Here is a 114,666-nt window from a genome sequence, read left to right on the forward strand (position 1 = left end):
TTTTCAGAAGTTTTCGAAGAATTCTTCAACAACTTCAACCACTTGCGCTTCCGATCTCTCGTCAGCGGGAGGCGAATTCTACAGCGTTACACGCTGCTGTCAACACCTCTTTTTCAACTTCCTTCTGGCTTCGATGAACTGAAGCAACCTGCTGCCGAAACCTACATAACTCATTGAATCTCAAGGAGTTTTCCGTTTCGACTGCGCCGGAAGTGGGGCGAATTATAGACATCTCAAATCTGCCGTCAACCGTTAATTTCAGTTTTCTATCGATGCTGGGAAAAAGCCTTCTCTATATAGACGTAACCGCAACGAATGCGCAGTATATTGCCCAATAACAAAACAAAACCTTGTTCTTACCTCGGACGATGCCACGCAATGAATGACCAGCCACGCTCTCTTGCCTCAATGTTGTTCCCGGTTGGCCTGCTATTAATAGCCATGGCGTCGATCCAGTCCGGTGCTTCACTGGCCAAAAGCATGTTTCCCATCGTCGGCGCTCAGGGAACCACCACACTGCGCCTGATCTTTGCCAGCGTGATCATGCTGTTAATCCTGCGTCCCTGGCGAGCCACGCTCACGGCCAAATCGCTGCGCACGGTCATCGTCTACGGGATGGCATTGGGCGGAATGAACTTCCTCTTCTATATGTCATTGCGCACGGTTCCGCTGGGTATTGCCGTCGCACTCGAATTTACCGGGCCACTGGCCGTCGCCATCTATGCTTCCCGCCGTGCCATCGACTTTGTCTGGATCGCCTTGGCCGCTGTCGGCTTGATGTTGCTGATTCCAACAGGCGCGACCAGTGCTGGAATCGACCTGATGGGCGCCGGGTATGCGCTGGGAGCGGGTGCTTGCTGGGCGCTATATATTCTGTTCGGCCAGAAGGCCGGCGCCGATAACGGAATCACGACTGCAGCGTTGGGGGTGATGATCGCGGCGTTGTTCGTCGCTCCTATCGGCATCGTGCATGCTGGTGCAGCCCTTTTGACCCCCTCGTTGATCCCGATTGCCATTGGTGTCGCCATTCTGTCCACCGCCCTGCCTTACACGCTGGAGATGGTCGCCCTGACCCGGATGCCGGCACGCACCTTTGGCACATTGATGAGTATCGAACCGGCCTTCGGCGCGTTATCAGGACTGTTGTTTCTGCATGAATTCCTCACGCTGTCACAATGGATGGCGATCCTGTGCATTATTCTGGCGTCCGTCGGCGCAACCATGACGATGGGCAGTGCTGCGAAACCCGCAATCGCGGCTGATTGAAAGAGGTTTTGACGAAGGTCTGGCAATTGGCGCACATTTAGGCCATGTTTAGACCCGTAACCCAATGCCAGACATGGATTTTTTCGGACAGGGATTTCAAAAAGCTTAGAGCGCACGCGAACACAGGCAAACCCGAGCGTTAGACTCGTGGCCGCTATAAGGACGGTAATGAAACGAATTTTGATACTGATCGCCATACTGGCTGTTGCGGGTTGTGCGGCGACTTCGGAAACTCAGGTAAAACGCGGGAAAAAAGGGCTGCACATCAACTGTTCAGGGCTATCGTCCTCCTGGGACAAGTGCTACGCCAGTGCCGCCAATGCCTGCTTGCCGAAAGGCTACAAGGTCATCGCCAAGTCCGGTGACGCCGTGGAAGAACCCGGCGATTACCCGTTCGGTCTCAATCCTGCGGGTTACACCAGTCGCAGCATGATTGTCATCTGTAAATAGATCAGCGCTGCCCGGCAATCTGCCGGCCAATCTCTTCATGGCTGGACTTCAGCACCGCTTGCTGAACGTCCGGCGTGGCCAACATGCGCGCCACCACCAATGCTCCGACGCATTGCGACAGCACCGACCAGGCCAGGGTCTCGCTCTCCAGTATCTGTGCCCAACGCTCCTGGAGGCGACAAATCCACAGCTCGGCCTGTTCGCGCACCTGCACATCCGATCGGGCAATTTCTGCCCCCAGCGCTGGTAACGCACAACCGGCCTCAGGTTGTTCTACGTGGGCCATGCTCAGATAGTGTTTGAGACAACGCTCCAGTCGTTCACGATCCTGCGCCCCCTCTCCCCCCAACCGCTCAAGGCTTTGACCCAACTCTCGCTCGACGATAGCAGTGAACAACGCATCTTTGGACGAGAAGTGACTGTAGAACGCCGCCCCACTCAACCCGATAGCCTTCATCAAACCATCGACGCCCACCGTGGAAAAACCCGATCGCTTTGCTGACAACGCACTGCTCTGCAAGAGTTTTTCCCGGGTTTCCAGCTTGTGACTGGCGGAGTAACGCATGTGTTTGCCCTCGAATCGACTGCCTTGACGTTGCCCGGATCCTAGCATAACGTTCGTTCACTTAACGATCGTTTAATAAAGGGATTCACCCATGAACAACAAGAAGGTCGTATTGGTTGTCGGCGCCGGCGATGCCACGGGCGGAGCGATTGCCAAGCGTTTTGCCAAAGAAGGATTCGTCGCCTGCGTCACCCGCCGCAGCGCCGACAAATTGCAGCCACTGGTGGATGCAATCAAGGCTGAAGGCGGCGAAGCCCATGGCTTTACCTGCGATGCGCGCAAGGAAGAAGACGTCATCGCCTTGATTGAAGACATCGAAACCCGCCTCGGTCCGATCGAAGCCTTTGTCTTCAACATTGGCGCCAACGTGCCGTGCAGCATTCTTGAAGAAACCGCTCGCAAATATTTCAAGATCTGGGAAATGGCCTGCTTCTCAGGCTTTCTCAATGCCCGTGAAGTGGCCAAACGCATGGTCACGCGCAATCGCGGCACGATTCTTTTCACCGGTGCCACCGCAGGACTTCGTGGCGCATCCGGGTTCGCCGCTTTCGCTGGTGCCAAACACGGTATCCGCGCGCTGGCGCAAAGCATGGCGCGGGAACTGGGGCCGATGAACATCCACGTCGCCCATGTGGTGGTCGATGGTGCGATCGACACCGATTTCATTCGCAACAGTTTCCCCGAGAAGTACGCCACGAAAGATCAGGATGGCATCCTCAATCCCGAGCACATCGCCGAGAACTACTGGTATCTGCACAGTCAGCCACGGGATGCCTGGACGTTCGAGCTGGATCTGCGCCCTTGGAACGAACGCTGGTAAGACCCTGCCATAACAATAACGACAGAGACGCGAAAATGACGAAAACCGTGGAGTTCTATTTCGACCTCGGCAGCCCTGCCACCTATCTGGCCTACACCCAGTTACCGAAGATTTGCGCCGAAACGAATAGTGCACTGATCTACATCCCGATGCTGCTCGGTGGCGTCTTCAAGGCAACCGGCAACGCATCGCCGGCGATGATTCCGGCGAAGGGTCGGTATATGTTCGAGGATCTGGACCGCTACGCGAAACGCTACGGGGTGCCGCTGACATTCAATCCGCACTTCCCGATCAACACACTGATGTTGATGCGTGCGGTTACCGGCATCCAGTTGCGTCAGCCAGAACGCTTTCAGGCGTTTATCAATTGCCTGTTCACAGCACTGTGGGTTGACGGACGCAGCCTCGACGAACCCGAAACGGTTGCCGCCGTACTGAGCAAACACGGTTTCGATCCACGGGAAATACTGGCGTTAAGCAGTGACGAATCCGTCAAAGCCGTACTCAAGGACAACACCGAGACCGCAGTTAAACGCGGCGTGTTCGGGGCACCCAGCATGTTCATCGGCAATCAACTGTTCTTCGGCCAGGATCGGCTCGACTTTGTTGAGGAAGCCTTGCGCCAAGGCTAAGCAATCATTCAGGCGCTGAACACAGCGCCTGAATCCCGGCCGATCAGATAGCCGCAGTACGGGTGTTCAGCCATTCCAGCGCCGCACCCTCAAGCAACGGACTCAACCGCTCACGCACTTGCGCGTGGTAGGCGTTGAACCACTGTTTCTCTTCCTCCGACAGCAGCGCCGGCAGCAGGCAACGTGTGTCGATCGGGCACAGCGTCAAGGTTTCAAACTTGAGAAATTCACCGAATTCGCTGCTGCCCGCCTCGCGGTTCATCGCCAGGTTTTCGATACGCACGCCCCAACGACCCGGACGGTAAGTGCCCGGTTCGATCGAGGTGATCATCCCCGGCTGCATGGCCGTCTGCGGTGCCGGCGCTGCCTGATAGGCAATCACTTGCGGGCCTTCATGGACGTTGAGGAAATAGCCAACGCCGTGACCCGTACCGTGACCGTAATCCACGCTGTCGGCCCAGATCGGCGCACGGGCAATGGCGTCCAGCAGCGGCGAGAGAATGCCTTTCGGGAACTGTGCACGCGACAGCGCAATCACGCCCTTCAACACACGCGTGCAATCGCGTTTCTGCTCTTCAGTCGGCGTGCCGACCGGCACCATCCGCGTGATGTCCGTGGTGCCGCCGAGGTATTGTCCACCCGAGTCGATCAGCAGCAAGCCGTCACCCTCGATCACCGCATGCTCTTCTTCGGTGGCGTGGTAATGCGGCATGGCGCCGTTGGCGTTGAACGCGGCGATGGTGTTGAAACTCAGCGAGACATAATCCGGACGACGTTCGCGGGCAGCGGTGAGCTTCTCGTCGATGGTCAGTTCGGTGATGCGTTCGCGGCCCCAGGCCGATTCCAGCCAGGCGAAAAACTCGCACAGCGCCGCGCCGTCCTGTTCCATCGCTTGGCGGATGTGCTGAGCATCGGCTTCACTTTTCTGCGACTTGGCCAACGTGGTCGGGTTCAAGCCTTCGACCAGCTTCACGCCGCTGTCGAGGTTATCCAGCAAGCCGCTGGTCACTCGCGCCGGGTCAACCAACAGGCTCGCGCCACTCGGCACGGCACGCAGGGCATCAGCGACTTCTGTGTAATCACGCAGCGTTACACCATCCGTCTCCAGCACCGCGCGCAAATCTGCGTCGACCTTGCTCAGCGCTACGAACAACGTCGCCTGCTGCTGACCGATCAACGCAAACGAAACAAACACCGGGTTGAACGACACATCGCCGCCACGCAGGTTGAACAGCCAGGCAATGTCGTCGAGAGTGGCGATGAAATGCCAGTCCGCCCCGCGCTCTTGCAAGGTTTCGCGCAGTTTGGCGAGTTTCTCGCCACGGCTGACCGTCGCTTGAGGTGGCAGATGCTGATAAATCGGTGCATTCGGCAGGCTCGGGCGATCGCTCCAGACTTCCTGCAACAGATCGATGTCGGTGCGCAGGCGCGCACCGCGTGCTTCGAGCTTGCTGCTCAGGGTACGCGCCGAGGCCACGGCCATCACCGCACCGTCAACCGCGACCACGCCACCTTCCGGCGTCTGCTCGGCTAGCCAGTCCAGCGGGCTCGGCTGACCCGGCTGCAACTTGACCAGCTCGATGCCGCTGCCGTTGAGTTCTTTGCTCGCCTGTTCCCAGTAACGACTGTCGGCCCAGACGCCAGCAAAATCAGCGGTAATGATCAACGTCCCGACCGAACCATGGAAGCCCGACAACCACTGCCGACCCTGCCAGTAACCCGGCAGATATTCCGACAAATGCGGGTCGGCGGACGGCACCAGCAGTGCGTGAATGCCTTCGCGGCGCATCAGTTCGCGGGTGTGCGCCAGGCGCTGGGGCACCGATCCTTCGGTCGAGGTCTGGGTACTCATCATGTCTCCTGCTAATCACTTCATCGTTATTGTTCGTAGCCGTGAGGTCGGCTCGTTTAAAGCCCTGTCGCCCAGAATGCCGGAGCACTGGCGCAGGCGGTCTTGATCAGTTGAACAGCCTTGTCGATATCTTCGGCGGTGGTGAAGCGGCCGAGGCTCAGCCGAATGGTGCGACCGGCCAGATGTGCGTCATGACCCAGCGCCAACAGCACGTGCGATGGCGTGTTACTGGCGGAGTTGCAGGCCGAGGTCGCGGAAAACGCGATCGAATGACTCAACGCCGCGCTGTTGAATTCGCCCTCACCGAACGTAAGGCTCAAAGTATGCGGAATGCGCTGAGTGGCGCAGCCGTTCAGGCTAACGCCCGGCAGGCTGAGCAATTGTTCGAGCAGGCGTTCGCGCAGTGCGACGATGATTTTTTTCTCGGCCTCGAAGTTCTCGGCGGCCAAGGCAAACGCCGCGCCCATGCCGGCAATCTGGTGCGTCGCCAAGGTTCCGGAGCGCAAACCACCTTCATGACCACCGCCGTGAATCTGCGCCTGCAACCGCTGCTGCGCTCGTGGGCCGACATACAACGCGCCGATGCCTTTCGGGCCGTAAAGTTTGTGCGCCGAAAACGACATCAGATCCACCGGCCATTGCGCCAGATCGATGGCCACTTTACCGGCCCCCTGTGCCGCATCGACGTGGAACAACGCTTCACGACTGCGCACCACTTCGCCAATCGCTTGAACATCGTTGACCGTGCCCAACTCGTTGTTGACCAGCATCAGCGACACCAGAAAGGTGTCCTCACGCATCGCTTCACTGACCGCTTGCGGCGTGATCAGGCCATCGGCGTCCGGCACCAGATAGGTCACGGCGATGCCGGCGTCCTGCAATTGGCGGGCGGTATCGAGGATGGCTTTGTGTTCAATCTGGCTGGTGATGATATGGCCGCCGGAAAACCCGCGGGCCTGCGCCACGCCTTTGAGGGCGAGGTTATTGGACTCGGTGGCACCGGAGGTCCAGACAATCTGCTCGGCATTGGCGCCGACCAGCTCGCCAACCTGCCGACGGGCTTGCTCTACCGTCTGCCGGGCCTGTTGGCCGAACGCGTGGGAGCTGGAAGCCGGGTTGCCAAAATTACCGTGAAACCCCAGACACTCGATCATCACCTGGATGACCCGCTCGTCGACCGGGGTGGTGGCGGCGTAATCGAAATACAACGGACGTGTGTTCATAAAAGACTCGCAGAGCGTGTTCCGGGATCAGGAGGCTCGTGTCTGCAAACGGTACGGCGCAGCCTTGTGAGCTGCGCGTCGGTTCGAGAGCGTCATCAATACCTGATCGGATGCCGTTAAAGAAGAACAACTTCATTTAAAAGTGCGTAGGAACGCTCCTGAAGCCGAGCTTAACAGGCATCCGGCCTGCGGTTGAAGCAATGCGTCAGCTAAAGCTTTCGAGAAGTAACGGGTACAGCGAAATCACCAGCAATGCGGCCATGCCCCAGTTGAACACGCGCAACCAGCGCGGATCCTTCAGCACATTGCGCAACAACGTACCGCAGGCGGCCCAGACGCCGACACTCGGCAGGTTGATGATGGCAAACACCGCAGCAATCACCACGACATTGGTGAAATAGCCCTGCATCGGCGTGTAGGTGCTGATGGCGCCGATCGCCATGATCCACGCCTTGGGATTGACCCACTGAAACGCGGCGGCGCCAAGGTAGCTGATCGGCTTTGCCTCGCCCTCGGCACTGTCACCGACGGGTCCCGAGTGAGCGATTTTCCACGCCAGATACAACAGATACGCCGCGCCGACATAGCGCAGAACCGTATAGAGAATCGGATAGTTCTGAAACACCGCGCCGAGGCCGAAGCCCACCGCGACAACCAGAACGAAGAAGCCACAGGTAATTCCGAGCATATGCGGGATGGTGCGGTTAAAGCCGAAATTCACCCCCGATGCCAGCAACATGGTGTTGTTCGGCCCCGGCGTAATCGAGGTGACAAGGGCAAACAGGGCAAAGCCCAACAGCAGGTCAAGCGAGAGGGTCATGGCAGGCAATCCATCAGGGTCATTCAGGTGTTGACCCTATCCCACACCGCCCGGCAAGCCCACGGACAGTTGGGTAAAACTTCTACCAGTACAGTTTGGTTTCAGCTAGGACGACCGTGCAGCTGTACGGCACGTTCGGCACTCATTTCAGCTTTCTTGTCGAACCGGGTCTGACCGAGCAATTGCGCTTTTTTTGCGTGATATTCGTCGAAGGACAAGCCGCTGCGATTCAGTGCTTCCATCGCCAACTCGCGGGATTCCTCATCGGTGTAGGGGCGCATTTCCGGCGAAACGTGTCCGGCACAACCGGCGAGTACGGAGACAGCGAGCAACAGGGAAACAGTCAGTAAACGATTCATGGGAGCGTCCTGGCGAGCAATGGGAGTCGATGGACAAAGGCTACGCCCGGGCACGCTCGCGCAGAAATCAACGCTCTCAATAGTGGCTATCAGGAAATCGACACGGGCCGGCATATATCTCCGAACGATCTATAAATATCGATTAACGTTCTTTTACGGAATAACAAACAGCCTTTATAACTTCATCCATGCGCTGAGCACTGTTGCTCCAGCAACTGTTGCTCAGCCAACACCGATTCAACAAAGCGCCTCGCTGCTCACAGGCGCGACCGCCACGCTAACGCTCAACGCCTTGTATACCGGGGCTTACAGGAATTGGTACAGCGCTTGCTCAGACCCGGTGACTCATTCACTGCTCGCTGAGCAACTGTTGAAAAAAGGAACTGATCATGTCGCGTCCCCTGAAAGTCGTCGCCCTCTCCGGCGGCACCTGGCGTCCGTCCCGTACCTTGGTGCTGACCCAAGCCTTGCTCGCCGAACTGGCCGGGCACCTGACCATCGAAAGCCATTTGATCGAACTCGGTGATATCGCTCGTCCGCTCGGCAGTGCGCTATCGCGTCAGGAGCTCAGTGCCGAGGTTGAAGCCGAGTTGCAGGCCATTGAACAGGCCGATCTGTTGATCGTTGCCGCGCCGGTTTATCGCGGTTCTTACCCGGGTCTGCTCAAGCATCTGTTCGACCTGATCGACCTCAACGCCCTGATCGACACACCGGTGCTGCTCGCCGCAACCGGCGGCAGCGAACGCCATGCGCTGGTGCTCGATCACCAGCTGCGGCCGCTGTTCAGCTTTTTCCAGGCCATGACCTTGCCGATCGGCGTGTACGCCACCGAAGCCGACTTCGCCGATTACCAGATCACCAGCGAACTGTTGAAGGCGCGCATCCGCCTGGCCGCCGAACGCGCGGCGCCGCTGTTCGCCACACAAATCAAACCCTTGCTGAAAATCGCCTGAGGAGCCGTTCATGGATGTTTTCTGGTTCCTGCCGACCCACGGCGATGGCCACTATCTGGGCACCACCCAAGGGGCGCGCCCGGTCACGCTCAATTATCTGAAACAGGTTGCGCAGGCCGCTGACAGCCTGGGCTACCACGGCGTGTTGATTCCCACCGGACGCTCCTGCGAAGACTCTTGGGTGATCGCTTCGGCACTGGTGCCGCTGACTGAACGCCTGCGTTATCTGGTGGCGATCCGTCCCGGGATCATCTCGCCGACAGTCTCGGCGCGCATGGCTGCGACCCTCGATCGCCTGTCCAACGGGCGCTTGTTGATCAACGTGGTGACCGGCGGCGATCCGGATGAAAACCGTGGCGACGGCAGTTTCCTCAGTCACGCCGAGCGTTATGAAGTCACCGATGAGTTTCTGAAAATCTGGCGGCGTGTGCTGCAAGGCGAGGCGGTGGATTTCGACGGCAAACATTTGAAGGTACAGAACGCGAAGGCGTTGTATCCACCGGTGCAGAAGCCCTATCCGCCTCTGTACTTCGGAGGTTCTTCCGACGCTGCGCATGATCTGGCCGCTGAACAGGTCGACGTCTATCTGACCTGGGGCGAGCCTCCGGCCGCCGTCGCGGAAAAGCTCGCCGATGTGCGCGAACGCGCGGCGCGGCATGGGCGCAAGGTCAAGTTCGGTATTCGCCTGCATGTCATCGTGCGCGAGACCGCCGAAGAAGCCTGGAAAGCCGCGGACAAACTGATCGAACACATCAGCGACGAGACCATTGAAGCGGCGCAGAAGTCCTTCTCGCGTTTCGATTCCGAGGGTCAGCGGCGCATGGCGGCCTTGCACGATGGTCGTCGCGACAACCTCGAGATCGCTCCGAATCTGTGGGCCGGTGTCGGTCTGGTGCGCGGCGGTGCCGGTACGGCGCTGGTGGGTGATCCGCAGCAAGTGGCGGCGCGGATCAAGGAATACGCGGATCTGGGCATCGAGAGTTTCATCTTCTCCGGTTACCCGCATCTGGAAGAGGCTTACCGCTTTGCCGAGCTGGTGTTCCCGCTGTTGCCGGAGCCTTACGCCAGTCTGGCCGGGCGTGGCGTGACGAATCTGACCGGGCCGTTTGGTGAAATGATTGCCAATGATGTGTTGCCCACAAAAGCCTCGGCGTAAACCGGATCTCTTGTGTAGGAGCTGCCGCAGGCTGCGGCAGCTCCTACATGGGCAGTTTGAATTCAGGAGTGTTGGTGTGACCGCCAAACCACAAAGTACTTTGTTATCCCCGCTGCAGACCGCCCGCCAACTGGCCGCCGAATTTGCCCTGACCGCCGTCGAGCGTGATGAACGTGGCGGCACACCGAAAGTCGAGCGCGATGCCCTGCGCGACAGCGGCCTGCTGGCCTTGAGTATTCCGACCCGCTACGGCGGCCTCGGCGCCAGCTGGAGTGAAACCCTGCAAGTCGTCCGCGAGTTCGCTAAGGTCGACAGTTCGATCGCCCACGTTTTCGGTTTTCATCACTTGATGCTCGCCACCGTGCGCCTGTTTTCCCGGCCAGAACAATGGCAGCCGTGGTTCGAACAGACTGCGCGGCAGAACTGGTTCTGGGGCAACGCACTGAACCCGCTCGACACCCGTACCGTGGTCAAGAACCTCGGTGGCTGGCGCGAGTTTTCCGGGAAGAAAAGCTTCTGTTCCGGCGCCAGCGACTCACAAATGCTGATCGCCTCGGCGGTGGATGAAAGCGCCGGCGGCAAGTTGCTGATCGCGGCGATTCCCAGCGGACGCAGCGGCATCACCCTGCACAACGACTGGAACAACATCGGCCAGCGTCAGACCGACAGCGGCAGCGCCACGTTTGAACGGGTGCGCGTCGAAGAGTCGGAACTGTTGCTCGATCCCGGCCCACTGAGCACGCCGTTCGCCTGCTTGCGACCGTTGATTGCGCAACTGACCTTCACGCATATGTTTCTCGGGATTGCCGAAGGCGCCTTTGAAGAAGCACGGCAATATACCCTCAGCGAAACCCGCCTCTGGCACAAATCCACGGCGCGCGATGTGCGCGAAGATCCCTACGTGCTCGCGCATTACGGCGAGTTCTGGGTGGCGCTGGAAGGCATTCGCCTGTTGGTCGAACGCGCGGCGGCGTTGCTTGATGAGGCTTGGGCCAAAGGCGCCAATCTCAGCGCCGAAGAGCGCGGCCATGTCGCCACCGCGATTGCCACCGCCAAAGTTGCCGCCAGCCGTCAGGGCCTGGAAATTTGCAGTCGTTTGTTCGAAGTGACCGGCGCGCGTTCGACCCACGCCTCCCTGCGCCTCGACCGTCACTGGCGCAACCTGCGCACGCAAACTTTGCACGACCCGCTGGATTACAAACTCCACGAATTGGGCGACTGGGCGCTGAATCAGTCGCTACCGGTGCCGACCTTCTATTCCTGACCTGCCTGCATTTGAACTAAAAAGAAGGACGAGCCCATGCAACTGCTGACCCTACCGCCCTCCCCCGCGCTCGCGACGTCGATCCGCGCCACCGCGCAGGTCTTCGAAGACCCGAAGTCCCAGGCCTTGCTCGCGCATTTGCAACAGGTCGCGCCGAGTGAAGCGAGTGTGCTGATCATCGGCGAGACCGGTACCGGCAAAGAGCTGGTAGCGCGGCATATTCATAACCTCAGCAACCGTCGTCATCGGCCGTTTATCGCGGTCAATTGCGGGGCGTTTTCCGAATCGCTGGTGGAAGCGGAATTGTTCGGTCATGAAAAAGGCGCGTTCACCGGCGCACTGAGCGCCAAGGCCGGATGGTTCGAGGAAGCGGACGGCGGCACGTTGTTTCTCGATGAGATCGGCGATCTGCCGATGGCGATTCAGGTGAAGTTGCTGCGGGTTTTGCAGGAGCGCGAAGTGGTGCGGCTCGGCTCACGCAAAAGCATTGCCATCGATGTGCGGGTGCTGGCAGCGACCAACGTGCAGCTGGAGAAGGCCATCAATGCCGGCCATTTCCGCGAGGATCTGTATTACCGACTCAACGTGGTCAATCTGGAATTGAGTCCATTGCGTGAGCGTCCCGGCGATATCCTCCCGCTCACGCGCCATTTCATCGAGGCCTACAGCCAGCGCCTCGGTTATGGCCGCGTCAGCATCAGCCCCGGCGCCGAGCACAAACTGCGTGCCTACAGTTGGCCGGGCAATATTCGTGAGCTGGAAAACGTCATCCACCACACCTTGCTGATCTGCCGCAATGGCGTGATCGAACGCAATGACTTGCGCCTGTCGAACCTGCGCATCGAACGCCCGGACGATCATCACAGCAGTGCCGATGATTCACCGGAGGCGTTGCTGGAACAGGCCTTTCAAAAACTCTTCGCGCAACAGGCCGGCGCGTTACACGAAAAAGTCGAAGACGCCTTGTTGCGCGCGGCGTATCGCTTCTGCCATTACAACCAGGTGCACACCGCCGCGTTGCTCGGTCTGAGCCGCAACGTCACCCGCACGCGACTGATCAAGATCGGCGAACTGGCGGTGAACAAGCGGCGACTCACGGAAAATCTGCAAGGCGAGCGTTTGATCCAGCTGTCGATCTAGCCGACCAGGTGGCAGTGCAGCGCATCGTCGTGACTGCGGGCGATGCTGCTCAGCACCTGGAACGAATTGAAGGTGATGGTTTTCGCCTGATGGGTGTGAATCAGTTGCCAGAAATCCTGTTCGCCGCTCTCGAAGCTGCGAAACGCCGCCTCCCCCGCATCGCGGGACTGCCATTGGAGAAAACTCAGCACACGCCGGCCGTCATCGCTGGCCTGCACACTGGCGCTGACAAAACCGGCATAACGCACGGCCAGGCGCTCGATCTGTATCGATAACGCGGTCACCAGGGCGGGTTGTTGGCGTGGTTCGATTTCAAATTCGATCAATTGGGTAAAACTTCGGTTGTTCATGGAAAACCCCCACTCAACGTAAGACGAGCCTTGCGACTCGAAGGCCTGCAGGGTAAAACCTCTAGTTAAGTCAAGGTCAAGAGCATTTTTGCAATGATCACCAAGGAAACCGTGCACAAGCAGCTCACCGTCGGTGAAGTCGCAGCACGCAGTGGCGTGGCCGTCACCGCCCTGCACTTTTATGAATCCAAAGGTTTGATCAAGAGCCAGCGCAATGCCGGCAACCAGCGGCGTTATCCGCGCGAAGTGCTGCGCCGGGTGGCGTTGATCAAAGTCGCGCAGCGGCTGGGGATTCCGCTGGCGGAGATTGGCCAAGCACTGAAAATTCTCCCGGATGATCGTGCGCCCAGCGCGGCCGACTGGAAAATCCTCTCGCAGCAATGGCGCCGGGAGCTGGATGAGCGGATCGAGCAATTGACGCTGCTGCGCGACCGCCTCAATGGCTGCATCGGTTGCGGCTGTTTGTCGATGGAGGCCTGCCCGCTGCGCAATCAGGGTGATGTGCTGGGCGAACAGGGACCGGGACCGCACTTTCCCAAGGATTGACTGCTCGTCGGGCAAAAATCTGCACCGCGAGGACAGTTCTATAGTGACTCTTCCACAAATCCGGTGGAGTCCTGTCTCAAAGAACAACAATTCAGGGAGAACGTCATGAGCGTAAAACCCATTCCCGAGGGGTATCACAGCATTACCCCGTATCTCGGCATCCACAAAGCCGCCGAAGCCATCGATTTCTATAAAAAAGCCTTCGGCGCCACCGAAGTCATGCGCCTGGCCATGCCTGACGGCGGCATCGGTCACGCCGAGCTGCGCATTGGCGACAGCGCGATCATGCTCGGCTCGCCGTGCGATCAAGGGCCTTTGAGCAATCCTGATAAAGCCGTATCAGTTGGATTGCATCTGTATGTGACCGATGTCGACAAGTCATTTCAACGAGCACTGGATGCCGGGGCGACCTCGGTGTCCGAGGTCAAGGATCAGTTTTACGGTGATCGCAGCGGGACGCTGAAGGATCCGTATGGGCATTTGTGGTTTCTGGCCTCGCGCAAGGAGGATCTGACTGAAGAGCAGATCAAGCAGCGGGCGATGGAGATGTTTCAGCAGGGTTGAGATTTTGAGTGTCTGGACTGGCCTCTTCGCGAGCAAGCTCGCTCCCACAGGGTTTCGTTGGGTGGCATAGATAATCGTCACACCGGAAATTACTGTGGGAGCGAGCTTGCTCGCGAAGGGGCCGGCACTGGCAACCCGAGCCTCATCAACACACTTCATGAACCTGCCCACCACGCTTTGCCCCTTGCCGCGAACGCCGGACGATTTCAGGATGCATCCAATCAGAACCCTGAAAAAGGATCAGCCCGATGTTTGCCGGATTCCTCAAAGATCAGCGCCATGTCAACGGCGTCGACATCGCCTACCGTCTCGGCGGCAGCGGGCCGGGCCTGCTGCTGTTGCACGGGCACCCGCAGACCCACGTGATCTGGCACAAGATTGCCGGACAACTGGCCGAACACTTCACCGTGGTCGCCGCCGACCTGCGCGGTTACGGTGACAGCAGTCGCCCGGTCGCCGATGAGCAGCATGTCAATTACTCGAAACGCGAAATGGCCCGCGACAATGTCGAACTGATGCAGTCGCTGGGCTTCGAGCAGTTTTCGATCCTCGCCCACGACCGTGGCGCACGAGTCGCCCATCGCCTCGCGCTCGACCACCCCGCCGCCGTGCAGCGCATGATGCTGCTGGACATCGCGCCGACCCTGTCGATGTACGCGCAGACCAACGAAGCTTTCGCCCGTGCGTATTGGCACTGGTTCTTCCTGATTCGCCCGGCGCCTCTGCCGGAAACCTTGCTCGAAGCCGATCCCGAAGCGTATTTACGCAGCGTGATGGGCAGCCGCAGCGCCGGACTCAAGCCGTTTACCGATGAAGCCTTCGGCGAATACCTGCGCTGCCTGCGACAACCCGGCAGCGCCCGTGGCATCTGCGAAGACTATCGCGCCAGCGCCAGCATCGATCTTGCGCACGACCGCGCCGACATCGCTGCCGGGCACCACCTGAATCTGCCGTTGCGCGTGCTGTGGGGCGCCGAAGGCACCGTCGGAAGCTGTTTCGATCCACTCGAGGAATGGCAGCAAGTGGCGGCCAACGTCAGCGGTCAGGCATTGCCCGCCGGCCACTACATTGCCGAAGAAGTCCCCGAACTGTTGCTCGCCGAAGCACTGGCCTTTTTGCGCTGAGCCGAGCCGCCAGATCTCGGTGCTATGCTGGCGGCTTCTGCCGCCAGTGTTCGTTTTGACATGTCCCAGAAGAAAGACACCGTGCCCCTGCCCGAAGACCTGCGTGTGCTGCTCACCGTGATCCGCAAGAACGGCTTTGCCGCCGCTGCGGATGAACTGGGCCTGTCACCGGCCTATGTCAGCAAACGCATCCAGATTCTTGAAACCACCCTCGGTACTCGCCTGCTGCACCGCACCAGCCGTCGCGTCTCGCTGACCGAGGACGGTGAACGCGTGCAGCGCTGGGCGTTGCGCATTCTCGATGATTTTCAGCAACTGCACGACGAATTGTCCGACGCCCACGACAGCCCGCGTGGGCGTTTGCACATTTGCAGCAGTTTCGGTTTCGGTCGCAATCACGTGGCGCCGGCGGTGTCGTTGCTGGCCGAACGTTATCCAGAACTGGAGATTCGCCTCGACCTGTTTGACCGGGTGGTGGACATCATCAATGAAGGCTTCGATCTGGAGATCCGCGTCGGCGATGACCTGCCCGGCCAGCACATCGGTCGACGCCTGGTCAGCAACCGGCGCGTGCTGTGTGCCGCCCCGGGTTATCTGCAACGCCGCGGTACGCCGCAAACGCTCGACGAGTTGCAACAGCACGATTGCCTGGTGATCAAGGAGCGCGACAATGCCTTCGGTATCTGGAATCTGGATCGCGATGGCGGACAAGAGAACGTGCGGGTCAGCGGGCCGTTATCGTCCAACAACGGCGAGATTGTTTTGCAGTGGGCGCTGGATGGGCGTGGGGTTTTGTTGCGGTCGTTGTGGGATGTGAAGCCGCTACTGGAACAAGGACGCTTGGTGCAGGTGCTGGAGGATTACAGCCAGAGCGCCAATGTCTGGGCGGTGTACCCGACGCGGCTGGCGCATTCGGGCAAGTTGCGCGCGTGTGTGGAGTTTTTGCAGGCGCATTTCAAAGGCTTGTCGCTGTAACCCGAAACCACACAAAACCCATGTAGGAGTGAGCCTGCTCGCGATAGCGGTGTGTCAGATACGAGAAGTCTGGCTGATCCACCGCTATCGCGAGCAGGCTCACTCCTACATGGGGGTCAGCGGTGAGTCAGGAAAGCCAAGGGTTATTGGCCAGATGTTGGCGTTCGAAGGTTTTGATCTGCTCGCGCCGTTGCAAGGTACTGCCGATAGCGTCCAGACCGAGGAGCAACGCCGTCTTGCGCAGGGTGTCGATCTGAAAGTCGATCACGCTGCCATCCGCCAAACCAATCTGCTGCGCCTCCAGATCGATACTGATCCGCGCCGTTTCAGGCTCACCGACAAGCCGTCCGATCCGCTGTACCTGCGCCTCTTCCAGCGTGATCAACAACACCCCGTTACGCTGGCAGTTGTCGTAGAAGATCCCGGCGAAACTGCTGCCGATCAATGCGCGAATACCCATTTGCTGCAAGCCCCAGACCGCGTGTTCGCGGCTGGAACCGCAGCCAAAATTCGGCCCGACCAGCAGAAAACTTGCGCCCTGCCACGCTGGTTGGTTCAAAACGAAATCGGGGTTGGGGCTGCCATCGCGCAGAAACCTCAAATCGAAAAACAAGCCGCGATCGAGTCCCTGGCGATCAATGCCTTTGAGGAACTGCTTGGGCATGATCACGTCAGTGTCGATATTGGCCGCCAATAACGGCGCGGCCTGACCGCTGACTTGAGTGAAGGGTTGCAGGCTCATGGGCGTTCTCCAAAGTGGCGGATATCGGTGAGTCGACCACTGATGGCCGCAGCGGCGACCATTGCCGGGCTCATCAGATGAGTGCGGGCGCCGGCGCCCTGGCGGCCTTCGAAGTTGCGGTTGGTGCTGGATGCGCAACGGTCACCGGGCGCGAGCACGTCGTCGTTCATCGCCAGGCACATCGAGCAGCCGGACTGCCGCCATTCGAAACCGGCGTCGATAAAGATCTGCGCCAGCCCTTCGGCCTCGGCCTGCGCACGAACTTCGCTGGAACCGGGAACAATCATCGCGCGCACATGCCCGGCCACCTGCTGACCGCGCACGACGCTGGCGGCATCGCGCAGGTCTTCGATCCGCGCGTTGGTGCACGAACCGATAAAGGCATGGCTGATAACGATGTCGCTGAGCACCATGCCCGCTTCGAGCCCCATGTAGTTGAGGGCACGACGCATGTCCTGACGCAGGATCGGATCGCTGACCGCTTGCGGATCCGGCACCCGTGCCCCAATTGCGGCGGCCTGATCGGGGCTGGTGCCCCACGTGACCATCGGCTCCAGCACGCTGGCATCGAGGTGAATCTCGCGGTCAAACACCGCGCCCGGATCACTGCGCAATTCGCGCCACTTCTCCACTCCGCGCTCCCACGACTCACCTTGCGGCGCCCGTGGCTTGCCCTTCAGATAAGCGAAGACCTTTTCATCCGGCGCCATGAATGCGCCCCGCGCGCCGGCCTCGACCGCCATGTTGCAGATGGTCATGCGCGCTTCAACGCTCAAGGCATCGATGGTCGAGCCGCAGAATTCAATGGCGTAACCGCTGGCTCCGGAAGCGCCGATGCGGCCGATCAGGGCCATGATCACGTCTTTGGAGGTCAGGCCCGGCGCCAGGTCGCCGTCGACAGTCACACGCAGGCTTTTCAAACGTTTGTAGACCAGCGTCTGCGAGGCCAGCAAATGCTCGATCTCGGACGTGCCGATACCGAAGCCGAAGGCGCCAAGCGCGCCATAGGTAGTGGTGTGGCTGTCGCCAGCGGCAATCACCATGCCGGGCAGAATAAAACCCTGCTCCGGGGCGATCACATGTTCGATGCCCTGACGCTTGTCGAGAATGTCCAGTAACTCGATGCCAAAGTCCCGACAGTTCTGCGCCAGATACGACACTTGCCGCGCGCCACCCGCATCGGGCATTGCCGCGATGCGCACAGGCGTGGTCGGGTTGACGTGATCGACCACCGCCAGCGCCGTGCCCGGCCGCCAAACGTCGCGCCCGGCCGCGCGCAAACCGCTGAAGGCCTGCGGGCTGGTGTATTCGTTGATCACCTGGCGATCGATGTACAACAGGACATGGCCCTGGTCGTCTAGGCGGCACACGGTGTGCGAATCGATGTGTTTGTCGTAGAGGGTTCTGGCGGTCATCAAGGCGCTCACTCAGGCAATCAGGGTGATTTCCATCATAGGCAGCGCGCAGCGGCCATCAATTGCCTGACAGTGATGGCGTGGATCATGAATCGTGTTTGATCCCATGCAAGCAGCAAAACCCTGTGGGAGCGAGCTTGCTCGCGAAAGCGGTGTGTCAGTCACATTAGTTGCAACTGGCCGTCCGCCTTCGCGAGCAAGCTCGCTCCCACAAGGGGATTTGTGGTGATCGGGGAATTGGGAAACATTTGCTTTCATATCACCTTTCGGGATTTACCTCGCTCATCCGTCCTATAGAGATGCAGGCCGTTCGCGTAGGCAAAAGCCACGTCCGGCCTTTCGGGGACTCCCGTGCTGCGAAGCCCGTAGCCACGCGCCCTTTCACCGCTATCAAGACGCGCAATCATGTCGAAGAAATCCCGCTCCAAACTGTGGTTCCTCGTTCATAGCTGGCTGGCGTTACCGATCTGGTTTTTTGTTCTGATCGTCTGTGTCACCGGCACCCTGGCGGTGGTCAGTCAGGAAATCGTCTGGCTGGCCAACCCGCAGATGCGCGCCAGTCAGCCAGCGGACGATGCACCGCGACTCGGTTATGAGGAAATCATAACGGCCATCAAAACCGCAGAACCGCTGGCACTGGTGCAACGCATCAGCCGCCCGGACGAATCCCATTTCGCTCTTGATGTCACGCTCAGCTATCCGGACGGGCGTTCGCTGGTGACCTACGTCAACCCGTATACGGGTGTTATTCAGGGTACGGCACCGCCATTCGATTTCCAGGCATTCACCCGCGCGCTGCATGGCTGGTGGCTGGTGCCTTTCACCAATGGTTATAGCTGGGGCTGGTATCTGGTATCGGCCCTGAGCTTTCCGCTGCTGGCATCGCTGATTACCGGGCTGGTGGTCTATAAACGGTTCTGGAAAGGCTTTTTCAGCCCCACGCTGCGTTTTCGTCACGGTGCGCGGATTTTCTGGGGTGACTTCCATCGCCTGAGCGGTATCTGGTCGATCTGGTTCATCGCGGTGATCTCCATCACCAGCACCTGGTTTCTGATTGAAGCGGTGCTGTCCGATAACCACATTTCCATTTCCAGCGAAGCGATCATTCCGGCCATGGCCCGTGACAGCGTGCCATTGACTGCCGATGGGCTGCCACCCGCCCGGATCAACCTGGATCGCGCCATCGAAATCGCCCAGCAAAAAATCCCCGGGCTGGAAGCCAGTGACATCAACATGCCGTTCAATGCCTACAGCCACCTCGATATCCGCGGTCGCGGCTGGTATCCCCTGATGTTCCAGAGTGCAACACTCAATCCTTACAGCGGCGATATGGCGTCCTCTCGAGTGCTGTCCGACCGCTCCTCGCTGGAATTTGTCACCGAATCCATGCGCCCGCTGCACACCGGTGATTTTGGTGGACTGTGGATCAAGCTGATCTGGTTCTTCTTCGGATTGATCCTGAGCATGATGGTGCTCAGTGGCTTGTTGATCTGGACCAAACGCACTGCCCTGGCCACCGCCAACGCGCTCAAGCGCGAGAACAAGAAACAACGCGCCAATGCGCAACCACTCATCAACCGTGAACCGTCGGAGGTCAACCTGTGAGCAAGATCACCACCGCCGTTCAACCTTCACGACTGAGCGTGTTCTGGCATAAATGGCGCTTTCACATCAACGTTCTGTTGCTGCTGATCCCGCTGGGGTTCATGCCCAAATACTTCTCCGACGCGGCGCTGTTTCGCGGTGACGCCGGCCTGGGCGAGCGTGAAATCGGTGAAATACAGGTCGGGCCGTGGAGCCTGCGCCTGGCCGAGCTGCGCAATGAAGCGCCACGCTCCGACGGTCCCGCCGGTTACCTGAAAGCCTTCAGCGCCGCGCTGTGCACCGCCTGCGTCGAGCCGGTCAAGGCAACTTACCTGCGTATCGGCAAACCGCGCAGCCTGCGCGCCGCCGGGGTGATTTTCTTCGGCACGCCTTACCGCATGGGCACGCAACTGCCGGTCCCGGTAAAAACCCCGGCCGACGCCGAACTGTGGATCACCATGGAAGGCTGGGACGGCAGCATGCATCAAGCCTCTATCCCCCTGAGTCAGGCATCGCCCGCCACGATTGCCTGGCTGAACAAACAAGGAGCCAAACCATGAGCTGCTCTTATCGCCTTTTGCGCCGGCACCTGAGTGCTGCGCTGCTGGTGCTGAGCGCCGGCTTCAGCGCCAGCGCCCTCGCCCACAACCCGATGTGCGAATGCAAAGCCATCGATGCCGAACAGATCAAATGCACCGGTGGCTTTTCCGACGGCAGCGGTGCGCCGGGGGTGACCCTCGATGTGATCGGCTACGACGAAACCATACTGGTGCCCGGCAAGCTTGGCAGCGACTCGACCCTGACGTTCAAGAAACCTGGCGCCGAGTTCTATGTGCTGTTCGACGCAGGCCCAGGCCACGTTGTCGAAATCGACCAAGCGGACATCGAATCCCCATGAGTACGCCAACCACACAAATCGTGCGCCCGGCCGGTGCCGGTCATGAAACCCTTAATGTGCTGCTGTTGTGCCTGTTGATTCTGGCAGTCGCTGGCTCAGTCGTCGCGTGGCGCGGGGTTTCCCATGAGCCGGAGCCCGTGGCGACAAATCAACTCGACGCGCGCCGCGACCTCAGCGCTTCCGAGCAAGGCATCTACGCCGACCTGCGAGTGACCCTCGACGAAATCCGCTTGCTGCGTGAAGAACAGCAAGCCCTGCCGACACCGCAGAATCTGGCCGACGAAGGCTTCGCGCCGTTTGCCCAGGATGCGAGTTCGGTCAGCCGTGGCGGTCATGCCTGGCAATTGCTGGCGGATACCGCCTATTTCGGCCATAGCCAAAACCCGGCCATCGCCGGTTCGTTCGTCATGCTGGTGAACAGCGATGACAAGGCTGCGCCAGACATCTGGCTCAACCGCGATGCCAGCCTGCAAGTGCCGACCGAATTGAGCGAAGCCGCCCTGTCCGCCGCCGGCTGGAAACAGATCGTCGCGCAATACGATGCCGGGGTTACCCGCGAACATCGCCATTGATTCCTCGCCCTCATCCGAGAGAAGACCGCTTGCCCATGTCCATTTCATCGCCTCGCCGTCCGTTGTTACGCCTTGTTTTAGCAGGCCTGTGTGCCTGCCTGCTGAGTCCGCTGGCCAGCGCCGATCAGGCCAAGCGGCTGCGCATCGGCATTACCTTGCACCCCTATTACAGCTATGTGGCGAACATCGTCGGCGACAAGGCCGAGGTGGTGCCGCTGATTCCTGCCGGTTTCAACCCGCACGCCTACGAGCCGCGCGCCGAGGACATCAAACGTATCAGCGGGCTGGATGTGATCGTGCTCAACGGTGTCGGCCATGACGACTTCGCCGACCGCATGATCGCCGCCAGCGAAACGCCGAACATCAAAACCATCGAAGCCAACGAAAACGTGCCGCTGCTGGCGGCCACTGGCGTCGCCGCCCGCGGTGCCGGCAAAGTGGTCAACCCGCACACGTTTCTGTCGATCAGCGCCTCCATCGCCCAGGTCAACAACATCGCGCGCGAACTGGGCAAGCTCGATCCGGACAACGCCAAGACCTACACCCAGAACGCCCGCGCCTACGGCAAACGCCTGCGGCAGATGCGCGCCGATGCCCTGGCCAAACTGACTCAAGCGCCAAACGCCGAACTGCGCGTGGCCACGGTACACGCGGCTTACGACTATCTGCTGCGTGAGTTCGGCCTGGAAGTGACCGCGGTGGTCGAACCGGCGCACGGCATTGAGCCGAGCCCGAGTCAGTTGAAAAAAACCATCGATCAACTGCGCGAACTCGATGTGAAAGTGATCTTCTCGGAGATGGATTTCCCCTCCACCTACGTCGAAACGATTCAGCGTGAATCCGGCGTGAAGCTGTTCCCGCTCTCGCACATTTCCTACGGCGAATACACCGCCGACAAGTACGAAAAGGAAATGACCGGCAACCTCAACACCGTGGTGCGGGCGATTCAGGAGTCTGGCGCATGACTTCCAGAGAAAACCTTTCCCCCGAAAACACCGAGTCCCCTGTGGGAGCGAGCCTGCTCGCGAAGGCGCCGGATCAGCCGACATCTTTGTTAAATGACACACCGCTATCGCGAGCAGGCTCGCTCCCACAGGTTTCGGGGCCGACTTTGGATTTTGCGCAGGTTTGTCTGACGCTGGGGCGCACGACGATTCTGGACAAAGTCACCTTCCAGGTGCAGCCCGGCAGCGTGCATGCGCTGGTCGGCCCCAACGGCGGCGGCAAGAGTTCGCTGATCAAAACCTTGCTCGGGCAAATGCCCCATCAGGGCCAACTCAGCCTGCAATGGCCCGGCGAACCCGGCACCATCGGTTATGTGCCACAGGCGCTGGAGTTCGATCGCGGGCTGCCGATGACCGTCGACGATTTCATGGCCGCCATGTGCCAGCGACGCCCGGCGTTTCTCGGTTTGAGCAAGCGTTACGCCGGCGCCATTGGTGAGGCGCTGGAACGCGTCGGCATGCAGGACAAACGCAAGCGGCGCATGGGCGCGCTGTCCGGCGGTGAGCGGCAGCGGGTGCTGCTCGCTCAAGGTTTGATTCCGGCGCCGCAATTGCTGGTGCTGGATGAACCGATGTCGGCCCTTGATGAAGCCGGGATTCAAGTGTTCGAACGTCTGCTCGGCGATTGGCGTGCAGCGGGCATCACCGTGCTGTGGATCGAGCACGATCTGGAAGCGGTCGGGCGTCTGGCCAGCCGCGTCACCGGTCTTAACCGCCGCGTGCTGTTCGATGCCTCACCGCAAGAGGCGCTGACTCCGGAACGCCTGCTGACCCTGTTCTCGACCCATCCACGGAGCGCTGCCTGATGAGTTACGAAGCCTTTCGTTTGATGGTGCAAGGCTGGGCCTCGTCCGGTTATCTGCCGGAAGCGCTGGCCTACGGTTTCGTGGTCAATGCGCTACTTGCCGGGCTGCTGATCGGCCCGGTGCTCGGCGGCCTCGGCACGCTGGTGGTGGTCAAGCGCTTCGCATTTTTCTCTGAAGCAGTGGGTCACGCGGCGCTGACCGGTGTCGCCATCGGCATCCTGCTCGGCGAACCTTACACCGGCCCCTATGGCAGCCTGTTCGGCTACTGCCTGCTGTTCGGCATTCTGCTCAATTACCTGCGCAACCGCACCGGCCTGGCACCGGACACGCTGATCGGCGTGTTCCTGTCGGTGTCGCTGGCACTGGGCGCGAGTCTGCTGCTGATTCTTGCGGGCAAGATCAATGTGCACATTCTCGAGAACGTGTTGTTCGGCTCAGTGCTGACGGTAAACGGCAACGATCTTGCGGTATTGGCCATTGTCGGTTCGCTGGTCATGGCCCTCGCCTTGCCGCTGTACAACCGCATCATGCTCGCCAGCTTCAACCCGCAGCTGGCAGCGGTGCGCGGGGTCGCGGTGAAGACCCTGGATTATCTGTTCGTGATTCTGGTGACGCTGATCACCGTGGCGGCGGTAAAAGTCATCGGCGCGATTCTGGTCGGCGCACTGCTGGTGATTCCTGCAGCGGCGGCGCGTTTGCTCAGCCAGTCGCTCAAAGGCTTCTTCTGGTGCTCGGTGCTGATCGCCACCGTCAGCACGCTGTGCGGGATTCTTGCACCCATTGTGTTCGATCTGCCGATTCCGTCCGGCGCCGCGATCATTCTGGTCGCCGGTATCGCTTTCGCCCTCGCCGCCATCGCGCGCGGGGTTGTCCCGAGCCTGAAAGGGAATCTTGGATAAATGACTTTTTCACTGCGCAAACTGACCCTGGCCATGACCCTTTGCGGCGTGATCTGCACGCCGTTGATGGCCGCCGAAAACACAAAACCGCTGCGGGTGCTGGCCTCCTTGCCCATCACCTTTGGCTTGGCTGAAGCGCTGCTCAAAGGCACCGATGTCAATCTCGAACGGGCGGCGCCAGCGAACCTGCCGGGCAGTCGTCAGAGCGCCTACTTCACGGGACGTGGCGCTCCGGCATTGAGCAAACTGGCAACCGCTGCCGATGCCGTGATTGGCGTGCGCTCGCTGTGGCCGGATGATCAGCTGTACCCGATCGCCCGCCGCAGCAATATCCGCATCGTTGAAGTCGATGCGGCGCGCCCGGTCGACGGCGCCCTGCCGGGCATTGCCGTGCAACCAGGTCTGCAGGTCGATGGCTTGAACAGCCAGCCATGGCTGGCCAGCAACAACATGGGACGTATGGCGGACGTGATGGCGGCGGATCTGGTGCGCCTGGCACCTAGCGCAAAGCCTGCGATCGAGGCGAACCTGGCGACGTTGAAGCAGCGTTTGCTGAAGCTCAGCGCCGACAGCGAAGCGCGACTGGCCAGCGCCGACAATCTGAGTGTGTTGAGTTTGAGCGATCATTTCGGCTATCTGATCGGCAGTCTGAATCTGGAGCTGGTTGGCCAGGATCCACGGCCTGATGCCGAGTGGACGCCCGAAGACCTGAAAAAACTGACGGCAACGCTCAAGGACAATGATGTCGCGATGGTGCTGCATCATCGGCAGCCATCAGACGCGGTGAAGGCAGCAATTGCCGAGTCGGGCAGCCATCTGGTGGTGCTGAGCACCGATGCGGCGGATCCGGTGGCGGAGCTGGAAGGCAATGTGGATTTGCTGCTTAAGGGTTTGAGCGGGGCTTAGTTTCAGCCGGACCGCGTTATCGTTCTTCGCGAGCAGGCTCGCTCCCACATTGGATCTGTGTCGTTCACAATTCCCATGTGGGAGCGAGCCTGCTCGCGAAGAGGCCAGCCCGGACAACACCAATCCAAGGCAATAAAAAAACCCGCTGACCGTTATCGGTACAGCGGGCTTTCTTTTGCCCGGCCGCTTATTGCGCGGCGGCCTGCCCTTCCATCTTCTGGCGCAGGCTCAGCGGACGCATGTCAGTCCAGGTTTCTTCAATGTAGGCCAGGCATTCCTTTTTCAGGCCGCTCTTGCCCACGGTGCGCCAGCCTTGCGGCACGGCTTTGTAGTCCGGCCAGATCGAGTATTGCTCTTCGTGGTTGACCACGACCTGAAAGAGGATGTCCTCGCGGTCGAATACTGACGTCATGCTGGTTCTCCATCGTTGTAAGGGTGGGCTGCACGAGGGGTGCAGCCGGGTATGTAGAAAGAACGTTCGGCGCGGCGAAAAATTTACAGCGCCGCCGTGGCAGCGGCCAAAGCGCGACCGAAGATTTCCGCAACGCGGTCGATTTCGGCAGCAGTGATCACCAGTGGCGGCAGGAAACGCACCACCGCACCATGGCGACCGCCCAGTTCCAGAATCAGCCCACGCTTGAGGCATTCGCGCTGGACCAGCGGCGCCAGTCGTGCAAACGCCGGCGGGTGGCCGAGCGCATCGAGTGTGCCGTTCGGCTCGACCAGTTCGACGCCGAGCATCAGGCCACGACCGCGAATGTCGCCCAGTTGCGGGAAGTCGCGTTGCAGGATGCGCAGGTGCTCGCTGAGGCGCTCGCCCATGGCAGCGGCGTGTTCGCAGACCTTGTGCTCAACCAGATAACGCATCACCGCAGAACCTGCCGCCATGGCCATCTGATTGCCACGGAAGGTGCCGGCGTGCGCGCCCGGCTGCCAGGTATCGAGCCAGTCGCGATAGACCACCACGGCCAACGGCAGGCTGCCGCCGATGGCTTTGGACAACACCACCACGTCCGGGGTAATACCGGCGTGTTCGAAGGCAAACATCTTGCCGGTGCGGGCAAAACCGCTCTGGATCTCGTCGACGATCAGCGCCACACCGGCCTTCTCGGTGATCCGACGCAAGCCGCGCAGCCACTCGATGTCCGCCGGAATCACGCCGCCTTCGCCCTGCACCGCTTCGACGATCACCGCTGCGGGCAGTTGCACGCCGGCTTCAGGGTCGTTGAGCAGGTTTTCCAGATAGCTCAGGTTGGCCTTGACGCCCGCCGCGCCGCCGAGGCCGAACGGGCAACGGTAGTCATACGGGAACGGCATGAACTGCACGCCACTGCTGAGCAAGGCGCCCAGCGGCTTTTTCGGCCCCAGGCTGCCCATCAGGCTCAGCGCGCCCTGGCTCATGCCGTGGTAACCGCCGGAAAACGACAGCACGGTGCTGCGCCCGGTCGCCGTGCGTACCAGCTTCAGCGCCGCTTCCACGGCATCGGTGCCGGTCGGGCCGCAGAACTGGATTTTCGCTTCAGCCGCGAGGGCCGATGGCAGCAGGCCGAACAGGTCCTGCACGAACTGATCCTTGACCGGCGTGGTCAGGTCGAGGGTGTGCAGCGGCAATTCATCGGCCAGTACCTGCTGGATCGCTTCGATCACCACCGGGTGGTTATGCCCCAGCGCCAACGTACCGGCACCGGCCAGGCAGTCGATGAAGGTGCGGCCTTCGACGTCTTCGACATACAGGCCTTTGGCACGCTTGAGCGCCAGAGGAATACGCCGCGGATAGCTGCGAGCATTGGATTCCTGCCGGGCCTGGCGGGCCAGCAATGGCGATTCATTGAACTGGTACAGCGTTTCGGCCGGCGCCGAGCTGACCCGGGCCGACGACTCTTCGATAAGGCTGGTGGCGACTGACATCTCTCGACCCCTCAATTGGCTATGGATAGTGACCAAAACAGCACACCGGACAGGTGCGCATTCCGATCGCGGGGCGCACTTGCAGGTTTTCCTGTTCTGGAAACGCTTAAGGGGCTTGAGGATTTAGCCTTTGATCGAATTGTCAGACCGGCGATGCCAGCGACTTGTGCATGGGCAGGGTTTGCAAGCCTTGGTATTCGAGGGGAGGCGCAGATTCGCGGTAGCCCAGTCGGTGATAAAACGCACGACCGGTACGCGTGCTGTTGAGGTCAGCATGAGAAGCGCCGCAAATCCGTAACCAGCCTTCCAGATCCTGGATCAACGCTCGCCCGACGCCCCGGCGAAATGACTCTGGCTGCACGTAACACAGCGAAATATCGCCACTGACCTCGGCCATGCCGACACCAACCGGTCTGTCCGCCCACAAAGCAATACATAGATAGAAGTGAGGATCGGCAAGTCGAGCGCTGATGAAATCGGCGCATTGCCGGCCGATCCATTGGCTGACGAGTAGCGGATCATTACGGTGGTCGAGCGCACAACCGATGCGAATCGAACGTTCGATGATGCGGCTGATGATACCGGCGTCGGCCAGGATGGCCGGACGAATGCAGATGGGTGCTTCCATGGCGCAGTTCCCTCAATCCATTGAGTCAAAGCTGCGTTGACCTTACCCCTCCCCCTACCGGATAGCGAACGCCGAGAAGTTACATTTGATGTGTCTGGCGCGATTTCCTTCCACAGGCTGTGCTGAAATCAGACAGGCTGCAACGGCATGGTCAGCTCGACCCGCAGGCCATCCGGGCGGCTGTCGAAATGCAGGGCACAGTCGCAGCGCTGAACGATCGCCTGGACAATTGCCAGGCCGAGGCCACATCCGGTGCTCTGGCCGTTGCGCCAGAAGCGTTGGGTCAGGTGTTGCAGATCATCCGGCGCAATCCCCGGGCCATGGTCGCGCACGACAAAACGCACGCGGTTGCCAATGGTTTCCAGGCTCAGCTCAACCGCGCAGTCTTCGGGCGTATGGCGCAGGGCGTTGTCGAGCAGATTGCGCAGCGCCGCAATCGACAGCACGGCCGGCATTTGCAGCGGTGCAACGGAAAGTCCGGTCGGCAGTTGCAATTTGATGCGCAGGCGCTCGCCCCCCGTGGCGTCCTGAATCGCCAGGCGTGCCACTTGTTCGGCGCTGCATTGCGAGCCGTCATCGAACGACAGACTGCCCTCGACCCGCGCCAGCAACAGCAGTTGTTCGAGGGTGCGATGCAGACGGTCGGCGCCCTCTTCGGCCCGCGCCAGCGACTGATCGCGGGCATTGCCTTCAGTCATGCGCGCGACTTGCAGGTGCGTCTTGATCGCCGTCAGCGGGCTGCGCAGTTCATGCGCTGCGTCACCGGTCAGGCGGCGTTCACGCTCGATGGTTTTGCCAATGCGCTGGAACAACTGGTTTTGCGTTTCGAGCAGCGGCTTCAGTTCACTGGGGAAGGTCTGGATCTGCAACGGCTCAAGCGAGTCGGCGTTGCGTCGCATCAACGCTTCACGCAGGCGATTGAGCGGCGCCAGCCCTTGGCCGATACCCAGCCACAGCAGACACAGACAACCCAGCAACGCCACCCCCACCGGCACCGACGCCGCCAGCAGGATCGACATGTTCAGGGCTTCGCGCTCGATCTGCCGGTCAGCGGTGGTAATCCGCACATCGCCTCGGGCAAGGGTGAAACTGCGCCACGGCGCACCGTCGATCATCTGATCGTGAAAGCCCATTTTCTCGGCTTCCAGCGCCTGTTCGGGGTTGTTGTGACTGCGCGCGAGGATTTCCCCGCGCAAGGAGCTGACCTGACAGGCCATGCCACCGGGGATATTCAGTTGTTCGGCACTGAAATGCGTGCCCTCGCCTTTGCTCGGCAAAGTCGGCAACTGCTCCAGCAGCCCGGCGACCATGCGCGCCGACGCCACCAGACGCTGGTCGAGGGAAAACATCATTTGATTGCGCAGATCACTGAGCATCCAGGCCGCCGCCAGCGCCCAGATCAGCGCAAACGCAGCGCCCAGGGTCAGGCTCAGGCGCAGTCGCAGACTCATCACTTGCCTTGATCTCCACCGTCAGCCGGGCCGAGACGATAGCCCAGACCGCGCACGGTCTCGACGATGCCTTTGCCCAGTTTGCTGCGCAGGTGATGGATGTGCACGTTCAGCGCGTTGCTTTCCAGCTCATCGTTGAAGCCATAAACACTGTCTTTCAACTGTTCGGTGGACAGCACCCGGCCGCGATTGTGCAGCAGCGCCTGCAACAGCGATTGCTCGCGACGTGACAAGTCCACCGGTTGTCCGGCCAGAGTGGTTTCGCGACTGCTCGGATCGTACGTCAGCGCGCCGTGCTCGATCAGGTTGACGCTGCGCCCGGCGACCCGGCGCAACAAGGTTTGCAGACGGGCGAACAGTTCACGCAGATCGAACGGCTTGAGCAGGTAATCGTCAGCCCCGGCCTGCAAGCCGTCGACACGGTCGGTGACCGAGTCGCGCGCGGTCAGGATCAGCACCGGAATTTCCAGGCCGCTCTGCCGCAATTGTTGCAGCAACTTGAGGCCATCTTCGTCGGGCAGGCCGAGATCGAGCACCATCACGTCGAATTCAGCGACTTTAAGTATCGCGCGAGCCTTCGATGCTGTGTTGACGTGTTCGACGGTCAGGCCTTGAGCACTGAGCCCCGCAACAATACCGCTGGCGATCAGCTCATCGTCTTCGCAAACCAGTACGTGCATGGGAACTCCGCAAGAAAAAACGTGAGTGAAGCAGGCGAGGATTAAGGCGCAATTATGGCCGTCACTGGCGTTATCGGGAAGCCGGGACAAAAAGCCCGTCGCGATATTCGGGCCGAACAGCAAGGAGCGCTGCCTGCCTGAAACTTTCACCCATATAAAAACCGACACAGAAACAATTCTCGCCTATATCACAGGTCCGTCGTCATTTAGCGTTGAACCTGCAACTTCACATGGATTCTCTAAAAGGATTTTATCAACATGCCACAACTTGAAAACTTCGTTGCCATCGACTGGCGCGCAGGCCCCGACCGGATTTATTTCTTCTTCAAGAACAGCGACACCTATTCTCGGTTCGATCTGGGCACACGCACTGTTTCGGACAACTATCCTGCCTCGACCTCCGGCAGTTGGGACTCGTTTGATCCGTTTACCAAAGACTTGCGCTTCGGCCTGACAACCACCTCATTCGGATTCAATAACTCGGCGGACGAAGATATTGCCTGGTTGTTCTTCTACCAGGGAACAACACCCATGGTGTGCAAGTACGATCAGGACAAGGACAAGGTCGCCGGATTCCAGAAAGTCGCCGACTCAATCTGGAAGCCGATACTGCCGTACTTTGAGCGGATCATTGCCGGCACATGGTTTCAACTGACCGGCCATCCGTTTCTGTTCCGCTTCATTCTTGATGACGGCCATTATCTCTCATTCAACGCCAGGGCAAAGACACTGACCCGCAAACCTTTCGGCGAACATCAACTCGGCGTGCTGAAACCTTATAAGGACCGAATCATCACAGCCGCCCAAAATGATCGGACGTTCGCCGACAGCTACTGGTACATCTTTCTGACCAACAACCAGTACCTGATCTACAACATTCAGACAGACCGGCTGATCTCAGGCCCGCACACCATCAATGACACTAATTGGCCGGGCCTGTTGCGAGGCGCCTCCCGAGGTTAAACCCACAAAGCAGGCGCATTTTCACGCGTGTCGGGGCTGCCCGGACGCCTGATTGGCCAATCGAGAGGGGCCTTGTAGGATACGGTTAATTATCGGTTAATCGCCGCCGCCCATTCTGCCCCCCACTTGCACAGGGACAAGGCTCCTCCATGCGTCATTTTTTTCTTTTTTTTGCACTGCTGATCTCGGGTCTGGCCCAGGCCGGGAACAATCCATTTGATACCAAACCGGAGTTTCTGCCGGTCGACCAGGCATTCGTGCTCACGTCCGAACGCCTGGAGTCAGGTGAAACCCAGCTGTTCTGGCAAATTACCGACGGTTATTACCTGTATCAGAAACGCCTGAAATTCGACGGACTGAACGCAGCACAGCAGCCGACACTCCCGGAGGGCGAATCCCACAGCGACGAGTTTTTCGGTGAGCAACCGGTCTATCGCCAAGGGCTGGAGGTGAAGATCCCGGCAGCGGCCACAGGCCAGATCAAGGTCAGCTATCAGGGCTGTGCCGATGCGGGCCTGTGCTATCCACCGCAAACCCGGGTCATTGATCTGGGCGGCAAAGCCACAGTGGCCGCAAGCACTGAAGCGCCGGATCAGGCCTTGGCCAGCAGCCTGCAACAACGGGCGCTGGGCTGGAGCTTGCTGGTGTTCTTCGGCCTCGGTCTGTTGCTGGCGTTCACGCCTTGCACGTTGCCGATGCTGCCGATTCTGGCCGGCATGGTGGTCGGCAGTGGTGCCACCCCGCGTCGCGGTTTCGCGCTGGCCGGCAGCTATGTAATCTGCATGGCGCTGGTGTATGCGGCGATGGGCGTGATTGCTGCGCTGCTTGGTGCGAATCTGCAGGCGTGGTTGCAGAATCCGTGGCTGCTCGGCACGTTTGCCGCGATCTTCGTGGTGCTGGCCTTGCCGATGTTCGGTTTCTTTGAACTGCAATTGCCGGTGGCCCTGCGCGACCGCCTCGAACACGCTTCGCGCAGCCGCAGCGGTGGCAGCCTGATCGGCGCCGGGGTACTCGGAGCATTGTCCGGTCTGCTGGTCGGCCCGTGCATGACCGCGCCGCTGGCCGGTGCGTTGCTGTATATCGCGCAGAGCGGCAATGCATTGCATGGTGGCCTGATTCTGTTTTCACTGGGCATCGGCATCGGTGTGCCGTTGTTGTTGCTGGTCACCGTGGGCAATCGCTTCCTGCCTAAGCCCGGCGCGTGGATGAACCTGCTCAAGGGCGTATTCGGTTTCCTCTTCCTCGCCACGGCGCTGTTGATGTTGCGTCCGGTACTGGATGCTTCGTTGTGGCTGGGTCTGTGCGGTGCACTGCTGTTGATCGCCGCGTTCTGCGCGTGGAAACAGTCCGAAGGTTTTGGCCGCGTCGCCCAGTTGTTCGGCGCCAGTTCGTTGTTGCTCGGCCTGTGGGGCAGTCTGCTGGTGATTGGCGCGGCGGGCGGCAGCGATGATCCGTATCAACCGTTGCATGTCTACAGTGCCGGTCGTGTCGGGACTGCGGCGCCTTCGGCTCATGACGCATTCATCACGATCAAGGATCCGGCGGCACTGCAAAGTGAACTCGATGCCGCCAAAGCCAAGGGGCAGTGGGTACTGCTCGACTACTACGCCGACTGGTGCGTGTCGTGCAAAGTCATGGAAAAACAGGTATTCGGCAAGGACAAGGTCATGCAGGCGTTGAGCGACGTGCGCCTGCTACGGCTCGATGTCACCGCTGACAACGCGGCCAGCCGTGAATTGCTCAGCCGCTACAAAGTGCCGGGGCCCCCGAGTTTCGTCTGGATCGGCACGGATGGCGAAGAACGCCGCAGCCAGCGCATCACCGGCGAAGTCGATGCCGAGACATTCCTGCAACGCTGGGCTACCACCCGGGAAGCCAATTAATGCTGACTTTCACCCTCGGCACCTTTGCCATTGCGCTTAATCACCTGCTGCTGATCAGTGCCCTGGCGCTGGCGACCTTTGTCGGCTGGCGGGTGGCCAAGCGTGGCGGCGATAACCCCGAGTCGGCGTTGTTCAGCCTGTTTCTGCTGGGCATGCTCGCAGCGCGTGTTGCCTTTGTGTTGCTGTATTGGTCGCACTATCGCAATGATCCGTGGCAGATCATCGATTTGCGCGACGGTGGTTTCCTCGCCTGGCCGGGCGTGATCGTGCTGCTGCTGGTGGCGCTGTATCGCGGCTGGCGCCGTCCGGGCTTGCGTCGCCCGCTGGGTTTTGGTGTAGCCAGCGGCGTGACGTTCTGGCTGTTGGCGACGCTGTCGCTGAACATCTATGAACAAGGCACCCGGCTGCCGGACATCTCGCTGCGCAATGCGGCTGGGGAAACCATCCAGCTCAGCGACTATCAGGGTGGCCCGCTGGTGATCAATCTGTGGGCGACCTGGTGTCCACCGTGCCGACGCGAAATGCCGGTACTGGAAAACGCTCAGCAACAGCGCCCGGACCTGACCTTCCTGTTCGTCAATCAGGCCGAAAGCATGCAAAGCGTGGCGACGTTTCTGGAAACTCAAGGCCTGAGCCTGAACAACGTGTTGTTTGACCGCAGCGGTCGGCTGGGCCAGGCCGTGGGTTCCATGGCATTGCCGACTACGCTGTTCTATAGCCCCGACGGTCGGTTGCTGAGCAGTCACCTTGGTGAGCTATCGAACGCCAGTCTGGCGCGCGCCCTGGAAAACTTCGACACCCCGACCCCGAATTCGAACCCGGCCACTGCACCGGCCACCTCTGCAAGGAAACTGCCATGCCCCGCCTCCGCCACCTGCTGACGCTGACTCTGGGCACCGCCCTGCTGCACTTGCCGTCGGTGCAGGCTGCTGAAGAGTTGCCTGCGGCGATCAAACAGATCGAAGCCAAAGGCGCGAAAATCGTCGGCCAGTTCGACGCCCCCGATGGCCTGCGCGGCTATGCGGCGCAGTATCAGAATCGCGGCATGGCGCTGTACCTGACCCCGGATGGCAAACACGTTTTACTCGGTAATCTGTACGACGCCGACGGTAAGGACTTGAGCAGTGAACCGCTGCAGAAACTGGTTTACGCGCCGATGGCCAAGGAAGTCTGGGCCAAGTTCGAGGCAAGCAACTGGATTCAGGACGGCAACAAGGATGCACCGCGCACCGTGTACCTGTTCAGTGACCCGAACTGTCCTTACTGCAACATGTTCTGGGAACAGGCTCGACCATGGGTCAAGGCCGGCAAGGTGCAGTTGCGGCACATTATGGTCGGCATCATCCGCGAGGACAGCCCGGGCAAATCGGCCGCGTTGCTGGCGGCGAAAGATCCGGCCAAGGCGCTGGAAGATCACGAGAAGGCTGGCAAGGGCAGCACGCTCAAGGTCTTGAAAGATATTCCGGTGGCGGTGCAGACCAAACTGGCGGCGAACATGCAGTTGATGGAAGACCTCGACTTGCAAGCCACGCCGGCAATCTTCTATATGGATGACAAGGGCGAACTGCAACAGCAACAAGGCGCGCCTTCGCCGGACAAGTTGGTGAAGATTCTCGGGCCTAAATAATTTTCGGTGCCTGGACTGGCCCCATCGCGAGCAGGCTCACTCCTACAGGGGAACGCATTCCAAATGTAGGAGTGAGCCTGCTCGCGATTGAAGATCACTCGGTTTAACGGTTGCGCTCGCTGAGGAAGGTAAACAACGCTTCGGTGACAAACTGCGGATTCTCCAGATTGGAGATATGCCCCGCCTCCGGCACCAGTACCCACGGGCAACCGATCAACTCGGCCATTTCCTGTGTTTCCGACGGTGGTCGCGGCTTGTCCTGATCGCCGCACATGACCAGCGTGGTCGCCGCATTCAGCTCACCCAGCCGTGGCAACAAATCATCCCGGCCAAACGTGATGCGCCCCATCGGTACGATGCTTTCGCGTAAACGATCGGACGAGTACGCCGCCAGTTTCGCGCGAAAATCCTGATACAGCGCCGACTGCGGATCGATGCCCGGGCGGAAGAAGATCGGCACGACGATATCGAGTAACTGCTCGGAGATTTCGCCGGTTTCTTCAATCTGTTTAAACAGTGAGAAGTAGTACTGGCGGGTCGGCTCAGGCTCGACACCGACGAAGGTGTCCATCAGCAACAGACCATTGACCCGCTGCGGTGCCGACAGCGCCAGACGCACGCCCCACATGCCACCGACCGACAGCCCGACGAGGGTGACCTGATCGATGTCCAGATGATCGAGCAAGGCCTGCGCCTGTCGGGCAATGTCATCCAGAGATGTCGTGCCTTCAGGCAACCGGCCCGATTCGCCATGGCCCCACAGATCCAGCGCAATCACCCGATAATGCGGCGATAACGCGGCAATCTGCGGCGCCCACATGGCCTGATCCCACAGATAACTGCCGGCCAGCAAGACTGCCGGGCCGGTGCCTTGATCAATGTAATGTAGCGCTTGTCCGTCAACCGTGAAAAAAGGCATCGACCACCCCCGCGACAAAAAAGAGAACCGGCAGACTGAGCTGCCGGTTGCTTGTCGTCAACCTTGGAAATGTAGGTGAATGTGCGGACGCCAATCGCGAGCAGGCTCACTCCTACAGGGGAACGCATTCCAAAATGCAGGCCTTCGCCTGCCCGCGATGAGGCCAATGCAGGCGCTAAAGAACTAGAAGCCCTCCAGCTCCGACATCAGATCATTCAACCGATCAACCTTCTCCTCGGTGATATCGCTCGCCGCCAGCCCGTCAATGTATTCGGCCAGCTCCTCCACCGTGCTGCACTCGAACATCGCCCGCAACGGCACATCACGTTGCAGGGATTTCTGCACCCGCGAAGCGATCTGCGTGGCCAGCAACGAGTGCCCGCCCAGCTCGAAGAAGTTGTCGCGGACACCAACTTGCTCGACCTTCAACACCTCGGCCCAGATATCAGCCAACGTCTGTTCAAGATCATTGCGCGGGGCCAGATAATCCTGGCTCTGCAACTGGCCGATCTCCAGCGCCGGCAAGGCTTTGCGATCGAGTTTGCCGTTGGCATTGCGCGGCAGCTGATCGAGCCACAACCAGTGCAGCGGCACCATGTATTCCGGCAGTTCGGCGCGCAACCGCTGCTTGATCCGCTCCAGTCGTTCACCCGGATTCAGCGCGCTATCAGCAGCCACCAGATAACCGACCAAGTGCTTACCGTTAACGCCTTCCTGCACACCGACCGCGCCATCGCGTACTTCCGGTTGTTCGTGCAGACGCGCTTCGATCTCGCCCAGTTCGATGCGATAACCGCGAATCTTCACCTGATGGTCAACCCGACCGACGTACTCCAACACACCGTCGCTGCGACGCCGCGCCAGGTCGCCGGTGCGATACAGACGCTCGCCCGGCGCACCGAACGGGTTCGGCACAAACACCGGCGCGGTGCGCAACGGATCGCTGACATAACCGCGACCAACGCCCGTACCCGCCACGCACAACTCCCCTACCGCGCCCAACGGCACCAGTTCCAGAGCGCCATCAACGAGGTACAGCAAGTTGTTGTCGGTCGGCGTACCGATCGGCAAGTAACTGCCGCGCGTCGACGCCATGTCGACGCGGAAGAACGCCACGTCATCGGAGCATTCCGCCGGGCCGTAAGCGTTGACCAGCCCGATGTCCGGATAACGCAGCAGCCATTGGTGCGCCAGTTCCGGCGGCATTGCCTCACCGGTCGGCAGCATCCAGCGCAGGCCATCCAGACTCAGGCGATCCGAGGCGAGCATGCCCTGAATCAACGAAGGCACACTCTCCAGCACGGTGATGCCCTGCGCCTGCACATGCACCAGCAACCCTTGCGGATCGTGGGCGATGGTGTTCGGCACGATGTCCACCCGTGCGCCGAACAACGGCGCGGCGAGGAACTGCCAGACCGAAATGTCGAAGCTTTGCGACGCGGTCTGGGCGATCACGTCGGCATCGCTCAGTTGCAGATACGGCACCTTGCTCAACTGATTGTTGAGCATGCCGCGCTGCTCGACCATCACGCCTTTCGGCAGGCCGGTGGAGCCCGAGGTGTAGATCACGTAGGCGAGGTTGTCCGGGCCGCTGTAAATGCCCAGGTTCTGCGCCGAAGTCGCCGCTGCTTGAACCTCTTCCCACACCAGCAAGCGCGGGCGATTGGCGCAGCTGAATTCATCCAGCAAGGTCTGCGCCTGTTCAAAGCATGTTTTAGAGCAGACCAGCACCGGCGTGCGGCTCAGCTCGATGATGCGTTGCAGACGCTGACTCGGCAGGCCCGGATCCAGCGGCAGATAACCGGCACCGGCCTTGAAGCTGCCGATGATCATGCCGAGCAGATCGAGATTCCGTTCTGCGAGCAAGGCCACCGGTTGATCCATCTGCACACCCGCGGCGACCAGTGCATGGCCGAGACGGTTGGCGTTGTGGTTCAGCTCGGCGTAGCTCTGTTGCTGGTCAAGGCATGTAGCGGCGATGCGCTGCGGATGCGCGGCAACTTGAGCTTCGAACAGCGCAACGTAGCTCTGCTCCAGCGGATAATCGTGGGCACTCTGGTTGCAACCGTGCACCAGGAAGTCCTGTTCTTCACTGCCCACCAGCGGCAGATCGGCCATGTCGCCATGGAAGCCGTCGACCAGCGCCAGCAGTAGACGTTTGAACTCGCCGAGCATGCGCTCAATGGTCGATTCGTCGAAATAACGCTGGTCATACGACAAGTGCAGACCGAGATCATCACCGGGGTAGCACACCGCCGTCAGCGGGAAGTTGGTGTGGGTTCGGCCCGAGTCCGAGGTCGCATTCAGGCTCTGCGCGCGATCAAGCACCGACACTTCCACCGGGGCGTTTTCGAAGACGAACAGGCTGTCGAACAGCGGCTGGCCTTTCGGCAGTTCGCTCTGTTCCTGAATGTTCACCAACGGCAGGTATTCGTACTCGCGCAACTGCATGTTGCTGTCGAGCAAACCACTGAGCCACTGACGCACGCTGCTGCGTTCATCGTCCGCCGGCATCTGCACCCGCAGCGCAATACTGTTGATGAACAGGCCGACAGTACGTTGCATCTCCGGCATTTCCACCGGGCGACCGGCCACGGTCACGCCGAACAGCACGTCACGATCGCCGCTCATACGCCGCAGCACCAAGGCCCACGCCGCTTGGGCGAAGGTGTTGATGGTCAGTTGATGGGCCTGCGCCAGTTCACGCAGACGCGCTCCGTCCTCGACATTGAGGCGGGTGTAGCGGTCGCCGACGATCATGCCGCCGCTTTCGCCAGCATGTTCACGCAGGAACGGCCGGTCGCTCGGGATCGGTGTAGTACGCTCGAACCCTCGCAGGTTCTGCTGCCACCACTGCCGCGCTTCGGCCAGGCTCTGGCGTTGCAACCAGCCGATGTAATCGCGATAACGCGGCGGCACGGCGAGTTGCGCTTCACGCCCCTCACCCAGTGCGGTGTAGATTTCGAAGAAGTCATTCATCAGCAACGAACGGCACCAGGCATCGATGAGGATGTGGTGGTTGCTCATCATGAACCAGTAACGCGCCGCGCCGACCTTGATCAGGCGCAGATGGAATGGCGCCTGATTGAGCAGATCGAAACCGGCTTCGCGCTCGTTTTTCAGCAGCGTTTGCAGCTTCGGTTCCTGCTCGGTTTCAGCGATGGCGCTCCAGTCCAGATACTCGATCGGCGTGCGACCCGGTGTGTGAATCACTTGCAGCATGTCTTCGCCGACGTTCCAGCAGAACGACGCGCGCAACGCTTCGTGACGGGCGATTACTGCTTGCCACGCCTGGGCGAAACGCTCGGGGTCGAGTTCGCTGTTGATGCGATAGCGATCCTGCATGTAGTACAGGCCGGTGCCCGGTTCGAGCAAGGTGTGCAGCAACATGCCTTCCTGCATTGGCGTCAGCGGATAAACGTCTTCGATGTGCGCGGCCGGCACCGGCAAGGCATCGAGTTGCGCCTGAGTCAGCTTGGCCAGCGGGAAGTCCGACGGCGTCAGGCCGCCGGCCTCGTCTTGCAGGCAATGGGCGATCAGGCTTTGCAGCTCGCCGAGGTAAGCGTCGGCCAGATCGTGGATGGTTTGCGCCTCGTAACGCTCGGCGCTGAAGGTCCAGCGCAGCAGCAATTCACCACCGTAAACCTGGCTGTCGATGCTCAGTTCGTTCGGCAATGGCGCCTGCGGATCGTGGGCGGCACCGACCGCTTCATCCAGCGGACGGAACAGCGCATCGCTGCCGAAGCTCTGGTCGAACTGGCCGAGGTAGTTGAAGGTGACCGGCGCCTGCGGCAACGCGGCCATGCTGCGCTGGCTGAGATCGTCGGCGAGATAACGCAGCACGCCATAACCCAGACCTTTGTGCGGTACTGCGCGCAGTTGTTCCTTGATCGCCTTGATCGAAGCGCCCTGCCCGGCAGCTTCTTCGATGTTGTGCGGGGTCAGGCGCAGCGGGTAGGCGCTGGTGAACCAACCGACAGTGCGGGTCAGGTCGATCTCGTCGAACAGGGTTTCGCGACCGTGGCCTTCCAGTTGAATCAGCGCTGACGGCTGACCGCTCCAGCGGCAGAGCACGCGGGCCAGTGCAGTCAGCAGCAAGTCGTTAACTTGCGTGCGGTAAGCGGCCGGTGCCTGTTGCAGCAACTGTTTGGTGTGCTCGGCATCGAGGCGCACGCTGACGGTTTGCGCATGACGATTGTGCTGGCCGCCCTGCGGATTTTCGCAAGGCAGATCGGCGTTCTGACCGGCCAGTTGGGTCTGCCACCAGTTGAGTTCTTCACGCAGGGATTCGCTGCCGGCGTAGGCCTGCAAGCGTGCCGTCCAATCCTTGAAAGCACTGGTTTTCGCCGGTAGTTTTACCGATTGCTCAGCCGTCAGTTGGCGATAGACCGTTTGCAGATCGTCGAGCAACACGCGCCACGACACGCCGTCGACCACCAGGTGATGGATCGCGATAAACAGGCGTTGCTGACCTTCAGGGCCGTCGACCAGCAAGGCGCGAACCAGCGGGCCGTTTACCAGATCAAGGCTGCGTTGCGCATCAGCGAACAGCGCTTCGCACTTGTCCATCGAGGTGACGCGCACTTGCCACAACACCGCCGCATCGGAGACCGGTTGGTGCGTCGCTTGCCATTGACCGTCGGCCTCGGTGAAGCGCATACGCAAGGCATCATGCTGTTCGATCACCGCCAGCAGCGCTTGCTCCAGACGATGTGGTTCGAGGGTCACCGTCGGCTCCAGCAACAACGCCTGGTTCCAGTGCTGACGCTCAGGAATATCGGTATCGAAGAACCAGTGCTGAATCGGCGTCAGACGCGATTCACCAACCACCAAGCCTTGCTCCGCCGTCACTTGTTCGGTGCGGCTGGCCACAGCGGCGAGGGTTTGCACAGTCTGGTGCTGGAACAGATCGCGCGGGCTGAAATGAATGCCCTGCTGACGGGCACGGCTGACCACTTGAATCGACAGAATCGAATCGCCGCCGAGTTCGAAGAAGTTGTCGTTGAGACCGACCTGTTCGACGTTGAGCACTTCGCACCAGATCTGCGCCAGGGTCTGCTCCAGCTCGTTGCTCGGCGCCACGTAGTCCTGACGATTGAGCTCCGGATCCGGCGCTGGCAAGGCGCGACGGTCAAGTTTGCCGTTAGCGGTCAGCGGCATGCTCGCCAGCAGAATCAGGTGCGTCGGCACCATGTAATCCGGCAGTTGTGCCTTGAGGTGCGATTTCAGCGCTTCGCGCAGCTCGGCCTGCTTGGCTTCGTTTTGCTCAGCGACATCGGTGACGAGGTAACCGACCAATTGCTTGCCGCTCGGCGCATCCAGTGCGAGCACGACGGCTTCGCGGATCGAGTCGTGATCGAGCAGGCGCGTTTCGATTTCGCCCAGTTCAATACGGAAACCACGGATCTTTACCTGATGGTCGATCCGGCCCAGGTATTCCACCAAACCATCGGCACGCTGGCGCACCAGGTCGCCGGTGCGGTACATGCGCCCGCCATCGGTGGCGAACGGATCCGCGACAAAACGTTCGGCGGTAATGCCCGGACGGTCGTGATAGGCCTGGGCCAGACCTGCGCCGCCAACGAACAGTTCACCCGTCGCGCCTTGCGGCACCAGCGCCAGATCGGCGTCGAGAATGTAGGCAACACGCGCACCGATCACGCTGCCAATCGGCACACTGCCGGCGCCCTCTTCCAGCACCTCCGGCGCCAGACTGGCCAGCGGCATGACCACGGTTTCGGTCGGGCCATAGGCGTTGAAGAACGTCGCCGGTTTGAACGCTGCGCGAATCCGTTGCAGGTGTTCACCGGTCAACGCTTCGCCACCGGTGATGATCATCCGCACCGGGAGGATTTCGTTTTGCGTGGACAGGAACTGCGCCAACTGGCTGCCGTAGCTCGGGGTAAAACCGAGCACGTTGATCTGATGAGCACGGATCAAGCCGCAGATTTCTTCCGCGTCCCACTGACCCTGCGCACGCAACACCACCTGCGCACCGCTGAGCAGCGGCACCAGCAGACGTTCGGTCGCCGCATCGAAGTTGATCGAATAGAAGTGCAGTTCGCAGTCGTCGGGGCGCATACCGAAACGCTCGATCACCGCTTGGCAGTGCATGGCGATTTCACCGTGGGAGACCACCACGCCTTTCGGCTTGCCGGTCGAACCCGAGGTGTAAATCAGGTACGCCTGATGCTGTGGCAGGCTGATAAACGGCAGCTCGCTGGCCGGGTAAGCGGCCAGCGCTGCGCTGTCCTCCTCCAGGCACCAACGCGCCACATTTGGCGGCAGATCGCCGAGGGCGTTGAACATCGCGCGATCACTGAGCAGCAAACCAATGCGGCTGTCTTCGATCATGTAATGCAGACGGTCGAGCGGGTATTCCGGGTCCAGCGGCACGTACGCGCCGCCAGCCTTGAGAATCGCCAGCAGGCCGATGACCATTTCCAGCGAGCGCTCCAGTGCCAGACCAACGCGCACTTGCGGACCGACGCCGCGCTCTCGCAGGGCCCAGGCCAGACGATTGGCGCGGGCATCGAGTTCGGCGTAGCTCAGGGTCTGCCCGGCGAAGGTCAGGGCCGGCGCGTCTTTGCGCGCCAGCGCCTGTTCGGCGAACAGGTGATGAATGCACTGGTCGAGACGATGCTCGCCCGGCTCGATGCCAAGGCTGTCGAGCAGCTGCTGTTGCTCGGGTTGATCGAGCAGCGGCAATTCGCTGAGGCGCTGTTGCGGATCGGCGATCAGCGCTTCAAGCAGATTGCGCCAATGTTTGGCCATGCGCGCGATGGTCGGCTCATCGAACAGATCAGTGCTGTAGGTCAGGCAGCAACCGAGGCGATGGTCGAGGTCGGTGACTTCCAGGTTGAGGTCGAACTTGGTCGCCCGCGCATCGTTGGCCAGGTACTCGACGGTCATGCCGGCGAGCATGCGGCTCTGCTGGAATTCCCAGCGCTGCACGTTGCACATCACCTGGAACAGCGGGTTGTACGCAGCACTGCGCGGCGGCTGCAACGCTTCGACCAGATGATCGAACGGCAGATCCTGATGCGACTGGCCTTCGATCACGGTGTGGCGCACCTGCTCGAACAGTTCGCCGACCGACATCATGCCGTCGAGCTGGCAACGCAGCACTTGGGTGTTGAGGAACGCCCCGATCAGCCCTTCGCTTTCCGGACGGATGCGGTTGGCTACCGGCGCGCCGATGCGCAGATCGGTCTGGCCGCTGTAGCGGTACAGCAGGGTGGCGAGTGCGGCGGTCATGGTCATGAACAGGGTCAGACCGTTTTGCGCATTGAACGCACGAACCCGCGCGGCGAGGTCATCGCTCAGGTCGAAGCGGAACAGTTCGCCTTGGTGGCTTTGCACCGGCGGACGCGGACGATCACCGGGCAACTCCAGCAGCGGATGTTCACGGCCGAGTTGCGCGGTCCAGTAGTCGAGCTGACGCTGACGCTCGCCGGATTCCAGCCAGTTGCGTTGCCAGACGCTGTAGTCGAGGTACTGCACGGGCAGCGGCTCAAGCGGCGAATCACGGTCATCGACAAACGCTTCATAGAGCGCACTGAGTTCGCGGGCAAAAATGTCCATCGCCCAGCCTTCGGTGACGATGTGGTGCAGAGTCAGGACAAAGTAATGCTCTTGCTCGGCAGTCTTCACCAAGCAGGCGCGCAGCAGCGGACCGGTTTCCAGATCGAACGGCAGATGTGCTTCCTCATCGGCCAGTTGCTGAACCTTTTGCTCACGTGCATCGGCGGCAAGTTTTGAAAAATCCTTCCAGCCCATGCGCACACCGGTTTCGACATGCACCTGCTGACGGGCGACGCCGTCGACGCTCGGGAACGTGGTGCGCAGGGTTTCGTGGCGCAGGATCAGCGCTTGCAACGCCGCCTCGAAACGCTCGACATGCAACACGCCGCGCAGACGCGCCATGCCGCCGACGTTGTACGCCGGGCTGTCCGGCTCCATCTGCCAGAGGAACCACATGCGCTGTTGCGAGTACGACAATGGCACCGGTTTGCTGCGATCAACCTTGTCGATCGGCGGCTGTTTGTTGGTGCGGCCGCTGGCCTGGATCAGGCGGATCTGTTCGGCGAAATCACCGAGTTCGCTGTGTTCGAACAAGGCGCGCAACGGCAGTTCGACGTCGCAGGCCTGACGGGTGCGTGAGATGATTTGCGTGGCCAGCAGCGAGTGACCGCCGAGGGCGAAGAAGTCGTCGCGCAGGCCGACTTGTGCCAGACCGAGCACTTCGCGCCAGATCGCGGCGATCTGCTGTTCCAGCTCAGTCACCGGTTCGACGTGCTCGCGTACTTGCCATTGCGGTTCGGGCAGCGCGCGGCGGTCGAGTTTGCCGCTTGGGCTGAGGGGCATTGCGTCGAGGCGCATCAGTTGCGCCGGGACCATGTATTCCGGCAGCTCGGCGGCCAGCGCGGTTTTCAGGCGCGTGATTTGCTCGTCGTGATCTTCGCTGGCATCGGTGGCGGTGAAGTAGCCGATCAATTGCGCGCCGGCAGCGGTTTCACGCACCAGCACCACGGCTTGGGCGACGCCGTCCTGTGCGAGCAAGCGTGCTTCGATTTCTTCCGGTTCGACGCGGAAGCCACGCAGTTTGACTTGCTGATCGAGACGGCCGAGGTATTCGATCACGCCGTCGCAGGTCCAGCGCGCACGGTCGCCGGTACGGTACAAACGTGCGCCCTGCTCGCCCAGCGGATCGACAACAAAGCGTTCAGCGGTCAAGGACGGTCGGCCGAGGTAACCACGGGCCAGACCGACGCCGCTGATGCACAGCTCACCCGGCACACCGGTCGGCACTGGATTGAGATCGGCATCGAGCACGCGGCAAATCACGTTGCCCAACGGACGACCGATCGGCGAGCGTTCGCCATCGGCCGTGGTGCAATGCCAGTGGGTGACGTTGATCGCGGTTTCAGTCGGGCCGTAACGGTTGTGCAATTGCACCGCCGGCAGTTGCGCCAGCACGCGGTTACGCAGTTCGGCCGGCAGCGCTTCACCGCCGGAGAATACCCGGCGCAGGCTGGTGCACTCGGCGCTCAGCGGTTCGTCGATAAACAGCGAGAGCAGCGGCGGCACAAAGTGCAACGTGGTCACGCCATGTGCTTGAACCAGTTGCGCGATGCGATGCGGATCGCGGTGTTCGCCGGGGCCGGCAATCAGCAGACGCGCGCCAGTGATCAGCGGCCAGAAGCATTCCCACACCGACACGTCGAAACTGATCGGCGCCTTTTGCATCAACACGTCGGTTTCATTGAGGGCGTAAGCGTTCTGCATCCATTGCAGACGTTCGGCCAGCGCGGCGTGAGTGTTGCCGACGCCTTTCGGCTGGCCAGTTGAACCCGAGGTGTAAATCACATAGGCGAGGTTGTCGCCGTGCAGGTGCAAACCCGGTGCCTGGCTCGGCCAGTTTTCCAGGTGCAACGCGTCCATGGCGATCACGCTGACGCCGTCGCTGGCCGGCAAGCGGCCGAGCAATTCGGTTTGGGTCAGGAGCAATTCGACGCCGCTGTCGCTGAGCATGTAGGCCAGTCGATCGGCCGGGTAATCCGGGTCAAGCGGCACATAGGCGCCGCCGGCCTTGATGATCGCCAGCAGACCGATCAACAGCTGCGGCGAACGCTCGGCGGCGATGGCCACGCAGACATCCGGGCCGACGCCTTTGTCGCGCAGATAGTGCGCGAGACGATTGGACTGGCTGTTCAATTCGGCGAAATCGAGGCTGCCGCCGTCCCATACCAGCGCCGTGCGCTCAGGGGTCAGGCGCGCCTGTTCGTTGAGCAGTTCCGGCAGCCATTGTTGCGCCGGGGTGCAGGGTGCAACGCCCCAGACTTTTTGCTGATCGTACTCGCTGGTGGTCAGCAACTGCAGATCACCGATGGCTTGCTCCGGGCGTTCGCAAACTGCGCGCAACAGGTTGCTGAAGTGCTCGGCCAGACGCGCGATGGTCGCGGCGTCGAACAATTCACTGGCGTAGTCGAACGACAAGGTCAGGCGACCGTTACGGTCTTCTTCGCTGTGCAGTTGCAGGTCGAACTTGGCTTCGCGACTGTGCCATGGCAGTTCTTCGGCGAGCAGCCCCGGCAGGCGCTTGAGCGCGCTCAGATCGCGCTGCTGGTGGTTGAACATGACCTGGAACAGGCCTTGTTCGCGGGCCTGCGGGAAGGCTTCGAGCAGTTGTTCGAAGGGCAGATCCTGATTCGCTTGTGCCCCGAGGGCGGCCTCGCGGGTCTGGGCCAGCAGTTCAACAAACGGCAGGCGCGAATCAATCTCGGCGCGCAGCACTTGAGTGTTGATGAAGAAGCCGATCAGGCCCTGGGTTTCCAGGCGCGGACGGTTGGCATTCGGCACGCCGATGCGGATGTCGCGCTGACCGCTGTAGCGCTGCAGCAAACTCTGGAATGCCGAGAGCAGCAGCATGAACGGCGTCGATTGATGCGTTTGCGCCGTGTTGCGGATCGCATCGCTGAGGCTGGCGCCCAGACGCACAGTGTGGCGTGCTGCGCTGTGATTTTTTTGCGCCGAACGCGGATGATCGGTGGCCAGTTCCAGCGTCGGATGCTCGTCACCCAACTGCGCTTTCCAGTAGGCCAGTTGTCGCTCGCCCTCACCTTGCGCCAGCCATTGGCGCTGCCAGCTGCCGTAATCGGCGTACTGGGTTGGCAGTGGCGCGAGGCTAGCCGTCGCGCCTTGCGAAGCGGCGGCGTACAGGCGCGAGAACTCGTCGATCAACACGTTCAGCGACCAGCCGTCGGCGATGATGTGGTGCATCGTCACCAGCAGTTGATGATCTTCGTCATCGAGGCGCACCAGCGTCACCCACAGCAGCGGGCCATTTTCCAGATCGAACCGGGTGCGTGCTTCTTCTTCGCGGATTTGTTGCGCGCGGGCTTCACGCTCATGGGCCGGCAGGTCGCTGATGTCGACCAATTGCAAATTGAATTCGGCGGCGGCATCGACTTGTTGCAAGGCCACGCCGTCGCGCTCGAAGAAGCGCGTACGCAGGGATTCGTGGCGCTCGATCAGTTGCTGGAAGCTGGCGCGCAAGGCGTCTTCGTCCAGTTCGCCGCGTAAACGCAGGGCACCGGGAATGTTGTAGGCGCTGCTCTGTGGGTCGAGTTGCCAAGTGATCCACAAACGGTTTTGTGCCAGCGATTGCGGCATTGGTTCGGAGCGCGACAACGCGGTGATTGCGCCTTGAGCGCTACCGCCGTCCTGTTGCTGTTGCGCCACGGCAGCGGCGAACGCGGCCAGCGTCGGCGCTTCGAACAGCAGGCGCAGGTTCAGCTCAAGGGCGAGTTCTTCGCGGACTCGGGCGATGACTTGGGCGGCGGCGATCGAGTTGCCGCCGAGCAGGAAGAAGTGATCGTCGGCGTTGACCTGTTTGACGCCGAGTTGCTCGGCCCAGATTTTACCGATCAGTGCTTCGAGTTCGGATGTGCTGGCTGTTGCACCGTGGGTTTCGGACGTGTTCGACGGAAACACCGCGTAACTGTCGAGGCTGCCATCGGCCAGGCGATTGCGGCACGCCGAACGCTGCAATTTGCCACTGGAGGTTTTCGGCAGCGCGCCTGGATTGAGCAGCGCCACCACGCTTGGGGCCTCTTGATAAGCCTCGGCCACCGCTTGGCGGATGGCTTTGATCAACGCTTCCGGCGGCAGGATTTTCTGCACGCTACGGCTGATTTCCGCCGCGATGCCGATGCCCTCTTCGCCATTCTGACTGACGGCGAATGCAGCGACGCGGCCCTTGCGCACCACTTCCACTTCGTTTTCGACGGTCTTCTCGATGTCCTGCGGATACAGGTTGTGACCACGCACGATCAGCATGTCTTTCAAACGGCCAGTGATGAACAGTTCACCGTCGCGCATAAAGCCCAGGTCACCGGTACGCAGCCAGGTCCGGCCGGCGTGCTGAACGAAGGTCTTGGCGCTGGCTTCGGGGTTGCGCCAGTACCCGAGGGCGATACTCGGCCCGGCAGCCCAGACTTCACCGACGGCGTTATCGGCGAGTTCTTCCAGTGATTGCGGTTCGATGATCAGCACAGCGTGTTCGGGCTGGCTGATGCCGCAGCTCATGATCGGGCTGCCCTCACCCGGCTCGGCACGGTTTTGTGCCAAAGCCTGATCGTCGACGCGCAGCGCGGGAATACCGGTGCCGCGTGGGGTGCCGGCGACGAACAGCGTAGCCTCGGCGAGACCGTACGAAGCCATGAAACTGTCGGCGCTGAAACCGCTCGCGGTGAACTTCTCGGCGAAGCGTTCGAGGGTGTCGAGACGGATCGGTTCGGAGCCGGAATAGGCCACACGCCAGCCGCTTAGATCCAGGCGTTCAAGCGCCGATTCGCTGACCCGCTCGCTGCACAAGCGATAAGCGAAGTCCGGCCCGCCGCTGATGGTGCCGCCGTATTGGCTGATCGCTTCGAGCCAGCGCAATGGCCGGCCGAGGAAGTAGGCCGGCGACATCAGGATGCACGGCACGCCGCTGAAAATCGGTTGCAGCAGACCACCGATCAAACCCATGTCGTGATACAGCGGCAACCAGCTGACGATGACGTCATCAGGGTTCACATCGATACCGAAACCGTGGCGGATCAGCAATTCGTTGGCGACCAGATTGCCGTGGCTGACTTGCACGCCTTTGGGCAACGCGGTGGAGCCGGAAGTGTATTGCAGGAAGGCGATGTGGTCTGGTGGCAGATTCGGCTCAACCCAGTTTTGCGCCAGTGCGCTGTCGAGGCTGTCGACACACAGCAGCGGCGGCGCGCCTTCGATTTGCTGCAAGGCGTCGCGCAGGTCGGTGCTGGTCAGCAGCAGACGCGGTTCGGCGTCGGCAATGATCGACAGCAAACGCTCCTGATGGTGACGACGCGCGGATTCCGGCGGATAGGCCGGCACCGCGATCACCCCTGCGTACAGGCAGCCAAAAAACGCCGCGACGTAATCCGGACCGCTTGGGAACAGCAGCACCGCGCGATCACCGAATTCAGCGTCAGCCTGCAATGCAGCGGCAATGGTGCGCGCGCGCTGATCCAGTTCGCGATAGCTGAGCACCACAGCCTGCTCTGGGTTTTCGGCAAGAAAACGCAAGGCCAGTTGATCCGGCGTCAGGGCCGCGCGGCGCTGGAGGGCTTGGACCAGGGTGCTGGGGAGTTCGAACGCGTCGGTCATGAGGTTTCCTGCCTGAATTCGGCTTGCTAGTGGAATCGGGTTGCTGCGTCACGCCCCTCAAAGGGCATGCAGGGCGCGGTCTGTGCCGACCGCGCGAGGCATTGGAATGCTGTCTGGCCGGGCGCTTCCCCCGGAACCATTCACCAATGAGAACGGATGACGTCTTGAAATAATTAGTCGGCAGGCTGGATCGCCAACGGGGCCGGGGTGTGGCGGCGTGTCGCAGTTCTCACATCGCACCGATTTGGATCATTAGTTCTCTTTCTCAATTGACAATCATTATCATTCAACATAATTTGTCGCTCGATGTGTAGGACGGCCCGTCCCCGAAGGCGTCCCACTAACCTATTTGGCAGCAAGGTGATTTCCATGACGGAACAAGTATCCACAAGCAAGTGCGATTCACCGCTACTTCAGGCATTCGTCGACAATCGACTGATTCTGGTCAAGATTGCAGCCCGCATTACCGGCTGCCGGTCGCGCGCCGAAGATGTGGTGCAGGATGCGTTTTTCCGACTGCAATCGGCGCCACCGATCACGTCGTCGATCAAGGCGCAACTGAGCTATCTGTTCCAGATCGTGCGCAACCTCGCCATCGATCACTACCGTAAACAGGCGCTGGAACAAAAATACTCCGGCCCTGAAGAGGAAGGGCTGAATGTGGTCATCCAGGGTGCTTCGCCGGAAACCTCGCACATCAATTTTTCGACCTTGGAAAACATCGCCGACGCACTGACCGAGCTGCCGAGTCGCACTCGTTATGCGTTCGAGATGTACCGCCTGCACGGCGTGCCGCAAAAGGACATCGCCAAGGAACTCGGCGTTTCGCCGACCCTGGTCAACTTCATGATTCGTGATGCGCTGGTGCACTGCCGCAAGGTCTCGGGCAGTCGTCGGGATGCGGTGATCGCGGGTCGTCGCTAAGATTCAGATTTTGCGTCAAGCCATTCGCGAGCAGGCTCGCTCCCACATGGAATTTGTGAGTGCCACAAAACCCATGTGGGAGCGAGCCTGCTCGCGAAGGCGGCCTCAAGATCACAGAAATCCTGAAGCCAGATCATCACGCCAGTTTGCACCGATCAAAAAACCGCTCACGCCCCAGGATCATCAGCGCCGCACGCTTGTGCGGGAAGTCGAACTCTTTCTCACAGTGAAAGCACTGATTCTGCATATGGCCGATCATCTTCGCATTGTCGGCGCGTGGTTCAGCGACCACCCGCTGCGTGCGCGGATCATCCAGAAACAGGTAATGCACCAGCGCCGATAACCAGCTCGCCACTTTGTGCGGCCCGCGGTGATCCTCCTCGCCGACCAGCATGTGAATGCCACGATCGTAATTGTCGGCATCGTAGAACGGCGCAATACGATCTTCCTTGGCCCAATAAGCCTCGAAATAGGCAAACGGCTGATCATCGAAACAGCCGATCAAGGTCAGCGTGTGCGGGTCGGCATCGAGTTTGTCCAGGTATTCGCGGTGTTTCTCGAGACTGCCCTCTTCCTGCCAGAAACTGGCGACACGCGGGCTATTCTGCCAGCGGTTGAAACGCGGCAGATCTTCTTCGATTTCTACGGTGCGCAGAGAAATCCACGCACCCAGACGCGCATCGAAACGCCGATAGACTTCACCGCGCGGCTTCACCGGCCGCAGCGGATGACGCTTGCCTTGGCTGATGATCATCTGCTGCGGATAGCTGCCGGTCAGCGAAGTGCCGAGCCACGGTTGTGGCAATTGCCAGAACAGCGTGCGCTCGCTGCGATATTCGCCAGCCACTTCGGTGCTCACCAACAAGCCACTGAGCAACGCCTCAGTCGGCGGCTGATCCAGTTGCCAGGTCAATTGCTGGCACGCCGGATCCCGCGCGAACAGCCAGTAACAGGCCGCCCACAGCGCCTGCCCGGGCGGCAGCGCAAAGCGCTCATCAAGCTGGATCGGTCCCTTGGCCTCCCGGTCAAGGCGCAGGCGAATCAGTGGTTGCCCGTCCAGGCTCAGGCTCAGGCGGCTTTCGGTGGCATCAGCGATCAGTTGACTGCCCGATGGCAAGGCCAGGGCAGTGAGGTCATTCAGATTGGACATGGGTCGGGCTCACGATAATCGTCGACAGTTCAACGATGTGACGTGAGCCGAGAGGGGAAATTTAGGCCCTCAAGGGAAATCAGGCATCAATGAAGGGGCACCGGCACTACCGCAATCTTGTACGGATCGAAAATCTTCAGCATTTCGCCATTGTCGCGTAAGCCCTTAAGCAGCTTGCCAAACGCAGCACCGGTAATCGGCGCCGTCGGGCGAAGAATGGCGTAATGGTGATAGACCTGATCGATACGCTGCGACACCAGCAATTCGTCGCGCACTTTCTCGTTACGCAGCAGGTAATCGAACAGATAGGAACGCGTCACCAGGGCGATATCCGCCCGCGAACGCAGGACCATCAGCAGATTGCTGTCGTGGGAATAGGTCAGCGTAGCGTTGTAATTCTGCGCAAGAAATTTGGGGTCAGCGTTGAAGTTGGCGAACTCGTAGTGATAACCGCTGAACAGCGCCAGGCGCTTGCCGGTGAGGTCGGCAAAATAGTTCTGCTGACGACCGTCTTCGCGTTGCGCGACGAAAATCTCCGCGTCCTCAAGACCCATGTCGACGTCCGTGTGCGGGATATCCTTCCAGCCCCATTCCGGATTCTCGAAAATCGCCATGTCGATACGGCCCTGCTTGAAGTCACCGAAACGCCGGGGGATCGAGGTCGGCACAAGGACGAACTGATAGTCGCTTTGCAGGCGATTGAGGGCCTCGACCAGTTGCGGCAAGAGGCCGGTGTCGGCACCGTTTTCCGGGCGAATGGTGTAAGGCGGAAAATGCGCCGCGCCGACCCGAACCAATTGCGCTGCCTGAGCGGGCAATACCCAGAATGCAGCCAGCGCTGCGAGCATCAACCCCGCGGCCGTCCGAATTGGCAAAGACTTCAAAACACCCCACTCCCCGAAAAAATACCGATCAATGCATTCAAGCTAGGCGGTTTCGCCCAGTTAGCCAGTTTCCCGGCTGGATAGAAAGTGCTTCAACGTTCTTCGAGGACCAGAATCAACGCCTCGTCGGCCAGTTGATCAAGGCTCAGACTGCCGCCGGCACGGAACCATGTGGTCGTCCATGACAGTGCCCCAGTGAGGAAACGTCGGGTAATAAATACATCGCCACGGATAAATCCGGCGTCCTTGGCCTCACCCAGCACCTGCAGCCAGATGTCTTCGTAAACATCGCGCAGCGCCAGTACTTTGGCCTGCCCCTCTTCGGACAGCGAGCGCCACTCATAAACCAACACCGCCATGGCTTCACCGCTGCCGCCCATGATCGACTGCAGTTCGCAGCGAATCAGCGCCAGCACGCGCTCGCGCACATCTGCAGCGTCGGCCAGCGCCGCGCGCATCAGGGCCGTGTTGTAGCGGATGGTTTCTTCCATCACCGCGCGGAGGATTTCATCCTTGCTTTTGAAGTGATGAAAAATGCTCCCGGACTGGATGCCGACGGCGCCGGCCAGATCGCGCACCGTGGTGCGTTCGTAGCCTTTGTTGCGAAACAGGTGAGCCGCCACTTGCAGCAATTTGCCACGGGCGCTGTCGGGGTCGGTCAACTGGCCTTCGTCGACCAAATCGCGCATGACCCTCAGGGCTTTTTGCTCGTCCACCCGTTCTCTCCTACAGTCGATCAGTCTGTTGCCCCCTGAAACCGCAGGGTTGCGCGCAATTTAAGCCGCCAGCGGCAACCAAGCAAGCGCTTGGGCAGAAGATAGTTTCAACTGTTTACAAACCAAGCGCTTGCTTGGTAGCCTCCAGACACTTCTGTCGCAGGTTGCTGAGTCGGAGAAAAAAATGCCCACCACCGTTCGCATCGGATGCGCCAGTGCATTCTGGGGAGATACGTCCACCGCCGCCGCGCAGCTAGTGGGAGGCGGCGAGCTGGACTATCTGGTGTTCGACTACCTCGCCGAGATCACTATGTCGATCATGGCCGCTGCGCGCATGAAAGATCCGCAGGCGGGCTTCGCCAGTGACTTCATCGAAATCCTCACGCCCCTGCTGCCACAGTTGGCCGAGCAGAACATCCGCGTGATCAGCAATGCCGGCGGAGTCAATCCGCAGGCCTGCGCCAATGCCTTGCAAGCAGCTTGCGACAAGGCCGGCATCAAGCTGAAAATCGCCGTACTGCTTGGCGATGACCTGCAACCGCAATTCAAACACCTCAGCGGCATCAGCGAGATGTTCAGCGGCGCTCCACTGCCACCGATGTGCGTGTCGACCAACGCCTACCTCGGCGCACCGGGCATCGTCGAAGCGCTACGTCTGGGCGCCGACATCGTCATCACCGGACGCGTGGTCGACAGCGCTGTGGTCAGTGCCGCACTGGTGCACGAATTCGGCTGGTCGTGGCACGACTACGACAAACTCGCGCAAGCCGCGCTGGCCGGGCACATCATCGAATGCGGCGCGCAATGCACCGGCGGCAATTTCACCGATTGGCGCGAGGTGCCGGACTACGAACACATCGGCTTTCCGATCGTGGAAGTCAGCGCCGACGGCCAATTCATCGTCAGCAAGCCTGAAGGCTCCGGCGGACTGATCACGCCGCTGACCGTTGGCGAACAGATGCTGTATGAAATCGGCGATCCACAGGCCTATCTGCTGCCCGACGTGGTCTGCGATTTCACTCAGGTCAAACTTCAGCAGCAAGGCAAAAACGCGGTGCAGGTGCACGGCGCCAAAGGCTTGCCGCCCAGCGACAAGTACAAGGTCAGCGCCACTTACCCGGACGGTTTTCGCTGCACCGCCAGTTGCCTGATCGCCGGTATCGATGCGGTGGACAAGGCACGGCGCGTCAGTCAGGCGATCATCGCCAGAACGGCGGAGATGTTCAGCCAGCGTGGCTGGGCGCCCTACAGCGAAACCGATATCGAACTGCTCGGCAGCGAGGCCACCTACGGCCCCCACGGTCAGCGTCACGACAGCCGTGAGGTGGTAATCAAACTCGCCGTGCGTCACCCGAACAAACAGGCATTGATCCTGTTCTCCCGGGAAATTGCCCAGGCCGCGACCGCCATGGCGCCGGGATTGACCGGCATCGTCGGCGGACGGCCAACGGTGTACCCGCTGATCCGTCTGTTCTCGTTCCTGATTGATAAAAGTGCCTGCACCCTGCAAATCGACATGGCCGGTAAAAGCCATCCTTGCGCCCTGCCCTCACTGGTTGCACTCGACAGTGACGATTTGCCGATTGCCCACCAACCAGACAAACCTCAAGGCCGCGCCGATGCCAGCGTGGCGCTGGTGAAACTGGCCGTGGCGCGCTCTGGAGACAAAGGCAATCACAGCAACATCGGCGTGCTGCCGCGCCAACCCGAATACCTGCCGTGGATCGCCGAAGCGCTGACGCCAGCCGTCATCGTCGACTGGATGAGCCACGTGCTCGACCCGATCCACGGCCGGGTCGAGCGCTGGTATCTGCCTGGCACCCACAGCCTGAATTTTCTCCTGGAAAACGCGCTCGGCGGTGGCGGCGTGGCCAGTCTGCGCATCGACCCGCAAGGCAAAGCCTTCGCCCAGCAACTGTTGGAAATCCAGATTCCGGTGCCGCAAAGCATCGCCGAACAGCTCGACTAGAGGAGGGTTTGCATGGCTTACGCGTCGATATTCAACGCCGATCTGTTCAGCGGCCAGACCATCATCGTCACCGGCGGCGGCAGCGGCATCGGCCGTTGCACCGCGCATGAACTGGCAGCGCTCGGCGCGAATGTACTGCTGGTCGGGCGCAAGCCGGAAAAACTGCAAAAAGTCGCCGGCGAAATCGCCGAGGACGGCGGCCGCGCGCACTGGAAGGCCTGCGATATCCGCGATGAAGAAGCGGTGAAACAACTGGTCAAGGAGCTGATCGCCGAGCACGGGCCGATTCACGGTCTGGTCAACAATGCCGGCGGCCAGTACCCGTCGCCCTTGGCTTCGATCAATCAGAAAGGTTTCGAAACCGTGTTGCGCACCAACCTGGTCGGCGGTTTCCTGATGGCGCGGGAAGTGTTCAACCAATCGATGAGCAAACACGGCGGCAGCATCGTCAACATGCTCGCCGACATGTGGGGCGGCATGCCCGGCATGGGCCACTCCGGCGCGGCGCGTTCGGGCATGGACAATTTCACCAAGACTGCCGCGTTTGAATGGGGTTATGCCGGGGTGCGGGTCAACGCGGTGGCGCCGGGCTGGATCGCCTCCAGTGGTATGGACACCTATGAAGGTGCGTTCAAAGCGGTGATTCCAACCTTGCGCGAGCATGTACCGCTCAAACGCATCGGCACCGAGTCGGAAGTCAGCGCAGCGATTGTGTTTCTACTCAGCCCGGCGGCGGCGTTCATCAGCGGCAGCACCTTGAAAATCGACGGTGCGGCCAGCCTTGGCAGCCGTGCATGGCCGCTGCACAAGGCGAATCACAGCGAGTCGTTCAACGGCTTTCACCGGGCCTACCTCCCCGATGTCCTCAAGGACAAGGAGTAAGTCATGTCGCAGATCCAGTCTCAACTCGATCCGCGCAGTGAGGCCTTTGCCCGTAATCGTGCGGCAATGCTCACGGCCATCGAGCAAGTGCAGCAGCTCGAACAGAACCTGTTGAACAGAGCCGCAGAAGCCAAGGCGAAATTCGACAAGCGCGGGCAACTGTTGCCCCGCGAGCGCCTGAATCTGTTACTCGATCCCGGAGCCCCCTTCCTCGAACTGGCCAGCCTCGCCGGCTACAAACTGCACGACGACAAGGACGGCAGCTCGGCCGGTGGCGGACTGATCGCCGGCATCGGTTATGTCTGCGGCATACGCGCGATGGTCGTGGCGAATAACAGCGCGATCAAGGGCGGCACCATCTCGCCGAGCGGCCTGAAAAAATCCCTGCGCCTGCAACAGATCGCTCAGGAAAACAAGCTCCCGGTGATCACCCTCGCCGAAAGCGGCGGCGCCAACCTCAACTACGCCGCCGAGATTTTCGTCGAAGGCGCGCGCAGTTTTGCCAACCAGGCGCGAATGTCCGCCATGGGCTTGCCGCAGATCACCGTGGTGCACGGTTCAGCCACGGCTGGCGGCGCTTATCAGCCGGGGCTGTCGGATTACGTGGTGGTCGTGCGCGGCAAGGCCAAGCTGTTTCTCGCCGGGCCGCCGCTGCTCAAAGCCGCCACCGGCGAAGTCGCCACCGATGAAGAACTCGGTGGCGCCGAGATGCATGCGCAGGTCGCCGGGACCGCCGAATACCTCGCGGAGAACGATGCCGATGGCGTGCGTCAGGTGCGTGACATCCTGCGCATGCTGCCGTGGAATGAACAACTGCCATGGTTGCCGGAGCCGCAGTACAAAGAACCGCTCTACCCCATCGATGAATTGCTCGGACTGATTCCGGATGATCCGAAAAAGCCCTATGACGTGCGCGAAATCATCGCGCGCATTGCCGACGAATCGAACTTCGTCGAGTTCAAAGGCGAGTTCGATCAGCAAACCATCTGCGGCCAATTGAAGATTCAGGGCCGCGCCTGCGGCTTTATCGGCAACAACGGCCCGATCACACCCAACGGTGCAAGCAAGGCTGCACAGTTCATCCAGTTGTGCGATCAGAGCCAGACGCCATTGCTGTTCTTCCACAACACCACCGGCTTCATGGTCGGTACCGAATCGGAACAGCAAGGCGTGATCAAACACGGCTCGAAGCTGATTCAAGCGGTGGCCAATGCGCGCGTGCCTAAACTGACGATGGTCGTCGGCGGTTCCTACGGCGCCGGCAACTACGCGATGTGCGGGCGCGGTCTCGATCCGCGTTTCATCTTCGCCTGGCCGAACAGCCGCACGGCAGTGATGGGCGGCGCACAAGCCGGGAAAGTCTTGCGCATCGTCACCGAAGCCAAACAGCTCAAGGACGGTCTGACGCCAGACCCGAAGATGCTCGACATGCTCGAACAGGTCACCGCGCAGAAACTCGACAGCCAGTCCACCGCGCTCTACGGCAGCGCCAACCTGTGGGATGACGGGCTGATCGATCCGCGCGACACGCGCACCCTGCTCGGCTATTTGCTCGATATCTGCCACGAAGCCGACATTCGCACGTTGCAACCCAACAGCTTCGGCGTCAGCCGGTTCTGACCGCCACGGATTCTACGGAGAACAAGAACAATGATCTTCACCCCGGAACACGAAGCCTTGCGCCGTACCGTCCGCCAGTTCGTCGAGCACGAGATCAATCCGCACGTCGATGAATGGGAAAAGGCTGGCCGCTTTCCCATCCACGAGATTTTCCGCAAGGCCGGCGACCTCGGTTTGCTGGGTATTTCCAAACCGGAAAAATTCGGCGGCATGGGCCTCGACTACAGCTATTCGATTGTCGCCGCCGAAGAGTTCGGCACCATTCATTGCGGCGGCATTCCGATGTCGATCGGCGTGCAGACGGATATGTGCACCCCGGCGCTCGCCCGCTTCGGCTCCGATGAACTGCGGGAAGAGTTCCTGCGTCCGGCGATCACCGGCGAACAGGTCGGTTGCATCGGCGTCTCCGAAGTTGGCGCCGGATCTGATGTCGCCGGGCTGAAAACCACCGCGCGCAAGGACGGCGACGACTATGTGATCAACGGCAGCAAGATGTGGATTACCAACTCGCCGAGCGCTGACTTCATCTGCCTGCTGGCCAACACTTCGGACGACAAACCGCACATCAACAAGTCGCTGATCATGGTGCCGATGAACACACCGGGGATCAGTCTCAGTTCCCATCTGGACAAGCTCGGCATGCGCAGTTCGGAAACCGCTCAGGTGTTTTTCGACAATGTGCGCGTGCCACAGCGCAACCGCATCGGTCATGAAGGCGCCGGGTTCATGATGCAGATGCTGCAGTTTCAGGAAGAACGTCTGTTCGGCGCAGCGAACATGATCAAAGGCCTGGAATATTGCGTCGACAGCACCATCGAATATTGCAAAGAGCGCAAGACCTTCGGCAATGTGCTGATCGACAACCAGGTGATCCACTTTCGCCTCGCCGAATTGCAGACCGAAATCGAATGCCTGCGCGCGCTGGTCTATCAGGCCACCGAGCAGTACGTGAAAGGCCAGGACGTCACGCGCCTGGCGTCGATGGCCAAGCTCAAGGCCGGACGCCTCGGCCGCGAAGTCAGCGACAGTTGCCTGCAATATTGGGGCGGCATGGGCTTCATGTGGGACAACCCGGTGGCCCGCGCCTATCGCGATGTGCGGCTCGTGTCGATTGGCGGCGGCGCCGACGAAATCATGCTGGGGATCATCTGCAAACTGATGGGCATCCTGCCCGGGAAAAAGAAATGAGCAGCCTGCCGGATTGCCAGACGCTGCTGCTGGAGCTGCATGGCGGTGTGCTGCACATCACCCTCAATCGGCCGGACAGCCGTAATGCGATGAGCCTGCAGATGGTGGCTGAATTGCGCTCGATGCTGGCGGCTGTGCGGGATGACCATGCTGTCCGGGCCTTGGTACTCAGCGGTGCTGGCGGGCATTTCTGTGCCGGTGGCGATATCAAGGACATGGCCAGTGCACGCGCTCAGGGCTCTGATGCTTATCGTGATCTGAATCGTGCTTTCGGCGCCTTGCTGGAAGAGGCGCAACACACGCCGCAAGTATTGATCACGGTGCTGCAAGGCGCGGTGCTCGGCGGTGGTTTCGGTCTGGCGTGTGTCAGTGATATCGCGATTGCCGATCATCAGGCGCAATTTGGTCTGCCGGAAACCAGCCTCGGCTTGCTGCCGGCGCAGATCGCACCGTTTGTGGTGCAGCGCATCGGCCTGACCGAAACCCGTCGGTTGGCGCTGACGGCAGCGCGTTTTGACGGGCATCAGGCACGGCGTCTGGGGCTGGTGCACTTTGTCGAACAGGATCCGCAGGCGCTGGCCGAGCGGCTGGATGAGGTACTGCAACATGTGTTGTGTTGCGCGCCGGAGGCGAATGCGATGACCAAGAAATTGCTGTTGGCGAGTGCCGGGCAGCCTTCGAGTGAATTGCTTGATGAGGCGGCGCAGTGGTTTAGCGAAGCGGTGACTGGCGACGAAGGTGTGGAGGGAACCATGGCATTCATGCAGAAACGCAAACCTCGGTGGGCCTCTTAAAAGCTTCGCGAGCAAGCTCGCTCCCACAGGTTTTGTGAACGACGCAAACCCCTTGTGAGAGCGAGCCTGCTCGCGAAGAGGCCAGCCAATCCACCGCCAAATATTCAGGAAGATCACCATGCCCGCCATCCACAAAATCCTGATCGCCAACCGCGGTGAAATCGCCTGCCGCATCCAGCGTACCGCCCAGGCTTTGGGCTATCGCACCGTCGCCGTCTTCAGCGACGCCGACGCCGATGCCCTGCACGTGAAAATGGCCGATCAAGCCGTACACATCGGCCCCGCGCCCGTGCAGCAGTCCTACCTGAACATCTCGGCCATAGTGGACGCCGCCCGCCGCAGCGGCGCCGACGCAATCCACCCAGGCTACGGGTTTCTCTCGGAAAACGCAGAATTCGCTCGCGCCTGCGAGCAAGCCGGGCTGATCTTCATCGGCCCCAGCCTCGCAGCCATCGAGCTGATGGGCAGCAAACGCCAGTCAAAAATCGCCATGCTCGAAGCCGGCGTGCCGTGCATCGCCGGTTATCAGGGTGCAGAACAAGACGACGCAACGTTGCTGCGCGAGGCTGAACGCATCGGTTATCCACTGATGATCAAAGCCAGCGCCGGCGGCGGTGGACGCGGCATGCGTCTGGTGCTCGACGCCGCTGATCTGCCAGCGCAACTGCGCACCGCACGCTCCGAAGCTTTGAACGGTTTCGGCAGCGACGAATTGATTCTCGAACAAGCGTTGCTCGAACCACGGCACGTCGAAGTACAACTGTTCGGCGATCATCACGGCAACCTGATCTACCTGGGCGAACGCGACTGTTCGATCCAGCGTCGCCACCAGAAAGTCATCGAAGAGGCACCTTGCCCGGTGATGACCGCCGAACTGCGCCAGGCCATGGGTGAAGCGGCGCTCAAGGCTGGCCGCTCGGTGAATTACGTCGGTGCCGGCACGGTGGAGTTCTTGCTCGATGCGCGCGGACAGTTCTACTTTCTGGAGATGAACACGCGTTTGCAAGTGGAACACCCGGTGACTGAATTGATCACCGGGCTGGATCTGGTGGCGTGGCAAATATTGGTTGCCGAAGGTCAGCCATTGCCGCTGACTCAGGATCAGGTCCAGCTCAACGGGCATGCAATCGAAGTGCGACTCTATGCCGAAGATCCAGCACAGGATTTTCTGCCGCAAACCGGCCGCATAGAAGCCTGGGCGCCAGCGCTTCGACACGGCGCGCGAATCGATCATGGCTTGCTGGAAGGGCAATCGATCAGCCCGTTTTACGACCCGATGCTCGGCAAAATGATCGCTTTCGGCGCCACTCGCGAAGAGGCCCGGCGCAAACTGTTGCGCGCAGTACAGGACACGGTTTTATTGGGCATGCAAAGCAATCAGCGCTTGCTCGTCAGCCTGTTGCAACATCCGCAGTTCATCAGCGGTGAATTCAGTACCGCCTTCATTGCGCAGCATTTCAGCGATCATCCGAGCCTGCACCGTTACTCGCCGAGTGTCGAAGACCTGGCGATCGCCGCAGTGCTGTTCTATCAAACCAGCGCCCTCAGCCATCCCGCGCCGCTTTCCGGCTGGCGCAACAACGCCAGTGTGCCGCTGCATTATCGTCTTGGCCGCGACGAACAGAACTGGACACTGCAACTGCTCGCCGAGCCGCAAGGTGCGTTCAAGGTGCAGGTCGCCGAACGCACGCTGGCATTGAAACTTATCGACCACGACGCACATTCAGTGACGCTGGAAGTCGACGGTCTGCGCCAGCGCCAGGCCTTTCGCCAGAATGGCCAGCAGCTCTGGCTGTTCACCCTCCCCGGAAGCCTGCGCCTGGAGGATCGAACTCACGCCGTGATCGACAGTCAGACCAGCGTCAGCTCCGGCACCCTGAAAGCGCCGATGGACGGTGCCATCGTCGACGTACTGGTCAGCGAAGGCAGCCCGGTCAGCAAAGGTCAGTTGCTGGTGGTGCTGGAGGCAATGAAAATGGAGCACCCGCTCAAGGCCGGCATCGACGGCGTGCTCAAGCGGGTGCAGGTCAAGGTCGGCGATCAGGTAAAAAATCGTCAGGTTCTGTTGCAGGTCGAGTAGTCGCCCACACGCGGATGCGGGTTTTGACTACGCTCTGAGTTATCAGAACGCGGAAATCAGGAACCCTGCGATGCCCCACTGGCTGGTCATAGATCTGGAAGCCACCACCGATGAGGGTGGCTGGCCGGTCACCGAAATGGAAATTATCGAGATCGGCGCCACTTTGGTCGATCGCGCCGGGCGCGAGCAGGATCACTTCCAGCGCTTCGTCAAACCGACGCGGCGGCCATTGCTGACACCTTTTTGTCGTGAGCTCACGCACATCACTCAGGCCAATATCGACACGGCGCAGCCGTTGACCGAAGTCTGGCCGGCGTTCGAACGCTGGCTCGCGCAGCATCAATCACGTCTCGAAGGCTGGGCCAGTTGGGGTGATTACGACCGCAAGCAGTTGTTGCAGGAGTGGCAGCGTCTGCAAATCGACAGCGGCTTGAGCAAAGTGCCGCACATGAACCTCAAACAACGCTTCGCCAAGGCTCGGCGCCTCGAACGGCCGCTGGGCCTTAACGGCGCACTGCAATTGGCCGGCATGCAGTTCAGCGGTCAACAGCATCGAGCGCTGGAGGATGCACGCAACACCGCGCGATTGTTGCCACTGGTATTGCCACTCTGATTGCCACTCTGGGTTCAATTCGAGAACTCACTGGACAGACGCCGGGCAGGTGACGGCGTTGAACGCCTTGTGCATACTGGCCGCCTCCATTTTTCAGCCCTTTGCGAGGAATCGCCCATGTTTAAAGTCAACGAGTACTTCGACGGCACCGTCAAGTCGATCGCCTTTGGCACCGCTGAAGGTCCGGCGACCATCGGCGTCATGGCGCCGGGCGAATACGAATTCGGCACTGCTCAGCGTGAAATCATGCACGTCGTGTCTGGTGCACTGACCGTCAAACTGCCCGACAGCAGCGACTGGGAAACCTTCGCCGCTGGCAGCCAGTTCAACGTTCCGGCCAACAGCAAGTTCCAGCTGAAAGTGGCGGTCGACACCGCTTACCTGTGCGAATACCGCGGCTAACCCCAAGGCTCGCAGCGAAAAAGAAGTACTGCACCCATAAAAATGCCCGTGTCCAAAGACACGGGCATTTTCGTTTCAGTGGCGGATTACTCGAGAATCTCCACCGGCATGCCGACTTCGAGTCGACCATTGCTGTCATTCACCAGGTTCTGGCCGAACATCGCGCCATCGGCTTCGGCGCGATATTTCTGCAGGGTTGCCAGCGGTTCACGATCGGCACTGCGCTCGCCGGTTTGCGGGTCGATGGTGGTGAGAATGCAGCGCGAGCATGGCTTGACCACGCGAAACTCGACGTCGCCAATGCGAATCCGCTTCCAGCCGTCCTCGGCGAATGCCTCGCTGCCCTCGATCACCAGGTTCGGCCGAAAACGCAACATTTCCAGCGGGCGTCCAACCTTTTGCGAGAGATCCTGCAAAGAGGCTTCGCCGATCAACAGCAGAGGAAATCCGTCGGCGAACGCGACCTGATCATCTTCGTAGCCATAGCCAGCTTGCGTGGTGCGAGCGCGATCCAGCGGCACCTGCACCAGACGGGTCGGTTTTCCAATGAAATCGCTGACCCACCGGGCAGCCTCATCACCGGCATCCGGCACGCGCAAGGTGTCACGCCAGATCGTCACGCCGCGCAGTTCAGCGTCGTTGCCCGGCAAGGCGATGTCGATGGAAGACTGCTGCGGCGCACTGAGGGTCAGACCGCCCTGCACATTCCACAGGGCCGACAACTGGCTCATCTTCGCTTCGGCGCGCTGGGTCAGGAAGCGGCCGCTGGCTTCGTCCACGAGCATCCAGCGTCGGTCGCCATCAAGGCCCAGCTTGTCGAGGTCGACGTGTTGCAGCACATCGACTTTGCCGGATTTCAACGGGTAACGATAAAGCGCGCTCAGACGCAGCATGGCCAGCTCCCTGGAGGATAAAAACGCCACCCTATACGAGCTTGATCAGGAATCAAAGAGCAATAACTGTAGGAGTGAGCCTGCTCGCGATAGCGGTGTGTCAGGTAATGATTCGGGGCTGACACACCGCTATCGCGAGCAGGCTCACTCCTACAGTGGGTGTGTGATCAGGCCGGAACTTCGTCGAGCATCAGACGCTGGCGAACCACGTCGACCAGTTTGTCCGGCTGGAACTTGGAGAGGAAGTTGTCGCAACCGACCTTCTTCACCATCGAATCGTTGAAGCTGCCGGACAACGAGGTATGCAGCACCACGTACAGGCCACGCAGACGCGGGTCGTTGCGAATTTCGGTAGTCAGACGATAGCCGTCCATTTCCGGCATTTCCGCATCGGTGAAAATCATCAGCAGCTTGTCGGTCATGTTGACGCCGGTATCGGCCCAGGCCTTGAGCATGTTCAGCGCCTTCAGACCATCGCTGGCAATGTGCATTTTCACGCCGAGCTGGCCGAGCGTGTCACGCAATTGCGAGAGCGCGACGTTGGAGTCGTCCACCAACAGCACTTCACGGCCACGGGCGCGTTCCAGCACCGGGTCTTCGAGTTTTTCCCGCGAGACCTTGGCGTTGTACGGGACAATTTCGGCGAGGACTTTTTCGACGTCGATGATTTCCACCAGTTGATCATCGACTTTGCTGATCGCGGTCAGATAATGCTGGCGCCCGGCGCTGGTCGGCGGCGGCAGAATGGCTTCCCAGTTCATGTTGACGATGCGGTCTACACCGCCGACGAGGAAAGCCTGCACCGAGCGGTTGTACTCGGTGACGATGATCGTGCTGTTCGGCCCCGGCACCAATGGACGCATGCCGATCGCTTGCGACAGATCGATCACCGGCAAGGTCTGACCGCGCAGATTGACCACCCCGCAGACAAACGGGTGACGCTGCGGCATCAAGGTCAGCTTCGGCAGTTGCAGCACTTCCTGAACCTTGAACACGTTGATCGCGAACAACTGACGCCCGGCCAGTCGAAACATGAGAATTTCCAGGCGATTCTCACCCACCAGTTGCGTGCGTTGGTCTACCGTGTCGAGAATGCCGGCCATCAATGACTCCTGGGCTTGTTCTGATGAATTTCACTATGTGAGGTTATCGGCGGCAAATGGCGGTTCTTGATTGCCATGCCAGACCCGCGCAAAAATGCCATGATCGGGCATTGATGTCACATTAACATCATGGTTTACTGGCGCAGTGATTTTCATCTGCTACATTCTCTGCGGCGCGACCTCGGTTTGCACGGTAGGTTCCCGTGTCTAAGGGATTCCCCTAGTAACAATCAGGCCCAACCTGATATTCGCAATATCCAATAGCCATTAATGTGACGCCATTCTCATTGCATGAACGGAGTCAGGCTATTGTGTGCGATCGCAGTTCAGTGGAAACAACCCCTCTGGAACCCCTCAGCCTGTGCACCTGCACGTCTGGGCGCGATCTCCCGACGATTCATGATCGTCGCCACACACGGCATTCCCTCATCAGACATGACGTGGTGGAGATAAGCATGCCAATGGACCGCAAAGAGTGGGTACAACGCTTCCCCGAATTCCTTGTCGAGGCCGAACAACTCCTGGCCAAGTCCGAAGAATGCCTCAGCCATCTGCAACTGATCAGCAATGACAAGGACGCCATCGAGTGCATACTCAGTACCCTCCTCAAACTCGCACGCCGCGCTGAAGCCTTGGCGCTGGAGGCGATTTCCGAGTTTTCCCTGCACATTTACAGCCTGCTCAATCTGAACCAGGATCACGTCGACCTGCACGAACAAGCGCTGCAAGCGTTGCAGGACTGCTTCACGCTGATGGCCTGGCAGTTGGAACTGGTCGATCAGCAGACCGGGCAACTGAGTCTGGATGAAAGCGAACAGACATCGCTGATCGAAGCATTCGCCTTCCAGGTCGGACAAAGCCAGTTGCAGCCACCATTGACGGGCAAACGCTTGCCTCAACTGCCCTACTCGGGCCAAGCCTGAACTGCCCCTAGTACTCCGCGCAGGCACATTGAACTCAAACGTTGATGTCGTAATTGGATAGTTCATACCTGTCAGCGACAAACCGAATTAAATAATCAGCTTTGACAGACACGAATGTTTTCTGCCGGCCTCAGGGTTTGCCTGTGTGTAAACAAGTACACTTTCAGGCAACACCAACATCTCCCGCACACAATAAATCGGCTTTTCCATTATGGAACTTGCGTCCAATATCGCCTATTTCCTGACTCAATGGACATATATAGCAAACGCGACCAACGGTATCTTAAGTGGTATTATGCCGGGCACTAACTGCTTTCAAATTAATGGCACAGTGACTTCAGAGAGCGCTATTCGCTGAAGTAGGCGATCAATACGTTCACTGAACCGCGTTGAAATCAATAACATAATTCACAGCATTTTCAGACAGAGACCCGCCAGCCTCCGGCCGGTCTGCCCGCAGCGAACATCCATTGGCTCCATCCGTTATGTACGCCAGCCTCAAGTCAATCACTACATGGCCACCCTCCCGGGAAAATGCACGCCGGTTCACACTCATACTGTGTATCGCGGCAACGCTTGGCAGCCTGCTGACCTACAGTCTTTCGACTCCACTTTGCCTTGGATTGCTATTGCTCGACATTGCGGCTACCGCGTGTGTCTGGGTGCAATATCGCCTGTCGCGCAAATCGATCAAGTTTCAGCCGCAGGAGCTCGCCGACCGTCTGCTGGAAGTCCAGGAAAACGAACGCCATCGCCTCAGCCGTGAACTGCACGACGATATCGGCCAGTTGCTGACGGCCGCCAAACTGCAGAGCGAGTGGCTCAAACGACGCATGCCGGCTGACTTGCAGGAACAATGCACGGCGTTGTGCGACACCCTGGAAGAAACCCTTAACAAAGTGCGCGACGTTTCGGCCATTCTCAATCCACGTCAATTGACCAGCCTGGGACTTGAAGCCAGTCTGCGTGCGCATCTGCTCAAGACCTTGACCAACAGCAACGTGCACTGGAGCCTTGATTGCCAGCAGCGCCTTAACGGTATTCCAGAAGAAATGGCCGTGGCCGCTTTTCGCATCACCCAGGAGGCTGTTACCAATATCCTGCGTCACGCACAGGCGAAAAACCTGGTGATACGCGTGCAACGTCTGCCAAAAGGCCTGACCTTGCTGATCAGCGATGACGGCCTGGGATTCGCCCCGGCTGTCAATCCGGGTCGTGAAGGACAACGAGGCATGGCCGGGATGGCCGAACGAATCGAACAACTGGGTGGCACCCTGAACGTCATCAGCGAACCGGGCAAAGGCACTCAAATCGAAGCACTCTTCCCCTGGGCGCCTCGCGCACTCGAGCGGGCCAGTACGAATAAGGTTATGCGTTGACTTGCAACTTACTTCTGGTGGATGACCACTCGCTGATCAGGGCCGGCGTGCGCGCTCTGGTGCTGGATATTCCCGGTTACGCGGTGATTGGCGAGGCCAATGACGGTTCGCAACTGCTCGAAATGGTCGAGCAATTGAGTCCCGACATCGTCTTGCTGGATATCTCCATGAAAGAAACCGGTGGCCTGGAAGCCTTGCAACGGCTCAAGCGGGTGCGCCCGCAGAGCAAGGTGCTGATCCTGTCGATGCATACCGATCCAGCGTTGATCATGCAGGCCCTGGAGTCCGGCGCCCATGGTTACCTGCTCAAGGACACGACGGCCACCGAACTCGAACATGCGCTGGAAGCCTTGCGCAACAACGAGCGCTATTTGAGCCCGGCCATCGCCCATACCGTGATCAATCAGGCCCTGACGCGCAACCAGAAGCAGCAGCCGGAAATCGCCGACTCGCACAATCTGACCGCCCGCCAACTGGAAATCCTGCGCTTGATCGTGCGCGGGAAATCCACCCGGGAAATCGCCAATGGCCTGGGGCTGAGCATCAAGACAGTCGAGACCCACCGCTCTCAGATCATGAAGCGCCTGCAAATCTACGACGTTGCAGGCCTGGTGCTGTTCGCCGTGCGCGAACAGATCATCAGCCTGGACGACTGACCGATCCGGCGCTGCCCAACAATGGAGAATGCTCCGGCAAATGCACACGCAACGCCGCCGGACGCACTTCAAATCGCATGCTGTCGCCTTCCAGCGGTTCGCCATCAAGATTGATGCAGAGCCCCTCGGCGACCTTGATTTCGACCCATGGCAAGCGGGTTCGTACAAACATGTTGTCGATCCCGAAACCATCACTGAGCAGCGTCTTCAACGTGCCAACCAGCTCCTGCGGTGCCGGCAGGATGCTGATATCAAGCAAACCGTCATCGGCCAGCGCCTCTGGACACAAAACGTGCCCGCCGCCGGCCTGACGGCCATTGCCGATGCCCAGCGCCAGCAACTCGCCACGCCAGTGAAAGTCCGGCCCCTGAAGTTCGCCGTAAGCGGCATGCAGTTCGCTGAACCGTGACAAACCGGTGAACAGATAAGCGGCACCACCCAGCACCTTTTTCAGGTCCTCGGAGGTATTGGCCGTGACCTGGCTACCGAAACCGCCAGTGGCCATGTTGAGGAAAATCTGCCCGCCCACTTCACCCAGATCGATATCGCGCGGCGGTACATCAAGTAGCTCGAGTGCCTCGGCGGGCTCCAGTGGCACACCGGCTGCGCGAGAAAAATCGTTGGCGGTGCCCAAAGGTAAAAGCACCAGGCTGGCTTTACCCGGATGCGCGGCGAGCGCTTCGGCAATGTCGCGCAACGTCCCATCTCCACCGCCGGCAATGATCTTTGTGTAGCCGTCCGCCAATGCCTGTTCGACCCAACGCTGAGCATCCCCTGCCTCCCAGGTCAGGCGTACGGCCAGTTCCCAGCCCTGTTTACGCTTGTCCTCGACGGCGGTTCGAACCGCCTCGTTGAGAGCCTGCTTGCCATGCAGAATCAACAGCGCTCGGCGTTCAGTCATTACGTCACTCCACAAATCGAATCGGTTGAAACATCTTGACCGCTGCCGCACACAAAAAAGCCGTGGAAATCACAATTAATTCAGCCTTCCGGCCCGGACGTCCTACACAGCGGTATTTTTTCTTACAAAACATGCGGAATCGGCTTAATTGACCCGGTCCGAGCATTGAGTCACCGTGTTCTGGCGGTATCAATCTTCAATCCAATACACAAGGACGTGCATGTAATGAGCGGATACACCCCCAGTGCTCTTGTCAGTTCGGGAGCTGGAACAGGTAGCAAGCGAACATTCGAAACAACCGGTGGATGCTTCCATGCCAAGTCATGAAGCAAGAATGCCAGTGAGCCCGGTCGGCCCTCTCGTCGAAAGTCGCGCGAATCACAAGTCCGAATTCAAAAACAGCGCCAGAGCTACTGGAGAAGTTGATATGGAACCTCGTGTAACCGAGCTGGAAACCCATCTCAAATATCTACGACGGGACATGGACGAAGTCCGCAGTGATGTCAGAACGATCAAACACCGGCTTGCCTACTCGGCAGGCGCGACAGCAGTAGTTCTGGGACTGCTGGGTTGGGTGGCGAACAGCCGATTCGACCAGCTTGTGACATTGATCAGCAACTGACGAATGAGTCATTGCAGGCGCCGCCAGAGTCAACCGACGCCTGCATTTGCGAGACTGCGATCAGTCCAGCAGGTCACTCAGCGGAATGAAGGCAACTTCGTCTCCCTCGCTCAATGTGCGACCTTCCAGCACTTCGACTAATCCATCTGCCCACGCAGCGCTACGCAATACGCCTGAGCTCTGGTTGCGGTAAACAGTCGCCCGTCCTTGCTCCAGACGACCACGCAGATATTCGCGCCGATTGCCTGCCACCGGCCAGACAAAACCAGCCGGGACAGTGAACTTCAGCGGCTCGACGTCCCGCACACCCTGACGGCGTAACAGGTAAGGCCGAGTGAGCAGCGCGAAGGTCACCAATGTTGACGCCGGATTCCCGGGCAAACCAATGACCGGCACGCCGCGGAAATGCCCAAACGTCAACGGCTTTCCGGGCTTGATCGCCAGTTTCCAGAGGGCCAGCTCACCCTCTTCGCGCAAGGCAATACCCAGAAAATCCGCCTCACCCACCGAGACGCCACCCGTGGAAAGAATCAGATCAACATCCTGCAACTCACCCAGACGGGCACGGGTAGTGGCCAGATCATCCGGGAGAATGCCGGCGTCGACTACCTCACAGCCCAGACGTTGCAACCAACTGCACAGCAACACCCGATTGCTGTTGTATATCTGACCAGGCCCCAGTGCCTGGCCTGGTTCGACCAACTCATCGCCGGTGGAAATCACCGCGACTCTCACCTTGCGCACCACCTTCAGTCTGGCGCAGCCCAACGATGCAGCCAATCCCTGCTCAATCGGACCCAATCGAGTGCCGGCAGGCAGAATCAGCTCCCCGACGGTAGTTTCCTGGCCTTGCGGGCGGATGTTCTGCCCGGCTTTCATCGGTTCCAGGAAACGCACCATTGCGTCGGCTTGAACCTCAGCGTTTTCCTGCATTTCTACACAGTCAGCACCCGCCGGCACCGGAGCCCCGGTGAAAATCCGCGCACAAGTGCCGGGCTCCAGCGGTTCGGGGGATTGCCCGGCAAACACTTTCTGACTGACCGGCATCGGTTGGCCATTCCAGTCGGCCAGATTCAACGCATAACCGTCCATGGCGCTGTTAGGCCAGGGTGGCAGATCCAGCGCCGAAATCAGGTCCTCGCTCAGCACCCGCCCCTGAACCTGTGCCAGCGGCAAATACTCATGCTCGACAATTGCCGACGTTTCAGCCATTTCGAGCAGACGCGCCAGCGCCACCTCGACCGGCATCAGCGCCCCCGTTTTGCCCGGCTTACCCACGGGATTCACAAGGTGCCGCCTGCTTCAAATGGGTGACAAAATTGCACGGGCGGTGCCGAGCGTCCAGTTGCTCACCAAGGATGCCGTCCCAGCCAGTGCGTACGGCATTGGTCGAACCCGGCAAACAGCAAACCAGCGTGCCATTGGCCAGGCCGGCCAATGCACGGGACTGCACCGTCGAAGTGCCGATATCGGCTACCGAAATCTGCCGGAACAACTCACCAAACCCGTCGACCTGTTTGTCGAGCAGACAGGCGACCGCTTCGGGTGTGCTATCACGGCCAGTGAATCCGGTGCCGCCAGTGATCAGCACTACCTGCACGACATCGTCGGCAATCCAGTTGGCGACTTGCGCGCGAATTTTGTAGAGGTCATCTTTGAGCAAGACCCGCTCTGCCAGATGGTGGCCCGCCGCCGTCAAGCGGTCGACAAAGACCTGACCTGAGGTGTCGGTTTCCAGAGTTCGGGTGTCACTGACTGTCAGCACCGCAATATTGAGCGGCACGAAAGGTACATCAGCCTTGGCTTTCATAGGCTCGTCCAGTTGTAGGAGAAACAGCCCGGTGTTATATCACAGCGCCTCATTTTTTCGCCGCCCCTCTGGAGAGCTGCCATGCCCCTGAATACGCAATTGCCACCCTGCTCCATTCTGCTCCTGGCAGGCGGACGCGGCCAACGCATGGGCGGTCAGGACAAAGGCTTGGTGGAGTGGCTGGGTGAGCCGTTGATTGCACATTTGCAGCGCAAGGTTCGTGCAATGACTGACGACCTGATCATTTCGTGCAACCGCAATCGCGAGCGTTACGCGCCATTCGCCGATCAATTGGTCATCGATGACGAGGGCGATTTCCCAGGGCCATTGGCCGGCATTCGCGCCGGCCTGAAAGCGGCGCGCCACACGCACCTGTTGGTCTTGCCCTGTGATGTCCCGAGAATTGACGCAGCACTGCTGCAAAGCATGCGTGAGACCGCCAATCTGAATCCTGAAAAACCTTTAATGTTGCGCCATGACGAGCACTGGGAACCGTTGCTGTGTGTAATTCCGGTGGCTCTTTTATCGGCCTTCGAAGACGCCTGGAACGCCGGTGAACGCAGCCCCGGCCGGGTCATGCGCGGTCTCGGTGCCACTGCCCTGCAATGCCCGGACAACGACCCGCGACTGGCCAACCTCAACACCCCCGAACTGTTAAATTCCCACAACACTGTGTCAGACTGACACTATTCAAGGAACTCTCACGCCTTGTATACGTCTCAAGCTCAGTAACCAAAAGAATTTCCATTCGGAGACACACCATGACTCAACGGACCCTCGCCACTTTCATGCTCGCACTGGGCCTTGCCACCCTCGCCGGTTGCTCCTCGCCTACAGTGATCACCTTGAATGACGGTCGCGAAATCCAGGCCGTCGACACCCCGAAATACGATGATGATTCGGGCTTCTACGAGTTCAAACAGCTGGACGGCAAAGAAACCCGCATCAACAAGGATCAGGTTCGTACCGTTAAAGAGCTGTAAGCTCTGGTTCGACACCGGATACAGAAAGCCCGCATTGATTGCGGGCTTTTTTATGGGCGCTCGAAAAGTGAAGTCGGTATCACCACTGCAGCGTAATCCGGCTCTCGAATTCGCGTTCTTCACCGGTCACCGGGTCGATAAACCGCAAACCTTGCGCCAACAACTTCAGCGGATTGGCGTAATCGTCCTCGACGTCTTTCAACACCTGCGGATAAAACGGATCGTTGCAGATGCTCGCGCCCAGCGCAGTCATGTGGACGCGCAGTTGATGTTTCTTGCCGGTCACCGGAAACAATCCATAGCGCCACAGATCGCCATGTTTTTCCCGAACCTCCACCGCCGTTTCGGTATTGCTCGCACCTTCGCCTTCCTGCATGCGGAAAAACGGTTCGCCATCCACCAGACGGCTTTTGTGCACCAAGGGAAAACTCAGATCCGGCAGCGCTGGGGCGATGGCTTCATAGCGTTTGTCGATCTGCCGCGTAGGGAATAGCGACTGATAAGCCGAACGGGTTTGCGGATTGGCCGAGAAAATGACCAGTCCCGCCGTATGCCGGTCGATGCGGTGCAGCGGCACCAGGTGAGGATTGTCCAGACGTCGGATCAAACGCCGCAGTAACGTTTGTTCGACGTACTCACCGGCTGGTGTCACTGGCAGAAAATGTGGTTTGTCAGCCACCACCAGATGCTCGTCCGCATACAGGATCGACTCGACCACCGGGATTGGCTTCTCGTCCGGCACTTCGCGAAAATAATGAATTCGCAAGCCTTCCTTGTAAGGCAGATCCACCGGGATTGGCTGACCTTGGCCATCCAGCACCCGCCCCCGGGCGATCCGGTCCAGCCATTGCTCGCGATCAATGGCGCGGAAATGCTCGCACAGGCAATCGAGTACGGTCAGCCATTTACCGGGTGGCAGATAAAGTGTGCTCGCCTGATTCTGAGCAGCAGAGAATGTAGACATGGACATACGGAAAATCGAATCCTCAATACAGGGCGGCATTATCCAGCACTGAGGGAAGCAAACCTAGCATTGAATGCTCAGGCCGGGATCGTTTTCAGCGCCGCGGCGTCGGTGAATTCCTTGAGCCAGCGCAACACTTCGACGGCCTCCCAGCGGCCCGGGTCATACAAGGCGTAGAGCAAACCCTGATAACCGACCACATCCAGTTGCTTGTGATAACCGGCACGCTGAAACAAGGCCTCGATCTCGGCAAAACAGGTGTTGAAATGCAATTTGTTGAAGGGCGTCTTGCCTTCCGTGACCAACCCGTCCAGGCGCAATTCGAGAACCGCCTCGCGCACCACGTCAACCGACATCCGGTTCACGCTGTTCTTCAACTGTTCGACATTGACCACGGTTCATCCCTCTGACGCATTTACTGTATACACATACAGTAACCGAACAGTCCGCAAAATGCCAAGGAATGGATGGCAGCGGCGACCGGCGGGATAAACGAAAAAATGCTGATTAACGCAGAAACGCGACGATGTCATCGGAGCCGAATGGCCACCCCAATTCTGCCCCTGTGTCGACACGACGCAACACCGGAATCCGCAGGCTATAAGCTTCAAACCAGGATTCATCTTCAGCGATATCGACCAGTTCGACCAGCAAACCGCGCTCGACAAACTCCATCAGCACGGCCTCGGCGACTTCACACAAATGGCATCCAAGGGTGCCGAACAGCTGACATTCAGGAGGCATGATTGCTCAACCAGAAAATGAGTGGGCCTATTCTAGGCCGCAGCTGAAAACCCGTCGAGCCACCGCCGCCCAAAGGCTCCAGTCCCCTCGACGAAGATTCACAGGCAAAACCCTGACGCAAATCAGTCCGCAGAAAAACCATTTACGCGATCCTCCCGGTCTTTTTGCCTCTACGCTTGAAAAGCCTGAATCTGACATCGGAGTGTCCAGTGTTTGCCAATCTGTTGATCATCCTCGCCTCGTCCCTCGTGGTGATTGCCCTGTTCCGTCGCCTGCGCTTGCCGCCGGTGCTGGGCTATCTGTGCGTCGGACTGCTGGTCGGGCCGAGTGCTTTCGACTGGGTCAACGAAAGCGAACACCTGCCTGATGTCGCCGAACTGGGCGTGGTGTTTCTGTTGTTTTCACTGGGACTGGAGTTCTCCCTGTCGAAGATGATCGCCTTGCGCCAGGTGGTGTTCCGTCTCGGTAGTCAGCAGGTGCTGATCAGTACCGCGCTGCTCGGTTTGTTACTGATGCTGCTGGGCATGCCGACGACACCGGCACTGCTGCTCGGCGCCGGGCTTTCGCTGTCATCAACGGCGATTGTGACCAAAGAGCTGGGCAGCCTCGGCGAGGTGTTCAGCAGCCATGGGCAGAATGCCGTTGGCGTTCTGCTGTTTCAGGACGTGGTCGCGGTATTGCTGCTGACGTTGGTGCCAGTGTTCGCCGGCAGCAGCGAGCAAGCCTGGTATTGGGCGCTGCCACTGACGCTGGCGAAAACCGTGGTGCTGTTTGTCGGTCTGCTGCTGGCCAGCCGCTGGTTACTGCCGAGGCTGTTTCATGAAGTGGCCGCGTCACGCTCGGCAGAGTTGTTCGTACTGCTGGCGCTGGTGATTGTGCTGTTGACCGCGTGGCTGACTCACCTGCTGGGCCTGTCCCCTGCCCTCGGTGCATTTCTGGCCGGAATGCTGCTCGGTGAAAGCCACTATCGGCACCAGATCGAGGCGGACATCCGACCGTTTCGCGACATCCTGCTCGGGGTGTTTTTCGTCAGCATCGGCATGCTCATCGACCTGCAACTGTTCGTCAGTCACAGCCTGCTGATCCTCGGGCTCACCGTCGGTTTGATGGTGATCAAAGGCATCGTCGTGGCCTTGCTGGTGAAGTGGCGCGGCAGTGACAGCGAAACGGCGTGGCGCAGCGGTCTGGCGTTGGCTCAGGGTGGCGAGTTCTGCTTCGCACTGATGGCGCAGATGCAGCAAAACAGCATGATGCCCAAAGCACTGGGCGACCTGCTGCTCGCCGCAACGTTTTGCTCGATGCTGCTGACGCCGCTGTTACTGCGCGCAGCGCCACGCATCGCGGCAGTGCTGCACCGCAAACCCAATCAAGAGGCACAGATCGAAGAGATCAGCGCACTCAACGCCGACCTCAACCAGCACGTGGTGATTTGTGGTTACGGCCGCGTCGGCCAATCCATCGGGCGTTTCATGCGCAATGCCAAACAGCCTTACATCGCGCTGGACAATGACCCGGTCCGGGTCCAGGAAGCCGCCAGCGGAGAAAGCGACGTGCATTACGGCGACTCGTCGCGCGGCGAGCTGCTGACTGCGGTTGGCCTGCTACGCGCCAGATTGCTGGTGGTTGCCGTGGATCAGAGTGACATTGCCCTGCGCATCCTCAAGGAAGCGCGCCGGCTCAACGCCCACGTGCCGATTCTGGTGCGCACCCGCGACGACAGCCAATGGGCCGAATTGAAAGCCGCCGGCGCCACCGAAGTGGTGCCGGAGCTGTTGGAGTCGAGCCTGATGCTCGCCTCTCACGCGTTGATCATGCTTGGCTTGCCGGCGCACCAGGTGCAGGAAAAAGTCGATCAGGTACGCATCGACCGCTATCGCCTGCTCCACGGTTTTTATCCGGGTAGCGACGATGCCGAAACCTAGTCCTGACTCACCGCGCCGATCTTGTGCAGCGACAGATCGGCGCCGTAATACTCTTGTTCCTGACTCAGGCGCAGCCCGTGCAGCGCCTTGATCACGCCGTATACGACGAAGCCACCGATCAGCGCCACCGCGACGCCGAGCGCAGTGCCGATCAACTGACTGATCAGGCTGACGCCGCCAATTCCGCCGAGTGCGGTCTGGCCGAAAATCCCGCAGGCAATCCCGCCCCACACGCCGCACAAACCGTGCAGTGGCCATACACCCAGGACATCATCGATACGCCATTTCACCTGCGCAGCGGTAAAGCACCAGACAAACAGCGCTCCAGCGATCGCGCCGGTCACCAGCGCACCGACCGGATGCATCAGATCGGAGCCGGCACAGATCGCCACCAGTCCGGCCAACGGCCCATTGTGCAGAAAGCCCGGGTCATTGCGCCCGACAAGCAGTGCTGCCATCGTGCCGCCGACCATCGCCATCAACGAATTGACCGCCACCAGACCGCTGACCCCTTGCAGCGTTTGCGCGCTCATCACGTTGAAGCCGAACCAGCCGACAATCAGAATCCACGACCCCAGCGCCAGATAGGGAATGCTCGACGGTGCGAACGCCACCAGGCGACCGTCGCGGTAACGTCCATTGCGTGGCCCCAGCAACAGCACCGCCGCCAGCGCCAGCCAGCCGCCCATGGCGTGCACCACGACGGAACCGGCGAAATCATGAAAAGCGGCACCAAATTGCGCTGTCAGCCACGCTTGCAGACCGTAGTTGCCGTTCCAGATCATGCCTTCGAAAAACGGGTAGATGAACGCGACAATCAAGGCCGTGGCGCACAACTGCGGCACGAAACGCGCGCGCTCGGCGATGCCGCCGGAAATGATCGCCGGGATCGCAGCGGCAAACGTCAGCAGGAAGAAAAACTTCACCAGTCCATAACCGTGATCGGCACTCAGCACCGCCGCCGGTTGCATGAAGGTCACGCCATAGGAGATCCAATAGCCTATAAAGAAATAGGCCAGGGTCGAGACGGCGAAGTCACTGAGAATTTTCGACAGCGCATTGACCTGGTTTTTCTGACGGACCGTGCCGACTTCCAGAAAGGCGAAACCGGCATGCATTGCCAGCACCATCACCGCACCGATCAGAATGAACAAGGTATTGGAGCTGTGAACCAGGGTGTCCACAGCGCTTTGCAGATTTTCCATAAGCAGGCAGACCTAAAGGCGAAAAAGGCACCAAAGCGGTTCATGCGCACATTTCATGCACCAAGTTGCGACCACGCAGTCACGGATCCGCAGATGCGGCGAACTGCTTTGGCGCACGAGGTCGATGTCCTGACACGAACCGGGCTTGTTTGAGATAAGGTTTCTCGAGGCGCACGCCCGGCAACAGCGCACAACGGCCAGGCGACGCACCACGACACAGCAAAAGTTGTACCAGTCATTTGTACTGAACCTTCGCGCAAGGCTCATACTCGAACGCTTCAGACGTCACTTACGGAGATCCACCCATGGCCAGCATCAAGGCAAAGACTGCTCAAGAAATCCTCATGAACGACTTCCAGACTTTGGTCGCCGACACCGAACGCTTGCTCGAGCACACCGCCACCCTGGCCGGCGATCAGGCCGATGAGCTGCGCGAGCAGATCCACGACAGCCTGCTGCGCGCCCGCGAAACCCTGAAACTGACCGAAGAAACCCTGCGCGACCGCGGTCAGGCGGCGGTAACCGCCACCGAGGATTACGTGTCGGCCAACCCTTGGCAGTCCGTCGGCATTGCTGCCGGTGTCGGCTTCCTGATCGGCCTGCTGGCTACTCGGCGCTGATTATGTCGATCGGTGAATCCGGCCCGACTGCGGGCACCGCCTCTTCCACGCGACGCCTGGGCGCCGCCGTTCTGGGTCTGCTGCACAGCCACGTCGAATTGTTCGGCATCGAATTGCAGGAGCAGAAATCCCGTACCGTCAGCCTGTTGCTGTTCGCCGGCCTGGCCCTGGTTTTTGCTCTGTTGTTGCTGGTGGGTTTATCGACATTGGTGATGATCGTGTTCTGGGACACTTACCGCTTGGCCGCGATCATTGGCCTGTGCGTTTTCTATACCCTGGCCTCGATCTTCTGCGGGCTGCGCCTCAAGGCGGCGATCTTCGATGAGTCCTCACCTTTCCACGGCACGCTCGAAGAGCTGGCCAACGACCGGGAGCGCCTGCTGCCATGAGCCTGCCTGAACTGCCACACAACAGCTCGCGTCGGGAAATGCGCAAGGCGTTGATCCGCCTGCGCATGGAAATGCATCGCCAGGAAATCCGCCATGAAGCCGGGCAAGTGCTGCAGCCTCTGCATCGCATGCGCGGCATGTCGCAAAACCTGCAAGGTGGCTTCGGCATCAAACACGCGCCATTGTGGGGCGTGGCTGCCATTACGCTGCTGGGATTTATCACCGGCAAAGGCGCGAAAAGCGGCGGCGTTGGCGGATTGACTCGCTTGGTCCGACTCGGCACCAGTCTTGGGCCGCTGATCAAACTGGTGATGCAGAGTTCGGCAAAACGCTAAGCAGATACATCTGGCTACATTCTTGCAGTAGCGGCGGGATGAACCTCTTTATCCGGAGGTTCAATCCCGTACGCCTACCCGGCTGGCGGGGTTCAACCAAAACAAGAACCAAGGAGGCCCCGTGATCGACGGGCAACCGCTCGCCTGCTTTCAGCCTTTCATCGATACCGCCACGGGACGTATTGCCGGCGTCGAAGCCCTGGGGCGCCTGCGCCAGGCTGACGGTCAATTGAATTCGGTCGGGCCATTGTTCGCCGACCCGCGCACACCCGCCATAGCCCTGCGGCGCCTCGACCGGCAAATCCGCGATAACGCCTTGAGCCGCTTGCACGAAGCGCCGGCAGACTGGTTTCTCAGTCTGAACATGTCGCCGCGCTGGATCAGTCGCCTGCGCGCCGATCAAGCCTTGCCCAGCCTCAAGCAATTGGCACGCTACAACATCGATCCGCAACGTATTGTTTTCGAAATCACCGAACTGGGTGGCAATGGTCAACGCCTGGCAGAAGTCGTCGCGCGTTACCGCGAGGCAGGCGCAAGAATCGCCATTGACGACTTTGGCGCCGGCTACTCGCAACTGGATCGGGTGCTGGCGCTGCAACCGGACATTCTCAAACTCGATATGCGCCTGTTCCAGGCTGCGGCGCTGGGCGGGCCAAGCAGTGATGTGGTCAAGGCACTGGCGCAGATGGCCGAAAAGACCGGCTGCTGGATCATCGCCGAAGGCGTCGAGACCGAAGCGCAATTGAATTTCGCCCTGGAATGCGGTTCGCGCTACGTGCAGGGATTCCTGTTCGCGCGGGCGCAGGAGGCGTTCTTCCCCACCGATGCGTTCGTGCAGCGCTTCGCCGAGCTGCGCCAGCGCTATGTTCGGCAAAAACTCGCTGAACGCGGCCGGCTGATGCAAATGCGTCAGCAACTCGCTGAACTGATGTCGATCCTGCAAGCCTGGGCTCAGGCACATGCTCCCTTGAGCGCGTTGCCACAACTGGACGCCTTCCCTTGGCTGCTGCGCTTTTACCAATGCGATCGTCACGGCACGCAACTCACCCCCAACCTCGAATGGCGGCAGCACGGCTGGGTCGCCGACAATCGTTATCTGGGGCACAACTGGTCGTGGCGTCCGTACTTCTATCATTTGCTCGCCGAAGGTTGGGAGGAGCGGCGTTTGACGCTCTCTAATACGTACCGCGACGCCACCAGCAATCAGTACTGCCTGACGGCCGGACAGTTTTTCGACAATGGCGAGCGTTTGCTGCTGATCGACATCGACGCCGCAGGACTGTAGTTCCGCTTGCAGGGCCGGGCGTGAACCGGGAAGCTAGGGGCCAACGCCCCCAGTCACCTGACGGAGAGAATCAGCCTTGGATTGGCAAACCCTGCTCAACCGCGAACGTCTCGGCAAGCCGCTGCACAGCCCGCAAGAACTTGGCCGCAGCCCTTTCCACAAAGACCATGACCGCATCATTTTCTCCGGCGCCTTCCGCCGCCTCGGGCGCAAGACCCAGGTGCATCCGGTCACCAGCAACGACCACATTCACACGCGCCTGACCCACTCGCTGGAAGTCAGTTGCGTTGGCCGTTCGCTGGGCATGCGGGTGGGCGAAACCCTGCGCAGTGCCCTGCCCGAATGGTGCGACCCGGCCGACCTCGGCATGGTGGTGCAGTCGGCGTGTCTGGCCCACGACATTGGCAATCCGCCGTTCGGCCATTCCGGTGAAGATGCCATCCGCCACTGGTTCCAGCAGGCGGCCGGCCGTGGCTGGCTCGACGGCATGAGCGAAGCCGAGCGCGCTGACTTTCTCAATTTCGAAGGCAATGCCCAAGGCTTTCGCGTACTGACTCAGCTCGAATACCACCAGTTCGACGGCGGCACGCGGCTGACCTACGCCACCCTCGGCACCTACCTGAAGTACCCGTGGACCGCGCGCCACGCCGACTCTCTGGGCTACAAGAAACACAAATTCGGCTGCTATCAGAGCGAGCTGCCGCTGCTTGAGCAGATCGCCCACAAACTGGGCCTGCCGCAAATCGAGGATCAACGCTGGGCGCGCCACCCGCTGGTGTACCTGATGGAAGCCGCCGATGACATCTGCTACGCGCTGATCGACCTCGAAGACGGCCTCGAAATGGAGCTGCTGGACTATGCCGAAGTCGAATCGCTGCTGCTCGGGCTGGTGGGCGATGATCTGCCGGAAACCTATCGTCAGCTCGGCCCGCAGGATTCGCGTCGACGCAAACTGGCGATTCTGCGCGGCAAGGCCATCGAGCATTTGACCAACGCCGCCGCGCGAGCCTTTGTCGAGCAACAGGACGCACTCCTTGCCGGCACGCTGCACGGCGATCTGGTCGAACACATGCACGGTCCGGCCAAGCGTTGCGTGTTGAATGCCAAGGACATCGCCCGCAAGAAAATCTTTCAGGACAAACGCAAAACCCTGCATGAGATCGGCGCCTATACCACGCTGGAGATCCTGCTCAACTCGTTCTGCGGCGCGGCGCTGGAACAACACAACGGTCGCACGCCGTCGTTCAAGAGCCGGCGCATTCTCGATCTGCTGGGCAGTAACGCACCGGATCCGCAAGGTTCGTTACACACCTCGTTTCTGCGCATGATCGACTTCATTGCCGGCATGACCGACAGCTACGCCAGTGACATGGCGCTGGAAATGACCGGTCGCTCCAGTCACTGATCCATTGCACGCGGGCGGCTATTGATATTGGCCGCCCGCAGGCATCGCACTCACTGCCGCCAACCAATGATTCAGCAACTTTAAACAGCTATAAAAAACCATTTACAGCCAGCACTTGCAAATCATTCAAGTCAAACTATAAGCCTGTTCAAATCCTGCACTTCCTTACGTCAAACCTAGTTTGACCGTAGTCTGTTTCCTTATTAGTTGTAGGAATAATCCGATAACGTGGCTAGAGCCATGTCACTTCATGCGAGCGTTCATTCATCTGAGCTAAGGTGCGCGCTTTATTCGTGCTTGCATGGGATTTGATTATGAACTCCGTTTTTATTGTCGACGATCATCCGGTCATCCGTCTCGCCGTTCGAATGCTGCTGGAGCATGAAGGTTACAAGGTCGTCGGTGAAACCGATAACGGGGTCGATGCCATGCAAATGGTGCGCGAATGCATGCCCGATCTGGTCATTCTCGATGTGAGCATCCCCAAGCTGGACGGACTGGAAGTGCTGGCCCGCTTCAATGCCATGGGCTCTCCGCTGAAAATCCTGATTCTGACGGCACAATGTCCGACCCTCTTCGGTATTCGCTGCATGCAATCCGGCGCATCGGGTTATGTGTGTAAACAGGAAGACTTGAGCGAACTGGTCAGTGCGATCAAAGCGGTACTTTCCGGTTACAACTATTTCCCCAGTCAGGCATTGAATCCGGTTCGCAGTGACGACATTCGTTTTGCCGAACTGGAACTGTTCAAATCCGTCAACGACCGCGAATTGATGGTATTGCAACTGTTTGCCCAAGGTCGCACTAACAAGGAAATAGCCAAGGGCATGTTTCTGAGTAACAAGACTGTCAGCACCTACAAAAAACGCCTGATGCAAAAACTCAAAGCCAAATCCCTTGTAGAACTTATCGAGATGGCCAAACGAAACGCACTCGTGTGAGAGCCCGCATGCCCAGCCGTTTAAAGGACTATTTAATGGCGTTGAGTGCAGGTCTTTGCCTGAGCACCAACGTATTCGCCATGCCCGGCACGTCACCGGACTATGCCCTGCTGAGCCGGTCGGCGAACGAACCGGTGCAGGTCACGCTCGAACAGTCCCAACGGCAATGGCTGCTTGCACGCAGCGAACTGGTTCTGGGCACCTCCGCGCCCGACTATCCGCCTTTTGACATGACGGTCAGTGGCAAGGACTACGAAGGCCTGACGGCCGACTACGCCGGACTCCTCGGCCAGGCCACCGGTTTGCCGATCAGGGTGCAGCGCTTTCCCTCTCGGGGTGCGGCCATTCGCGCATTGGTCGACGGCCAGGTCGATTTGCTCGGTACCGCGAACGGCTTCGAAGCGAGCAACGCCAACCTTGCGTTATCGACCCCCTACGCTGTTGACCAACCTGTGCTGGTCACCCGCGAAGACGAAACCCGCTCTCTCACTGAAGGCCTGGCCGGCTTGCGGCTGAGCATGGTCTATCACTATTTGCCGCTGCCCGAAGTCAAGGCGCTGTACCCCAAAGCACTCATCACCTGCTACCCCTCCTACCAGAATGCGATCAATGCCGTAGCGTTCGATCAGGCCGATGTGTTTCTCGGCGATACGCTCTCCACGCACTACATGATCAACAAGGGCTACCTGAACAACGTGCGCATGGCCAACTTCGGCAAACAGGAGGCCCAGGGATTCAGCTTCGCCGTACGCCGCAACAACCCGCAACTGCTGGCCATCGTCGACAGCGTGCTCAAGGCCGTGCCGGCCAGTGAGCGTGACAACATCGCCAAACGCTGGAGCGCCGGCAGCGATCTGCTGCTCACCGACCAGAAACTGCAACTGACCCAGCGCGAAGAAGCGTGGCTCAAGCAGCATCCAGTTGTCAGTGTGGTGGTGAACGAAGCGTTCGCGCCCCTGACATTCTTTGACAACGACGGCAATTTTCGCGGCATCAGTGCCGACCTGCTCGAACTGGTCCGCCTGCGTACCGGCCTGCGTTTCGAGATCCGTCGCAGCCGCAACGACGCGGAAATGATCCAGCAGATAGACCGTCATCAAGCTGATCTGATCGCAGCGCTTCTGCCATCAACGGAACGCGAAAAAACCCTCAACTTCAGTCGCCCCTACCTGGAAAACTCCTACGTTCTGCTGACCCGCAAAAGCGCCGATGGCCCGACCAATCTGGGCCAGCTGAAAGGCAAACAACTGGCGATTGCCCAAGGCAATCCGATGGTCGAATACCTGCGCCGAGAGTACCCGCGCATCCAGTTGATCGAAACGGCGGATACCTTCAGTGCAGTCTCGCTGCTCGCTGAAGGCCGCGTCGAAGGCGCTGTGAACTCGCTGGTCATTGCCAACTACTTCATTTCCTCGCGGATCTTTAATCAGGCGCTGCAGATCACCACCACCATCGGCACCGGTCAGGCGGCCTTTTCACTGGCCACCGCACGGGACAATACGGAACTGACCTCGATCATCAACAAGGCGTTGTTGAGCATCGCACCCGACGAACTGGGCGTGATCAATGGCCGCTGGCGCGGTTATTCCACGGCGTCTCAAAACATCTGGCACAACTACCAGCGCCTGTTTTATCAAGTGATTTTCGGCGCCTGCCTGCTATTGCTGTTGCTCCTGGCCTGGAATGCCTACATGCGCCACCAGATCAAACAACGCCAGGCCGCCGAGCGTGCGCTGAACGACCAGTTCGAATTCATGCGTTCACTGGTCGATGGCACGCCGCACCCGATTTATGTTCGTGATCGCCAGGGGTTGCTGCAAAGTTGCAACGAAAGCTACCTCGAAGCTTTCAATGCCAGGCGTGAAGACGTCATTGGCAAAAGCGTCATCGAGGGCACCCTGAGCAACGCGTTCGAAGCCCAGGCCTTTCAGGCCGATTACCAGCGCGTCGTTGCCGAGGGCACGCCGATGGTCGTCGACCGACCTCTGCACATCGGTAACCGGCGCCTGACCATCTATCACTGGATCCTGCCGTACCGCGACTCCAGCGGCGACGTGAAAGGCATCATCGGTGGCTGGATCGACATCAGCGAACGCCGTCAGTTGTTCGAGGAACTGCGCACGGCCAAAGAACGGGCAGATGAGGCCAACCGGGCGAAAAGCACGTTTCTGGCGACCATGAGTCATGAAATCCGCACGCCGATGAATGCCGTGATCGGCATGCTCGAGCTGACGCTCAGACGCATGGATCAACAACATCCGGATCGCTCGTCAATCGACACGGCCTATCATTCGGCCAAGGATCTGCTGGGGTTGATCGGTGACATTCTCGATATCGCGCGGATCGAATCCGGACGCCTGAGTCTTTGCCCGGAACGGGTCAATCTGGTCGACACCGTGACGTCAGTGGCGAGAATCTTCGACGGTCTCGCGCGGCAGAAGAATCTTTCCCTGCAAGTCATCTTCAATCCGCCGGATCTGGCCGTCGATGTGTATCTGGACCCTCTGCGTTTCAAACAGGTGCTGTCAAATCTGGTCAGCAATGCGATCAAATTCACCGAACAAGGCCATGTGCGCATTACCCTCGATCTCATGAACACCGATGCGCCCGCCCGCGCCTTGCTGCAACTGACCGTGCAGGACAGCGGTGTCGGTATCAGTGCAGAGGATCAGCAACGCTTGTTCGAACCGTTTGCCCAGACCGAAAACAGCAGTCAACAAGGCAGAAGCGGTGCCGGCCTGGGGCTGGTGATCAGTCGCAACCTGTGCGAAATGATGGGCGGACAACTGCAATTGAGCAGTCAGCCGGGCATCGGTACCCAGGTCTGCCTCTCACTGGCCCTGGAAACACTGCCGATACAGGCGAATACGATCAAAAGTGAACCTGCGATCAAGACATCCTGCTCCCCCCTGCGTGTGCTGGTGGTGGATGACCATCCGGCCAATCGCTTGCTGATGTGTCAGCAACTGGAGTTTCTCGGCCATCACTTCAGCATTGCCGAGAATGGCTGCAGTGGCCTGGAACTGTGGACGGCTGGCCATTTCGATCTGGTGATTGTCGACTGCAACATGCCCTTGATGAATGGTTATGAACTGACTCGCGCCATTCGTCAGCATGAACTGCAGACACGCAGCCCGCCGTGCACCGTGCTGGGCTTCACGGCCAATGCGCAACCTGAGGAAATCCAGCGTTGCAAACAGGCCGGCATGGACGACTGTCTGTTCAAGCCCCTGAGCCTGAGCCTGCTCAGCCAGTGGGTCGATGGCATCACGCCGACGTCGACGGCACCGGCATTCAATCTGCAAAACATGAATATGCTCACCGGAGGTAATCCAGCGCAGGCTCGCCGGCTGTTGGCCGAATTACTTAAAAGCAGCCGCCTCGACCGCCAGGAATTGCTCGCGCTGTCGCCCGAACATGATCGCGGCGCACTGGCCGTGGTCGCGCACAAGATCAAGGGTGCCGCGCGCATTGCTCAGGCCACGCGCGTGATCGAATGTTGCGATGCCCTCGAGCAGGCCTGCGCCGAGGCACAGGCGACAACCGAGATCGCCCGCCATTGCGAAGCGAGCAACCGCGCGATGCTCGAACTGGAGCAGGCCCTTCAGCAACAACTGACGTTGTCGGATCGAGGCACAATGAGCGTGCCTTAACTATGCTTGGCGCTGAGCAGTGAGTTAACCATCATGGAGAGCCAGAAATGCCCAGCCCACTGCGCCCGGAGCAACGCCGGTTCCCGCTGCACGTGCACATCAGCGTCATGTTCACATTCCTGCTGCTGCTCACCGGGGTCGTGCTGGGATTGTTCAATTACCGCCAGACCACGCAGATCATCCTTTCAAGCAGCGAGAAGCTGTTCGAAAGGATCGAACAGGACGTGCGCCTCGACATGTCCGCCACCTATCAGCCGATCCGGCATCTGCTGAGCCTGCTGGCGGACAACCCCGCCGCTCAGGCCGAGCGCCTTGAACAACGCTTGCCTTTGCTCAGGCCGTTCAGCCAGTCGCTCACCGACAACCCGAATCTGGCCTCGCTGTATCTGGGTTATGCCAACGGCGACTTTTTCATGGTGCGCCCGCTGCGCAGCGCCGCGCTGAAAACACTGCTCAAGGCCCCTGAAGCAGCGGCATATCAGGTTTGGAGCATCGAGCATGACGCGCAGGGCGCCATGCACTCACAGTCACTGTTTTTCGATCAGGCACTGATGCCGATCAGCCGTCAGGACAATCCCGAAGACCGCTACGACCCGCGCAGCCGTGCGTGGTTCACCGATGCCCGCCAGCAAAACGAACAGATCACCACCGAACCTTACGTGTTTTTCTCCACGCACAATGTCGGCACCACGCTGGCCCGACGCAGCGGCGAGCATGCCGTGATCGGCGCTGACCTGACGCTGGTCGCATTGTCTGCCGCCCTGAGCAAACATGTCGTCACTGCGTCCACCGAAATTGCTTTGTTCGATGCTGACGGCAACGCGGTGGCCTATCCCGACAGCCAGCGGCTGATCGTCGATGGCAACACCGCACATCTGGCAAAAGCCGCAGACCTGAGTCCGAGCCTGCACGCGCTGTTGTCCGGCGCGCATTCCGGCAATCGCCTGCAGGCGGACGGCCGGCAATGGATCGTCGCGCGCAGCAGCATTCAGGAGGGAGGCCCGAAAGGTTTGCAACTGGCGCTACTGGTACCGGAAGACGAACTTTTGGTCGATGCCTACCGCTTGCGCTGGCAAGGTGCGCTGATCACCCTGGCGACCTTGCTGCTGTGCCTGCCCCTGGGCTGGGTGATTTCGCGGATTCTGGTCAAGCCGTTGCACGCGCTGGTCAAGGAAGCCGACGCCATCCGCAGTTTCGATTTCAATTTTCCGTTGGCACGTCGCTCGCCCGTGCTTGAAGTCGACCAATTGAGCGTGTCGATGGCACGGATGAAAGACACCCTGGCGAGTTTTTTCCGCATTACCGACACCCTTGGCGCCGAAACCCGCTTCGCCCCCCTGCTGCAACGGGTGCTGTTCGAAACGGTGCAGATTGCTCAGGCGCAGGCGGGGCTGATCTATCTGCGTGAAAGCGATAGCAGTCGCATGGAGCCTTACGGACTGGTCATCGACGGCACGTCCCGGACGCTGGAGGCGTTCGACATTGAGGGCCATGATCTGCAACACAACCAGGGCCCGACGTGGTTCGAGCAATTGATCAACGCCAACAATGTGGTGAGCAACTTCGGCGTCGATCAGGCCGGCGATCTGCAGAAAGTCCTGCTGGCGATGCAATCGCCACGCGTTCATCTGATCGGCCTCCGCCTGCACAATCGCCACGACGAAACCATCGGTCTGCTGATCCTGCTGGTGAACGACAGCGGCACGGCAGTCGATCTGGAAAAACTGCGCCCCGACCGCATCGCGTTCCTCCAGGCCGTGTCCGGCGCGGCGGCGGTGAGTATCGAGAGCCAGCGTCTGCAAGCCCGCCAGAAGCAGTTGCTCGACGCCTTCATTCAATTGCTCGCCGGCGCCATCGACGCGAAGAGCCCTTATACCGGCGGACATTGTCAGCGCGTGCCAGAGCTGACGCTGATGCTTGCTCAGGCAGCGGCAGCCAGTCAGGCGCCAGCCTTCAGCGCCTATCAACCCAGCGAAGACGAGTGGGAAGCCTTGCACATTGCCGCGTGGCTGCACGATTGCGGCAAGGTCACGACGCCGGAATACGTGGTCGACAAGGCGACCAAACTGGAAACCATCAACGACCGTATTCACGAGATCCGCACCCGCTTCGAAGTACTCAAGCGTGATGCCTGGATCAGCTATTGGCAGACGCGTGCCCTGGGCGGTGATGAGACAGCATTGGCCGAACAGCGCGATGCGACACTGACGGCGCTCGACGACGACTTCGCGTTTGTCGCGCGCTGCAACCTGGGCAGTGAGGCCATGGCCGAAGCGGATCTGCAACGCCTTGATGATCTGGCTCGACGCACCTGGATGCGTACCCTCGATGACCGTCTGGGTGTGTCCTGGGAAGAGAACCGGCGTCAGTCGCGCACGCCGGCGCCGAGCTTGCCGGTCAGTGAACAGCTATTGGCAGACAAACCCGAACACTTGCTCGAACGCGACCCGAACGAGTTGATTCCCGAAGACAATCCGTGGGGCTTCAAACTGGAGGTGCCGCGCTACAAATACAATCGCGGCGAGCTGTACAACCTGAGTATCAGCCGTGGCACCCTGACCCGCGAAGAGCGTTACGTGATCAATCACCACATGGTCCAGACCATCATGATGCTCAGTCACCTGCCCTTCCCCGGCCACCTCGACAGCATTGCCGAAATCGCCGGCGGTCATCATGAAAAAATGGACGGCACCGGTTATCCGAAACGCCTGAAACGCGAAGAAATGAGTCTGCCGGCACGGATGATGGCGATCGCCGATATCTTTGAAGCGCTGACAGCGGCTGACCGCCCGTACAAGAAAGCCAAAACCTTGAGTGAAGCATTGGCGATCATGGCCACCATGTGCCGTGAAGCGCACATCGATGCCCAGCTGTTTGGATTGTTCATCAGCGAAGGTGTGTACCTGCAGTACGCCGTGCGCTTTCTCGATCCAGCGCAGATCGACGCCGTGGATCCGGCCAGCCTGTTGCACAAGGCTGGCCTCAGCGCATGATCAGCAGTCGGTCAGACGCAGGAAAATCGCCGCCAGTTGTTCGATACCGGCCTGATCCTGCGCGCCGAAACGCGCCAGTTTCGGGCTGTCGAGGTCGAGTACACCGATCAGGTGTCCGTCCTTGACCAACGGCACGACCAGCTCACTGTTCGAAGCGCTGTCGCAGGCGATATGCCCGGGGAACGCATGCACGTCTTCAACGCGCTGGGTTTGCCGACTGGCTGCCGCCGCGCCACACACACCACGACCGAAGGGAATGCGCACGCAAGCGATCTGGCCCTGGAACGGGCCCAGCACCAGCTCTTCGTTGCGGTTGAGGTAAAAACCCGCCCAGTTCAAGTCATCGAGCTGGTTGTACAGGAACGCCGAAAACTGCGCGGCGTTGGCAATGAAGTCGCGCTCATCCGCCAGCAGCGATTCCAGTTGCGCGGCCAACATGCCATAGCCTTCGAGGCCCTGGCCGCTTTGTTGCAAATCAATCATGCCTTGTGCTCCAACAATTTCAGTCCCACCCAGTAACGGGCGAATTGGTACGCGCAACGTCCGTTGCGATTACCGCGGCCGGTGGCCCAACGCACGGCGAGGATGTCCAGTGCTTCATCACGCTGCCAGCTCAGGCCGGCCTTGGCGGCCAATTGGCCGATCCAGTGCTCGACGACGTTGAGGAAGTGTTCTTGGGTAAACGGGTAGAACGACAGCCACAGACCGAAACGGTCCGACAGCGCGATCTTGTCTTCCACGGCTTCGCTCGGGTGCAGTTCGCCGTCGACGCGTTTCCAGTTTTCGTTATCGCTTTCCTTCTCCGGCACCAAGTGGCGACGGTTGGAAGTGGCGTACAGCAAAACGTTGTCCGGCGCCTGTTCAAGCGAGCCGTCGAGCACGCTTTTGAGAACACGGTAATCGCCTTCACCGGATTCGAACGACAAGTCATCACAAAACAGCACGAAACGTTGTGGCAGTTTGCCGATCTGCTCGACCACCCGTGGCAGATCCGCCAGATGATCGCGCTCGATCTCGATCAGGCGCAGGCCCGCGGCGGCGTGTTCCGCCAGCAAGGCTCGCACCAGCGAAGACTTGCCGGTACCGCGCGAGCCCCAGAGCAGCGCATGGTTGGCCGGCATGCCATCGAGAAATTGCTGGGTATTGCGCCCCAGTTGCTCCAATTGACGGTCGACACCGATCAGGTCGGACAGGCGCATGTCGAGGCTGACTTCCAGTGGCAGCAGGTAGCCGCTGCGTCCGTCGCGCTGCCAGCGCGCTGCCAGACAAGTACCCCAGTCGATCACCGGCCGAGGTGCCGGCAACAACGGTTCGATCCGCGCCAGAACCGACTCGGCGCGTTCAAGAAAAGCATTCAATCGGGAATCCACGTCTTCTCCTCGGGCACGTTCACAGTGATGATGACGATCCAGCGACGACACACAGATCAGAATTCACCTACCAAGCCTTGTTACAAGGCGATTCGGGAACCTCGGTATCCATACATGATCGACTATGCTTGAGCAGCGAAGGGAAACGGAAGTGGTTCAACACCCCATGGATATCAAATTCACCCACCGGCTGTCTTACAAGCAAGCCAGGCTTACCGTGCTGGTCGGGTTCATTCTGGGCACGCTGCTCAGCCTGCTGCAAATCGGCATCGATTATGCCAGTGAAGACGCCTCTATCAACCGTGAAATCCTGTCTTTACTGGAAATCAGCCATAACCCGGCGTCACGGATCGCCTACAACATTGACGCCGAGCTGGCGCAGGAACTGACCCTGGGGCTGTTGCGCTCGCCGGCGATCATTTCTGCGCAACTGATCGACAACAACAGCACGGTGCTGGCCAGCGTAAAACGCCCGGAACTGCAAAGCGGTTATCGGGTGATCAGCGACTTCCTGTTTGGTGCCAAGCGCCAGTTCGAGGATCGTCTGTATCTGGATCATCTGCCCAATGAATCGCTGGGCGTCTTGAGCCTTGAAGTCGATACCTACGCCTTTGGCAGCCGTTTCCTGCGTCGGGCCGAGATCACCTTGCTCAATGGCTTCGCCCGCAGCCTGATTCTGACCGGCCTCCTGCTGGCGCTGTTCTACGTGATGCTGACCAAACCGCTGGTGCGGGTGATCCGCGAGCTCAGTGGACGCGACCCGCGCAGTGCCGAACCGACCACGCTGGAATGTCCGTCCGGCCATGCCAACGATGAAATCGGCGTGCTGGTCAAAGTCGCCAATCAGCAATTCGAGAACATTGCCACCGAGATCCAGCAGCGGCGCAACGCCGAAAACCGCCTGACGGACTATCTCGGACAACTGGAAAACATCGTCTCGGCGCGTACCGCCGAACTCAAGGCGATCAATACGCGGCTCAGCCAGTCCAATCAGGAACTCGAAGTCGCTCGCAGCACCGCCCTGGAAATGGCCGAGGCCCGCTCGGCCTTCCTCGCCAACATGAGCCATGAGATCCGCACGCCGCTCAACGGCCTGCTGGGGATGATCGCGCTGTCACTCGACGGCCCGCTGAATGCCGAGCAGCAGCAACAGCTGTCGATCGCCCACGATTCGGGCAAGGTGCTGGTCGAGTTGCTCAACGATATTCTCGACCTGTCGAAATTCGATGCCGGGCAACTGGAGCTCGAGCACATCCCGTTCGACCTCGGCTCATTGATCGAAGACACCGCCAATCTGCTCTCGCAGAATGCCGCGCCGAGCGTCGAGCTGACCTGCCTGATCGACCCTCACTTCCCGGCCCTGGTATTGGGCGATCCGACCCGGGTTCGGCAGATCGTCAGCAACCTGCTGTCCAACGCACTGAAATTCACCCGGTTCGGCCGGGTGGATGTGCGCTTGTCGACCTCCAGGGATGGCGTGCGCATCGAGGTCTGCGACACCGGCATCGGTATCGCCCAGGACGCGCAGCTGAAAATCTTCCAGCCGTTCACCCAGGCGGGCGCCGGGATCACCCGTCAGTATGGCGGCACAGGGCTGGGACTGGCGCTGACGTACAACCTCTGCGAGGCCATGCAGGGCCGCCTGACCATCAGCTCCGAGACCGGTTTCGGCAGTCAGTTCTGTGCCGAGTTGCCACTGCCCTGCCATACGCGCGCACTGGCACCGGCGCCGCTGCACGGCAAGATACTCGCCATCACCGCAGCGAGCAGTGGTCTGGCGGAGCTGTTGCAGAGTCTGCTGCCGGTCTGGGGACTTGCGTATGAACAGCGCACCATTGATGACTCGCTGCTGGGCCTGACCCCGGATGTGGTGATCACCGATTGCCCGGAGTGCCTGTTCGGCCTGCGCCCGACGCTCGGTGCGCCGATTTTGCTGGTGACCGCCTACGGCAGTTTCCTGCCGAGCGAAGAAGCGGCCGCGCTCGCACCGCTGCAACAACAGGCGCGACCGTTGGCGCGCAATGCGCTCTACCAGAACCTGCGGCGCACCCTGCAACCGGACGTGGTTGCAATCAACGATGCGCAGCTCGAAACCTCTCCCTCGGTGCGCCGCGGGCGGGTGTTGCTGGTGGAGGACAACCCGGTCAATCAACTGGTGGCCAAAGGCATGCTCGGCAAACTGGGCTGCGAGGTCATCGTCGCCGCCCATGGCGCCGAAGCGCTGGATCAACTGGAGTATCACGAATTCGATCTGGTGCTGATGGACTGCAACATGCCCGTGATGGATGGCTACGAAGCCAGCCGGCAGATCCGTCAGAGCGGGCGCTGGCCGCACCTGCCCATCGTCGCTCTGACCGCCAACGCGATGTCCGAAGAACGCGAACGCTGCCGCGCGGCAGGCATGAGCGACTATCTGGCCAAGCCGTTCCGCCGAGAAGAACTGGCGGCACTGCTTGATCAGTGGATCCCGACTACGACAGCGCTTTGATCTGGCCCAGCAAGTGATCGAGACCGTTGCGCAGGTCATTGAGGCGGTCCAGATCCACCCCGCTGTCGCACAGCAGTCGGGCCTTGAGCGGCCCGACCTGCTCGCGCAAGGCTTGCCCGGCGGGCGTCAGGCTCAGATGGACTTCCCGTTCGTCGCGCGTCGAACGCTGGCGCTGCACCCATTGCAACTGCTCCAGGCGCTTGAGCAACGGCGTCAGCGTGCCCGAGTCCAGCGCCAGGCGTTCGCCCAAGGCCTTGACGGTCGGTTGCTCCGGCGCGGCGTCCTGCCATTCCCACAACACCAGCATCGCCAGATATTGCGGGTAGGTCAGACCCAGCTGATCGAGCATCGGCTTGTAGGCCCGAATCACCGCCCGGGAGGCGGCGTACAACTTGAAGCACAACTGGCTGTCGAGCTTCAGCGAATCGACCGGCAGGCTGTTCATTCGAGCAGGGCTTCGATCTCGCGGCTCAGGTCCTGCGGCTTGGTCGCCGGGGCGAAGCGCTTGACCAGTTGGCCGTCCTTGCCGATGAGGAACTTGGTGAAATTCCACTTGATGCCTTGGGAACCCAGTACGCCCGGCGCACGTTTCTTCAACTGTACGAACAATGGATGAGCGCCGGCACCGTTGACTTCGATCTTCTTGAACAGCGGGAAGCTGACACCGAAGTTCAACTCGCAGAATTCGCTGATCGCCCCCTCATTGCCCGGCTCCTGCTTGCCGAACTGATTGCAGGGGAAGCCCAGGACCACCAGGCCCTGATCCTTGTAGGTCTGCCACAGTTCTTCGAGGCCTTTGTATTGCGGGGTGAAGCCGCACTTGCTCGCAGTGTTGACCACCAGAACCGCTTTGCCGGCGAAATCAGCCAGGGTCTTTTGCTCACCTTTGATCGTGGTGCAAGGAATGTTCAGCAGGTTGTCGCTCATGGCACTGGGCTCCGCAGACAGTCAGGAAAGGCCAAACATAGCGAGCAATTAAATTGTGTGCAATTTAATTATCGAATAACAAGGCGACCCGAAGGTCGCCTTCAATCGTTTAAGCGCGCGGTTCGAGGTCCAGACACACCGAGTTGATGCAATAACGCAGGCCCGTCGGCGGCGGGCCATCGGGAAACACGTGACCCAGATGCGCATCGCAGCGCGCGCACTTCACTTCCGTGCGGATCATGCCGTGCGTGGTATCACGGATTTCAGTCATCGCGCTTTCGCCGATCGGCGCGTAGAAGCTCGGCCAGCCGCAACCGGAATCGAATTTGGTCTTGGAGTCGAACAGCGCTTCGTTGCAGCAAACGCAGTGGTAGACACCGTCGGTCTTGGTGTCGTTGTATTTGCCGGAGAACGGGCGCTCGGTCGCACTGAGGCGGCAAACCTCGTACTGCTGCGGATCGAGCATGGCTTTCCATTCTTCCAGGGTTTTTTCCAACTTTTCCATCATCACACCTCAGCGGCTGAAAAAGCCCGATCTGTACCTTTTCCACGGATCGGGCGGCACGTATGATTGCGCCTCGTCACGCACCAGTCTGGCAGCCAGACCGGGCGCATTCAAACGGATTATGGGAGCCACGGCTCAAGACGTCCGCCTGTGTGAAGACGCAGGAATCCCAGCACGGTTGTCCATCCGCCGCCTGGATCGTTCATTTTCGGGATCACATCGCCATGCAGTTCAGCAAATCGAACAAGCTCGCCAACGTCTGCTACGACATTCGCGGCCCGGTGCTCAAGCACGCCAAACGACTGGAAGAGGAAGGCCAGCGCATCCTCAAGCTGAACATCGGCAACCCGGCGCCGTTTGGTTTCGAAGCCCCGGACGAAATCCTTCAGGATGTGATCCGCAACCTGCCGACCGCGCAAGGCTACAGTGACTCCAAAGGTCTGTTCAGCGCGCGTAAAGCGGTGATGCAGTACTACCAGCAGAAGAATGTCGAAGGTGTCGGCATCGAAGACATCTATCTGGGCAACGGCGTTTCCGAGCTGATCGTGATGTCGCTCCAGGCGCTGCTCAACAACGGCGACGAAGTGTTGGTGCCGGCCCCGGACTATCCGCTGTGGACTGCCGCCGTCAGCCTCGCTGGCGGTAACGCCGTGCATTACCTGTGCGACGAAGGCGCGGACTGGTTCCCGGATCTGGCCGACATCAAGGCCAAGATCACCCCGAACACCAAAGCCATGGTGATCATCAACCCGAACAACCCGACCGGCGCGGTGTATTCGAAGGAAGTGCTGCTGGGCATGCTGGAAATCGCGCGTGCGCACAACCTGGTGGTGTTCTCCGACGAGATCTACGACAAGATTCTGTATGACGATGCCGTGCACATCTGCACCGCCTCCTTGGCGCCGGACCTGCTCTGCCTGACGTTCAACGGTCTGTCGAAGTCCTACCGCGTAGCGGGTTTCCGCTCCGGCTGGATCGCCATCTCCGGGCCGAAACACAACGCGCAGAGCTACATCGAAGGCATCGACATGCTGGCCAACATGCGCCTGTGCGCCAACGTGCCGAGCCAGCATGCGATCCAGACCGCACTGGGTGGCTATCAGAGCATCAATGATCTGGTGCTGCCGCAGGGTCGCCTGCTCGAACAGCGCAACCGCACCTGGGAGCTGCTCAACGACATTCCGGGTGTGAGCTGCGTCAAGCCGATGGGTGCGCTGTATGCGTTCCCGAAGATCGACCCGAAGGTCTGCCCGATCCACAACGACGAAAAATTCGTCCTCGACCTGTTGCTGTCCGAGAAGCTGCTGGTGGTGCAGGGCACGGCGTTCAACTGGCCGTGGCCGGATCACTTCCGCGTGGTCACCCTGCCCCGCGTCGACGATCTGGAAATGGCCATCGGCCGCATCGGCAACTTCCTCAAGTCGTACCGCCAGTAACTGGCCAGCAGTGCGCAACGGCCAAACGTTGCGCACTGTCTGATTCAGCAACACTTCTGCATTCCGCGTCTGCGCACGCCTTCTACACTTGCGATTCGTATCAGTCACCTGCGCCTGAGGTAATGGCGACGGGTCGCGGCTGGCTGTCATCCCTATCGGTATCTGTCGTGGGAAATGTGCCGAGCACCGAAGAATTCGCTGTAGGACACAGTTTGAAATAGTCACTCAGTTGAATAGCCCGGTGCAGCACCTTATATACCCCGCAGTACGCTACATCTTTAGCTTGAGGAGATTTCTACAACCATGATGCGCATCCTGCTGTTTTTGGCCACTAACCTGGCGGTCGTGCTGATAGCCAGCATCACCCTGAGCCTGTTCGGCTTCAACGGGTTCATGGCGGCCAACGGGGTTGATCTCGACCTTAGTCAGCTGCTGGTTTTCTGTGCGGTCTTTGGTTTCGCCGGCTCCCTGTTCTCGCTGTTCATCTCCAAGTGGATGGCGAAGATGAGCACCGGCACCCAGATCATCAGCCAGCCACGTACCCGGCATGAGCAATGGCTGCTGCAAACCGTCGAGCAACTGTCCCGCGAAGCCGGGATCAAGATGCCCGAAGTCGGTATTTTCCCGGCCTACGAAGCAAACGCCTTCGCCACTGGCTGGAACAAGAACGACGCGCTGGTCGCGGTCAGCCAGGGCTTGCTCGAGCGTTTCTCGCCCGATGAAGTGAAAGCCGTACTGGCCCACGAAATCGGTCACGTGGCCAACGGTGACATGGTTACGCTGGCGCTGATCCAGGGCGTGGTGAACACCTTCGTGATGTTCTTTGCGCGGATCATCGGCAACTTCGTCGACAAAGTGATCTTCAAGAACGAAGAAGGCCAGGGCATCGCCTACTACGTGGCGACCATCTTCGCCGAACTGGTACTGGGCATTCTCGCCAGTGCGATCGTCATGTGGTTCTCGCGCAAGCGCGAATTCCGTGCCGACGAAGCCGGCGCACGTCTGGCGGGCACCAGCGCAATGATCGGCGCACTGCAACGCCTGCGCGCCGAACAGGGCCTGCCGGTACATATGCCGGACACCCTGAACGCCTTTGGCATCAACGGTGGCATCAAACAGGGCTTTGCCCGCATGTTCATGAGCCACCCGCCACTGGAAGAGCGTATCGACGCGCTGCGTCGTCGCGGTTGATCCGACTGGCGTAACAATGAAAAAAGGTCCGCAGTGATGCGGACCTTTTTTGTTCCTGCCAATAATGGATTGTTGCTGATCGCCTCTTCGCGAGCAGGCTCGCTCCCACACGAGCCCTGCGAACCCCCACCCAATGTGGGAGCGAGCCTGCTCGCGAAAGGGCCGGCACTGTCAGCAAAAATTTATCGGGAAGACACGCGGTACACCCGCTCCTCCAGCCGCGTCACGCCAGCCTGAAGAAACTTTCCGCTCTCACCCAGCACATCCTGCTCTTCCAGCACCTGCACCTGCCAGGCACCACTCAGCAACCGCTGCACCTCATCATCACCCACCGCAAACGGCGGCCCCGGCATCTGCGCCTGATCGTAATCCAGCGTAATCAACAGCCCTTGCACACCCAGCGGCAGGATCCGCTGAAGATGCGCCGCATAGCGCTCACGCATCGGCGCTGGCAAGGCAATCAGTGCGGCACGGTCGTATATCGCCGTGCAATCGGCCACATCACTCGCTGTCAGCGCGAAGAAGTCGCCGCACCACAGCTCGATGGCTTCACCGCGATAGACCTTGAATGCGCCCTTCTGGCTGATCTGCGGCTGTATCTGATGCTCACTGAAAAAGCCTTCAATAGCCTTCTCCGACAACTCGATACCGAGCACCTGATGACCGTGCCCTGCCAGCCACGCCAGATCCAGACTTTTCCCACACAAAGGCACGAGCACCCGCGCCGATGCCGGGGCCGCCCAGTGCCGCTGCAGATACGGGTTCACCTCGGGCAGATGAAAACCAATCTGCCCCGAAGCCCACTTCTTGTGCCAAAACTCAGGCTGCATGTATCACTCCCAATAATTCGATCAAAAAGCGTTAAAACTTATATTAGATTTAGATCAATGATCTGACTGAAGATGAGGCCATCTTAACGCTCAGGAACCCATCATGTTTCCCAGCCTGTTTATTTCCCACGGTTCGCCCATGCTGGCGCTGGAGCCCGGCGCCAGTGGCCCGGCGCTGGCGCGTCTGGCCGCCGAATTACCGAAACCCAAAGCCATCGTGATCGTCTCTGCTCATTGGGAGAGCCACGAACTGCTCGTCAGCAGCCATGCGCAACCGGAAACCTGGCACGACTTCGGGGGCTTTCCCCGCGCGCTGTTTGAAGTGCAGTACCCGGCGCCGGGCAATCCGCAGTTGGCCGCTGAGGTGGCCGATCTGTTGACTGCCAACAATCTGCCAGCGCGCCTTGATCCGCAACGTCCGTTCGATCACGGTGTCTGGGTGCCACTGTCGTTGATGTACCCGCTGGCGGATATCCCGGTGGTGCAAGTCTCGCTGCCGAGTCGCGCGGGCCCGGCGCTGCAAACCCGGGTCGGCCGAGCGCTGGCGAGCCTGCGTGATCAGGGTATTTTGCTCATTGGTTCCGGCAGCATCACCCACAACCTGCGTGAACTCGACTGGCACGCCGGCCCGGAAAGTGTCGAGCCGTGGGCGCGGGATTTTCGTGACTGGGTGATCGAGAAGTTGGCGGCCGACGATGAGGCGGCGCTGCATGATTATCGCCAGCAGGCGCCGCATGCGGTGCGCAGTCATCCGAGTGATGAGCATTTGTTGCCGCTGTATTTTGCCCGGGGCGCGGGCGGTGAGTTCAGCGTGGCGCACAAGGGCTTCACGATGGGTGCTTTAGGGATGGACATCTATCGTTTCGGTTGACGCTTTCGCGAGCAGGCTCGCTCCCACAAAGGCAAAAGGCAGGCAAAAAAAATCCCCGAACCAGTCGGGGATTTTTTATGTGCGATCAATCAGCCCAAGGGCGGATCAATCTTCGCGATAGCGACGCAGTTTCAGCTGCTTACCGGCAACGCGAGTGTCCTTCAGCTTGGTCAGGAGTTTGTCCAGACCATCTTCCGGCAGCTCGACGAGGCTGAAGCTGTCACGCACCTGGATGCGACCGATCGCTTCACGGGCCAGACCGCCTTCGTTGAGGATGGCGCCCAGCAGGTTCTTCGCAGCGATACCGTCACGCGCACCCAGCGCGGTACGGCAACGAGCACGGCCTTCGCCCAGAGGCATTGGCGCGCGACGCTCGCGGTCACCACGATCAGGACGATCACCGGTGCGCTCAGGACGGTCGCCACGCGGTGCGTTGTTCGGCACCAGTGGACGTTCCTTCTCGATCGCGGCCAGGTTCAGCGCTTGACCGTTGGTGGCTTTGCGCAGCAGCGCAGCAGCCAGAGCACGCGGAGTGCAGCCGATGTCTGCAGTCAGACGATCGAGCAGCTCACCGTGAGTCGATTCGGCATCAGCGACCAGCGGCGACAGGCTGTTGGTCAGTTTCTTGATGCGCGCATCGAGAACGGCTTGAGCGTCCGGCAGGCGTACTTCGGCAACTTTCTGACCGGTTACACGCTCGATCACTTGCAGCATGCGGCGCTCACGTGGAGTCACCAGCAGCAGTGCACGACCTTCACGACCGGCACGGCCAGTACGGCCGATACGGTGAACGTAGGACTCCGGGTCGTACGGCATGTCAACGTTGAACACGTGAGTGATGCGCGGAACGTCCAGACCACGAGCAGCAACGTCGGTCGCAACAACGATGTCCAGACGGCCATCTTTCAGCGAGTCAATAACGCGCTCACGCTGGTTCTGGGCGATGTCACCGTTCAGCGCCGCGGCTTTGTAGCCTTTGGCGTCGAGGGCGCTGGCCAGATCCAGGGTCGCTTGCTTGGTGCGCACGAACATGATCAGAGCGTCGAAATCTTCCACTTCCAGCAAGCTGAGAACGGCCGAAGTCTTCTGGTCAGCGTGAACCAACAGGTGAGCCTGTTCGATCGCGGTAACGGTCTGGGTCTTGGTCTGGATCTTCACGTGTTGCGGATCGCGCAGGTGGCGTTCGGCAATGGCGCGGATCGACTGCGGCAGGGTAGCCGAGAACAAAACAGTCTGACGGGTCGCTGGCAGAGCCTTGAAGATGACTTCCAGGTCATCCATGAAGCCCAGTTTCAACATTTCGTCAGCTTCGTCGAGAACCAGGTGGTTCACGGTCGACAGAACTTTTTCATCACGACGCAGGTGGTCGCACAGACGGCCCGGAGTGGCGACAACGATCTGTGCACCATTACGGATTGCTTTCAGTTGTGGGCCCATCGGCGCGCCGCCGTAAACGGCCACAACAGTAACGCCCGGCATTTGCTTGGCGTAGGTTTCGAAAGCGGTTGCTACTTGCAGCGCCAACTCACGAGTTGGCGCCAGGATCAGGGCTTGCGGTTCGCGCTTGGCAGGATCGATGCGGTGCAGGATAGGCAGTGCGAACGCGGCGGTTTTACCGGTACCGGTTTGCGCCTGGCCAATCATGTCCTGGCCGGCCATGATGATCGGGATCGATTGCTGCTGAATCGCCGAAGGCTCTTCGTAGCCGGTCGCTGCGACGGCTGCAAGAATATTCGGGTTAAGATTAAAAGCGGCGAATCCGCCGGTTTCCTGGGTCATGGGTCTGCCTCTAAGTGCATCCGCAAAGACCCATGCTCCAAAGCTGCGCATGCCGTGTTGAGACTCAAGAGTCGCCCTGGCAGCTTTGTCGGCGGGGATTTGCGAAAACGAATGAATGAAAAAAAGAATCGTCCGGGAAGAGCCCGCAATGCGGACGTGCAGCCGAAGCTGACTTCGGGAAATTGCGCTACCTAAACGCGGCCCGGTTAAAGGCCGGCGCGCACTATACCGGATTTTGCCCAAAAAGGGAGCTTTTTTTATCGTCTGAATGCGTGTGTCACCGCTGTGTAACGGGGTTTTGCGGATAATCGCGCCAAGGTCTATTTTTCATAGGCCCGGCCCTACGGGCGATGAAGCTTAAACGATTCATCGATGTGCGGCATACCGTCGCTGCACCCGCCCTCCCCGCTCAAGGATTTCGCCATGAATCAGCCATGTGCCGGCCGCGTCAGCCGTGAACGCCGTGGTCACGTCCACCTGATTGGCCTCGATCGAGCGGCCAAACGCAACGCCTTCGACCTCGACCTGCTCAACGAGCTGAGCCTGGCCTACGGCGAGTTCGAAGCCGACAGCGAAGCGCGGGTGGCGGTGGTGTTTGGCCATGGCGAGCACTTTACCGCCGGTCTGGATCTGATCAATGCCAGCTCCGCTCTCGCCCAAGGCTGGCAGGTTCCGACCGGCGGTTGCGACCCATGGGGTGTTTTCGTCGGACCACGGGTGAGCAAACCGGTGATCGTCGCCGCGCAAGGTTACTGCCTGACCATCGGTATCGAGTTGATGCTGGCGGCAGATATCAATCTCTGTGCGAGCAATACCCGCTTCGCGCAGATGGAAGTACAGCGTGGGATCTTTCCTTTTGGTGGCGCGACTTTACGTTTTCAGCAGATCGCCGGATGGGGCAATGCGATGCGCTGGTTGCTTACCGGCGATGAGTTCGATGCTCACGATGCGTTGCGCCTGGGGTTGGTGCAGGAAGTGATGGCCAGTGAGGATTTGCTGCCACGGGCGATTGAGTTGGCCGAGCGGATTGCCCGGCAGGCGCCGTTGGGGGTGCAGGCGACGTTGATGTCGGCGCGGCAGGCTCGGTATGAAGGTGAGACAGCGGCGGCGCAGGGTTTGCCGGCGCTGGTGAAGAAGTTGCTGGCCAGTGAAGATGCCAAGGAAGGAGTGCGCTCGTTGGTGGAGCGGCGACCTGGAGTCTTCAAGGGGATCTGAAAAATTTGGCGCCTGCCATGACGCCATCGCGAGCAGGCTCACTCCTACAAGGGAACGCATTTCAATGTAGGAGTGAGCCTGCTCGCGATAGGGCCAGCAAGGCCAGATGCCTCAGGTGGCCGGGCGAATACTGTTGATCAACGACTGCAACGAATACCCCAACTTCGGCGCCAACGATTCGGCCCGGGCGGTCAGTGCCTGCATGTCCAGCGCCTGATCGAGATCCGCCGGCACAATCAGAATGACATTGCCCTCCTTCACCGGCAGCTCCCAGTAGTGCCGGTGATAGAGCCCGCGCAACAACGCCGCGCCCAACGGCTTGCCATCATCGGTGGCCCACTGGTTGATCACCAGCCAGCCGCCCGGATTCAGCCGTTTCTGGCAGTCACCGAGAAAACTCCAGGCCAGATGGCCGACACCCGGCCCGACATCGGTGTACAAGTCGACAAAAATCAGGTCCGCCGGCTCGGCAGTCGGCAGCAGTTCGAGGGCGTCGCCGACGCGAATGTACAGGCGTGGATCATCATCCAGCCCAAGGTATTCGATGGCCAGACGCGGCACATCCGGGCGCAATTCAATCGCTTCGACATCTTCCAGCGGCAGAAACTTGAGGCAGGCCTGCGTCAGCGTACCGGCACCGAGCCCCAGAAACAGCGCGCTCTCCGGCTGCTCATGGCACAACGCGCCGATCAGCATCGCGCGGGTGTAGTCGTACTCCAGCCAGCTCGGATCAGCGGTGAACACGCAGCTCTGCTCGATCGCATCGCCGAACTCGAGAAAGCGGTAATCGGCCACTTCCAGCACGCGTATCACGCCGAACTCATCCTGTACTTCGGCGAGCAGATGCTCGACGCGCTCCTCAGTCATTTCGTCTCCTGATGGTCACCGGGCGCGGTGACGCGATGGCACCGCTGTGGCGCCGTGGCAAAGCGGCGATTGTCGGTGATGGGGCGGGAGCAGGTCACGCACTAATTGCTGCTAACATGGCCTTCCGTGCGTAGAACCAATTAGAGACCGTGATGAGCCAACCGTGGAGCCCTGACAGCTGGCGCGCCCTGCCGATCCAGCAACAACCCCAATATCCTGACGCTGCGCATCTGCGCCAGGTCGAGCAGACGCTGGCCAGCTATCCGCCGCTGGTGTTTGCCGGCGAAGCGCGCGAGCTGCGTCGTCAGTTTGCCGAAGTCACTCAGGGCCGGGCCTTTCTGTTGCAGGGCGGCGATTGCGCCGAAAGCTTTGCCGAGTTCTCCGCGGCGAAGATTCGCGACACCTTTAAAGTATTGCTGCAGATGGCGATCGTCATGACCTTTGCCGCCGGTTGCCCGGTGGTCAAGGTCGGGCGCATGGCCGGCCAGTTCGCCAAGCCACGCTCGGCCAACGACGAGACCATCAACGGCGTGACCCTGCCGGCTTATCGCGGCGACATCGTCAACGGCATCGGTTTCGACGAGAAAAGCCGCGTACCGGATCCGGAGCGTCTGCTGCAGTCCTACCACCAGTCCACCGCCACGCTGAATCTGCTGCGCGCGTTTGCCCAAGGCGGTTTTGCCGACCTGCATCAGGTGCACAAGTGGAACCTCGATTTCATCGCCAACTCCGCGCTGGCCGAGAAGTACAGCCACCTCGCCGACCGCATTGATGAAACCCTGGCGTTCATGCGCGCCTGCGGCATGGACAGCTCGCCACAACTGCGCGAAACCAGCTTCTTCACCGCCCACGAAGCGTTGCTGCTGAATTACGAAGAAGCCTTCGTGCGCCGCGACAGCCTGACCAACGATTACTACGATTGCTCGGCGCACATGCTGTGGATCGGCGACCGTACCCGTCAGCTCGACGGCGCGCATGTTGAGTTCCTGCGTGGGGTGAACAACCCGATCGGCGTGAAAGTCGGCCCGAGCATGAACCCGGAGGATCTGATCCGTTTGATCGACGTGCTCAACCCGGACAACGATCCGGGGCGCCTCAATCTGATCGCGCGGATGGGTGCGAACAAGGTCGGCGATCACCTGCCGGCGCTGATCCGCGCGGTGCAGCGTGAAGGCAAGCAAGTGCTGTGGAGCTCAGACCCGATGCACGGCAACACCATCAAGGCCAGCAGCGGCTACAAGACCCGCGACTTCGCGCAGATCCTCGGTGAGGTTAAACAGTTCTTCCAGGTGCACGAAGCCGAAGGCAGTTATGCCGGCGGGATTCACATCGAGATGACCGGGCAGAATGTCACCGAGTGCATTGGTGGCGCGCGGCCGATTACTGAAGATGGCTTGTCGGATCGCTATCACACCCATTGTGATCCACGGATGAATGCCGATCAGTCGCTGGAATTGGCGTTCCTCATCGCTGAAACCCTCAAACAAGTTCGCCGTTAGACCGCGTCGCCTCTTTCGCGAGCAGGCTCGCTCCCACACTGGATTGGTGTCGTACACACAACCCATGTGGGAGCGAGCCTGCTCGCGAAGAGGCCGGCTCAGACACCACCAAGCTCCGCCAATGCCACCCGCAACCGCGCCGCACTCTCGCGCTGACAATTCAATTGCACCCGCGCAAGCCCCAGCCAATCCGCCATCTGCCGCAAGTTCAGCGCCAGCGCCAACATCCCTTCCTCATCCAGTCCCTTTTCCTCTTCGTGCACCGCATGCACCGCCAACTGCCCCGCCGCCCGTTCGGCACGCAGATCAACCCGCGCTGCAATCCGCTCGTTGTGCAAGAACGGCAGCACGTAATAGCCGAAAACCCGCTTGTTCTGCGGCGTATAAATTTCCAGCCGATAGCGAAAATCGAACAAACGCTCAGTGCGGCTGCGTTCCCAGATCAACGAATCAAACGGCGACAACAACGCACTGGCCACGACCTTGCGCGGGACTTTCGGCTCCGGCAGGCAATAAGCGATCTGTCGCCAACCAGCGACTTCGCACATCTGCAATTGCCCCGCCTCGACCAGCTCAGCCAGTCGCGGCCGTGCATCCGCCGGATTCAGACGGAAGTAATCTCGCAGGTCTTTTTCTGTACCGACGCCCAACGCCTGTAACGCATGCAGCAACAGCCCGCGCTGCGCTTCGGCTTCATCAGGCAACGCTTGTTGCAGAATCGATGAAGGAATTACCCGCTCCGGCAAATCATACAAGCGCTCAAATCCACGCCGCCCCGCTACCGTCACTTCGCCCGCCGCAAACAACCATTCCAGCGCATGCTTTTCCGCGCTCCAGTCCCACCATGGCCCGGCCTTGTCTTCGCGAGTCGACAAGCTGCCGGCGCCCAACGCGCCCTGCTCTTCGACCGAGTTCAACACCCGGCGAACAACGTCCTGCTGCTCACGACCGAATTTCGCCAGTTGCTGATAGATATCCTCGCCGCGCCTGGCTCGCTGCATCCGCCACGCCATCAGCGGATACATCGACAGCGGCAGCAACGACGCTTCATGGCCCCAATATTCGAACAATGTGCGCCGACGCCCCGAACTCCAGGCAGCCTGGTCGAGCAAATCAGAAGAATAGGAACCCAGACGGGAAAACAGCGGCAGGTAGTGCGAGCGCACCACGGCGTTGACGGAATCGATTTGCAGCAATCCCAGTCGTTCGATCAGCCGGTTGAGGTGTGGCGCCTTGACAGTCGGCGGCTGGCGCCCGTTGAAGCCTTGGGCTGCCAGCGCCAGTCGTCGCGCCTGTTTGAGGGAAAAGGATACTGTTGCGGGCATGAGCATCTCCTTGTCTGCTCGCAACCTACCTCACTGGAAGTTGGTTTGTGTAGCGCTCTGCTCATCATTTATGCAGGGGGTCATTTATGCATCGGGTCATCCCAGAACGGCCGCACGGCTTCGTGTTCAACGTCGGCACGACTGACGCCGATGTCCTTCAACGCTTCGTCGCTCAGACTGGCGAGCAATTCGCGTTCACGGTGCAGTTCGTACCAGCGGCTAAACTTGTGCAGCAGGTCGGAAACGATATGGCCGTGGCCGGAAAATTTTGCTTCGTCTACATACTCTCTTTGACCTTTCATCGTGTTGCCTCCTTTGTGGATGGCTCAAGTCTCGCGCCGGCGCTAAGATCAATCCAACGAATGTTTCTGATGGCATGCATCACGGAGATTCATCAATTGTCGGCCTACCCCAGTATCGATACCGATGTACTGCGCACCTTTGTCGCCATCGCTGATCAGGGCGGTTTTACCCGTGCCGGCGAAATGGTCAACCGCACGCAATCGGCGGTGAGCATGCAGATGAAGCGTCTGGAAGAAGACGTATTGCAGCGGCAGTTGTTCGAGCGCGACGGACGCCAGGTGCGCCTGACCGCAGAGGGCCAGGTGCTGCTCGGTTACGCGCGGCGCATCCTCAAGTTGCACAGCGAAGTGTTCAACACCTTGCGCGAGCCGCACATGGTCGGCACGGTGCGCATCGGTACGCCGGACGATTATGTGATGCGGTTCCTGCCGGGGATTCTCTCGCGGTTCGCGCAGTTCTATCCGCTGATCCAGATCGAAGTGCATTGCGAGTCGACCAAACAACTGCTGCAGCGTACCGATCTGGATCTGTCGATCGTCACCCGCGAGCCGGGCAACGAGATCGGCCAACTGCTGCGCAAGGAGCGTTTTGTCTGGGCCGAGGCGCAGAATTTCAGTGCCCACGAACAAACCCCGCTGCCGCTGGCGATGTTCAACAGTGATTGTTTCTGCCGCTTGTGGGCGTGCAATGCGCTGGATGCGATGGGCCGCGAATACCGCATCGCCTACAACAGCACCAGCCTCTCGGCGTTGATGGCCGTGGTCAGCGCGGGTCTGGCGATCACCGCGCAACTGGAAAGCCTGATCACCCCGGACATGCGCATTCTCGGTGCCGCCGAAGATCTGCCATTGCTGCCCGAAGCCAGCATCATGCTGATCCGCAACCTGAACAATCCGTCACCGATCACCGAGTGCCTGGCCGAGCACATCGTCGAAGGCTTCAAACTTTAAACGCGAGCATCACCGCACACAGCACCAGGAAAGCGCAGAACAGCCCGCGCAGGAGTTTTTCCGGCATGGCGTGGGCGACTTTCACTCCCCAACTGATGCTGGCCAGACCACCGATGGCCAGCGGCAGGCCGATCATCCAGTCCACTTCGTGGTGTACCGCGTAGGTGACCAGAGTCACTCCGGTGCTTGGCAAGGCCAGCGCCAGCGACAAGCCTTGAGCAACCACTTGCGTGGTGCCGAACAGGCTGGTCAGCACCGGCGTTGCCACCACCGCTCCGCCCACTCCGAACAATCCGCCCATGGTCCCGGACGCCGCGCCAAGCACGCCAAGCCACGGCCAGGAATAGCGCATTTCGGATGTCACAGCGGGTTGCTTGCCGAACATCTTCAACAGGTTGTAGATCGAGAGCACCACCAGGAACGCGACAAAGCCGATGCGCATGGTTTGCGCATCAATGCCCACCGCCCAGATCGAACCGATCCAGGCAAAGCAGAAACCCATCACCGCCAAGGGCAGCGCATGCCGCAGTTCGATGCGATTGCGCTGGTGATAACGCCACAGCGCCAGCATCACGTTCGGCACCACCATGACCAGCGCCGTGCCTTGGGCGATCTGTTGATCAAGGCCAAACCACACGCCGAGCAACGGAATGGCAATCAAACCGCCGCCGATGCCGAAGATACCGCCAAGTGTGCCAAGCGCGGCGCCGAACAACAGGTACAACAAAAACTCCATCACAGCCGAATTCCTCTCACGTCAGGCGATTCATCCTACGCAGTCGCGGCTGGCGGGGAAACGCACAGCAACGCACAATGGCTATGCTGATTTCGCACAGGCGTTGCCAACCATGAACCCCAATCAATTGACCGATCAACTCGGGCTGTTTCTCGATGTACTGGAGAGCGGCAGTTTTTCTGCCGCTTCGCGCCGTCATCCGCTGACACCCTCGGCCGTCGCCCGACGAATCGACAGCCTGGAAAGCGCGGTCGGCAGCCAGCTGTTTGTCCGCAGCACTCACGCAGTGCGCGCAACGCCGGCAGGTCTGGCGTTTGCCGAACGCGCGCGACGGATTGTTGCCGAGTTGCAACTGGCCCGCGCAGAAGCGGTGTCCTTGAGCAGTGCGCCCGAGGGCTTGATCCGCATCGATGCCCCCGCCGCTTTCGGGCGACGGCACCTGGCACCGGTGATCGCTGACTTTCTCGTTCTGTATCCGGGGCTGGATGTGCAGTTGCATCTGATCGACAGTTTCGTCGACATGGGCGGCTCGAACCTGGGCAAAGTCGATCTGGTGCTGCGCGCTGGACAAATGGCTGATACCCGATTGGTGGCCACACCCTTGGCGAGCATGGTGCGTATTGCCTGCGCCAGTCCTGATTACCTCAAACGCCGTGGTGTGCCCGGCAGTCCGGCGCAACTGAGCGAGCATGACGGCCTCGACTGGGACGGCCTCGCTCCGCCCTTCGCCTGGCGCTTCGAGCAGGACGGCCAGATGCAATTGCACCGCCCGGCGCGCATCCGCATGAGCGCCAACAATGCTGAAGCCTTGGTCTGCGGCGCCTTGGCTGGCTTGGGCATCGCGCATCTGCCGACATGGCTGGCCAGCGAATACCTGTTGCGCGGCGAATTGCTGCCGTTGTTCTGCGAAAACCGCCTGCCAAGCCCGGAATCCACCGGTATTTACGCGCTGCGTATGGAGCAACAAACCAACTCGCGCAGCCGCTTGTTGCTCGAATATCTCAAAACCCGCTTCAGTCCGGTGCCGCCATGGGATCTGGCGTTACAGCGAGATCTGGGACGGCACTAGCGCCGGAAAATTATCTGGCGCATTAAAGATTCGAGCGCTAGATTCATGACCATTACCGAACAAGGCTTTTGAAATGACTTCCGAACGCGACACCTGCGACGACCTGCTGCTGGACAACCAGGCCTGCTTCGCTCTGCATTCCACTTCGCTGATGATGACCAAGGTCTACAAGCCGCTGCTGCAAGCCTTGAACCTGACCTATCCGCAGTACCTGGCGATGATGGTGTTGTGGGAGAAGGATGGTTTGACCGTCGGAGAAATCAGCTCGCGGTTGCTGACCGATCCCGGATCGCTGACTCCGCTGCTCAAACGCCTGGAAGGCGAAGGCTTGCTCAGCCGTACGCGCAGTCGTGAGGATGAGCGGGTGGTGATGGTTGAACTGACCGAACAAGGCCGTGCGCTGCGCGACAAGGCACAGACCATTCCGCAATGCATTCTCGGCGCCAGCGGCTTCTCTCTGGAACGCCTGCAGAAGCTGCAATCAGAGTTGCAGGCGCTACGCGGTCACTTGCAGGAAAGCCTGATCTGACCTCCACACAGTCCCTATGGGAGCGAGCCTGCTCGCGAATGCGTAGTGTCAGTCGATATGAATGGTGACTGATACACCGCATTCGCGAGCAGGCTCGCTCCCACATTGATTTCATCGACAGCAAAATATTTTCACCACCTGATCTACCGCGCAATCCGCTCTAACTCAAGCCTTACAGCCACCCTCTCATACCCGCCCCTTCGTGGAAGTGCAGTTTTTTAAAAAATTTATCTTGCGCACTAAATATTCGCGCGATACATTCATCTCGCACTTACTTAGCGCGCAAATAATTAGCGCGCACAACCACACCCAATGAGGCTCACACCATGCAAACTCTCTACACCGCAATCGCAACCTCCACTGGCGGCCGTGATGGTCGTGCGATCTCCAGCGACAACATCCTCGACGTCAAACTCGCCACCCCGAAAGAACTCGGCGGTGCCGGCGGCGCGGCGACCAACCCTGAGCAACTGTTCGCGGCCGGCTACTCGGCCTGCTTCATCGGCGCACTGAAATTCGTCGCCAGCCAGACCAAACGCAAAATCCCCGACGATGCCTCGATCACCGCCCACGTCGGTATCGGCCAGATCCCCGGTGGCTTCGGTCTGGACATCGACCTGCACATCAGCCTGCCTGGCCTGGAACAAGCCGACGCACAAGCGCTGGTCGACGCTGCTCACCAAGTCTGCCCGTACTCCAACGCCACCCGCGGCAACGTCGATGTGCGTCTGCACGTCACCGTTTAACTGCTGATACCTCAGGCCCGAACAGGAAATGAACATGCACACTTTCAGCAAAGTCTTGACCGGTACCCTTCTCGCCCTGTCCATCCACAGTGCATTTGCCGGTGATGTCGAACACAACACTCAGGCATTTCTCGATGTGCTGAATGCCGGTACCGGCAAACCGATGGAACAGCTGACACCCAAAGATGCCCGCGCCGTGCTGGTCGGCGCGCAGTCCGGAGTCAAGCTGACGCTGCCCAAAGCGGACGTCAGCGAGAAAACCATCCAGGTCGATGGCCAACCGTTGAGCCTGACCATCGTCCGGCCTGCCGGGGTCAAGGGCGAGCTGCCAGTGTTCATGTTCTTCCACGGTGGTGGCTGGGTGCTGGGCGATTTCCCGACGCACGAGCGGCTGGTGCGGGATCTGGTGGTCGGTTCGGGAGCGGCGGCGGTGTTCGTCAATTACACGCCTTCACCGGAAGCGCATTACCCGGTGGCGATCAACCAGGCCTACGCGGCAACGAAGTGGGTTGCCGAGCACGGTAAAGAGATCAATGTCGATGGCAAGCGTCTGGCCGTCGCTGGCAATAGTGTCGGCGGCAACATGGCGGCTGTGGTTGCACTGATGGCCAAAGACAAAGGCACGCCGGCGATCAAATTCCAGGTGCTGCTGTGGCCAGTGACGGACGCCAATTTCGATACCGGCTCCTACAATCAGTACGCCGAAGGGCACTTCCTCACGCGCAACATGATGAAGTGGTTCTGGGACAACTACACCACCGACGCCAAGCAGCGAAACGAGATTTACGCGTCGCCGCTGCGGGCCACCACTGCACAACTGAAGGGCCTGCCGCCAGCACTGGTGCAGACCGCCGGCGCCGATGTGTTGCGTGATGAAGGTGAAGCGTATGCGCGCAAACTCGATGAGGCCGGTGTGGCGGTGACGTCGGTGCGTTACAACGGCATGATCCACGATTACGGTTTGCTTAACGTGGTCAGTCAGGTGCCGGCAGTGCGTTCGGCGATGTTGCAGGCATCTGAAGAACTCAAGCAACACTTGAAGTAATCACAATCCCATTGTGGGAGTAAGCCTGCTCGCGAAAGCGGTGTGTCATCCGGTGATGTGCTGGCTGACAGAATGCTTTCGCGAGCAGGCTCGCTCCCACAGGGGATTGTGTGAAGCTCAAATCGCAGGCACAAAAAAGCCCGACTCAATGGTCGGGCTTTTTCTTTCCGCAAAAACCGATGCTTATTTAGCACGGCCTTTGTAGGAACCGCCTTCGCGGGTGTCGATTTCGATCTTGTCACCGATTTCGATGAAGTCGGCAACCTGCAGCTCGGTACCGTTAGCCAGTTTGGCTGGCTTCATGACTTTGCCGGAAGTGTCGCCGCGAGCCGAACCTTCGGTGTAGTCAACTACGCGCACGATGGTGGTCGGCAGCTCTACGGAAACCAGACGCTCTTCGAAGAAGATCGCTTCGCAAACATCGGTCATGCCTTCTTCAACGAAAGGCAGAACAGCTTCGATGTCTTCAGCGTTCAGCTCGTACATGGTGTAGTCAGTGGTGTCCATGAACGTGTAGGTGTCGCCGCTGATGAAGGACAGGGTCGCTTCTTTGCGGTCGAGGATTACGTCGTCCAGTTTGTCGTCAGCGCTGTAAACGATCTCGGTCTTGTAACCGGTCAGCAGGTTTTTCAGCTTGGTCTTCATGATCGCGCTGTTACGGCCCGACTTGGTGAATTCAGCTTTCTGAACCAGCCAAGGATCGTTCTCGAGACGGATCACGGTACCGGGTTTCAGTTCTTTACCAGTTTTCATTGCGAATATCCGAATTTGGATGGGATTTACAAAAATCTAGGCCGCGTATCATATCCAATTTAGGTAAAACTGTACCAGCGCTGCGGCAAGATCGGCCTGCAAGCCTTGTTCCAGACACCACGCTTCGGCATTTTCCTGCAGTTCTGGCCAATGATTACGGACTGCGAGCCAGTGTTCGCCGATGGGCTGACCGGCACTCCAGGCTCGCCACAGACCGTTCATCGCCTCGGCAGCGGCCGGTGACAGGCCTTTAGTGTAGAGCGCAAGGAAGGCGTCGAGCTTGTCCAGATGGATGTCTTCGTCCTGCTGATAGATGTGCCACAGCATCGGCCGCGCCGCCCACTGCGCGCGGACGAACGAGTCTTCACCGCGCACGGCATTGAAATCGCAGCACCAGAGCAAATGGTCATACTGATCCTGACGGACGAACGGCAATACCTGCACGGTCAGCGACTGACGCACATTAATCTCGCCCACCGTCAGGGTTTCCACTCCAAGCCAACGCGCTACGTCGCCAAGAATCCGCCCTTCCGGCACCAGAAGATGGGTCGGTGCAGCATCGGCCGCCAGCACATCAAGCCAACTCGCCAGCCCGGCATTCTCATAGGCAAACAGCGAAATCAGCTGCGCATCCGGTGCGCGATCGACCCCCAGACCTTGCAGAAACTGGCGCTGAGCCTCGGTATCCTGCTGAAACAGTCGACGCTGCTCAAGCAATCCTCGTTCACGAAGCAGCCCGCCAGTGCCCGCCTGAAAGCCCGGAAAAAAGAAGAACTTCTGCACGGTTTTGTATTTGACCGACGGCAACCCGTGGCAACCGATCACCCAGTCTTCGGCGCTGAGATAGTCGAGGTTCATCCACAGCGGCGGCTGTTCGCGCACGGCCATCGCCTCCATATAGTCAGTAGGCAACTGACAGGCAAACGCGGCAATCACCACATCGGCGGCGTCGGTGTGCGACCACTCGGCCGGCCAGTGGCGCACTTCGACACCCTGCCGGGATTGCTGTGCCGCGTTGATATCGATCTCGGGGCAAATGCGCTCGAAGGCGCGCAGATCATCGACCCACAGGCGCACCGCCAGACCGTGCTCGGCCGCCAGTTGCCGGGCCAGACGCCAGGTCACACCGATATCACCAAAGTTGTCGACGACGGTGCAGAAAATATCCCAGCGGGTTTTCAATTGCGGCATTCAAGACTCCCGTTGGCAAAAGCGCCGATTGTCCGCATAAATGACCTCGCGCAGAAGAGCCGACGGCGATTAATCTTCGTGCGACAATCGCCACTTGCCCGCAATCATCCGCCAGGAGGCAGCCATGCCCTATCGCCCCAACCCACGCCGGCCCTTGCCTGTACAGCTTAGCGCGCTGCATCTGACCGGCAGCATTGCCCTGGGCATGTGGCTGGGTTTTCTCGCTATTGCGCTGACGTGCTGGCTGCTTTCGCATTTTCTGTTCAAGGAACAGTTGGCACCGGTTGCCCAGGCGGTGCAACAACTGGCCAATCCGCCGGCGGCTGTTCAGGTCCAGCCGGATATTCCGCCGCAAAGCCCATTGTTCCAGCAGTACGAAGAAAACCTGCGCAAGAACGAGCAGCAGGCACGGCTGGATCAGGCGCGCGGCAGCACGCGTAATCTGTCGAATCCAAAATGCCAGTTCTGGCTGCAGCAGGATCAAACCGCTCCGAGCGAAAAGAGCCGCGCCAACGTTTTGCAATTCTGCGATTGATCATGAACAAGCACATCGTCCACCAATTGATTCTCGACAAACTGCGCATCGATCTCGACATCGCCGAACGCGCCGCGCAAACCGCTTACGAAACGGCGACCCACGAAGAAAACATCGCCGAAAACAAATACGACACGCTGGGACTTGAGGCGTCGTATCTGGCGGCGGGTCAGGCGAAAAGGGTCGAAGAAATCCGTCAGTCACTGGCGCTGTGCCAGAACCTGACCTTGCGGGCCTATGACGAAAATCGTGGTATCGAAGTCGGCGCCCTGCTCGGCCTGGAGGACGAAAAGGGTCGCGAGCAATGGCTGTTTCTGGCGCCGGATGCGGCAGGCCTGAAAGTCGATGTGGTCGGTCAGCCGATTACCGTCATCACACCGCGCTCGCCGCTGGGCAAAAGTCTGCTGGGCAAGCTCGAAGGTGATGAGGTGGAGATCCTGGTCGCAGGCACCCGGCAACAGTTCGCTGTCACCGAGGTGCTCTGAAACAACTGATCAGTGAACCGGCAGTTCGACGCCGTCGAACAGTTCTTCCAGTTCCTGCTTGTTATGGCATTGAATGGCTTTGGCCATCACTTCGCGGGTCAGGTGCGGGGCAAACTTCTCGATGAAGTCGCACATGAAACCACGCAGGAAAGTGCCGCGACGGAAACCGATCTTGGTAATGCTCGATTCGAACAGTTCGCTGGCATCCAGCACCACCAGATCGTTGTCGAGTTTGGTGTCGACCGCCATTTTAGCGACGATGCCCACGCCCAGGCCCAGACGCACATAGGTTTTGATCACGTCGGCGTCGGCGGCGGTGAACACCACTTTCGGCGTCAGGCCGCGATGGCTGAAAGCTTCGTCGAGTTTCGAACGGCCTGTGAAACCGAACACGTAAGTCACGATCGGGTATTCGGCCAGAGCTTCAAGGGTCAGCTTCGGCAGCTTGGTCAGCGGGTGGCCCTGCGGCACGACTACGCAACGATTCCAGCGGTAGCACGGCATCATCACCAGATCGCCAAACAGCTCCAGCGCTTCGGTAGCGATGGCGAAATCGACGGTGCCGTCAGCGGCCATTTCGGCGATCTGCATCGGCGAACCCTGGTGCATGTGCAGCGCTACGTCCGGGTATTGCTTGATGAAATTGCTGATCACCGGCGGCAGCGCATAACGTGCCTGAGTGTGGGTGGTGGCGATCGACAGGGTGCCTTTTTTCTCGTTGGAGAATTCCTGGGCGATCTGCTTGATACTCTCGACCTTACGCAGAATCTCACCGGCAGTGGTGATGATGCGCTCGCCGGCCGGGGTCACGCGGGTCAGGTGCTTGCCGCTGCGGGCAAACACTTCGACGCCGAGTTCGTCTTCCAGCAGGCGGATTTGTTTACTGATGCCCGGTTGCGAGGTGTAAAGGCTTTGGGCTGTAGCGGAAACGTTGAGGTCGTGGTGCGCCACTTCCCAGATGTAGCGCAATTGTTGAAGCTTCATATGAATCCCTCAAAGCAGGTAGACGCCACGGGCATCAGCGACGGTATATAACTATATTAATGGTTTGAATAATAAATCTAGAACTTTTTTATCAAAGCGCCATTATTCCTGCTTCAGCGATCCCCCCGCCGCCGGCGCTCCACCAACGGCACGAGATAAACCGGCACCTTGGCCAATTGCAGAACTCGCGCCGCCGTGCGCCCTAACGGCGTTTCCGCGCCCACCCCGTGGCTGTGACTGCCGACGATCAGCAAGTCGACCGAGAGTTTCTGCACCTGGTCGAGAATCACCTGCGACGGATCACCCTGCAGCACGCGCACGGCGCGAATGCGCTGCAGATCCTGCTCGCCTTCATCCCCCAGTTCTTCGCGAAAGCTTTCCAGCACCCGCTGCTCGATATTGGCAATGACAGTTTTCAGACCCTGGCTGTGAAATTCGTTCAATGCCTGTTCGTCGAGGTAACTCTGCAACACCGATTCGGCAAACAGCCCCATCGGCTCCACCGCGTGCACCACGTACAAATCGGCATTGAATGTTCGCGCCAACGCCAGGGCATGCTGCATCACTAACGGTGCGTACAGACCGAGGTCAGTGGCATACAGCATCGAACGAATCATATGACCTCCTCGCAAGCCAACATGGCGGAGATTTGATTCAGCTTAGCAGTGCCTTGGCGAGTACGACGTGCGGCGCAACGTCTTGAACCACAGGGCTTTAGACCGACGGTTCGTTGCTGATGCCATGCGGCACGTGGCCGGTGGCAACCACTTCGCGGGCGAGTTCGCAGTGGCCGGCCTGATCGTCGAAAAACACGTCGGCAGCGAAGGCTTCAAGGAACGCCGATTTGGTCAGGCCGCCGAGGAACAGGGATTCGTCGAGGCGAATATCCCACTCACGCAAAGTGCGGATCACCCGCTCATGGGCCGGCGCCGAACGCGCGGTGACCAGCGCTGTGCGGATCGGGCAATCGTCATCGGGAAACTCGCGCTGCAACAGATTGAGCGCTGCCAGAAAGCCTTTGAACGGCCCACCGCGCAATGGCTCGCGGGCCGACTCACGCTCCTTGGCCTGGAACGCTTCCAGCCCGCCGGACTGATAAACGCGCTCCGACTCATCGGAAAAAATCACCGCGTCACCGTCGAAGGCGATGCGCAATTCGTCGCTGGCCGCGCGACTGGCGCCACCGGACAGAATCGTTGCTGCGGCGAAACCGGCGTCCAGTGCCGCGCGCACGTCTTCGGCATGCGTCGACAGAAACAGGTCGCAACCAAAGGCTTTCAGGTACGGATACGGACTGCGCCCGCCGACAAACGCTGCGCGGGAAATCGCCAGACCGTAATGGTGAATCGAGTTGAACACACGCAAACCAGTGTCGGCGCTGTTGCGCGAGACCAGAATCACCTCGACCCGCGCCCGCCCGAGGCGACTGTTGAGTGCCAGGAGTTTTTCCACCAACGGGAAGGCATCGCCGGGCGCAAGAATTTCGTCTTCGTGTTCGATCTGGTATTGCCGGTAGGCTTCTACGCCGCTCGACAGGTAGACCTTGTGGCTCTCGCTCAGGTCGAACAGGGCGCGCGACGAAATCGCCAGCACCAGTTTGTCATCGATGTTTTTGGCCATGCTTTCCCCCAAAGCAACCGGCTTAAACGTTGCGCCGGTCGATAAAACTCAAATTGCGATACAACGCTTCGATGCGCGGCAACTCACAACCTGCTGCGTTTGCTGCCGCCAATGGCCGAGCGTAGATCGCTTCCAGCTCCAGCGGTCGTTTATGTAAAAAATCGTGGTGCATGCTCGGCCAGTAGTCGGGCATTTTCTCGGTCATCATGAACAGATAGTCGGCGTAACCTGGCGGAATATCGTGACCGCAGGCCTTGGCCCCCTGCACCACTTCGTTCATCAGCGCCTTGATCAGCAGGCGGCTGTCGGCATCGGCCATCAGCGGTGTGGTACTCGCACCGAG

Annotated in this window: 105 protein-coding genes (1 of these 105 only partly in view); 61 read left to right on the plus strand and 44 right to left on the minus strand. The window is 59.9% G+C overall.

Going from position 1 to position 114,666, the window contains the following annotated elements; translation table 11 throughout:
- Positions 1–378 precede the first annotated feature (378 nt).
- Together rhtA and QOM10_RS20280 are read left to right on the plus strand one after the other, a co-directional pair.
- Positions 379–1,266 carry a threonine/homoserine exporter RhtA gene (gene rhtA, locus QOM10_RS20275; RefSeq protein WP_316916848.1) on the plus strand — a complete coding sequence of 296 codons (888 nt, stop codon included), beginning with the start codon at positions 379–381 and terminating at the stop codon, positions 1,264–1,266.
- A gap of 168 nt (positions 1,267–1,434) precedes the next feature.
- Positions 1,435–1,716, plus strand: coding sequence for a hypothetical protein (locus QOM10_RS20280; protein WP_007917561.1), 282 nt, complete (start codon positions 1,435–1,437; stop codon positions 1,714–1,716).
- 1 nt (position 1,717) lies between these two features.
- On the opposite strand, the gene QOM10_RS20285 is transcribed toward QOM10_RS20280, so the two are convergent.
- The gene (locus QOM10_RS20285) at positions 1,718–2,281 is read right to left on the minus strand and encodes a TetR/AcrR family transcriptional regulator (RefSeq protein WP_150750756.1); all 564 of its coding nucleotides are present in this window, start codon (positions 2,279–2,281) and stop codon (positions 1,718–1,720) included.
- 91 nt (positions 2,282–2,372) lie between these two features.
- Here QOM10_RS20285 and QOM10_RS20290 point away from each other — a divergent pair, with 91 nt between their 5' ends.
- The gene (locus QOM10_RS20290) at positions 2,373–3,101 is read left to right on the plus strand and encodes an SDR family oxidoreductase (protein WP_316916849.1); all 729 of its coding nucleotides are present in this window, start codon (positions 2,373–2,375) and stop codon (positions 3,099–3,101) included.
- Between the two features lie 35 nt (positions 3,102–3,136).
- Entirely contained in the window at positions 3,137–3,733 is a 597-nt protein-coding gene (locus QOM10_RS20295; protein WP_127929175.1) for a 2-hydroxychromene-2-carboxylate isomerase, read from the plus strand.
- A 43-nt stretch (positions 3,734–3,776) separates the two neighbouring features.
- On the opposite strand, the gene QOM10_RS20300 is transcribed toward QOM10_RS20295, so the two are convergent.
- The 4 genes from QOM10_RS20300 to QOM10_RS20315 form a co-directional block, all read right to left on the minus strand.
- Positions 3,777–5,585 (minus strand): aminopeptidase P family protein, encoded by a 1,809-nt coding sequence (locus QOM10_RS20300; protein ID WP_316916850.1) that lies wholly within the window; start codon positions 5,583–5,585, stop codon positions 3,777–3,779.
- Between the two features lie 56 nt (positions 5,586–5,641).
- Entirely contained in the window at positions 5,642–6,808 is a 1,167-nt protein-coding gene (locus QOM10_RS20305; protein WP_316916851.1) for an aminotransferase class V-fold PLP-dependent enzyme, read from the minus strand.
- Positions 6,809–7,013: 205 nt separating this feature from the next.
- Positions 7,014–7,628 (minus strand): LysE family translocator, encoded by a 615-nt coding sequence (locus QOM10_RS20310; RefSeq protein WP_095113070.1) that lies wholly within the window; start codon positions 7,626–7,628, stop codon positions 7,014–7,016.
- A 101-nt stretch (positions 7,629–7,729) separates the two neighbouring features.
- Positions 7,730–7,987 carry a hypothetical protein gene (locus QOM10_RS20315; protein ID WP_160041241.1) on the minus strand — a complete coding sequence of 86 codons (258 nt, stop codon included), beginning with the start codon at positions 7,985–7,987 and terminating at the stop codon, positions 7,730–7,732.
- Positions 7,988–8,376: 389 nt separating this feature from the next.
- Here QOM10_RS20315 and msuE point away from each other — a divergent pair, with 389 nt between their 5' ends.
- The 4 genes from msuE to QOM10_RS20335 all read left to right on the plus strand — a co-directional run bounded on the left by msuE (position 8,377) and on the right by QOM10_RS20335 (position 12,500).
- The gene (gene msuE / locus QOM10_RS20320; protein ID WP_038364098.1) at positions 8,377–8,940 is read left to right on the plus strand and encodes an FMN reductase; all 564 of its coding nucleotides are present in this window, start codon (positions 8,377–8,379) and stop codon (positions 8,938–8,940) included.
- A gap of 10 nt (positions 8,941–8,950) precedes the next feature.
- Positions 8,951–10,096, plus strand: a complete 1,146-nt coding sequence (ssuD, locus tag QOM10_RS20325; RefSeq protein ID WP_007949711.1) for an FMNH2-dependent alkanesulfonate monooxygenase — start codon at positions 8,951–8,953, stop codon at positions 10,094–10,096.
- Between the two features lie 76 nt (positions 10,097–10,172).
- Positions 10,173–11,360, plus strand: coding sequence for an acyl-CoA dehydrogenase family protein (locus tag QOM10_RS20330; protein WP_127929178.1), 1,188 nt, complete (start codon positions 10,173–10,175; stop codon positions 11,358–11,360).
- A 36-nt stretch (positions 11,361–11,396) separates the two neighbouring features.
- On the plus strand, positions 11,397–12,500 hold the full coding sequence (locus QOM10_RS20335; protein WP_316916852.1) for a sigma-54 dependent transcriptional regulator: 1,104 nt from the start codon (positions 11,397–11,399) through the stop codon (positions 12,498–12,500).
- Here the strand turns inward: QOM10_RS20335 and QOM10_RS20340 are convergent.
- Positions 12,497–12,850 (minus strand): antibiotic biosynthesis monooxygenase, encoded by a 354-nt coding sequence (locus tag QOM10_RS20340; protein ID WP_316916853.1) that lies wholly within the window; start codon positions 12,848–12,850, stop codon positions 12,497–12,499. The genes QOM10_RS20335 and QOM10_RS20340 overlap by 4 nt on opposite strands.
- Positions 12,851–12,943: 93 nt before the next feature.
- On the opposite strand from QOM10_RS20340, the gene soxR reads away from it, so the two are divergent.
- From soxR to QOM10_RS20360, 4 genes are all read left to right on the plus strand, one after another.
- On the plus strand, positions 12,944–13,396 hold the full coding sequence (soxR, locus tag QOM10_RS20345; RefSeq protein ID WP_127929181.1) for a redox-sensitive transcriptional activator SoxR: 453 nt from the start codon (positions 12,944–12,946) through the stop codon (positions 13,394–13,396).
- 105 nt (positions 13,397–13,501) lie between these two features.
- A complete protein-coding gene (locus QOM10_RS20350; RefSeq protein ID WP_127929182.1) occupies positions 13,502–13,960 on the plus strand; it encodes a VOC family protein in 459 nt (152 codons plus the stop codon).
- A gap of 248 nt (positions 13,961–14,208) precedes the next feature.
- Complete coding sequence (locus QOM10_RS20355; protein ID WP_316916854.1) at positions 14,209–15,084, plus strand: alpha/beta fold hydrolase; 876 nt, start codon at positions 14,209–14,211, stop codon at positions 15,082–15,084.
- A 24-nt stretch (positions 15,085–15,108) separates the two neighbouring features.
- On the plus strand, positions 15,109–16,059 hold the full coding sequence (locus QOM10_RS20360; protein WP_316916855.1) for a LysR substrate-binding domain-containing protein: 951 nt from the start codon (positions 15,109–15,111) through the stop codon (positions 16,057–16,059).
- A gap of 127 nt (positions 16,060–16,186) precedes the next feature.
- Here QOM10_RS20360 and leuD read toward each other — a convergent pair whose 3' ends face one another.
- Both leuD and leuC read right to left on the minus strand, forming a co-directional pair.
- Complete coding sequence (gene leuD, locus QOM10_RS20365; RefSeq protein ID WP_316916856.1) at positions 16,187–16,801, minus strand: 3-isopropylmalate dehydratase small subunit; 615 nt, start codon at positions 16,799–16,801, stop codon at positions 16,187–16,189.
- Complete coding sequence (leuC, locus tag QOM10_RS20370; RefSeq protein WP_150750745.1) at positions 16,798–18,216, minus strand: 3-isopropylmalate dehydratase large subunit; 1,419 nt, start codon at positions 18,214–18,216, stop codon at positions 16,798–16,800. The genes leuD and leuC overlap by 4 nt, the downstream gene beginning before the upstream one ends.
- A gap of 405 nt (positions 18,217–18,621) precedes the next feature.
- On the opposite strand from leuC, the gene QOM10_RS20375 reads away from it, so the two are divergent.
- From QOM10_RS20375 to QOM10_RS20410, 8 genes are read left to right on the plus strand one after another with little or no spacing between them, the layout of a single operon-like run.
- Positions 18,622–19,821 (plus strand): PepSY-associated TM helix domain-containing protein, encoded by a 1,200-nt coding sequence (locus tag QOM10_RS20375; RefSeq protein ID WP_160041257.1) that lies wholly within the window; start codon positions 18,622–18,624, stop codon positions 19,819–19,821.
- The gene (locus tag QOM10_RS20380; protein ID WP_127929189.1) at positions 19,818–20,360 is read left to right on the plus strand and encodes a thiamine pyrophosphate-binding protein; all 543 of its coding nucleotides are present in this window, start codon (positions 19,818–19,820) and stop codon (positions 20,358–20,360) included. Before QOM10_RS20375 ends, QOM10_RS20380 begins: the two co-directional genes overlap by 4 nt.
- Positions 20,357–20,698 (plus strand): hypothetical protein, encoded by a 342-nt coding sequence (locus tag QOM10_RS20385; RefSeq protein ID WP_160041259.1) that lies wholly within the window; start codon positions 20,357–20,359, stop codon positions 20,696–20,698. Before QOM10_RS20380 ends, QOM10_RS20385 begins: the two co-directional genes overlap by 4 nt.
- Complete coding sequence (locus QOM10_RS20390) at positions 20,695–21,270, plus strand: DUF6162 family protein (RefSeq protein ID WP_316916857.1); 576 nt, start codon at positions 20,695–20,697, stop codon at positions 21,268–21,270. Before QOM10_RS20385 ends, QOM10_RS20390 begins: the two co-directional genes overlap by 4 nt.
- Positions 21,271–21,305: 35 nt before the next feature.
- Positions 21,306–22,235, plus strand: coding sequence for a metal ABC transporter substrate-binding protein (locus tag QOM10_RS20395; RefSeq protein ID WP_316916858.1), 930 nt, complete (start codon positions 21,306–21,308; stop codon positions 22,233–22,235).
- Positions 22,232–23,080: a metal ABC transporter ATP-binding protein gene (locus QOM10_RS20400; protein ID WP_160041265.1), complete on the plus strand. Its 849-nt coding sequence runs from the start codon at positions 22,232–22,234 to the stop codon at positions 23,078–23,080. The genes QOM10_RS20395 and QOM10_RS20400 overlap by 4 nt, the downstream gene beginning before the upstream one ends.
- On the plus strand, positions 23,080–23,979 hold the full coding sequence (locus tag QOM10_RS20405) for a metal ABC transporter permease (protein ID WP_007917717.1): 900 nt from the start codon (positions 23,080–23,082) through the stop codon (positions 23,977–23,979). Before QOM10_RS20400 ends, QOM10_RS20405 begins: the two co-directional genes overlap by 1 nt.
- Entirely contained in the window at positions 23,980–24,885 is a 906-nt protein-coding gene (locus QOM10_RS20410) for a metal ABC transporter substrate-binding protein (protein ID WP_150750738.1), read from the plus strand.
- Positions 24,886–25,072: 187 nt separating this feature from the next.
- On the opposite strand, the gene QOM10_RS20415 is transcribed toward QOM10_RS20410, so the two are convergent.
- From QOM10_RS20415 to QOM10_RS20435, 5 genes are all read right to left on the minus strand, one after another.
- Positions 25,073–25,297: an MbtH family protein gene (locus tag QOM10_RS20415; RefSeq protein ID WP_025113201.1), complete on the minus strand. Its 225-nt coding sequence runs from the start codon at positions 25,295–25,297 to the stop codon at positions 25,073–25,075.
- 83 nt (positions 25,298–25,380) lie between these two features.
- The gene (locus QOM10_RS20420) at positions 25,381–26,793 is read right to left on the minus strand and encodes an aspartate aminotransferase family protein (RefSeq protein ID WP_150775660.1); all 1,413 of its coding nucleotides are present in this window, start codon (positions 26,791–26,793) and stop codon (positions 25,381–25,383) included.
- A 142-nt stretch (positions 26,794–26,935) separates the two neighbouring features.
- On the minus strand, positions 26,936–27,421 hold the full coding sequence (locus QOM10_RS20425) for a GNAT family N-acetyltransferase (RefSeq protein ID WP_127929196.1): 486 nt from the start codon (positions 27,419–27,421) through the stop codon (positions 26,936–26,938).
- Positions 27,422–27,549: 128 nt separating this feature from the next.
- Complete coding sequence (locus tag QOM10_RS20430; protein WP_127929197.1) at positions 27,550–28,872, minus strand: ATP-binding protein; 1,323 nt, start codon at positions 28,870–28,872, stop codon at positions 27,550–27,552.
- Complete coding sequence (locus QOM10_RS20435) at positions 28,872–29,552, minus strand: response regulator (RefSeq protein WP_034155191.1); 681 nt, start codon at positions 29,550–29,552, stop codon at positions 28,872–28,874. The genes QOM10_RS20430 and QOM10_RS20435 overlap by 1 nt, the downstream gene beginning before the upstream one ends.
- Positions 29,553–29,810: 258 nt before the next feature.
- Here QOM10_RS20435 and QOM10_RS20440 point away from each other — a divergent pair, with 258 nt between their 5' ends.
- The 4 genes from QOM10_RS20440 to dsbG all read left to right on the plus strand — a co-directional run bounded on the left by QOM10_RS20440 (position 29,811) and on the right by dsbG (position 34,025).
- Positions 29,811–30,515 (plus strand): hypothetical protein, encoded by a 705-nt coding sequence (locus tag QOM10_RS20440; protein WP_160041269.1) that lies wholly within the window; start codon positions 29,811–29,813, stop codon positions 30,513–30,515.
- A 149-nt stretch (positions 30,516–30,664) separates the two neighbouring features.
- The gene (gene dsbD, locus QOM10_RS20445; RefSeq protein WP_316916860.1) at positions 30,665–32,398 is read left to right on the plus strand and encodes a protein-disulfide reductase DsbD; all 1,734 of its coding nucleotides are present in this window, start codon (positions 30,665–30,667) and stop codon (positions 32,396–32,398) included.
- Entirely contained in the window at positions 32,398–33,279 is an 882-nt protein-coding gene (locus QOM10_RS20450) for a TlpA disulfide reductase family protein (protein WP_150775657.1), read from the plus strand. Before dsbD ends, QOM10_RS20450 begins: the two co-directional genes overlap by 1 nt.
- Positions 33,255–34,025: a thiol:disulfide interchange protein DsbG gene (dsbG, locus tag QOM10_RS20455; protein WP_150750732.1), complete on the plus strand. Its 771-nt coding sequence runs from the start codon at positions 33,255–33,257 to the stop codon at positions 34,023–34,025. The genes QOM10_RS20450 and dsbG overlap by 25 nt, the downstream gene beginning before the upstream one ends.
- A 103-nt stretch (positions 34,026–34,128) precedes the next feature.
- Here the strand turns inward: dsbG and QOM10_RS20460 are convergent, their stop codons facing one another.
- A complete protein-coding gene (locus QOM10_RS20460) occupies positions 34,129–34,944 on the minus strand; it encodes an alpha/beta fold hydrolase (protein ID WP_150750731.1) in 816 nt (271 codons plus the stop codon).
- Between the two features lie 183 nt (positions 34,945–35,127).
- A complete protein-coding gene (locus QOM10_RS20465) occupies positions 35,128–48,126 on the minus strand; it encodes a non-ribosomal peptide synthetase (RefSeq protein ID WP_316916861.1) in 12,999 nt (4,332 codons plus the stop codon).
- Between the two features lie 369 nt (positions 48,127–48,495).
- Here QOM10_RS20465 and QOM10_RS20470 point away from each other — a divergent pair, with 369 nt between their 5' ends.
- Positions 48,496–49,050 (plus strand): RNA polymerase factor sigma-70, encoded by a 555-nt coding sequence (locus tag QOM10_RS20470; protein ID WP_141127401.1) that lies wholly within the window; start codon positions 48,496–48,498, stop codon positions 49,048–49,050.
- 136 nt (positions 49,051–49,186) lie between these two features.
- On the opposite strand, the gene QOM10_RS20475 is transcribed toward QOM10_RS20470, so the two are convergent.
- The 3 genes from QOM10_RS20475 to QOM10_RS20485 all read right to left on the minus strand — a co-directional run bounded on the left by QOM10_RS20475 (position 49,187) and on the right by QOM10_RS20485 (position 51,800).
- Positions 49,187–50,200, minus strand: a complete 1,014-nt coding sequence (locus QOM10_RS20475; protein ID WP_150750729.1) for a GNAT family N-acetyltransferase — start codon at positions 50,198–50,200, stop codon at positions 49,187–49,189.
- A gap of 86 nt (positions 50,201–50,286) precedes the next feature.
- Positions 50,287–51,084, minus strand: coding sequence for a substrate-binding periplasmic protein (locus QOM10_RS20480; protein ID WP_127929206.1), 798 nt, complete (start codon positions 51,082–51,084; stop codon positions 50,287–50,289).
- A gap of 92 nt (positions 51,085–51,176) precedes the next feature.
- Entirely contained in the window at positions 51,177–51,800 is a 624-nt protein-coding gene (locus tag QOM10_RS20485; RefSeq protein ID WP_122597091.1) for a TetR/AcrR family transcriptional regulator, read from the minus strand.
- A gap of 184 nt (positions 51,801–51,984) precedes the next feature.
- On the opposite strand from QOM10_RS20485, the gene QOM10_RS20490 reads away from it, so the two are divergent.
- The 8 genes from QOM10_RS20490 (at position 51,985) to QOM10_RS20525 (ending at position 61,348) form a co-directional block, all read left to right on the plus strand.
- Positions 51,985–53,769 (plus strand): acyclic terpene utilization AtuA family protein, encoded by a 1,785-nt coding sequence (locus QOM10_RS20490; RefSeq protein ID WP_316916862.1) that lies wholly within the window; start codon positions 51,985–51,987, stop codon positions 53,767–53,769.
- Positions 53,770–53,781: 12 nt separating this feature from the next.
- Positions 53,782–54,651, plus strand: coding sequence for an SDR family oxidoreductase (locus QOM10_RS20495; RefSeq protein WP_316916863.1), 870 nt, complete (start codon positions 53,782–53,784; stop codon positions 54,649–54,651).
- A 3-nt stretch (positions 54,652–54,654) separates the two neighbouring features.
- Complete coding sequence (locus QOM10_RS20500; RefSeq protein WP_127929209.1) at positions 54,655–56,271, plus strand: acyl-CoA carboxylase subunit beta; 1,617 nt, start codon at positions 54,655–54,657, stop codon at positions 56,269–56,271.
- 30 nt (positions 56,272–56,301) lie between these two features.
- Entirely contained in the window at positions 56,302–57,459 is a 1,158-nt protein-coding gene (gene atuD, locus QOM10_RS20505) for a citronellyl-CoA dehydrogenase (protein ID WP_085647584.1), read from the plus strand.
- A complete protein-coding gene (locus QOM10_RS20510; RefSeq protein WP_127929210.1) occupies positions 57,456–58,253 on the plus strand; it encodes an enoyl-CoA hydratase/isomerase family protein in 798 nt (265 codons plus the stop codon). The genes atuD and QOM10_RS20510 overlap by 4 nt, the downstream gene beginning before the upstream one ends.
- A gap of 118 nt (positions 58,254–58,371) precedes the next feature.
- Positions 58,372–60,333, plus strand: coding sequence for an acetyl/propionyl/methylcrotonyl-CoA carboxylase subunit alpha (locus QOM10_RS20515; protein WP_316916864.1), 1,962 nt, complete (start codon positions 58,372–58,374; stop codon positions 60,331–60,333).
- A 70-nt stretch (positions 60,334–60,403) separates the two neighbouring features.
- On the plus strand, positions 60,404–60,946 hold the full coding sequence (locus tag QOM10_RS20520) for an exonuclease domain-containing protein (RefSeq protein WP_127929212.1): 543 nt from the start codon (positions 60,404–60,406) through the stop codon (positions 60,944–60,946).
- A gap of 117 nt (positions 60,947–61,063) precedes the next feature.
- Entirely contained in the window at positions 61,064–61,348 is a 285-nt protein-coding gene (locus QOM10_RS20525) for a pyrimidine/purine nucleoside phosphorylase (RefSeq protein WP_003226701.1), read from the plus strand.
- An 86-nt stretch (positions 61,349–61,434) separates the two neighbouring features.
- Here QOM10_RS20525 and QOM10_RS20530 read toward each other — a convergent pair whose 3' ends face one another.
- Together QOM10_RS20530 and QOM10_RS20535 are read right to left on the minus strand one after the other, a co-directional pair.
- Positions 61,435–62,241 carry an MOSC domain-containing protein gene (locus QOM10_RS20530; RefSeq protein ID WP_127929213.1) on the minus strand — a complete coding sequence of 269 codons (807 nt, stop codon included), beginning with the start codon at positions 62,239–62,241 and terminating at the stop codon, positions 61,435–61,437.
- A 167-nt stretch (positions 62,242–62,408) separates the two neighbouring features.
- Positions 62,409–63,344, minus strand: coding sequence for a chemotaxis protein CheV (locus tag QOM10_RS20535; protein ID WP_007908676.1), 936 nt, complete (start codon positions 63,342–63,344; stop codon positions 62,409–62,411).
- A gap of 455 nt (positions 63,345–63,799) precedes the next feature.
- Between QOM10_RS20535 and QOM10_RS20540 the strand changes: the two genes are divergently transcribed.
- The 3 genes from QOM10_RS20540 to QOM10_RS20550 all read left to right on the plus strand — a co-directional run bounded on the left by QOM10_RS20540 (position 63,800) and on the right by QOM10_RS20550 (position 66,302).
- Positions 63,800–64,267 carry a hypothetical protein gene (locus tag QOM10_RS20540; RefSeq protein WP_127929214.1) on the plus strand — a complete coding sequence of 156 codons (468 nt, stop codon included), beginning with the start codon at positions 63,800–63,802 and terminating at the stop codon, positions 64,265–64,267.
- A 485-nt stretch (positions 64,268–64,752) separates the two neighbouring features.
- The gene (locus tag QOM10_RS20545; RefSeq protein ID WP_127930432.1) at positions 64,753–65,646 is read left to right on the plus strand and encodes a sensor histidine kinase; all 894 of its coding nucleotides are present in this window, start codon (positions 64,753–64,755) and stop codon (positions 65,644–65,646) included.
- Positions 65,643–66,302, plus strand: a complete 660-nt coding sequence (locus QOM10_RS20550; protein ID WP_034155212.1) for a response regulator transcription factor — start codon at positions 65,643–65,645, stop codon at positions 66,300–66,302. Before QOM10_RS20545 ends, QOM10_RS20550 begins: the two co-directional genes overlap by 4 nt.
- Here the strand turns inward: QOM10_RS20550 and yegS are convergent.
- Positions 66,286–67,203: a lipid kinase YegS gene (gene yegS, locus QOM10_RS20555; protein ID WP_316916865.1), complete on the minus strand. Its 918-nt coding sequence runs from the start codon at positions 67,201–67,203 to the stop codon at positions 66,286–66,288. The two genes, QOM10_RS20550 and yegS, sit on opposite strands and share 17 nt — an antisense overlap.
- Before the next feature lie 313 nt (positions 67,204–67,516).
- Between yegS and QOM10_RS20560 the strand changes: the two genes are divergently transcribed.
- Positions 67,517–67,825, plus strand: coding sequence for a hypothetical protein (locus QOM10_RS20560; protein WP_174245074.1), 309 nt, complete (start codon positions 67,517–67,519; stop codon positions 67,823–67,825).
- 60 nt (positions 67,826–67,885) lie between these two features.
- Here the strand turns inward: QOM10_RS20560 and glp are convergent, their stop codons facing one another.
- Together glp and moaB are read right to left on the minus strand one after the other, a co-directional pair.
- On the minus strand, positions 67,886–69,112 hold the full coding sequence (gene glp / locus QOM10_RS20565) for a gephyrin-like molybdotransferase Glp (protein WP_316916866.1): 1,227 nt from the start codon (positions 69,110–69,112) through the stop codon (positions 67,886–67,888).
- Positions 69,096–69,635, minus strand: a complete 540-nt coding sequence (moaB, locus tag QOM10_RS20570) for a molybdenum cofactor biosynthesis protein B (protein ID WP_064120226.1) — start codon at positions 69,633–69,635, stop codon at positions 69,096–69,098. Before moaB ends, glp begins: the two co-directional genes overlap by 17 nt.
- 81 nt (positions 69,636–69,716) lie before the next feature.
- Between moaB and mobA the strand changes: the two genes are divergently transcribed.
- A complete protein-coding gene (gene mobA / locus QOM10_RS20575) occupies positions 69,717–70,319 on the plus strand; it encodes a molybdenum cofactor guanylyltransferase MobA (RefSeq protein ID WP_150776325.1) in 603 nt (200 codons plus the stop codon).
- A gap of 77 nt (positions 70,320–70,396) precedes the next feature.
- Positions 70,397–70,618 carry a YgdI/YgdR family lipoprotein gene (locus tag QOM10_RS20580; RefSeq protein ID WP_007908660.1) on the plus strand — a complete coding sequence of 74 codons (222 nt, stop codon included), beginning with the start codon at positions 70,397–70,399 and terminating at the stop codon, positions 70,616–70,618.
- A gap of 79 nt (positions 70,619–70,697) precedes the next feature.
- Here QOM10_RS20580 and QOM10_RS20585 read toward each other — a convergent pair whose 3' ends face one another.
- The 3 genes from QOM10_RS20585 to QOM10_RS20595 all read right to left on the minus strand — a co-directional run bounded on the left by QOM10_RS20585 (position 70,698) and on the right by QOM10_RS20595 (position 72,326).
- Entirely contained in the window at positions 70,698–71,588 is an 891-nt protein-coding gene (locus QOM10_RS20585) for a pseudouridine synthase (RefSeq protein WP_150750721.1), read from the minus strand.
- 71 nt (positions 71,589–71,659) lie between these two features.
- On the minus strand, positions 71,660–71,977 hold the full coding sequence (locus QOM10_RS20590) for a transcriptional regulator (protein ID WP_150651944.1): 318 nt from the start codon (positions 71,975–71,977) through the stop codon (positions 71,660–71,662).
- 112 nt (positions 71,978–72,089) lie between these two features.
- A complete protein-coding gene (locus tag QOM10_RS20595; RefSeq protein ID WP_127929219.1) occupies positions 72,090–72,326 on the minus strand; it encodes a glutaredoxin family protein in 237 nt (78 codons plus the stop codon).
- Positions 72,327–72,535: 209 nt separating this feature from the next.
- Here QOM10_RS20595 and QOM10_RS20600 point away from each other — a divergent pair, with 209 nt between their 5' ends.
- Positions 72,536–74,248, plus strand: coding sequence for a cation:proton antiporter (locus QOM10_RS20600; RefSeq protein ID WP_150750720.1), 1,713 nt, complete (start codon positions 72,536–72,538; stop codon positions 74,246–74,248).
- On the opposite strand, the gene QOM10_RS20605 is transcribed toward QOM10_RS20600, so the two are convergent.
- Positions 74,245–75,453, minus strand: coding sequence for an ammonium transporter (locus QOM10_RS20605; protein ID WP_316916867.1), 1,209 nt, complete (start codon positions 75,451–75,453; stop codon positions 74,245–74,247). The genes QOM10_RS20600 and QOM10_RS20605 overlap by 4 nt on opposite strands.
- A 305-nt stretch (positions 75,454–75,758) precedes the next feature.
- On the opposite strand from QOM10_RS20605, the gene QOM10_RS20610 reads away from it, so the two are divergent.
- From QOM10_RS20610 to QOM10_RS20645, 8 genes are all read left to right on the plus strand, one after another.
- On the plus strand, positions 75,759–76,073 hold the full coding sequence (locus QOM10_RS20610; protein ID WP_007908653.1) for a YqjD family protein: 315 nt from the start codon (positions 75,759–75,761) through the stop codon (positions 76,071–76,073).
- 2 nt (positions 76,074–76,075) lie between these two features.
- On the plus strand, positions 76,076–76,462 hold the full coding sequence (locus tag QOM10_RS20615) for a phage holin family protein (RefSeq protein WP_016985474.1): 387 nt from the start codon (positions 76,076–76,078) through the stop codon (positions 76,460–76,462).
- Positions 76,459–76,797, plus strand: coding sequence for a hypothetical protein (locus tag QOM10_RS20620; RefSeq protein ID WP_150776328.1), 339 nt, complete (start codon positions 76,459–76,461; stop codon positions 76,795–76,797). Before QOM10_RS20615 ends, QOM10_RS20620 begins: the two co-directional genes overlap by 4 nt.
- 121 nt (positions 76,798–76,918) lie before the next feature.
- A complete protein-coding gene (locus QOM10_RS20625; RefSeq protein ID WP_150750718.1) occupies positions 76,919–78,082 on the plus strand; it encodes an EAL domain-containing protein in 1,164 nt (387 codons plus the stop codon).
- A 76-nt stretch (positions 78,083–78,158) separates the two neighbouring features.
- Positions 78,159–79,487, plus strand: a complete 1,329-nt coding sequence (locus QOM10_RS20630) for a deoxyguanosinetriphosphate triphosphohydrolase (RefSeq protein ID WP_127929223.1) — start codon at positions 78,159–78,161, stop codon at positions 79,485–79,487.
- Positions 79,488–79,801: 314 nt separating this feature from the next.
- The gene (locus QOM10_RS20635; RefSeq protein WP_007908640.1) at positions 79,802–80,428 is read left to right on the plus strand and encodes a response regulator transcription factor; all 627 of its coding nucleotides are present in this window, start codon (positions 79,802–79,804) and stop codon (positions 80,426–80,428) included.
- Between the two features lie 8 nt (positions 80,429–80,436).
- The gene (locus tag QOM10_RS20640; RefSeq protein WP_316916868.1) at positions 80,437–84,081 is read left to right on the plus strand and encodes a transporter substrate-binding domain-containing protein; all 3,645 of its coding nucleotides are present in this window, start codon (positions 80,437–80,439) and stop codon (positions 84,079–84,081) included.
- Positions 84,082–84,128: 47 nt separating this feature from the next.
- Positions 84,129–87,074 (plus strand): HD domain-containing phosphohydrolase, encoded by a 2,946-nt coding sequence (locus QOM10_RS20645; RefSeq protein ID WP_316916869.1) that lies wholly within the window; start codon positions 84,129–84,131, stop codon positions 87,072–87,074.
- On the opposite strand, the gene QOM10_RS20650 is transcribed toward QOM10_RS20645, so the two are convergent.
- On the minus strand, positions 87,075–87,557 hold the full coding sequence (locus QOM10_RS20650) for a GAF domain-containing protein (protein WP_150750716.1): 483 nt from the start codon (positions 87,555–87,557) through the stop codon (positions 87,075–87,077).
- On the minus strand, positions 87,554–88,444 hold the full coding sequence (locus QOM10_RS20655) for an ATP-binding protein (RefSeq protein ID WP_242205651.1): 891 nt from the start codon (positions 88,442–88,444) through the stop codon (positions 87,554–87,556). Before QOM10_RS20655 ends, QOM10_RS20650 begins: the two co-directional genes overlap by 4 nt.
- Before the next feature lie 166 nt (positions 88,445–88,610).
- Here QOM10_RS20655 and QOM10_RS20660 point away from each other — a divergent pair, with 166 nt between their 5' ends.
- Entirely contained in the window at positions 88,611–90,932 is a 2,322-nt protein-coding gene (locus QOM10_RS20660; RefSeq protein WP_127929227.1) for a response regulator, read from the plus strand.
- On the opposite strand, the gene QOM10_RS20665 is transcribed toward QOM10_RS20660, so the two are convergent.
- The 3 genes from QOM10_RS20665 to msrB form a co-directional block, all read right to left on the minus strand.
- Positions 90,916–91,377, minus strand: a complete 462-nt coding sequence (locus QOM10_RS20665) for a MarR family winged helix-turn-helix transcriptional regulator (RefSeq protein ID WP_127929228.1) — start codon at positions 91,375–91,377, stop codon at positions 90,916–90,918. The genes QOM10_RS20660 and QOM10_RS20665 overlap by 17 nt on opposite strands.
- Positions 91,374–91,859 carry a glutathione peroxidase gene (locus QOM10_RS20670; RefSeq protein WP_127929229.1) on the minus strand — a complete coding sequence of 162 codons (486 nt, stop codon included), beginning with the start codon at positions 91,857–91,859 and terminating at the stop codon, positions 91,374–91,376. The genes QOM10_RS20665 and QOM10_RS20670 overlap by 4 nt, the downstream gene beginning before the upstream one ends.
- A gap of 109 nt (positions 91,860–91,968) precedes the next feature.
- A complete protein-coding gene (gene msrB / locus QOM10_RS20675; RefSeq protein WP_127929230.1) occupies positions 91,969–92,364 on the minus strand; it encodes a peptide-methionine (R)-S-oxide reductase MsrB in 396 nt (131 codons plus the stop codon).
- A 224-nt stretch (positions 92,365–92,588) separates the two neighbouring features.
- Here msrB and QOM10_RS20680 point away from each other — a divergent pair, with 224 nt between their 5' ends.
- Positions 92,589–93,800, plus strand: a complete 1,212-nt coding sequence (locus QOM10_RS20680) for a pyridoxal phosphate-dependent aminotransferase (RefSeq protein ID WP_007908620.1) — start codon at positions 92,589–92,591, stop codon at positions 93,798–93,800.
- Positions 93,801–94,103: 303 nt separating this feature from the next.
- On the plus strand, positions 94,104–94,991 hold the full coding sequence (gene htpX, locus QOM10_RS20685) for a protease HtpX (RefSeq protein ID WP_007908619.1): 888 nt from the start codon (positions 94,104–94,106) through the stop codon (positions 94,989–94,991).
- Between the two features lie 182 nt (positions 94,992–95,173).
- On the opposite strand, the gene QOM10_RS20690 is transcribed toward htpX, so the two are convergent.
- Positions 95,174–95,821: a thiopurine S-methyltransferase gene (locus QOM10_RS20690; protein WP_316916870.1), complete on the minus strand. Its 648-nt coding sequence runs from the start codon at positions 95,819–95,821 to the stop codon at positions 95,174–95,176.
- Positions 95,822–95,924: 103 nt separating this feature from the next.
- Here QOM10_RS20690 and QOM10_RS20695 point away from each other — a divergent pair, with 103 nt between their 5' ends.
- Positions 95,925–96,692 carry a DODA-type extradiol aromatic ring-opening family dioxygenase gene (locus QOM10_RS20695; RefSeq protein WP_212621366.1) on the plus strand — a complete coding sequence of 256 codons (768 nt, stop codon included), beginning with the start codon at positions 95,925–95,927 and terminating at the stop codon, positions 96,690–96,692.
- A gap of 105 nt (positions 96,693–96,797) precedes the next feature.
- Here the strand turns inward: QOM10_RS20695 and QOM10_RS20700 are convergent, their stop codons facing one another.
- Positions 96,798–98,471, minus strand: coding sequence for a DEAD/DEAH box helicase (locus tag QOM10_RS20700; protein WP_008088238.1), 1,674 nt, complete (start codon positions 98,469–98,471; stop codon positions 96,798–96,800).
- A gap of 423 nt (positions 98,472–98,894) precedes the next feature.
- Here QOM10_RS20700 and QOM10_RS20705 point away from each other — a divergent pair, with 423 nt between their 5' ends.
- A complete protein-coding gene (locus QOM10_RS20705; RefSeq protein WP_316916871.1) occupies positions 98,895–99,686 on the plus strand; it encodes a crotonase/enoyl-CoA hydratase family protein in 792 nt (263 codons plus the stop codon).
- Between the two features lie 111 nt (positions 99,687–99,797).
- On the opposite strand, the gene QOM10_RS20710 is transcribed toward QOM10_RS20705, so the two are convergent.
- Complete coding sequence (locus QOM10_RS20710) at positions 99,798–100,553, minus strand: spermidine synthase (protein WP_127929233.1); 756 nt, start codon at positions 100,551–100,553, stop codon at positions 99,798–99,800.
- Positions 100,554–100,705: 152 nt separating this feature from the next.
- On the opposite strand from QOM10_RS20710, the gene QOM10_RS20715 reads away from it, so the two are divergent.
- Positions 100,706–102,052: a class II 3-deoxy-7-phosphoheptulonate synthase gene (locus QOM10_RS20715; RefSeq protein WP_038364269.1), complete on the plus strand. Its 1,347-nt coding sequence runs from the start codon at positions 100,706–100,708 to the stop codon at positions 102,050–102,052.
- 98 nt (positions 102,053–102,150) lie between these two features.
- Here the strand turns inward: QOM10_RS20715 and QOM10_RS20720 are convergent, their stop codons facing one another.
- Both QOM10_RS20720 and QOM10_RS20725 read right to left on the minus strand, forming a co-directional pair.
- Complete coding sequence (locus QOM10_RS20720) at positions 102,151–103,377, minus strand: winged helix-turn-helix domain-containing protein (protein ID WP_316916872.1); 1,227 nt, start codon at positions 103,375–103,377, stop codon at positions 102,151–102,153.
- An 80-nt stretch (positions 103,378–103,457) separates the two neighbouring features.
- Complete coding sequence (locus QOM10_RS20725; RefSeq protein WP_016985493.1) at positions 103,458–103,679, minus strand: DUF1127 domain-containing protein; 222 nt, start codon at positions 103,677–103,679, stop codon at positions 103,458–103,460.
- A gap of 96 nt (positions 103,680–103,775) precedes the next feature.
- Between QOM10_RS20725 and QOM10_RS20730 the strand changes: the two genes are divergently transcribed.
- Positions 103,776–104,630, plus strand: a complete 855-nt coding sequence (locus QOM10_RS20730; RefSeq protein ID WP_007908606.1) for a LysR substrate-binding domain-containing protein — start codon at positions 103,776–103,778, stop codon at positions 104,628–104,630.
- On the opposite strand, the gene QOM10_RS20735 is transcribed toward QOM10_RS20730, so the two are convergent.
- Complete coding sequence (locus tag QOM10_RS20735) at positions 104,620–105,369, minus strand: sulfite exporter TauE/SafE family protein (RefSeq protein ID WP_316916873.1); 750 nt, start codon at positions 105,367–105,369, stop codon at positions 104,620–104,622. The two genes, QOM10_RS20730 and QOM10_RS20735, sit on opposite strands and share 11 nt — an antisense overlap.
- Before the next feature lie 109 nt (positions 105,370–105,478).
- Here QOM10_RS20735 and QOM10_RS20740 point away from each other — a divergent pair, with 109 nt between their 5' ends.
- The 4 genes from QOM10_RS20740 to QOM10_RS20755 all read left to right on the plus strand — a co-directional run bounded on the left by QOM10_RS20740 (position 105,479) and on the right by QOM10_RS20755 (position 108,755).
- Positions 105,479–106,435 (plus strand): LysR family transcriptional regulator, encoded by a 957-nt coding sequence (locus QOM10_RS20740; RefSeq protein ID WP_316916874.1) that lies wholly within the window; start codon positions 105,479–105,481, stop codon positions 106,433–106,435.
- Between the two features lie 73 nt (positions 106,436–106,508).
- The gene (locus QOM10_RS20745; protein WP_127929238.1) at positions 106,509–106,964 is read left to right on the plus strand and encodes a MarR family winged helix-turn-helix transcriptional regulator; all 456 of its coding nucleotides are present in this window, start codon (positions 106,509–106,511) and stop codon (positions 106,962–106,964) included.
- A gap of 326 nt (positions 106,965–107,290) precedes the next feature.
- Positions 107,291–107,710 (plus strand): organic hydroperoxide resistance protein, encoded by a 420-nt coding sequence (locus QOM10_RS20750; protein WP_007908600.1) that lies wholly within the window; start codon positions 107,291–107,293, stop codon positions 107,708–107,710.
- A 34-nt stretch (positions 107,711–107,744) separates the two neighbouring features.
- Complete coding sequence (locus tag QOM10_RS20755; protein WP_316916875.1) at positions 107,745–108,755, plus strand: alpha/beta hydrolase; 1,011 nt, start codon at positions 107,745–107,747, stop codon at positions 108,753–108,755.
- A gap of 183 nt (positions 108,756–108,938) precedes the next feature.
- Here QOM10_RS20755 and QOM10_RS20760 read toward each other — a convergent pair whose 3' ends face one another.
- Together QOM10_RS20760 and earP are read right to left on the minus strand one after the other, a co-directional pair.
- Positions 108,939–109,508, minus strand: coding sequence for an elongation factor P (locus QOM10_RS20760; protein ID WP_007908599.1), 570 nt, complete (start codon positions 109,506–109,508; stop codon positions 108,939–108,941).
- 48 nt (positions 109,509–109,556) lie between these two features.
- A complete protein-coding gene (gene earP / locus QOM10_RS20765; protein ID WP_316916876.1) occupies positions 109,557–110,699 on the minus strand; it encodes an elongation factor P maturation arginine rhamnosyltransferase EarP in 1,143 nt (380 codons plus the stop codon).
- A 124-nt stretch (positions 110,700–110,823) separates the two neighbouring features.
- Here earP and QOM10_RS20770 point away from each other — a divergent pair, with 124 nt between their 5' ends.
- A complete protein-coding gene (locus QOM10_RS20770; protein ID WP_016985498.1) occupies positions 110,824–111,234 on the plus strand; it encodes a hypothetical protein in 411 nt (136 codons plus the stop codon).
- 2 nt (positions 111,235–111,236) lie between these two features.
- The gene (locus QOM10_RS20775; RefSeq protein WP_127929241.1) at positions 111,237–111,719 is read left to right on the plus strand and encodes a GreA/GreB family elongation factor; all 483 of its coding nucleotides are present in this window, start codon (positions 111,237–111,239) and stop codon (positions 111,717–111,719) included.
- Positions 111,720–111,728: 9 nt separating this feature from the next.
- On the opposite strand, the gene cysB is transcribed toward QOM10_RS20775, so the two are convergent.
- The 4 genes from cysB to QOM10_RS20795 all read right to left on the minus strand — a co-directional run.
- The gene (gene cysB / locus QOM10_RS20780; protein ID WP_007908591.1) at positions 111,729–112,703 is read right to left on the minus strand and encodes an HTH-type transcriptional regulator CysB; all 975 of its coding nucleotides are present in this window, start codon (positions 112,701–112,703) and stop codon (positions 111,729–111,731) included.
- Positions 112,704–112,816: 113 nt separating this feature from the next.
- Positions 112,817–113,320 (minus strand): universal stress protein, encoded by a 504-nt coding sequence (locus QOM10_RS20785; RefSeq protein WP_127929242.1) that lies wholly within the window; start codon positions 113,318–113,320, stop codon positions 112,817–112,819.
- Positions 113,321–113,417: 97 nt separating this feature from the next.
- Positions 113,418–114,323, minus strand: coding sequence for a 5'-nucleotidase (locus QOM10_RS20790; RefSeq protein WP_102900381.1), 906 nt, complete (start codon positions 114,321–114,323; stop codon positions 113,418–113,420).
- A 22-nt stretch (positions 114,324–114,345) separates the two neighbouring features.
- Positions 114,346–114,666, minus strand: the 3' end of a protein-coding gene (locus tag QOM10_RS20795) for a putative 2-dehydropantoate 2-reductase (RefSeq protein ID WP_410479233.1). The gene runs 648 nt beyond the window's last position; 321 of the gene's 969 nt are visible here — the last part of the coding sequence; its start codon lies off the right edge, out of view; the stop codon is at positions 114,346–114,348.

It is taken from the genome of Pseudomonas sp. P108, from assembly GCF_032613195.1.
Taxonomy (GTDB): domain Bacteria; phylum Pseudomonadota; class Gammaproteobacteria; order Pseudomonadales; family Pseudomonadaceae; genus Aquipseudomonas.

Bases quoted from the DNA above. Each gene is read 5' to 3' on its own strand.
- rhtA (WP_316916848.1), top strand. From the start codon at position 379: ATGAATGACCAGCCACGCTCTCTTGCCTCAATGTTGTTCCCGGTTGGC.
- QOM10_RS20335 (WP_316916852.1), top strand. From the start codon at position 11,397: ATGCAACTGCTGACCCTACCGCCCTCCCCCGCGCTCGCGACGTCGATC.
- QOM10_RS20595 (WP_127929219.1), bottom strand. From the start codon at position 72,326: ATGCCTCCTGAATGTCAGCTGTTCGGCACCCTTGGATGCCATTTGTGT.
- QOM10_RS20745 (WP_127929238.1), top strand. From the start codon at position 106,509: ATGACTTCCGAACGCGACACCTGCGACGACCTGCTGCTGGACAACCAG.
- QOM10_RS20425 (WP_127929196.1), bottom strand. From the start codon at position 27,421: ATGGAAGCACCCATCTGCATTCGTCCGGCCATCCTGGCCGACGCCGGT.
- QOM10_RS20740 (WP_316916874.1), top strand. From the start codon at position 105,479: ATGAACCCCAATCAATTGACCGATCAACTCGGGCTGTTTCTCGATGTA.
- QOM10_RS20525 (WP_003226701.1), top strand. From the start codon at position 61,064: ATGTTTAAAGTCAACGAGTACTTCGACGGCACCGTCAAGTCGATCGCC.
- msuE (WP_038364098.1), top strand. From the start codon at position 8,377: ATGTCGCGTCCCCTGAAAGTCGTCGCCCTCTCCGGCGGCACCTGGCGT.
- QOM10_RS20460 (WP_150750731.1), bottom strand. From the start codon at position 34,944: ATGCCTTTTTTCACGGTTGACGGACAAGCGCTACATTACATTGATCAA.
- QOM10_RS20725 (WP_016985493.1), bottom strand. From the start codon at position 103,679: ATGAAAGGTCAAAGAGAGTATGTAGACGAAGCAAAATTTTCCGGCCAC.
- QOM10_RS20700 (WP_008088238.1), bottom strand. From the start codon at position 98,471: ATGACCCAGGAAACCGGCGGATTCGCCGCTTTTAATCTTAACCCGAAT.
- leuC (WP_150750745.1), bottom strand. From the start codon at position 18,216: ATGACCGCCAGAACCCTCTACGACAAACACATCGATTCGCACACCGTG.
- QOM10_RS20450 (WP_150775657.1), top strand. From the start codon at position 32,398: ATGCTGACTTTCACCCTCGGCACCTTTGCCATTGCGCTTAATCACCTG.
- ssuD (WP_007949711.1), top strand. From the start codon at position 8,951: ATGGATGTTTTCTGGTTCCTGCCGACCCACGGCGATGGCCACTATCTG.
- QOM10_RS20490 (WP_316916862.1), top strand. From the start codon at position 51,985: ATGCCCACCACCGTTCGCATCGGATGCGCCAGTGCATTCTGGGGAGAT.
- QOM10_RS20665 (WP_127929228.1), bottom strand. From the start codon at position 91,377: ATGAACAGCCTGCCGGTCGATTCGCTGAAGCTCGACAGCCAGTTGTGC.
- QOM10_RS20530 (WP_127929213.1), bottom strand. From the start codon at position 62,241: ATGCTGCGTCTGAGCGCGCTTTATCGTTACCCGTTGAAATCCGGCAAA.
- QOM10_RS20350 (WP_127929182.1), top strand. From the start codon at position 13,502: ATGAGCGTAAAACCCATTCCCGAGGGGTATCACAGCATTACCCCGTAT.
- QOM10_RS20645 (WP_316916869.1), top strand. From the start codon at position 84,129: ATGCCCAGCCCACTGCGCCCGGAGCAACGCCGGTTCCCGCTGCACGTG.
- yegS (WP_316916865.1), bottom strand. From the start codon at position 67,203: ATGACTGAACGCCGAGCGCTGTTGATTCTGCATGGCAAGCAGGCTCTC.
- QOM10_RS20615 (WP_016985474.1), top strand. From the start codon at position 76,076: ATGTCGATCGGTGAATCCGGCCCGACTGCGGGCACCGCCTCTTCCACG.
- QOM10_RS20785 (WP_127929242.1), bottom strand. From the start codon at position 113,320: ATGATTCGTTCGATGCTGTATGCCACTGACCTCGGTCTGTACGCACCG.
- QOM10_RS20755 (WP_316916875.1), top strand. From the start codon at position 107,745: ATGCACACTTTCAGCAAAGTCTTGACCGGTACCCTTCTCGCCCTGTCC.
- QOM10_RS20510 (WP_127929210.1), top strand. From the start codon at position 57,456: ATGAGCAGCCTGCCGGATTGCCAGACGCTGCTGCTGGAGCTGCATGGC.
- QOM10_RS20540 (WP_127929214.1), top strand. From the start codon at position 63,800: ATGCCAATGGACCGCAAAGAGTGGGTACAACGCTTCCCCGAATTCCTT.
- QOM10_RS20415 (WP_025113201.1), bottom strand. From the start codon at position 25,297: ATGACGTCAGTATTCGACCGCGAGGACATCCTCTTTCAGGTCGTGGTC.
- QOM10_RS20495 (WP_316916863.1), top strand. From the start codon at position 53,782: ATGGCTTACGCGTCGATATTCAACGCCGATCTGTTCAGCGGCCAGACC.
- QOM10_RS20385 (WP_160041259.1), top strand. From the start codon at position 20,357: ATGAGCTGCTCTTATCGCCTTTTGCGCCGGCACCTGAGTGCTGCGCTG.
- soxR (WP_127929181.1), top strand. From the start codon at position 12,944: ATGATCACCAAGGAAACCGTGCACAAGCAGCTCACCGTCGGTGAAGTC.
- QOM10_RS20515 (WP_316916864.1), top strand. From the start codon at position 58,372: ATGCCCGCCATCCACAAAATCCTGATCGCCAACCGCGGTGAAATCGCC.
- QOM10_RS20690 (WP_316916870.1), bottom strand. From the start codon at position 95,821: ATGCAGCCTGAGTTTTGGCACAAGAAGTGGGCTTCGGGGCAGATTGGT.
- QOM10_RS20280 (WP_007917561.1), top strand. From the start codon at position 1,435: ATGAAACGAATTTTGATACTGATCGCCATACTGGCTGTTGCGGGTTGT.
- QOM10_RS20635 (WP_007908640.1), top strand. From the start codon at position 79,802: ATGAACTCCGTTTTTATTGTCGACGATCATCCGGTCATCCGTCTCGCC.
- QOM10_RS20395 (WP_316916858.1), top strand. From the start codon at position 21,306: ATGTCCATTTCATCGCCTCGCCGTCCGTTGTTACGCCTTGTTTTAGCA.
- QOM10_RS20545 (WP_127930432.1), top strand. From the start codon at position 64,753: ATGTACGCCAGCCTCAAGTCAATCACTACATGGCCACCCTCCCGGGAA.
- QOM10_RS20300 (WP_316916850.1), bottom strand. From the start codon at position 5,585: ATGAGTACCCAGACCTCGACCGAAGGATCGGTGCCCCAGCGCCTGGCG.
- QOM10_RS20470 (WP_141127401.1), top strand. From the start codon at position 48,496: ATGACGGAACAAGTATCCACAAGCAAGTGCGATTCACCGCTACTTCAG.
- mobA (WP_150776325.1), top strand. From the start codon at position 69,717: ATGCCCCTGAATACGCAATTGCCACCCTGCTCCATTCTGCTCCTGGCA.
- QOM10_RS20760 (WP_007908599.1), bottom strand. From the start codon at position 109,508: ATGAAAACTGGTAAAGAACTGAAACCCGGTACCGTGATCCGTCTCGAG.
- moaB (WP_064120226.1), bottom strand. From the start codon at position 69,635: ATGAAAGCCAAGGCTGATGTACCTTTCGTGCCGCTCAATATTGCGGTG.
- htpX (WP_007908619.1), top strand. From the start codon at position 94,104: ATGATGCGCATCCTGCTGTTTTTGGCCACTAACCTGGCGGTCGTGCTG.
- QOM10_RS20315 (WP_160041241.1), bottom strand. From the start codon at position 7,987: ATGAATCGTTTACTGACTGTTTCCCTGTTGCTCGCTGTCTCCGTACTC.
- QOM10_RS20650 (WP_150750716.1), bottom strand. From the start codon at position 87,557: ATGATTGATTTGCAACAAAGCGGCCAGGGCCTCGAAGGCTATGGCATG.
- QOM10_RS20420 (WP_150775660.1), bottom strand. From the start codon at position 26,793: ATGTCAGTCGCCACCAGCCTTATCGAAGAGTCGTCGGCCCGGGTCAGC.
- QOM10_RS20375 (WP_160041257.1), top strand. From the start codon at position 18,622: ATGTCGAAGAAATCCCGCTCCAAACTGTGGTTCCTCGTTCATAGCTGG.
- QOM10_RS20390 (WP_316916857.1), top strand. From the start codon at position 20,695: ATGAGTACGCCAACCACACAAATCGTGCGCCCGGCCGGTGCCGGTCAT.
- QOM10_RS20295 (WP_127929175.1), top strand. From the start codon at position 3,137: ATGACGAAAACCGTGGAGTTCTATTTCGACCTCGGCAGCCCTGCCACC.
- QOM10_RS20305 (WP_316916851.1), bottom strand. From the start codon at position 6,808: ATGAACACACGTCCGTTGTATTTCGATTACGCCGCCACCACCCCGGTC.
- QOM10_RS20435 (WP_034155191.1), bottom strand. From the start codon at position 29,552: ATGCACGTACTGGTTTGCGAAGACGATGAGCTGATCGCCAGCGGTATT.
- QOM10_RS20310 (WP_095113070.1), bottom strand. From the start codon at position 7,628: ATGACCCTCTCGCTTGACCTGCTGTTGGGCTTTGCCCTGTTTGCCCTT.
- QOM10_RS20775 (WP_127929241.1), top strand. From the start codon at position 111,237: ATGAACAAGCACATCGTCCACCAATTGATTCTCGACAAACTGCGCATC.
- QOM10_RS20670 (WP_127929229.1), bottom strand. From the start codon at position 91,859: ATGAGCGACAACCTGCTGAACATTCCTTGCACCACGATCAAAGGTGAG.
- QOM10_RS20290 (WP_316916849.1), top strand. From the start codon at position 2,373: ATGAACAACAAGAAGGTCGTATTGGTTGTCGGCGCCGGCGATGCCACG.
- QOM10_RS20750 (WP_007908600.1), top strand. From the start codon at position 107,291: ATGCAAACTCTCTACACCGCAATCGCAACCTCCACTGGCGGCCGTGAT.
- QOM10_RS20535 (WP_007908676.1), bottom strand. From the start codon at position 63,344: ATGGCCGGCATTCTCGACACGGTAGACCAACGCACGCAACTGGTGGGT.
- QOM10_RS20620 (WP_150776328.1), top strand. From the start codon at position 76,459: ATGAGCCTGCCTGAACTGCCACACAACAGCTCGCGTCGGGAAATGCGC.
- QOM10_RS20440 (WP_160041269.1), top strand. From the start codon at position 29,811: ATGCCACAACTTGAAAACTTCGTTGCCATCGACTGGCGCGCAGGCCCC.
- QOM10_RS20560 (WP_174245074.1), top strand. From the start codon at position 67,517: ATGCCAAGTCATGAAGCAAGAATGCCAGTGAGCCCGGTCGGCCCTCTC.
- QOM10_RS20660 (WP_127929227.1), top strand. From the start codon at position 88,611: ATGGATATCAAATTCACCCACCGGCTGTCTTACAAGCAAGCCAGGCTT.
- cysB (WP_007908591.1), bottom strand. From the start codon at position 112,703: ATGAAGCTTCAACAATTGCGCTACATCTGGGAAGTGGCGCACCACGAC.
- QOM10_RS20400 (WP_160041265.1), top strand. From the start codon at position 22,232: ATGACTTCCAGAGAAAACCTTTCCCCCGAAAACACCGAGTCCCCTGTG.
- dsbG (WP_150750732.1), top strand. From the start codon at position 33,255: ATGCCCCGCCTCCGCCACCTGCTGACGCTGACTCTGGGCACCGCCCTG.
- QOM10_RS20715 (WP_038364269.1), top strand. From the start codon at position 100,706: ATGAGCCAACCGTGGAGCCCTGACAGCTGGCGCGCCCTGCCGATCCAG.
- QOM10_RS20360 (WP_316916855.1), top strand. From the start codon at position 15,109: ATGCTGGCGGCTTCTGCCGCCAGTGTTCGTTTTGACATGTCCCAGAAG.
- QOM10_RS20770 (WP_016985498.1), top strand. From the start codon at position 110,824: ATGCCCTATCGCCCCAACCCACGCCGGCCCTTGCCTGTACAGCTTAGC.
- atuD (WP_085647584.1), top strand. From the start codon at position 56,302: ATGATCTTCACCCCGGAACACGAAGCCTTGCGCCGTACCGTCCGCCAG.
- QOM10_RS20405 (WP_007917717.1), top strand. From the start codon at position 23,080: ATGAGTTACGAAGCCTTTCGTTTGATGGTGCAAGGCTGGGCCTCGTCC.
- QOM10_RS20705 (WP_316916871.1), top strand. From the start codon at position 98,895: ATGAATCAGCCATGTGCCGGCCGCGTCAGCCGTGAACGCCGTGGTCAC.
- QOM10_RS20605 (WP_316916867.1), bottom strand. From the start codon at position 75,453: ATGGAAAATCTGCAAAGCGCTGTGGACACCCTGGTTCACAGCTCCAAT.
- QOM10_RS20285 (WP_150750756.1), bottom strand. From the start codon at position 2,281: ATGCGTTACTCCGCCAGTCACAAGCTGGAAACCCGGGAAAAACTCTTG.
- QOM10_RS20710 (WP_127929233.1), bottom strand. From the start codon at position 100,553: ATGACTGAGGAGCGCGTCGAGCATCTGCTCGCCGAAGTACAGGATGAG.
- QOM10_RS20500 (WP_127929209.1), top strand. From the start codon at position 54,655: ATGTCGCAGATCCAGTCTCAACTCGATCCGCGCAGTGAGGCCTTTGCC.
- QOM10_RS20680 (WP_007908620.1), top strand. From the start codon at position 92,589: ATGCAGTTCAGCAAATCGAACAAGCTCGCCAACGTCTGCTACGACATT.
- leuD (WP_316916856.1), bottom strand. From the start codon at position 16,801: ATGAGCCTGCAACCCTTCACTCAAGTCAGCGGTCAGGCCGCGCCGTTA.
- QOM10_RS20610 (WP_007908653.1), top strand. From the start codon at position 75,759: ATGGCCAGCATCAAGGCAAAGACTGCTCAAGAAATCCTCATGAACGAC.
- QOM10_RS20520 (WP_127929212.1), top strand. From the start codon at position 60,404: ATGCCCCACTGGCTGGTCATAGATCTGGAAGCCACCACCGATGAGGGT.
- msrB (WP_127929230.1), bottom strand. From the start codon at position 92,364: ATGGAAAAGTTGGAAAAAACCCTGGAAGAATGGAAAGCCATGCTCGAT.
- QOM10_RS20580 (WP_007908660.1), top strand. From the start codon at position 70,397: ATGACTCAACGGACCCTCGCCACTTTCATGCTCGCACTGGGCCTTGCC.
- QOM10_RS20355 (WP_316916854.1), top strand. From the start codon at position 14,209: ATGTTTGCCGGATTCCTCAAAGATCAGCGCCATGTCAACGGCGTCGAC.
- QOM10_RS20720 (WP_316916872.1), bottom strand. From the start codon at position 103,377: ATGCCCGCAACAGTATCCTTTTCCCTCAAACAGGCGCGACGACTGGCG.
- QOM10_RS20695 (WP_212621366.1), top strand. From the start codon at position 95,925: ATGTTTCCCAGCCTGTTTATTTCCCACGGTTCGCCCATGCTGGCGCTG.
- QOM10_RS20475 (WP_150750729.1), bottom strand. From the start codon at position 50,200: ATGTCCAATCTGAATGACCTCACTGCCCTGGCCTTGCCATCGGGCAGT.
- QOM10_RS20410 (WP_150750738.1), top strand. From the start codon at position 23,980: ATGACTTTTTCACTGCGCAAACTGACCCTGGCCATGACCCTTTGCGGC.
- earP (WP_316916876.1), bottom strand. From the start codon at position 110,699: ATGCCGCAATTGAAAACCCGCTGGGATATTTTCTGCACCGTCGTCGAC.
- QOM10_RS20585 (WP_150750721.1), bottom strand. From the start codon at position 71,588: ATGTCCATGTCTACATTCTCTGCTGCTCAGAATCAGGCGAGCACACTT.
- QOM10_RS20430 (WP_127929197.1), bottom strand. From the start codon at position 28,872: ATGAGTCTGCGACTGCGCCTGAGCCTGACCCTGGGCGCTGCGTTTGCG.
- QOM10_RS20790 (WP_102900381.1), bottom strand. From the start codon at position 114,323: ATGGCCAAAAACATCGATGACAAACTGGTGCTGGCGATTTCGTCGCGC.
- dsbD (WP_316916860.1), top strand. From the start codon at position 30,665: ATGCGTCATTTTTTTCTTTTTTTTGCACTGCTGATCTCGGGTCTGGCC.
- QOM10_RS20640 (WP_316916868.1), top strand. From the start codon at position 80,437: ATGCCCAGCCGTTTAAAGGACTATTTAATGGCGTTGAGTGCAGGTCTT.
- QOM10_RS20465 (WP_316916861.1), bottom strand. From the start codon at position 48,126: ATGACCGACGCGTTCGAACTCCCCAGCACCCTGGTCCAAGCCCTCCAG.
- QOM10_RS20340 (WP_316916853.1), bottom strand. From the start codon at position 12,850: ATGAACAACCGAAGTTTTACCCAATTGATCGAATTTGAAATCGAACCA.